At 50.1% G+C, this 94502-nt stretch carries 77 protein-coding genes and 24 tRNA genes; 42 read left to right on the top strand and 59 right to left on the bottom strand.

Going from position 1 to position 94502, the window contains the following annotated elements:
• Positions 1 to 121: 121 nt before the first annotated feature.
• The 25 genes from BIT28_RS08945 to lolB all read right to left on the bottom strand — a co-directional run bounded on the left by BIT28_RS08945 (position 122) and on the right by lolB (position 7276).
• A tRNA-Leu gene (locus tag BIT28_RS08945) sits at positions 122 to 208 on the bottom strand.
• A 29-nt stretch (positions 209 to 237) separates the two neighbouring features.
• A tRNA-Met gene (locus tag BIT28_RS08940) sits at positions 238 to 314 on the bottom strand.
• 50 nt (positions 315 to 364) lie between these two features.
• Positions 365 to 439: transfer RNA gene (locus tag BIT28_RS08935), tRNA-Gln, on the bottom strand.
• A gap of 69 nt (positions 440 to 508) precedes the next feature.
• Positions 509 to 593 (bottom strand) — tRNA-Leu (locus BIT28_RS08930).
• Positions 594 to 629: 36 nt separating this feature from the next.
• Positions 630 to 706 (bottom strand) — tRNA-Met (locus BIT28_RS08925).
• A gap of 45 nt (positions 707 to 751) precedes the next feature.
• Positions 752 to 826: transfer RNA gene (locus tag BIT28_RS08920), tRNA-Gln, on the bottom strand.
• Positions 827 to 875: 49 nt separating this feature from the next.
• A tRNA-Leu gene (locus BIT28_RS08915) sits at positions 876 to 960 on the bottom strand.
• A gap of 35 nt (positions 961 to 995) precedes the next feature.
• A tRNA-Met gene (locus BIT28_RS08910) sits at positions 996 to 1072 on the bottom strand.
• Between the two features lie 45 nt (positions 1073 to 1117).
• A tRNA-Gln gene (locus BIT28_RS08905) sits at positions 1118 to 1192 on the bottom strand.
• Between the two features lie 49 nt (positions 1193 to 1241).
• Positions 1242 to 1326 (bottom strand) — tRNA-Leu (locus BIT28_RS08900).
• A gap of 35 nt (positions 1327 to 1361) precedes the next feature.
• Positions 1362 to 1438: transfer RNA gene (locus BIT28_RS08895), tRNA-Met, on the bottom strand.
• 45 nt (positions 1439 to 1483) lie between these two features.
• Positions 1484 to 1558: transfer RNA gene (locus BIT28_RS08890), tRNA-Gln, on the bottom strand.
• A 49-nt stretch (positions 1559 to 1607) separates the two neighbouring features.
• A tRNA-Leu gene (locus tag BIT28_RS08885) sits at positions 1608 to 1692 on the bottom strand.
• A gap of 35 nt (positions 1693 to 1727) precedes the next feature.
• Positions 1728 to 1804 (bottom strand) — tRNA-Met (locus BIT28_RS08880).
• 46 nt (positions 1805 to 1850) lie between these two features.
• Positions 1851 to 1925 (bottom strand) — tRNA-Gln (locus BIT28_RS08875).
• Between the two features lie 51 nt (positions 1926 to 1976).
• Positions 1977 to 2061, bottom strand: a tRNA-Leu gene (locus tag BIT28_RS08870).
• Positions 2062 to 2096: 35 nt separating this feature from the next.
• Positions 2097 to 2173 (bottom strand) — tRNA-Met (locus tag BIT28_RS08865).
• Positions 2174 to 2219: 46 nt separating this feature from the next.
• Positions 2220 to 2294 (bottom strand) — tRNA-Gln (locus BIT28_RS08860).
• A 51-nt stretch (positions 2295 to 2345) separates the two neighbouring features.
• Positions 2346 to 2430, bottom strand: a tRNA-Leu gene (locus tag BIT28_RS08855).
• A 35-nt stretch (positions 2431 to 2465) separates the two neighbouring features.
• A tRNA-Met gene (locus tag BIT28_RS08850) sits at positions 2466 to 2542 on the bottom strand.
• Between the two features lie 302 nt (positions 2543 to 2844).
• The gene (gene ychF, locus BIT28_RS08845; RefSeq protein WP_075763234.1) at positions 2845 to 3936 is read right to left on the bottom strand and encodes a redox-regulated ATPase YchF; all 1092 of its coding nucleotides are present in this window, start codon (positions 3934 to 3936) and stop codon (positions 2845 to 2847) included.
• A gap of 102 nt (positions 3937 to 4038) precedes the next feature.
• Complete coding sequence (pth, locus tag BIT28_RS08840) at positions 4039 to 4629, bottom strand: aminoacyl-tRNA hydrolase (RefSeq protein ID WP_075763233.1); 591 nt, start codon at positions 4627 to 4629, stop codon at positions 4039 to 4041.
• 147 nt (positions 4630 to 4776) lie between these two features.
• The gene (locus tag BIT28_RS08835) at positions 4777 to 5724 is read right to left on the bottom strand and encodes a ribose-phosphate pyrophosphokinase (protein ID WP_139310451.1); all 948 of its coding nucleotides are present in this window, start codon (positions 5722 to 5724) and stop codon (positions 4777 to 4779) included.
• Between the two features lie 32 nt (positions 5725 to 5756).
• Positions 5757 to 6638 carry a 4-(cytidine 5'-diphospho)-2-C-methyl-D-erythritol kinase gene (gene ispE / locus BIT28_RS08830; protein WP_075763232.1) on the bottom strand — a complete coding sequence of 294 codons (882 nt, stop codon included), beginning with the start codon at positions 6636 to 6638 and terminating at the stop codon, positions 5757 to 5759.
• The gene (gene lolB / locus BIT28_RS08825) at positions 6635 to 7276 is read right to left on the bottom strand and encodes a lipoprotein insertase outer membrane protein LolB (RefSeq protein ID WP_083651769.1); all 642 of its coding nucleotides are present in this window, start codon (positions 7274 to 7276) and stop codon (positions 6635 to 6637) included. The genes ispE and lolB overlap by 4 nt, the downstream gene beginning before the upstream one ends.
• 228 nt (positions 7277 to 7504) lie before the next feature.
• Between lolB and hemA the strand changes: the two genes are divergently transcribed.
• The 7 genes from hemA to BIT28_RS08790 all read left to right on the top strand — a co-directional run bounded on the left by hemA (position 7505) and on the right by BIT28_RS08790 (position 14460).
• On the top strand, positions 7505 to 8767 hold the full coding sequence (hemA, locus tag BIT28_RS08820; protein ID WP_075763230.1) for a glutamyl-tRNA reductase: 1263 nt from the start codon (positions 7505 to 7507) through the stop codon (positions 8765 to 8767).
• A 56-nt stretch (positions 8768 to 8823) separates the two neighbouring features.
• A complete protein-coding gene (gene prfA / locus BIT28_RS08815; RefSeq protein WP_075763229.1) occupies positions 8824 to 9912 on the top strand; it encodes a peptide chain release factor 1 in 1089 nt (362 codons plus the stop codon).
• Positions 9912 to 10760: a peptide chain release factor N(5)-glutamine methyltransferase gene (gene prmC / locus BIT28_RS08810; RefSeq protein ID WP_075763228.1), complete on the top strand. Its 849-nt coding sequence runs from the start codon at positions 9912 to 9914 to the stop codon at positions 10758 to 10760. Before prfA ends, prmC begins: the two co-directional genes overlap by 1 nt.
• Before the next feature lie 16 nt (positions 10761 to 10776).
• On the top strand, positions 10777 to 11157 hold the full coding sequence (locus BIT28_RS08805) for a SirB2 family protein (protein ID WP_075763227.1): 381 nt from the start codon (positions 10777 to 10779) through the stop codon (positions 11155 to 11157).
• A 2-nt stretch (positions 11158 to 11159) separates the two neighbouring features.
• Complete coding sequence (locus tag BIT28_RS08800) at positions 11160 to 11969, top strand: SirB1 family protein (RefSeq protein WP_075763226.1); 810 nt, start codon at positions 11160 to 11162, stop codon at positions 11967 to 11969.
• An 89-nt stretch (positions 11970 to 12058) separates the two neighbouring features.
• Positions 12059 to 12913 carry a 3-deoxy-8-phosphooctulonate synthase gene (kdsA, locus tag BIT28_RS08795; protein WP_175577505.1) on the top strand — a complete coding sequence of 285 codons (855 nt, stop codon included), beginning with the start codon at positions 12059 to 12061 and terminating at the stop codon, positions 12911 to 12913.
• Positions 12914 to 13203: 290 nt separating this feature from the next.
• The gene (locus BIT28_RS08790; RefSeq protein WP_075763225.1) at positions 13204 to 14460 is read left to right on the top strand and encodes an aromatic amino acid transport family protein; all 1257 of its coding nucleotides are present in this window, start codon (positions 13204 to 13206) and stop codon (positions 14458 to 14460) included.
• A 77-nt stretch (positions 14461 to 14537) separates the two neighbouring features.
• Here the strand turns inward: BIT28_RS08790 and BIT28_RS08785 are convergent, their stop codons facing one another.
• Both BIT28_RS08785 and BIT28_RS08780 read right to left on the bottom strand, forming a co-directional pair.
• Entirely contained in the window at positions 14538 to 16421 is a 1884-nt protein-coding gene (locus BIT28_RS08785; protein WP_075763224.1) for a methyl-accepting chemotaxis protein, read from the bottom strand.
• A 241-nt stretch (positions 16422 to 16662) separates the two neighbouring features.
• On the bottom strand, positions 16663 to 18546 hold the full coding sequence (locus tag BIT28_RS08780; protein ID WP_075763223.1) for a methyl-accepting chemotaxis protein: 1884 nt from the start codon (positions 18544 to 18546) through the stop codon (positions 16663 to 16665).
• 225 nt (positions 18547 to 18771) lie between these two features.
• On the opposite strand from BIT28_RS08780, the gene BIT28_RS08775 reads away from it, so the two are divergent.
• From BIT28_RS08775 to BIT28_RS08755, 5 genes are all read left to right on the top strand, one after another.
• Positions 18772 to 20133, top strand: a complete 1362-nt coding sequence (locus BIT28_RS08775; protein ID WP_075763222.1) for a Na+/H+ antiporter NhaC family protein — start codon at positions 18772 to 18774, stop codon at positions 20131 to 20133.
• 349 nt (positions 20134 to 20482) lie between these two features.
• Positions 20483 to 22156, top strand: a complete 1674-nt coding sequence (gene ushA, locus BIT28_RS08770; protein ID WP_075763221.1) for a bifunctional UDP-sugar hydrolase/5'-nucleotidase UshA — start codon at positions 20483 to 20485, stop codon at positions 22154 to 22156.
• A gap of 125 nt (positions 22157 to 22281) precedes the next feature.
• Positions 22282 to 22767 carry a Cys-tRNA(Pro) deacylase gene (gene ybaK / locus BIT28_RS08765; protein WP_075763220.1) on the top strand — a complete coding sequence of 162 codons (486 nt, stop codon included), beginning with the start codon at positions 22282 to 22284 and terminating at the stop codon, positions 22765 to 22767.
• A gap of 22 nt (positions 22768 to 22789) precedes the next feature.
• Positions 22790 to 23710 carry a LysR family transcriptional regulator gene (locus BIT28_RS08760; RefSeq protein ID WP_075763219.1) on the top strand — a complete coding sequence of 307 codons (921 nt, stop codon included), beginning with the start codon at positions 22790 to 22792 and terminating at the stop codon, positions 23708 to 23710.
• A gap of 81 nt (positions 23711 to 23791) precedes the next feature.
• Positions 23792 to 24406: a LysE family translocator gene (locus BIT28_RS08755; RefSeq protein ID WP_075763218.1), complete on the top strand. Its 615-nt coding sequence runs from the start codon at positions 23792 to 23794 to the stop codon at positions 24404 to 24406.
• Positions 24407 to 24472: 66 nt separating this feature from the next.
• Here the strand turns inward: BIT28_RS08755 and smrA are convergent, their stop codons facing one another.
• Together smrA and BIT28_RS08745 are read right to left on the bottom strand one after the other, a co-directional pair.
• Complete coding sequence (smrA, locus tag BIT28_RS08750; protein WP_075763238.1) at positions 24473 to 25054, bottom strand: DNA endonuclease SmrA; 582 nt, start codon at positions 25052 to 25054, stop codon at positions 24473 to 24475.
• Positions 25055 to 25177: 123 nt separating this feature from the next.
• A complete protein-coding gene (locus BIT28_RS08745) occupies positions 25178 to 25318 on the bottom strand; it encodes a DUF3149 domain-containing protein (RefSeq protein WP_039460702.1) in 141 nt (46 codons plus the stop codon).
• 357 nt (positions 25319 to 25675) lie between these two features.
• Between BIT28_RS08745 and BIT28_RS08740 the strand changes: the two genes are divergently transcribed.
• From BIT28_RS08740 to BIT28_RS08725, 4 genes are all read left to right on the top strand, one after another.
• Positions 25676 to 25752, top strand: a tRNA-Pro gene (locus BIT28_RS08740).
• Positions 25753 to 25907: 155 nt separating this feature from the next.
• Positions 25908 to 25984: transfer RNA gene (locus BIT28_RS08735), tRNA-Pro, on the top strand.
• A 156-nt stretch (positions 25985 to 26140) separates the two neighbouring features.
• Positions 26141 to 26217, top strand: a tRNA-Pro gene (locus BIT28_RS08730).
• 155 nt (positions 26218 to 26372) lie between these two features.
• Positions 26373 to 26449: transfer RNA gene (locus BIT28_RS08725), tRNA-Pro, on the top strand.
• 450 nt (positions 26450 to 26899) lie between these two features.
• Here BIT28_RS08725 and BIT28_RS08720 read toward each other — a convergent pair.
• Together BIT28_RS08720 and BIT28_RS08715 are read right to left on the bottom strand one after the other, a co-directional pair.
• Positions 26900 to 27763 (bottom strand): TraB/GumN family protein, encoded by an 864-nt coding sequence (locus BIT28_RS08720; protein ID WP_075763217.1) that lies wholly within the window; start codon positions 27761 to 27763, stop codon positions 26900 to 26902.
• A 189-nt stretch (positions 27764 to 27952) separates the two neighbouring features.
• Positions 27953 to 31048: a copper-translocating P-type ATPase gene (locus BIT28_RS08715; RefSeq protein ID WP_075763216.1), complete on the bottom strand. Its 3096-nt coding sequence runs from the start codon at positions 31046 to 31048 to the stop codon at positions 27953 to 27955.
• A gap of 222 nt (positions 31049 to 31270) precedes the next feature.
• Between BIT28_RS08715 and cueR the strand changes: the two genes are divergently transcribed.
• Positions 31271 to 31666 (top strand): Cu(I)-responsive transcriptional regulator, encoded by a 396-nt coding sequence (gene cueR / locus BIT28_RS08710; RefSeq protein ID WP_075763215.1) that lies wholly within the window; start codon positions 31271 to 31273, stop codon positions 31664 to 31666.
• A 76-nt stretch (positions 31667 to 31742) separates the two neighbouring features.
• On the opposite strand, the gene BIT28_RS08705 is transcribed toward cueR, so the two are convergent.
• The 4 genes from BIT28_RS08705 to tesA form a co-directional block, all read right to left on the bottom strand.
• On the bottom strand, positions 31743 to 32597 hold the full coding sequence (locus BIT28_RS08705) for a co-chaperone YbbN (protein ID WP_075763214.1): 855 nt from the start codon (positions 32595 to 32597) through the stop codon (positions 31743 to 31745).
• Between the two features lie 499 nt (positions 32598 to 33096).
• Positions 33097 to 33924 carry an SDR family oxidoreductase gene (locus BIT28_RS08700; protein WP_075763213.1) on the bottom strand — a complete coding sequence of 276 codons (828 nt, stop codon included), beginning with the start codon at positions 33922 to 33924 and terminating at the stop codon, positions 33097 to 33099.
• A 221-nt stretch (positions 33925 to 34145) separates the two neighbouring features.
• A complete protein-coding gene (locus BIT28_RS08695; protein ID WP_075763212.1) occupies positions 34146 to 34424 on the bottom strand; it encodes a hypothetical protein in 279 nt (92 codons plus the stop codon).
• An 80-nt stretch (positions 34425 to 34504) separates the two neighbouring features.
• A complete protein-coding gene (gene tesA / locus BIT28_RS08690) occupies positions 34505 to 35107 on the bottom strand; it encodes a multifunctional acyl-CoA thioesterase I/protease I/lysophospholipase L1 (RefSeq protein ID WP_075763211.1) in 603 nt (200 codons plus the stop codon).
• On the opposite strand from tesA, the gene BIT28_RS08685 reads away from it, so the two are divergent.
• Complete coding sequence (locus BIT28_RS08685; RefSeq protein WP_075763210.1) at positions 35106 to 35780, top strand: ABC transporter ATP-binding protein; 675 nt, start codon at positions 35106 to 35108, stop codon at positions 35778 to 35780. The genes tesA and BIT28_RS08685 overlap by 2 nt on opposite strands.
• Positions 35777 to 38227, top strand: a complete 2451-nt coding sequence (locus BIT28_RS08680; protein ID WP_075763209.1) for an ABC transporter permease — start codon at positions 35777 to 35779, stop codon at positions 38225 to 38227. The genes BIT28_RS08685 and BIT28_RS08680 overlap by 4 nt, the downstream gene beginning before the upstream one ends.
• 67 nt (positions 38228 to 38294) lie before the next feature.
• On the opposite strand, the gene BIT28_RS08675 is transcribed toward BIT28_RS08680, so the two are convergent.
• Complete coding sequence (locus BIT28_RS08675; RefSeq protein WP_075763208.1) at positions 38295 to 39188, bottom strand: TIGR01777 family oxidoreductase; 894 nt, start codon at positions 39186 to 39188, stop codon at positions 38295 to 38297.
• Between the two features lie 307 nt (positions 39189 to 39495).
• Between BIT28_RS08675 and BIT28_RS08670 the strand changes: the two genes are divergently transcribed.
• From BIT28_RS08670 to BIT28_RS08645, 6 genes are all read left to right on the top strand, one after another.
• The gene (locus BIT28_RS08670; protein ID WP_075763207.1) at positions 39496 to 40230 is read left to right on the top strand and encodes a DUF1538 domain-containing protein; all 735 of its coding nucleotides are present in this window, start codon (positions 39496 to 39498) and stop codon (positions 40228 to 40230) included.
• Positions 40231 to 40241: 11 nt separating this feature from the next.
• Positions 40242 to 41027, top strand: a complete 786-nt coding sequence (locus BIT28_RS08665; protein ID WP_075763206.1) for a DUF1538 domain-containing protein — start codon at positions 40242 to 40244, stop codon at positions 41025 to 41027.
• Positions 41027 to 41377, top strand: coding sequence for a P-II family nitrogen regulator (locus BIT28_RS08660; protein WP_075763205.1), 351 nt, complete (start codon positions 41027 to 41029; stop codon positions 41375 to 41377). Before BIT28_RS08665 ends, BIT28_RS08660 begins: the two co-directional genes overlap by 1 nt.
• The gene (locus BIT28_RS08655; protein WP_075763204.1) at positions 41374 to 41778 is read left to right on the top strand and encodes a CBS domain-containing protein; all 405 of its coding nucleotides are present in this window, start codon (positions 41374 to 41376) and stop codon (positions 41776 to 41778) included. Before BIT28_RS08660 ends, BIT28_RS08655 begins: the two co-directional genes overlap by 4 nt.
• A gap of 110 nt (positions 41779 to 41888) precedes the next feature.
• Positions 41889 to 42437, top strand: coding sequence for a phosphodiesterase (gene yfcE, locus BIT28_RS08650; protein WP_075763203.1), 549 nt, complete (start codon positions 41889 to 41891; stop codon positions 42435 to 42437).
• Between the two features lie 196 nt (positions 42438 to 42633).
• The gene (locus BIT28_RS08645) at positions 42634 to 43356 is read left to right on the top strand and encodes an SIMPL domain-containing protein (RefSeq protein ID WP_075763202.1); all 723 of its coding nucleotides are present in this window, start codon (positions 42634 to 42636) and stop codon (positions 43354 to 43356) included.
• Between the two features lie 13 nt (positions 43357 to 43369).
• Here BIT28_RS08645 and BIT28_RS08640 read toward each other — a convergent pair whose 3' ends face one another.
• The gene (locus tag BIT28_RS08640) at positions 43370 to 44131 is read right to left on the bottom strand and encodes a sulfite exporter TauE/SafE family protein (protein WP_075763237.1); all 762 of its coding nucleotides are present in this window, start codon (positions 44129 to 44131) and stop codon (positions 43370 to 43372) included.
• Between the two features lie 300 nt (positions 44132 to 44431).
• Here BIT28_RS08640 and focA (BIT28_RS08635) point away from each other — a divergent pair, with 300 nt between their 5' ends.
• Positions 44432 to 45277, top strand: a complete 846-nt coding sequence (focA, locus tag BIT28_RS08635) for a formate transporter FocA (RefSeq protein WP_075763201.1) — start codon at positions 44432 to 44434, stop codon at positions 45275 to 45277.
• Between the two features lie 75 nt (positions 45278 to 45352).
• On the opposite strand, the gene BIT28_RS08630 is transcribed toward focA (BIT28_RS08635), so the two are convergent.
• From BIT28_RS08630 to BIT28_RS08615, 4 genes are all read right to left on the bottom strand, one after another.
• Complete coding sequence (locus BIT28_RS08630) at positions 45353 to 45547, bottom strand: hypothetical protein (protein WP_075763200.1); 195 nt, start codon at positions 45545 to 45547, stop codon at positions 45353 to 45355.
• A gap of 2 nt (positions 45548 to 45549) precedes the next feature.
• Positions 45550 to 46098, bottom strand: coding sequence for a hypothetical protein (locus BIT28_RS08625; protein WP_075763199.1), 549 nt, complete (start codon positions 46096 to 46098; stop codon positions 45550 to 45552).
• Positions 46099 to 46329: 231 nt separating this feature from the next.
• Positions 46330 to 48468 carry a phosphate acetyltransferase gene (gene pta, locus BIT28_RS08620; protein WP_075763198.1) on the bottom strand — a complete coding sequence of 713 codons (2139 nt, stop codon included), beginning with the start codon at positions 48466 to 48468 and terminating at the stop codon, positions 46330 to 46332.
• A 195-nt stretch (positions 48469 to 48663) separates the two neighbouring features.
• Positions 48664 to 49860, bottom strand: a complete 1197-nt coding sequence (locus tag BIT28_RS08615; RefSeq protein ID WP_075763197.1) for an acetate kinase — start codon at positions 49858 to 49860, stop codon at positions 48664 to 48666.
• 335 nt (positions 49861 to 50195) lie between these two features.
• Between BIT28_RS08615 and yfbV the strand changes: the two genes are divergently transcribed.
• The gene (gene yfbV, locus BIT28_RS08610) at positions 50196 to 50648 is read left to right on the top strand and encodes a terminus macrodomain insulation protein YfbV (protein ID WP_075763196.1); all 453 of its coding nucleotides are present in this window, start codon (positions 50196 to 50198) and stop codon (positions 50646 to 50648) included.
• A gap of 191 nt (positions 50649 to 50839) precedes the next feature.
• Here yfbV and BIT28_RS08605 read toward each other — a convergent pair whose 3' ends face one another.
• The 9 genes from BIT28_RS08605 to BIT28_RS08565 all read right to left on the bottom strand — a co-directional run bounded on the left by BIT28_RS08605 (position 50840) and on the right by BIT28_RS08565 (position 62003).
• Positions 50840 to 51634 carry an ABC transporter ATP-binding protein gene (locus BIT28_RS08605; protein WP_075763195.1) on the bottom strand — a complete coding sequence of 265 codons (795 nt, stop codon included), beginning with the start codon at positions 51632 to 51634 and terminating at the stop codon, positions 50840 to 50842.
• 22 nt (positions 51635 to 51656) lie between these two features.
• Positions 51657 to 52583 (bottom strand): ABC transporter permease, encoded by a 927-nt coding sequence (locus BIT28_RS08600; RefSeq protein WP_075763194.1) that lies wholly within the window; start codon positions 52581 to 52583, stop codon positions 51657 to 51659.
• Between the two features lie 100 nt (positions 52584 to 52683).
• On the bottom strand, positions 52684 to 53652 hold the full coding sequence (locus BIT28_RS08595; RefSeq protein ID WP_075763236.1) for an ABC transporter substrate-binding protein: 969 nt from the start codon (positions 53650 to 53652) through the stop codon (positions 52684 to 52686).
• Between the two features lie 434 nt (positions 53653 to 54086).
• Positions 54087 to 55049 (bottom strand): ChaN family lipoprotein, encoded by a 963-nt coding sequence (locus BIT28_RS08590; RefSeq protein ID WP_075763193.1) that lies wholly within the window; start codon positions 55047 to 55049, stop codon positions 54087 to 54089.
• Between the two features lie 277 nt (positions 55050 to 55326).
• Entirely contained in the window at positions 55327 to 56142 is an 816-nt protein-coding gene (gene rlmA / locus BIT28_RS08585; RefSeq protein ID WP_075763192.1) for a 23S rRNA (guanine(745)-N(1))-methyltransferase, read from the bottom strand.
• Positions 56143 to 56258: 116 nt separating this feature from the next.
• A complete protein-coding gene (locus BIT28_RS08580; protein WP_075763191.1) occupies positions 56259 to 57536 on the bottom strand; it encodes a sigma-54-dependent transcriptional regulator in 1278 nt (425 codons plus the stop codon).
• A complete protein-coding gene (locus BIT28_RS08575; protein WP_075763190.1) occupies positions 57523 to 59886 on the bottom strand; it encodes an ATP-binding protein in 2364 nt (787 codons plus the stop codon). Before BIT28_RS08575 ends, BIT28_RS08580 begins: the two co-directional genes overlap by 14 nt.
• Positions 59886 to 61142 (bottom strand): ABC transporter substrate-binding protein, encoded by a 1257-nt coding sequence (locus BIT28_RS08570; RefSeq protein WP_075763189.1) that lies wholly within the window; start codon positions 61140 to 61142, stop codon positions 59886 to 59888. Before BIT28_RS08570 ends, BIT28_RS08575 begins: the two co-directional genes overlap by 1 nt.
• 360 nt (positions 61143 to 61502) lie before the next feature.
• Complete coding sequence (locus BIT28_RS08565; RefSeq protein ID WP_075763188.1) at positions 61503 to 62003, bottom strand: YfbU family protein; 501 nt, start codon at positions 62001 to 62003, stop codon at positions 61503 to 61505.
• 249 nt (positions 62004 to 62252) lie between these two features.
• Here BIT28_RS08565 and BIT28_RS08560 point away from each other — a divergent pair, with 249 nt between their 5' ends.
• Positions 62253 to 62906, top strand: coding sequence for an energy-coupling factor ABC transporter permease (locus BIT28_RS08560; RefSeq protein ID WP_075763187.1), 654 nt, complete (start codon positions 62253 to 62255; stop codon positions 62904 to 62906).
• An 81-nt stretch (positions 62907 to 62987) separates the two neighbouring features.
• Here the strand turns inward: BIT28_RS08560 and BIT28_RS08555 are convergent, their stop codons facing one another.
• Positions 62988 to 64742, bottom strand: coding sequence for a formate--tetrahydrofolate ligase (locus tag BIT28_RS08555; protein WP_075763235.1), 1755 nt, complete (start codon positions 64740 to 64742; stop codon positions 62988 to 62990).
• Positions 64743 to 64988: 246 nt separating this feature from the next.
• A complete protein-coding gene (gene focA / locus BIT28_RS08550; RefSeq protein ID WP_075763186.1) occupies positions 64989 to 66461 on the bottom strand; it encodes a formate transporter FocA in 1473 nt (490 codons plus the stop codon).
• A 219-nt stretch (positions 66462 to 66680) separates the two neighbouring features.
• Here focA (BIT28_RS08550) and BIT28_RS08545 point away from each other — a divergent pair, with 219 nt between their 5' ends.
• Together BIT28_RS08545 and BIT28_RS08540 are read left to right on the top strand one after the other, a co-directional pair.
• A complete protein-coding gene (locus BIT28_RS08545) occupies positions 66681 to 67586 on the top strand; it encodes a LysR substrate-binding domain-containing protein (RefSeq protein WP_075763185.1) in 906 nt (301 codons plus the stop codon).
• Between the two features lie 680 nt (positions 67587 to 68266).
• Positions 68267 to 69265 carry a hypothetical protein gene (locus BIT28_RS08540; protein ID WP_075763184.1) on the top strand — a complete coding sequence of 333 codons (999 nt, stop codon included), beginning with the start codon at positions 68267 to 68269 and terminating at the stop codon, positions 69263 to 69265.
• A gap of 114 nt (positions 69266 to 69379) precedes the next feature.
• Here BIT28_RS08540 and pflA read toward each other — a convergent pair whose 3' ends face one another.
• Entirely contained in the window at positions 69380 to 70120 is a 741-nt protein-coding gene (gene pflA / locus BIT28_RS08535) for a pyruvate formate lyase 1-activating protein (RefSeq protein WP_075763183.1), read from the bottom strand.
• A 436-nt stretch (positions 70121 to 70556) separates the two neighbouring features.
• On the opposite strand from pflA, the gene BIT28_RS08530 reads away from it, so the two are divergent.
• Positions 70557 to 72176 (top strand): methyl-accepting chemotaxis protein, encoded by a 1620-nt coding sequence (locus tag BIT28_RS08530; RefSeq protein ID WP_075763182.1) that lies wholly within the window; start codon positions 70557 to 70559, stop codon positions 72174 to 72176.
• A gap of 109 nt (positions 72177 to 72285) precedes the next feature.
• Here the strand turns inward: BIT28_RS08530 and pflB are convergent, their stop codons facing one another.
• From pflB to BIT28_RS08515, 3 genes are all read right to left on the bottom strand, one after another.
• On the bottom strand, positions 72286 to 74562 hold the full coding sequence (gene pflB / locus BIT28_RS08525; RefSeq protein ID WP_075763181.1) for a formate C-acetyltransferase: 2277 nt from the start codon (positions 74560 to 74562) through the stop codon (positions 72286 to 72288).
• 219 nt (positions 74563 to 74781) lie between these two features.
• Positions 74782 to 76296: a DUF3360 family protein gene (locus tag BIT28_RS08520; protein WP_075763180.1), complete on the bottom strand. Its 1515-nt coding sequence runs from the start codon at positions 76294 to 76296 to the stop codon at positions 74782 to 74784.
• A gap of 549 nt (positions 76297 to 76845) precedes the next feature.
• On the bottom strand, positions 76846 to 78633 hold the full coding sequence (locus tag BIT28_RS08515; RefSeq protein WP_245823668.1) for a methyl-accepting chemotaxis protein: 1788 nt from the start codon (positions 78631 to 78633) through the stop codon (positions 76846 to 76848).
• Positions 78634 to 79468: 835 nt separating this feature from the next.
• Here BIT28_RS08515 and BIT28_RS08510 point away from each other — a divergent pair.
• The 3 genes from BIT28_RS08510 to BIT28_RS08500 all read left to right on the top strand — a co-directional run bounded on the left by BIT28_RS08510 (position 79469) and on the right by BIT28_RS08500 (position 82798).
• The gene (locus BIT28_RS08510; RefSeq protein WP_075763178.1) at positions 79469 to 80824 is read left to right on the top strand and encodes a M20 family metallopeptidase; all 1356 of its coding nucleotides are present in this window, start codon (positions 79469 to 79471) and stop codon (positions 80822 to 80824) included.
• Complete coding sequence (locus tag BIT28_RS08505; protein WP_075763177.1) at positions 80821 to 82302, top strand: YfcC family protein; 1482 nt, start codon at positions 80821 to 80823, stop codon at positions 82300 to 82302. Before BIT28_RS08510 ends, BIT28_RS08505 begins: the two co-directional genes overlap by 4 nt.
• A 187-nt stretch (positions 82303 to 82489) precedes the next feature.
• On the top strand, positions 82490 to 82798 hold the full coding sequence (locus BIT28_RS08500) for an ArsR/SmtB family transcription factor (RefSeq protein WP_075763176.1): 309 nt from the start codon (positions 82490 to 82492) through the stop codon (positions 82796 to 82798).
• Positions 82799 to 82811: 13 nt separating this feature from the next.
• Here BIT28_RS08500 and BIT28_RS08495 read toward each other — a convergent pair whose 3' ends face one another.
• On the bottom strand, positions 82812 to 84419 hold the full coding sequence (locus tag BIT28_RS08495; protein ID WP_245823667.1) for an ABC transporter substrate-binding protein: 1608 nt from the start codon (positions 84417 to 84419) through the stop codon (positions 82812 to 82814).
• Between the two features lie 404 nt (positions 84420 to 84823).
• On the opposite strand from BIT28_RS08495, the gene BIT28_RS08490 reads away from it, so the two are divergent.
• The 4 genes from BIT28_RS08490 to BIT28_RS08475 all read left to right on the top strand — a co-directional run bounded on the left by BIT28_RS08490 (position 84824) and on the right by BIT28_RS08475 (position 88052).
• A complete protein-coding gene (locus BIT28_RS08490; RefSeq protein ID WP_075763174.1) occupies positions 84824 to 85594 on the top strand; it encodes an ABC transporter ATP-binding protein in 771 nt (256 codons plus the stop codon).
• Positions 85595 to 85677: 83 nt separating this feature from the next.
• Complete coding sequence (locus BIT28_RS08485; protein ID WP_075763173.1) at positions 85678 to 86454, top strand: ABC transporter substrate-binding protein; 777 nt, start codon at positions 85678 to 85680, stop codon at positions 86452 to 86454.
• 176 nt (positions 86455 to 86630) lie between these two features.
• Positions 86631 to 87371 (top strand): ABC transporter permease, encoded by a 741-nt coding sequence (locus tag BIT28_RS08480; RefSeq protein ID WP_075763172.1) that lies wholly within the window; start codon positions 86631 to 86633, stop codon positions 87369 to 87371.
• Between the two features lie 3 nt (positions 87372 to 87374).
• The gene (locus BIT28_RS08475; protein ID WP_075763171.1) at positions 87375 to 88052 is read left to right on the top strand and encodes an ABC transporter permease; all 678 of its coding nucleotides are present in this window, start codon (positions 87375 to 87377) and stop codon (positions 88050 to 88052) included.
• Positions 88053 to 88163: 111 nt separating this feature from the next.
• Here the strand turns inward: BIT28_RS08475 and xthA are convergent, their stop codons facing one another.
• On the bottom strand, positions 88164 to 88970 hold the full coding sequence (gene xthA, locus BIT28_RS08470; protein WP_075763170.1) for an exodeoxyribonuclease III: 807 nt from the start codon (positions 88968 to 88970) through the stop codon (positions 88164 to 88166).
• Positions 88971 to 89182: 212 nt separating this feature from the next.
• On the opposite strand from xthA, the gene BIT28_RS30265 reads away from it, so the two are divergent.
• The 4 genes from BIT28_RS30265 (at position 89183) to BIT28_RS08455 (ending at position 92498) form a co-directional block, all read left to right on the top strand.
• Positions 89183 to 89308: a helix-turn-helix domain-containing protein gene (locus BIT28_RS30265; RefSeq protein WP_342743764.1), complete on the top strand. Its 126-nt coding sequence runs from the start codon at positions 89183 to 89185 to the stop codon at positions 89306 to 89308.
• The gene (locus tag BIT28_RS08465) at positions 89305 to 90096 is read left to right on the top strand and encodes a LysR family transcriptional regulator (RefSeq protein WP_342743763.1); all 792 of its coding nucleotides are present in this window, start codon (positions 89305 to 89307) and stop codon (positions 90094 to 90096) included. Before BIT28_RS30265 ends, BIT28_RS08465 begins: the two co-directional genes overlap by 4 nt.
• Positions 90097 to 90322: 226 nt before the next feature.
• Positions 90323 to 91402: a type III PLP-dependent enzyme domain-containing protein gene (locus tag BIT28_RS08460; protein WP_075763169.1), complete on the top strand. Its 1080-nt coding sequence runs from the start codon at positions 90323 to 90325 to the stop codon at positions 91400 to 91402.
• A 133-nt stretch (positions 91403 to 91535) separates the two neighbouring features.
• On the top strand, positions 91536 to 92498 hold the full coding sequence (locus BIT28_RS08455) for a glutathione S-transferase family protein (protein ID WP_075763168.1): 963 nt from the start codon (positions 91536 to 91538) through the stop codon (positions 92496 to 92498).
• Between the two features lie 23 nt (positions 92499 to 92521).
• On the opposite strand, the gene BIT28_RS08450 is transcribed toward BIT28_RS08455, so the two are convergent.
• Positions 92522 to 94252 (bottom strand): response regulator, encoded by a 1731-nt coding sequence (locus BIT28_RS08450; RefSeq protein WP_075763167.1) that lies wholly within the window; start codon positions 94250 to 94252, stop codon positions 92522 to 92524.
• Positions 94253 to 94502 lie beyond the last annotated feature (250 nt).

The raw sequence follows: 94502 nt of genomic DNA, 5'->3' as shown, positions 1-94502 counted from the left end.
AAGGAGAGACTTGAACTCTCACACCTTGCGGCGCCAGAACCTAAATCTGGTGCGTCTACCAATTCCGCCACTTCCGCATTTTTCTTTTTAATCAACGCCCGTAAGCATTGAACTTGTAACTTGGTGCGGAGGGAGGGACTTGAACCCTCACGTCCTTGCGGACACTAGCACCTGAAGCTAGCGCGTCTACCAATTCCGCCACCACCGCACATGGTGTCATTTTCTCGTAAAAGAAAATGGTGGCTACGACGGGATTCGAACCTGTGACCCCATCATTATGAGTGATGTGCTCTAACCAACTGAGCTACGTAGCCATTTTTTTACAGGCTGCTGACTATACAGGATAATCAACACCTTGAAAAGGTGGCAGGGCTACCTGGATTCGAACCAGGGGATGACGGGATCAAAACCCGTTGCCTTACCGCTTGGCGATAGCCCTACAATTTGTTGTTCTCACAACAGGCTTTTTACAAAGCCGCTCTCACTGCCTCAAAGAGAGGGGAGAGAATGGTGCGGAAGGAGAGACTTGAACTCTCACACCTTGCGGCGCCAGAACCTAAATCTGGTGCGTCTACCAATTCCGCCACTTCCGCATTCTACTGTTTTACATCATTCCGGTAAAGGGAGGATGGTGGCTACGACGGGATTCGAACCTGTGACCCCATCATTATGAGTGATGTGCTCTAACCAACTGAGCTACGTAGCCTCACAAGGTTGCTGACTATACATGATAATCAACAGCATTGAAAGATGGCAGGTCTACCTGGATTCGAACCAGGGAATGACGGGATCAAAACCCGTTGCCTTACCGCTTGGCGATAGACCTGCAGGTGTTCACTTAAGAACTGCTCTCGTGCCTCTAAGAGGGGAGAGAATGGTGCGGAAGGAGAGACTTGAACTCTCACACCTTGCGGCGCCAGAACCTAAATCTGGTGCGTCTACCAATTCCGCCACTTCCGCATCATATGTTTTACATCATCCCGGTAGAGGGAGGATGGTGGCTACGACGGGATTCGAACCTGTGACCCCATCATTATGAGTGATGTGCTCTAACCAACTGAGCTACGTAGCCTCACAAGGTTGCTGACTATACATGATAATCAACAGCATTGAAAGATGGCAGGTCTACCTGGATTCGAACCAGGGAATGACGGGATCAAAACCCGTTGCCTTACCGCTTGGCGATAGACCTGCAGGTGTTCACTTAAGAACTGCTCTCGTGCCTCTAAGAGGGGAGAGAATGGTGCGGAAGGAGAGACTTGAACTCTCACACCTTGCGGCGCCAGAACCTAAATCTGGTGCGTCTACCAATTCCGCCACTTCCGCATCATATGTTTTACATCATCCCGGTAGAGGGAGGATGGTGGCTACGACGGGATTCGAACCTGTGACCCCATCATTATGAGTGATGTGCTCTAACCAACTGAGCTACGTAGCCTCACAAGGTTGCTGACTATACATGATAATCAACAGCATTGAAAGATGGCAGGTCTACCTGGATTCGAACCAGGGAATGACGGGATCAAAACCCGTTGCCTTACCGCTTGGCGATAGACCTGCAGGTGTTCACTTAAGAACTGCTCTCGTGCCTCTAAGAGGGGAGAGAATGGTGCGGAAGGAGAGACTTGAACTCTCACACCTTGCGGCGCCAGAACCTAAATCTGGTGCGTCTACCAATTCCGCCACTTCCGCATCACAAGTTTTACATCATCCCGGTAGAGGGAGGATGGTGGCTACGACGGGATTCGAACCTGTGACCCCATCATTATGAGTGATGTGCTCTAACCAACTGAGCTACGTAGCCAATTTTAAGTTGCTGACCAAACTGATTGCTCAACAGCTTTAAATAATGGCAGGTCTACCTGGATTCGAACCAGGGAATGACGGGATCAAAACCCGTTGCCTTACCGCTTGGCGATAGACCTGCAGGATGTTCACTTAAGAACTGTCTCTCGCGTCTCTAAGAGAGGAGAGAATGGTGCGGAAGGAGAGACTTGAACTCTCACACCTTGCGGCGCCAGAACCTAAATCTGGTGCGTCTACCAATTCCGCCACTTCCGCATCACAAGTTTTACATCATCCCGGTAGAGGGAGGATGGTGGCTACGACGGGATTCGAACCTGTGACCCCATCATTATGAGTGATGTGCTCTAACCAACTGAGCTACGTAGCCAATTTTAAGTTGCTGACCAAACTGATTGCTCAACAGCTTTAAATAATGGCAGGTCTACCTGGATTCGAACCAGGGAATGACGGGATCAAAACCCGTTGCCTTACCGCTTGGCGATAGACCTGCAGGATGTTCACTTAAGAACTGTCTCTCGCGTCTCTAAGAGAGGAGAGAATGGTGCGGAAGGAGAGACTTGAACTCTCACACCTTGCGGCGCCAGAACCTAAATCTGGTGCGTCTACCAATTCCGCCACTTCCGCATCACAAGTTTTACATCATCCCGGTAGAGGGAGGATGGTGGCTACGACGGGATTCGAACCTGTGACCCCATCATTATGAGTGATGTGCTCTAACCAACTGAGCTACGTAGCCATTTTGTATCCTTTAACTGCCCTCAATTACTGGGCGCTGTCTCGGGAACGGGGCGCATTATGCTCATACCAGGTAAAAGCGTCAACAGTTTTTTTTAATATCTTCCGAAAACCCGTGTGTTCGATGGTTATTTGGACGAAATGGGCGAATGCCACACTGGAATGCCGATTTTTAGCCCCTTGCCGCTAGGCTGAAAGGCTTGTCAGAATTTTCCAAAATTGTCAGGGAGATAAAAAATAAGCCAGCAATAGTGCTGGCTTATTTCATCTTGCTATCATTGTTGCGCGTTATTCGCGCCGGTATTAGACGTTGAAGCGGAAGTGAACCACGTCACCATCTTTTACAATGTAATCTTTGCCTTCCAGGCGCCACTTACCTGCTTCTTTTGCTCCGCTTTCGCCGTTGAACTCGATGAAGTGGTCGTAGCCGACAACTTCGGCACGGATAAAGCCTTTTTCGAAGTCGGTGTGGATCTTACCTGCAGCCTGTGGCGCGGTTGCACCCACAGGGATCGTCCAGGCACGGACCTCTTTCACACCGGCGGTGAAGTAGGTTTGCAGTGTCAGTAGCTCGTAGCCAGAGCGGATCACGCGGTTCAGACCTGGTTCTTCGATACCCATGTCTGCCAGGAACTCTTCGCGATCAGCATCGTCAAGCTCGGCAATTTCAGACTCGATAGCAGCACAAACAGGTACTACAACGGCGTTTTCTTTGCTTGCGTGCTCACGCACCATGTCCAGGAACTCGTTGTCCTCGAAACCGTCTTCGCTCACATTGGCAATGTACATCGTCGGTTTCAGGGTCAGGAAGTTCAGGTAGCTAATCGCTGCGGTTTCTTCTTTGGCCAGCTCGACAGAGCGAACCATGCCGCCTTCTGTTAGGGTCGGCAGCAGTTTTTCCAGTACTGCGATTTCAAATTTAGCGTCTTTGTCGCCGCCTTTGGCGCGCTTAGCCTGGCGCTGGATAGCACGCTCACAGGTATCCAAATCGGACAGTGCCAGCTCAAGGTTGATCACCTCGATGTCGTCCAGCGGGTTGATTTGGCCGGCAACGTGAACAATGTTGTCGTTTTCGAAGCAGCGTACAACGTGGCCGATCGCATCGGTCTCGCGGATGTTCGCCAGGAACTTGTTACCCAGGCCTTCACCTTTGGACGCACCGGCAACCAGGCCTGCAATATCGACAAATTCCATTGTGGTTGGAAGCACGCGCTCAGGATTAACAATGTTCGCCAGAGCATCCAGACGAAGATCTGGCACAGGTACAACGCCGGTGTTTGGTTCGATAGTACAGAACGGGAAGTTTGCCGCTTCGATACCCGCTTTCGTTAAGGCGTTGAATAGTGTTGACTTACCTACGTTTGGCAGGCCGACGATTCCACATTTAAAACCCATGGTTGGAAACCCTTTTGGTGATTATTCGGTGAAACAGCCCTGCGTATTGCAGTGTCACGACAACACAATGCGCAAAGCAGGAACAAGTTAGAGCAACTACAGTTATTCGGCTTTGAATGAATGTAGTCGGTTTTGCGCTTTATTCAGGCCGTCTTTTAGCAAGACATCCATGCAGCGGACGGCTTCGTCAACGGCTGCATCAATGTTGCCTTGCTCTTTGGCCGGCGCTTTGCCCAGTACAAAGCCGGACACTTTATTTTTGTCGCCAGGGTGGCCGATACCGACACGCAGGCGATAGAAATCTTTGTTATTGCCCATTTTGCTGATGATGTCGCGCAGGCCGTTATGTCCGCCGTGGCCGCCGCCTTTTTTGAACTTGGCCACCCCCGGTGGCAGGTCCAGCTCATCATGAGCAACTAAGATCTCTTCCGGCTTGATTTGATAGAAATTAGCCAATGCTGCCACGGACTTCCCGGAGAGGTTCATGAACGTGGAAGGGATCAACAAGCGTAGATCATGGCCGTTGGCCTGGATCCGGCCGGTCTGGCCAAAGTATTTCGACTCTTCTCGTAGGCTAATGTTATGGACCCGGGCCAGTTCTTCTACGACCCATGCACCCGCGTTGTGGCGGGTTTTAGCATACTCGGCACCAGGGTTAGCCAGGCCGACTAATAGACGAATATTGTTACTCACGCTAGTCTCTCAAGTCTTAGGGGCTTAAAACGCGCGCTATGTTATACCAAACCGAGCAAGATTGATATGTCCGGACGAAAAACGCCCCGCATGGTGCGGGGCGTTTGAATTTGATCGCTATGCCGAACTGTTCGGTATAGGGAGCGATTAGTGCTCGAACATCGCAGAGATTGACTCTTCGTTGCTGATGCGGCGAATCGCTTCAGCTAGCATGCCAGATAGCGTCAGTACCGATACGCGGCCTGTATCAACCATTGCCTGAGACAGTGGGATAGAGTCAGTCACGATAACTTCGTCGATCACTGATTCACGAATGTTCTGAGGCGCATTGCCAGAGAATACCGGGTGAGTTGCGTAGGCAAATACGCGCTTGGCACCACGATCTTTCAGGGCTTCGGCTGCTTTACACAGCGTACCGCCAGTATCGATCATGTCGTCAACGATGACACAGTCACGGCCTTCAACTTCACCGATAAGGTGCATAACCTGAGAAACGTTGGCACGTGGACGACGCTTGTCGATGATCGCAATATCAGTGTCATCAAGCAGCTTGGCAATCGCACGGGCACGTACAACACCACCGATGTCCGGAGAAACAACCACTGGATCTTCCAGGTTCTTCGCCAGGATGTCTTCTAGCAGAACCGGGCTGCCGAATACGTTATCAACTGGAACATCAAAGAAGCCCTGAATTTGCTCAGCGTGAAGATCAACCGTCAGAACGCGGTCAACGCCTACGTTAGAAAGGAAATCTGCAACCACTTTGGCAGTAATTGGCACACGGGAAGAACGAACGCGGCGGTCTTGGCGAGCATAACCGAAGTAAGGGATTACAGCTGTAATACGACCTGCAGAAGCGCGGCGTAGGGCATCGATCATAACAACCAGTTCCATCAGGTTGTCATTGGTTGGCGCACAAGTAGATTGAATGATAAAAACGTCGCTACCACGAACGTTCTCATTAATCTGAACACAGACTTCACCGTCGGAAAAACGGTTAACTGTTGCGTCTCCTAAAGAGATGTAAAGACGGTCAGCAATGCGTTGGGCTAGTTCTGGTGTAGCGTTACCAGCAAACAGCTTCATATCAGGCACGGTGGAAACCTCAGGTTGCGTCCAAGTTGTAGTTACTGACAATCCGTAGAATGTGCGTTCAAGGCTGTCAAAAGGGGAGATGTGTTGACACCTTTTGCGACGAATCCTTGGAGCCAGTCAGGTAATTTATTCAGTGTTGCATTGGCCTCTTGTTGAGTGCTAAATTCAGCAAACACACAAGCGCCAGTGCCGGTCAGTCTTGACGGCGCGTATTCTAACAGCCACGAAAGCGCCTTATCAACCTCGGGGTGCAGTCTTCTGACGATTTTTTCGCAATCGTTTTCGTAAATCCCCGCCATCAGGGCATCCAACGTCATTTTTTTGCTATCCCGGGTTAGTTCCGGATGGGTGAAAATATCAACAGTTGCAATGCTGACATCCGGTTTGGCGACCAAATACCACTTTTCCTGCGGCTCTGCCGGTTGAAGTTTTTCCCCTACGCCCTCGGCAAACGCACTCATTCCGCGGACAAAAACTGGCACGTCGGCACCGAGCTTCAGGCCGATCTCGGCCAGTTCATCCTCGCTGAGCCCGGCTTGCCACAGGTAGTTCAGGGCAACCAAGGTGGTGGCCGCATCGGATGAACCGCCACCCAGGCCTCCGCCCATCGGCAGGATTTTATCGATATGGATCTCTGCCCCGGCCCGGATGCCAGCCGCCTGTCGCAGGGCATCGGCGGCGCGATAGATCAGGTTGTCTTCGGTTGCAACGCCCTCGATGGCTGGCGAAAGGGTGATATCACCGGAGTCGTCCGCGGTAATCGTCAGGGTGTCACTGTGATCCAGAAACTGAAATAGGGTTTGCAGCTCATGGTAACCGTCGGGACGGCGACCGGTGATGTAGAGGAACAGGTTTAGCTTGGCTGGCGCGGGCCAGCGAGTCGTACGGGTAATCATAGTGTGGCTCGTATTCATGGCTGTTGGCTTTCGGTGATTTCCCACTCGTTGATGATGAGGGTAATACGGACGTCCCCTTGTGACAGAATCATTCGACTCGGCAGGGCTGGGGTCACCGAGTTGTCATATTCGTTGTAGTCGAGTTGCCAAAGTTGCTGGTCTATTTGTTTCGCCAGGTAGGCCACACGGTTTTCGTTGTTGAGCTGGTAGGTATCGGCAGCTGTTGGCAGGCCTATCAGCCAGTCACGCATTTGCTCGACGGGAAGATTAATATCGGTCAGTTCCTGGATCAGGCGCGAGGCATTGGTTCCCTGATAGGTCTGGCCATCGTGGGAAATCAAGGTAGCACTGACTGGCGTTGCATCAAGCTTGAGCAGGGTTTTGCCAAGGAAGTTGGTCAGCAGCAGGTGATCGGCCTGCGGGACGGTACGCCACAGCAGGTTGGCACCAAAACGTTGCTTGCCTTTATAGCCCAACCGGCCTTTGGCCTCATAATGGTTCAGTTGCTGGAGCGACGCCTGATGGGTTTCCCAGTCCACTAGAGGGGAAACTGGTGCCTGGCTGGCACAACCGGATAGTAGGGAAAGTGGCACAATGGCGGCGAGCAAGTACCGTTTCGAGTGTAAATACAATCGAACAAATGAAATCGATGGCATAGTTTGTGATTAACTTGTGGGTTTAGGCAAACAATAGCGAGAATTGGGCCATAATACCAATTGCAACAAGGAATTGCTTAAGGCATCTGGGCAATAAATGGTATTTAAATTTCAACAATTGCTCAGGAATGCCAGATTGATTGCGTTAGTTTTCTTTAATTACGTTGGGGCATCAAGTAAAATCCCGCCCTGGATCTTTTTCACCGGCGAAGTTGGTACACCGTCTCCATGACATTGCTTGCATTAGGAATAAATCATAAAACGGCATCTGTGGACTTACGCGAGCGTGTTGCGTTTTCCCCGGACAAGCTGACCAAGGCATTGCAGCAGTTAGAAGCACACCCGGAGGTAACAAGTGGCGTTATTGTCTCGACTTGCAACCGCACCGAGCTCTATTGTGACGTGACCCAGGCCGGGCCGGGAATCCTGATTGATTGGTTGACCAAGTTTCACCAGCTCACGGCCGAAGAATTGATGCCTAGCCTGTATTTTCACGAAGAGCAGGCTGCTGTGAGGCACCTTATGAGGGTCGCCTGTGGCTTGGACTCCTTGGTGCTCGGCGAGCCTCAAATTCTGGGGCAGGTCAAGCAGTCATATTCCGACGCCCGTGATTATGAATCCGTACATGGCATGCTGGAAAAGTTGTTCCACAAGTCCTTTACGGTAGCAAAGCGGGTGCGTACCGAAACCGATATTGGTGGAAATGCTGTATCGGTGGCCTTTGCGGCTTGTACCCTGGCCAAGCAAATTTTTGAGTCACTGTCTGAGGCCACGGTATTATTGATTGGCGCAGGCGAGACGATTGAACTGGTATCGCGCCACCTTGTCGAGCAGGGCTGTAATAAGCTGATTGTGGCCAACCGGACCAAAGAACGCGCCGATAACCTGGCCAGGGAGTTTGGTGCCGAGGTGATCAGCCTGCCGGATATTCCCGACTACCTGCCGCGCGCCGATATCGTGATTAGCTCGACGGCCAGCCCGCTGCCGATTGTCGGGAAGGGCATGGTCGAGAAAGCAATTAAGGCGCGTCGTCATCAACCGATGCTGCTGGTGGATATTGCCGTGCCGCGCGATATCGAGCAGGAAGTCGGCGAGCTGAACGATGCCTACCTCTATACGGTCGATGATCTGCACAGTATCGTCGAGAAGAACCGCGAGCAGCGCAAGGTTGCCGCGATTCAGGCCGAGGCCATTGTCAGCGAGGAAAGTGCAGCCTTTATGAGCTGGCTGCGTTCCCTGGAGGCGGTTGACAGTATTCGACAGTATCGCTGTCATGCCGAGGATATCAAGGCCGAGCTGCTGAGTCGAAGCCTGCAGGCTATAGCCAATGGCAGTGAGCCAGAAAAAGTACTGGCGGAACTAAGCAACAAACTGACCAACAAACTGATCCACGCACCAACCCGGGCAATGCAGCAGGCTGCGCATAATGGCGAACCGGAAAAATTAGCGGTGATCCGCGAGACGCTGGGGTTGGAGTCGTTCAAAAATTAATATGAGGCAGGGCCATCGTGCTCTGCCATGACCGGAACACAATAGTTAAGTCGATTATGAAATCTTCAATTTTAGTGAAATTAGAAACGCTGGTTGAGCGTTACGAAGAAGTCCAGCACCTGCTTGGCGATCCTGACGTGATCGGTGATCAGGATAAATTCCGTGCGCTTTCCCGTGAATATTCTCAGCTGGAAGAAGTGACCAAGTGTTTCCAGGCTTATCAGCAGGCGAAAGAGGATCTTGAAACTGCTGAAGAAATGACGAAAGAAGATGATCCGGAAATGCGCGAAATGGCGCAGGAAGAAGTAAAAGAAGCGAAAGCCGAAATTACTCGTCTTGAAGATGAGCTTCAGGTGCTGTTGATCCCGAAAGATCCGAATGATGAGCGCAACTGCTTTATCGAAATCCGTGCCGGTGCCGGTGGTGACGAGGCCGGTATCTTTGCCGGTGACCTGTTCCGTATGTACAGCAAGTACGCTGAAAGCCGCGGTTGGCGTATCGAAGTGATGAGTGCCAATGATGCCGAGCATGGCGGTTACAAAGAAATGATCGCCAAAGTGAACGGCGAGGGTGTGTATGGTGTGCTGAAGTTTGAATCCGGCGGTCACCGTGTTCAGCGTGTACCGGCAACGGAATCTCAGGGCCGCGTTCATACCTCGGCGTGTACGGTTGCGGTGCTTCCTGAAATCCCGGAAGCTGAGATCCCTGAAATTAATGCTGGCGATTTGAAAATCGACACCTTCCGTGCCTCGGGCGCAGGTGGTCAGCACGTTAACACCACCGACTCAGCTATCCGTATTACCCACCTGCCAACTGGCATCGTGGTTGAGTGTCAGGATGAGCGTTCACAGCATAAGAATAAGGCCAAGGCAATGTCAGTGCTGGCGGCGCGTATTATTAAAGCTGAAGAAGAACGACGCCACGAAGCAGAGGCAAGCACCCGACGTAACCTGTTGGGCTCGGGCGATCGCTCGGATCGCATCCGTACCTACAACTACCCGCAGGGCCGAGTGTCGGATCACCGTATCAACCTGACTATCTACCGTCTGAACGAGGTGATGGAAGGGGATATGGATACCCTGATCCAGCCGGTACTGCAGGAACACCAGGCTGATCAGCTGGCTGCCATGGCTGATCAAAGCTAATGCCGCTGAGCATCGAAGCGCTGCTGAAGCAGACAGTGCAGCAGCTTACCGAGGCGGGATCAGACAGCCCGCAGCTGGATGCTGCCGTACTGCTTTGCTTTGTGCTGGACAAGCCGCGCAGCTACTTGCTGACCTGGCCGGAAAAAACACTAGACAGTGAGCAGTCTGCTGCGTTCGACACTGTGTTGCGCCGCCGTCTGGCGGGCGAGCCGGTCGCCTATATTGTCGGCGAGCGCGAATTTTGGTCGTTGCCGCTGAAAGTGGCACCCCATACCCTGATCCCGCGTCCCGATACGGAACGGCTGGTTGAGCTGGCATTGGAGAAAGTGCCGGTAGAACCTTGCTCGGTGCTGGATCTGGGAACAGGAACCGGCGCGATAGCCCTGGCCATCGCCTCGGAACGGCCTGAGCTGAGTGTCACCGGTATCGACCTGCGCCCGGAAGCGGCCCAGCTGGCACTGGAAAACAGCCAAAACTTGAAGATAACCAATACCCGCTTCTTGTCCGGAAGCTGGTACAGCCCGCTGACATCTGACGAGCGCTTTGCCGTCGTGGTCAGTAACCCTCCCTACATAGATAAAACCGATCCTCACCTCGAACAGGGCGATGTGCGCTTTGAGCCAAAGAGCGCCTTGGTGGCAGAAGAAAACGGCCTGGCTGATATTCGCATTATCAGCGAGCAGGGCCGCCAATACCTGCAAACCGGCGGCTGGCTGCTGATGGAGCACGGCTTTGAGCAGGGTGAGGCGGTTAGGTCAATTTTATTGGAACTGGGATATAACCAGGTATCAACAGCACAGGATTATGCCGGCCTCGATCGGGTAACCATGGGCTGTTGGCAAGGATAGAAGAGAGAAAAATTATATGTACGCTGCGTTTAAACACCTCCACATGCTGGCAATTGCCTTGAGCGTTTTGCTATTTGTCGTTCGTTATTGCCTGCTGATGGCAAACTCCTCGTTGCTCGAGAAAAAGTTCCTCAAGATCACGCCGCATGTCGTTGATACCTTCCTGCTGCTTACCGGTGTCGTGCTGATTTTCATTACCGGCTTTATTCCGTTTACCGAAGCGGGTAACTGGATGACCCAGAAGCTGAGCTGTGTTCTGGCCTACATCGCACTGGGCTTCTTCACTCTGAAATACGGCAAGAACAAAGTCTTTAAGACCTTTGCGTTTCTGGGAGCGCTGGGTTGGGTGGTGGCGGCTGCAAACATTGCAACGACTAAGACATCATTCCTGGGGTAATCATGTTACGTTTTACTGATGAAGAATTAGAGCAGATGGCGCTGGTTGAAGGCGCCCTGGAAATGACAGCGGCAATTGATCCTGCATTTCCTACCGGCTGGGTTCGACTGCAGCTTAATAAGCTGGCTCAGGAAGCGGAGCATGCCCTGATGGATGAGCCAAACCCGCACTTGCGACTGGAAGGGTTAATCCGGCTGTTTTACCGCGAGTGGGGATTCTGTGGTGATCAGCAGCAGTACTTTTCTTCGGAAAATGTTTTTCTCGACAAGGTCCTGGAACGCAAGAAAGGCATCCCGGTCAGCCTGGGAGCTATTTTCCTCTACCTTGCCCAACATCTTGACTTACCGGTTAGCAGTGTGGGCTTTCCCACCCAGTTTATCCTTAAGGTTGACTGGTATGACGGTGAGCAGCAGTACATCAACCCGTTTGACGGTGAGTACCTAAGCAAGCGGACAATGGGCGCCTGGCTGAAAGGTCACCGCGGTCCGTTTACCGAGCTGCGCCAGGAGCACCTGGACGAGGCTGACAATGCCGATATTCTGACACGCTGGCTGACAGTCATGAAAAGTGCCCTGCTTCGGGAAGAGCATTTCGCTGATGCCCTTCGCTGCAGTGACATGGCACTGGAGTTCAGCCCGGGCGATCCACATGAAATTCGCGATCGCGGCTATATTTACCAGCAGTTGGAGTGCAGCCATGTGGCGGCAATGGACTATGAGTATTTCATCGAGCAATGTCCGGAAGACCCGGCTGCTGAGTTGTTGAAGCTTCAGGTGCAGGCACTCAATGAAGAGCCTCTTACGCTGCATTAAGGTTGGCAGGGTAGAGCGGCAAAAATTCGGAGGTAGGCGTCGGGGTATAGTGTGGCGTTTACTTCAACATTCTGAATGAAAGAGAGAATATGATGGAACAGAAAGTTGTTCGAGTTGGTGATATCGATGTTGCCAATGACAAGCCGTTTGTCTTGTTTGGTGGCATGAACGTACTTGAATCTCGCGATATGGCTATGCAGATCTGTGAGAAATACGTGGAAGTGACTGACAAACTCGGTATTCCTTATGTATTTAAGGCGTCTTTTGACAAAGCAAACCGCTCTTCCGTTCACTCTTACCGTGGTCCGGGCATGGAAGAAGGCCTGAAGATCTTCCAGGAGCTGAAAGATACCTTCGGCGTGAAGATCATTACCGATATCCACGAGCAGTACCAGGCCCAGCCTGTTGCTGATGTTGTTGATGTGATCCAGTTACCTGCTTTCCTTGCCCGCCAGACTGATCTGGTTGAGGCGATGGCAAAAACCGGTGCTGTTATCAATGTGAAAAAACCCCAGTTCATGAGCCCGGGCCAGGTGGGGAATATTGTCGAGAAGTTTGCCGAGTGCGGCAACGAAAACATTATTCTTTGCGAGCGCGGCGTACTGCACGGCTACGATAACCTGGTGGTTGATATGCTGGGCTTTGATGTGATGAAAAAGGCGTCAAAAGGCAGCCCGATTATCTTTGATGTGACCCATGCCCTGCAGTGCCGCGATCCTCAAGGTGCAGCCTCCGGCGGCCGTCGTGAGCAGACGGTTGATCTGGCACGCTCAGGTATTGCGACCGGTATCGGTGGTCTGTTTATGGAAGCTCACCCGACCCCGGATCAGGCGCGTTGCGATGGCCCGTCTGCCTTCCCGTTGGACAAGCTAGAGCCGTTCCTGGCACAAATCAAGCAGCTTGATGATCTGATCAAGGGCTTCGAACCTATCGAGATCAAATAACCGATACTGGCTCGAATAATATGCGGCCCGGCAGGTTTTCCTGCTGGGCCGTTGTTTTTTTGTGCGATTATTGCGTTGATAAAAAAAATATAACTTGTAAAAATTTAGTGAATCCATCTGATATATCCCCATCTTATGGTGATATCGATTATTCATATTGATAGTGATAGCGAATACCCCTGCCCTTAAGCCGCTATGAGAGCGGGAAGTTTGCCGTTTGCTTTGTGAGACTTTTATTCTGCATCTGTATACTCTCTGCCGAGTAAAATTTCGTGGAAGTAGGGTGTTACGTGTCATTATCTCAAGATATACCTCTGAGTCATTCTGAGGAGTCGGTTTCTCGCTGGAGCAAACACGATACCAGCTGGATGCTGAGCCTGTTTGGTACCGCTGTAGGGGCCGGTATTTTGTTTTTGCCGATCAATATCGGCGTGGGTGGTTTTTGGTCATTGGTAATTATGGCCCTGATGGCGGGGCCGATGACGTTCCTTGCCCATCGCGGTCTGGCCCGCTTCGTTTTGTCGTCGTCCAAGCCTGATGCCGATTTTACCGATGTGGTGGAAGAGCATTTCGGAGCCAGTGCCGGGCGCCTTATTTCTCTGCTGTATTTTCTCTCTATTTTTCCGATCCTGCTGATTTATGGCGTGGGTCTGACCAATACGGTTGATAGCTTTATCGTTAACCAACTGGGCATGGAGGCACCGTCACGGGTGATCCTGTCGGGTGTATTGGTATTCGCCATGATCGCTATTATGATGGCGGGCGAGAAAGTGATGCTGAGAGCGTTTGAGGTGATTGTCTATCCGCTGGCAGCTATCCTGGCGGGCTTGTCATTCTACCTGATCCCGAACTGGCAGATGCCGGATCTCTCCACTTTGCCAGAGTGGGGAAGCTTTTCTGTTACGCTGTGGCTTGCGGTACCGGTGACGGTTTTCGCCTTTAGCCATGCGGCTGCTATTTCCAGTTTTGCCAATGCCCAGCGTCGCCACTATGGTCGCGAGGCGGGTCAAAAGTCCGAACAGATCCTCAAGCGCACCTCGGTGATGCTGATCTCGTTCGTTTTGTTCTTTGTCTTTTCCTGTGTATTGAGCCTGAGCCCGACACAGCTGCTGGAAGCCAAGGCGCAAAATGTCTCGGTACTGTCTTATCTGGCCAACGTCCACAATAGCCCGTTCATTGTTGCCTTGGGACCACTGATCGCCTTTATTGCCATCTCTTCGTCGTTTCTTGGCCATTTCATGGGAGCACGGGAAAGCCTGAATGGCATGCTGCAGAAACAGTTCAGCCTGGCACCGGCAAAACTGGACAAGCTAGGGATCGTATTCATGTTCCTGGCAATCTGGTTTGCTGCGGTGATGAACCCGAGCATTCTTGGCATGATGGAAGCCTTGTCCGGCCCGGTGATTGCAATGATCCTGTTTATCATGCCGATGCTGGCTGTGTATAAGGTGGAGAGCCTGAAGTGTTATCGCGGCAGGTTCAGTACCTACTTTATTTTGCTGGTGGGGCTGCTGGCCGTCTCGGCGATTGTGTTTAGCCTGTTCTAGTCAGGACGGAACAGAATGACAAACAAAAAGGCTTGCCATTGTGGCAAGCCTTTTTTGTTTTATCACCGTTCTTGCTGTTACAGCTTGAAGCGGTTGATTTCCTGCTGCAGTTCGTGAGACAGGTGAGAAAGCTCAGCTGCCTGCTTGGCGGCTTCGTCGGCTTCTACTGCCAGCTCGTTGGATACGTCGCGGATCCCCTCGGTATTGCGGGTGATTTCGGACGTTACCGAAGACTGCTCTTCAGCGGCAGAGGCAATCTGAGTGGCCATATCGCTGATGTTGGTCACGGCGCTGTTAATTTGCGACAGGCTGGCAGAAGCGGCATTGGCATCATCAACACTGGTTTCAGCCAGACGGCGGCTGTCTTCCATGATACCGACTGCGCGACCTGTCGTCTGCTGCAGGGTTTCGATCATTTGCTGGATTTCCTGCGTCGAGGCGTGAGTACGCTGGCTCAGTACGCGTACCTCGTCGGCAACCACGGCAAATCCGCGGCCCTGTTCACCGGCACGTGCGGCCTCGATGGCAGCATTCAGTGCCAGCAGGTTCGTCTGCTCGGCAATACCCTGAATCGTTGACAAGATGGTGTTGATGCTCTGGGCGTGGGTGTTCAACTCGCCAATCACATCGGTTGCGGTGTCAACTTCACCGGCAAGGCCGGTGATCGACTGTTGGCTCTGGCCGACCTGTACCGAACCGTGCTCCGAGACTTCGACTGTTTCGCTCGAGGTGCGGGCAGTGTTATCTGCATTACCGGCAATTTCCTGGGTAGCGGCAGCCATTTCGTTGATAGCCGTTGCCACCATGTTGATTTCGTCTTGCTGGTGCTGAATACGGGTGCTGCGCTCTTCGGCCTGCGAAGCGGTAATGTGGGCTTGCTGGGTCAGCGAGCTGGACACTTCCTGCAGACGCGAGACCATACCGTGCATGTTGCCGACAAAGCGGTTGAAGTTGTGTGCCAGCTGGCCAACCTCATCGTCGCTGCGTGGGTCAAGACGTTGGGTCAGGTCGCCTTCGCCGGTTGCAATCTCGGCTAGAGCTTGGGATACGCGGCCCAAATCGCGGAACAGGAAGCCGACTAGCCAGGCAACGGCACTGACGACAATCAGGGTAATAATGATTGAGGTAATGATAAGCTGGCGCAGCAGGCTGGTGTGGCTGGCTTCTTCCGTTGTACGGTCCATCTCAAGACCAAGGATCCAGCTGGTGCCGGGTACATCGGCAAAGTGCAGTAGCTTTTCCTCGCCGTTAATCGTGACGACTTCAATGCGGTTTGACTGAATTGCCGACTCAATGCGGCCCATGTTCAGTTCATTGCTGTAGCTGTTGATCGGCTGAAGCAGCAGCGATTCATCAGGGTGGGCCAGGAAGGTATTGTCCTGTTTGTTCAGCAGCATTGCGTAGGCGTTCTGGCCGACATCCAGGTTGATCACATCCTTGATCAGCTGGTCGATCAATACGTCGGCCCCGACGACCCCCACCATAGTGCCGCTTTTCATTACCGGCTCGGCAATGGTGACCAGCAGCGCGTTGGTAATGGCATCTTGGTAGGCCGTCGTAATGATCTGGGTACCGGCATTTTGGGCATCACGATACCAAGGACGGGTACGCGGGTCGTAGTCGGCACGGTTACGCTCCGGATGTGAGCGATACATGCCACCTGCTGGTGTACCCAGGAAAATATCATCAAAGCCGCCGGCTTTTCGGGCCTGCTGCAAAAATGGAACAACATTGCTCTCGGTGCTGTAGTCATTGAACGCTTTGGCAATGTCGCTACGGATAGAGATCCAGTCTGAGATACCTTCGGTTGCGGTTGCAGAAAGGCTCTCGGCCCGCGAGTAGATGCCACTGCGGGTTTGCTCAAAAAGCCGATCGGCAGCTAGCCAGGTCAGGGCAGTTGCCATAACAACCACTGCAGACAAGCTGGCTCCTATTAGTTTTTGTTTTAATGATAATTTCATTCGTATTCAGTCTTAAAGGCAGAATATAGGGGGGATTGGTTGGAGGGAATTTTATAGATATTTTAATCAATATGCACGAAAAAGTGACGTGCATCATATGATGGGTAACTAGTTGAATATTGGTGTGTTTTTTATGACGCCTTTATGGTAGACGCGTCAAAAAAATACCGCCAGTGCTGGTGGCAATGACGGCATGTTTCGGGGCAGAAACTGGCTGTTTGCTAAACTCAGTACTTATTTGTTAAAGCTTAAAACGGGCAATCTCTTTGCGTAGGCTTGCCGAGAGTTCCGAAAGCTGAATCGCTTGTTCGCTGGCTTCATTTGCCTCATGGGCGAGCTGATCAGAGACCTCCCTGACAGCTTCGGTATTGCGGGTGATTTCTGATGTTACCAGCGACTGCTCTTCGGCTGCTGAGGCGATTTGGGTGGCCATATCGCTGATCTGGTTGACCGATTGAGTAATGTGGCCAAGGCTGTTGCTGGCCGATGCTGCATCGGTGACACTGGTTTCGGCCAGCAGTTTGCTGTCACCCATGATGGATACCGCTTCGCTGGTTGTCTGTTGCAGCGTCTCGATAGTTTGCTGGATTTCCTGAGTCGAGGAATGGGTGCGCTGGCTGAGGATCCGTACCTCGTCGGCGACAACGGCAAAGCCCCGGCCCTGCTCTCCGGCACGGGCTGCCTCTATTGCCGCATTCAGTGCCAGCAGGTTGGTCTGCTCGGCAATGTCCTGAATGGTGGAAAGAATGCTATTAATATTCTGGGCATGATGATCAAGTGCCTTGATCACCTCGGTAGCATTATCAACTTCATGGGCCAGGTTACTGATTGAGTGCTGGCTCTTGTCCACTTCTCCAGCACCAAGTTGGGCATGGGAGACCGTTTTTTCTGAGGTTTGGGCAGTGTTTTCGGCGTTGTTGGCAATTTCCTGGGTGGCTGTGGCCATTTCGGTAATGGCTGTCGCGACCATATTGATTTCATCCTGCTGTTGCTGGATTCGCCGGCTGCGTTGCTGGGCATGGTTGGCCGTATCATGGGCTTGTTCGGCCAGTGAACCTGACATATGACTCAGGCGGCTGATCATGCCGTGCATGTTATCCAGGAAGCGGTTGAAGTTATTGGCCAGCTGACCTATTTCATCGTTGCTGTGAGGCTGCAGACGTTGGGTTAAATCGCCTTCCCCATTGGCGATGTCGGCCAAAGCGACGGAAACCTTGCCTAAATCACGGAACAGGTAGTTGACGAGCATGGATACGGCCAGCAGGGCAATCAATGTGCCGATAATGCCTGTGGCAATCAGGCTTTTTAGCAACTGGTTATGGCTGGCTTCTTCTGTGGCTCGATCCATTTCAACAGCAAAAATCCAGTCGCTATTATCAATCCCGCCGAAGTAGATCAGTTTTTGCTGATTGTTCTGTTCAAAGATCTGAATGCTTTGCTCGGCCATGGCGTCGTGTATTTGGCTGACAGTCAGTTCAGGGGCAATATCGGCGAGCGGCTGTAGCGCAAGTTGGCTTTTGTAGTAAGCCAGAATATTGCCCTGGCGAGTGAGCAGCATGGCATTGGAGTTCTTTCCGACATCATAGCCGGTGATCGTTTTCTGTAAGTAATCCAAGGTGATGTCTGCACCAATCACACCGACCGTTTGACCATTGAGCATGATCGGGGCGGAGAAGGTCAGCATCGGCTTGCCATTTGCAGTGCCTTTGTAGGGCGCTGATGTACTGACCGATGATGTGTTCATGGCCTGTTGGTACCAGTTGCGGGTGCGAGCATCGAAGCTTTCTAACGCAGTCGTATGGTTGCCCGCGATGAACAGGTTTCCCTTTAGATCAGCAAAGAAGACGTCGTTGAACTGACCATTCTTTTGGGCTTGCTCCATGACAGTGGGAAGTTGCTCCAGGCTGGAGAGTTGGGCGGCAGAACTGATGATAATTTTATGTTCCTCCAGCCAGTAGCCGACCGCGTCGGTGGCGATATTGGTCAGGCTGGTGGCGCGGGCATAGATACCGCTCCGGCTTTGGGAGAAAAGTTCATTGGAGGCAAGCCATATTAGCCCTCCGGCGATAAGTATGATGGCGGAGAAAACACATCCGAGTAATTTATGTTTTAGTGTTAGATTCATTGAGGCTGTCTATTTATAGTACGGTAGACTGTATATGATATATTTATGGGGTGAAAACGCCATCCAAATTGTTGTGATTGCATACAAATTTTTTGCATATATAAAGGGCGAGTGATAGTAATGAGATTATGATTATATCTAGATGTTTAGACGTCTAGATGTTGACACATCCAGAGTGACACTCTAGTCTAGGGCAAATTCTAAAATAGATGTCCTGTAGTCATCATGTCGAACACAACACAATCACATAATTCTGTTAATACGCCGTCGGCACTGGCGCTGCTGCCGCTTGGGGTATTTCTTTCACTTTTTATTGGGGTCGGAAGCTACCTGACCATGCAGGGGGTAGATTTTGCGTTCTATCAGCTGCCTGCTCCGGTTGCGGCTCTGCCTGCTGTTATCGTGGCCTTGCTGCTGAGCAAAGAGAAACTCAACAAGGCCATTGAACAATTCCTGCGCGGTGTCGGTCATAGCGATATTATCGCGATGTGTATGATCTATTTGCTGGCCGGTGCGTTTGCCTCGGTCGCCAAAGCTACCGGTGGCGTTGACGCGACGGTTAACCTGGGTTTGTCGATGCTGCCTGCCAGCATGATCCTGCCTGGGATTTTTGTTATATCAGCATTCATCGCGACAGCGATGGGGACCTCGATGGGCACCATTGCGGCTGTTGCGCCAGTTGCTCTGGGCATTGCTCAGGCCGCCGGTATGGATGTGGCGTTAACGGCTGGTGTGGTACTGAGCGGTGCGATGTTCGGTGATAACCTGTCGATTATTTCGGATACTACGATTGCTTCAACCCGCTCGCAGGGCTGTCAGATGAAAGACAAGTTCCGTGAGAATATCCGTATTGCACTTCCGGCTGCCATCATTGCCGTTGTGCTATTCATGTTCAGCAGTACGGCAACAGAAGTACCGGCAGCAACCGAGGTTGAGTGGCTGAAGGTGCTGCCTTATATCACTATCCTGGTACTGGCCGTTTCGGGGATGAATGTCTTTGTCGTTTTGAGTATTGGTATTCTGCTGGCGGGTGGTGTCGGGTTGTTTGCTACGCCTGAGTATAGCCTGGCGTCTTATGGCAAGGATATTTATGCCGGTTTTGGCAACATGCAGGAAATTTTCTTGCTCTCGATGCTCATTGGCGGCATTAGTGAATTAATGCGCCAACAGGGTGGCTTGGCTTACCTGACCCAGTTGATTAGCCGTATTATCCGCGTATTTAGCAAAGCGCACACGCAAGGGCAGAACCTGCGGGCCAGTGAGTTGGGTATTGCCGGTTTGGTCAGCCTGACTAACTGTTGCACGGCCAACAACACTGTCGCCATTATTGTGTCTGGCGGTGTGGCCAAAGAGCTGGCTGTGGAAAATGGTGTGACACCGCGCCGCTCGGCTAGCTTGCTGGATATCTTCTCTTGCGTGATCCAGGGCGTGCTGCCATATGGCGCACAGGCGCTATTGCTCGGCTCGGTATTCGGCTTGTCGCCGTTAGAGGTAGTCAGCCATTCGTACTACTGTTTCTTCCTGGCGATTGCCGCTATCGTTGCCGTGTTTGTCAAACATCAATCTCGTCAATTAGCTAATGCCTGATTATCGGGCTATGTAAATGATAAAGCTATAAAAAAAGCCCAAAAGTGTATCAAATGCCTCGCAACTGCGAGGTATTTTTTGGCGCGTTATCAGGTGTTAGTGAAAATTTATTGCTTGTATGGTGATCTGGTCAACAGTTTTATGAAATCAACAGAAAACTGATCATCGTTTAATTTAAACTTGCGCTTATTGAAACAATATAAACAGCTACTTATACCTTCCCAAGGATGAGTGGTAGCGAGTGGTAATGCTAAGCGAAAGAGTAAAAAAGCCCTTTTGAACTTGTCGCGAAAGGACAGCTCCCGCACCGCTTGGCATCATAATAATATTATTGGTTAAGGGGATCCCCATGAAGCAACGCTTATTTGCCAAAACAGCATTAACAGCTGCGGTACTGGCTACATTGTCTGGCTGCGCAAGCCTGGCCGACAGTACGGCTCCGTCTTGGCAGGCTGACGAAACGTATAAACTGACCATTCTTCACACCAATGACCACCACGGTCGCTTCTGGCAGAACAAATACGGTGAATACGGCATGGCGGCGCGTAAGACACTGCTTGACCAGATCCGTACCGAAGTGGCGGCTCAGGGTGGTACAACGTTGCTTCTATCTGGTGGTGATATCAATACCGGTGTTCCTGAGTCTGATCTGCAGGACGCAGAGCCTGATTTCAAAGGCATGAACATGCTGGGTTATGATGCAATGGCATTGGGTAACCATGAATTTGACAACCCGCTGGAAGTACTGCGCAAGCAGGAAGAGTGGGCAGAGTTCCCGATGCTGTCGGCGAATATCTACGATAAAGAAACGGGCGAGCGTCTGTTCCAGCCGTATCAGATCTTCGAGCAGCAGGGCATCAAGATTGCCGTGATCGGCTTGACAACGGAAGATACTGCCAAGATTGGTAACCCTGAGTACATTGGCGGCGTTGATTTCCGCGACCCTAAAGCAGAAGCGAAAAAGCTGATTGCTGAGCTGGAAGAGACTGAAAACCCAGATGTTATCATCGCGGCGACTCACATGGGTCACTACGAAAATGGTAACCGCGGCGTGAATGCGCCGGGTGATGTTGCGCTGGCTCGTTACCTTGAAGAAGGCGATCTGGACATGATTGTAGGCGGCCACTCGCAAGAGCCTGTCTGCATGGAAGGTCCGAACATGTACAACAAGAACTTCAATCCGGGTGATGAGTGTCAGCCGGATCAGCAGAACGGCACCTGGATTGTTCAGGCGCACGAGTGGGGCAAATACGTTGGCCGTGCTGATTTCGAGTTCAAGAACGGCGAGCTACAGATGGTCAGCTATGATCTGATCCCTGTGAACCTGAAGAAGAAAGTGAAGCTGGCAGACGGCAGTAAGAAGCGCGTGTTCATTGAAGACGAGATTGCTCAGAACGAAGAAGTGAAAACATTCCTTCAGCCTTACCAGGAGCGCGGTCAGGCTCAGCTGAACATTAAGATTTCTGAGTCAAACGGCAAGCTGGAAGGTGATCGTAACGTCGTTCGCTTCAAGCAGACTAACCTGGGCCGCCTGATTGCCGCTTCTCACATGCAGCGTGCGAAAGCCGACTTTGCGGTAATGAACTCTGGCGGTGTACGTGATTCAATCCCAGCTGGCGATATCACTTATAAAGACGTTCTGACTGTACAGCCGTTTGGCAACATCGTGACCTATACGGATATGAGCGGTAAAGAAATCATGGACTACCTGAATGTAGTTGCGACTAAGCCTGTTGATTCAGGCGCCTACGCGCAGTTCTACGGCATTTCTATGACTGTTCAGAACGGTCAGGTAAGCAATGTGAAAATTGGTGGCAAGCCGCTAAGTCTGACTGATACCTACCGTTTCACTATTCCTAGCTTCAACGCGGCAGGTGGTGACGGCTATCCAAAAGTAACTGGTCACCCAGGCCACGTTAACACCGGCTTTGTGGATGCTGAAGTTCTGAAAGAGTACCTGCAGGCCAACAGCCCGATTGATGTGAACAAATACGCACCTAAGGGCGAGATGGTTTACAAGTAACCCCTCTTGCTAACATGTCTTAGAGATATGTTATGACGCTAAGCCCCGGTCGTGTACCGGGGCTTTTTTATTGTAGATAGGTTGGATATATTGATCCCCTATGTGTTAACCGTCCAGAGAAAACGATGACGCCAGCAATCAACCTCGCGAAAAAGCAAAAAATCAATTACACCGTTCACCAGTATGACCATGATCCGGCCAACACGAACTTTGGCCTGGAGGCGGCAGAGGTGCTCGGTCAGGATCCTAACCGGGTGTTCAAGACGCTGTTATTTTCGCTGAATGGTGATCCGAAGAAGCTGGCGGTCGCGATTGTACCGGTTGCCGGTATGCTGGATTTGAAAGCGGCAGCCAAGGCCGCAGGTGGCAAGAAGGCAGATATGGCCGATCCTCAAATAGCCGAGAAGACGACTGGTTATATTGTCGGAGGCATTAGTCCGCTGGGGCAAAAAAAGCGCCTGCCGACCTTTCTTGATAAATCGGCCGAGCAGTTCGACACTGTCTGTGTGAGCGCCGGGCGACGTGGCTTGGAGATTGAGCTGGCACCGGCTGATCTGCTGTCTCTGACCCGGGGTAGCTTTGCACCGATAGCCAAAACCACCAACGGCTAGTCTACTGTAGTCAGGCTTTGTTATGGATAAGCACACGAATCTCAATTTGCTTCGTACTCTTCAGGTTTTGCTCGATGAGTGCCATGTCAGCCGCACGGCTGAACGGCTCTATATTACTCAGTCGGCAGTGAGTCGCCAGCTCAACCAGTTGCGGGAGTTATTTAATGACCCCTTGCTGGTGAGAGACGGAAACCGCCTGCTGCCGACCCCCAAGGCCGAGCAGCTTAAGCAAAAGCTGGATGGGGTACTGGCCGATTGCCAGTCGTTGTTTGCCAGCGATGACTTTGATCCGGCGCAGTGGCAGGGAAAAGTCGTACTGTCGTCATCAGATTATGTGGCTCAATATATTTTACCTGACATTGTGGAGCAACTTGAGCTGCGGGCCCCAAAGCTTTGCCTTGCCTATCAGCTTTGGTCGCCGGAGCTGTTCGCCCGGTTGGCTGACCTGGATATTCAGTTGGTCTCTACGATGTTGCCCGAGATCCCGTCAGGGTTGTGCGGCCGATCTATCGGCGCGGACTACCCGGTATGTGTCATGCGCAGTGATCACCCGCTGGCAGCAAAAGCCTCATTGACTGTCGATGAGTTTGTGCAATATAACCACCTAAGGGTGTCTGGCGGGGGAGACAAGGACAGCTTTGTCGATCACAATCTTGCCGAGCAGGGGCTTACCCGGAATATTCAGTTTTCTGTTCCGTTTTTCGGTTCTGCTTTTCATACGATTTGCCGCACTGACATGCTGATGGTGATCCCCGAGCATATTGCCATAAACATGAAGCGCCTGTTCCCGATCACCTATGTGTCGCTGCCGATTCCCGCTCCCGAGCATAGATACTGGCTGTTGTGGCACCCGAGGTTTGATAGCGATCCTGCTCACAGCTGGTTAAGAGAGCAGGTGTTAGGTGTGATGCGCAGTTCGATGTACTCCATCAGTATGACTTAAAATCATAACTGTGATGATTTATTTTGATTTCAGGTAATAGCATTTGGCTGTTACCTTGAATGTCAGCTTAAGGAGTAAAAGATGACATTCAGTATTTGGCTTTCGTTATTAATGATTTGCATGCTTGGGGCGATGTCGCCGGGGCCGAGTTTGGCCGTGGTCGCAAAGCATAGCTTGGCCGGAGGACGGTTGCATGGTGTGGTGACGTCCTGGTCGCATGCCCTGGGGGTTGGCGTCTATGCCTTGCTGACCTTGCTGGGCCTGGCCGTGGTGCTCAAGCAGTCACCGATGTTATTTTCGGTGATTACCTATGCCGGTGCTGCATATCTTGCGTATTTGGGCGTGAACGCATTGCGTTCCAAAGGCGGCGTTGCCGCAAAACTGGCGGCAGGCAAACAGGTTGACCTCAAGACAGCTGCCCGTGACGGATTGATGATTTCACTGCTCAACCCTAAACTTGCCTTGTTCTTTCTGGCTTTGTTTAGCCAGTTTGTTGCAGTCGGCACCGAGGTAACCAGCCGGGCGGTGATTGTTGCCACACCACTGTTGGTAGATGGACTCTGGTATACCCTGATAGCGTTTGTACTCTCTAATCCCAAGGTGCTGGACAAGTTGCGTTCGAAGGCTCAGTTGATCGACCGGTTGTCAGGCGTGGTGCTGATTTTGCTGGCTGTGCGGGTCGTTGTAATGGCGTAATTGGATTTTGTCGTAGCAAGAGGAGCCAATGGCTCCTCTTTGCCCTTGGAGTGAATGGCCTACCGGCTAGTTCTGCCGCTTTTGGTGTCGTTCACGGTTTTCTAGCTTGCGTTCCGGGCTTTTCTTGAGCATGACGTACAAGGCTCCATTCCCGCCATGTTGTCGCAGGGCAGAGTGAAAGCACATAACATCGGAAATTTGCTCCAGCCAGGTAGCGACATAGCTTTTCATAAGAGCTGGGGGATTTGAGCGTTCACCTTTCCCATGGACGATGATCACTGTGCGGATATCCATGCGCTGGCATTGCTTGAGAAAGTGCAGGATTTCATCACGGGCTTGTTTGAGTGTCTTGCGATGTAAATCCAACCGGGCCTGGAGATCGTATTTACCCAGGCGAAGCTTGCGAAAGACCCCTTCCTGAACGCCATCACGTTTAAATTCAACCATATCATCTGGCTTGAGCATTTTGGCGTAATCGAGCGACAGATATTCGGGATCGCTGTCCGACAGGGTTTGAGCGGCAAGTCGGCGAGCGATATGCGCATCAGTAACCTGATGTTTATGAACAGTTTCTACTTGGTCTTGTTTGATTGGCGAGACATCGGCCATCATCTCACGAAAGAGATCGAGTTCATCGGAATCTGACATGGTGGTACGGAGTTTGACTATGGTTAAACTGATTATAACCATTTCACTCCGGCACAAAAAGAAATCCAGGGTCAAGACCGACACTTTGACCCTGGTGCAAGCAAATTAGTTTGCTAATTGGCTCTAGTGAGGAGAAGGTGCCGATAGTGCTTTGTAGACAAAGTAACCACCGAAAAATAACATTAATCCCAAGGCTCCGAAGATCACGATCATTGAAGACAGTCCAACGGCATTGCCAAATAGGAGATCTAGCCAAAAATCCATGTTAAGTCCTTTAAGTCGTGGGATAGTGGCTACACGATACCTAATGCAACAAAAATGTTATGATGATCTGGATCAATGGTAGGCGCATTGTTTAATAACTGTTCTAAAGATGAGTCTGAGATCACTTAACTGTTAGTTTTTCCTGGGTTTTGATGCTTAGATAAGCAAACGAATTGAGAACGGAAAAAAATCCGGCGTAATACTTGCGTAAATTTAACTTGCGAGTATTATAAGCGGCCTCAGCAATGATACTGCTGATGATTGTCGGTGAATAGCGCAGTCTGGTAGGGCATCCTGATTCTAGGAATAGCGGACCAGAGGCGACCCTCGGCGGGGTACACCAAAAGCCAATTTAGTCGGTGAATAGCGCAGTTTGGTAGCGCATCTGGTTTGGGACCAGAGGGTCGGGGGTTCGAATCCCTCTTCACCGACCACTCTTCAATCTGCTGGGTACAGCCGGGCAGAATCATCGGATACGATGTTAAATATATACATTCGGTGAATAGCGCACTTTGGCAGAGCATCCTGATTTTAGGAATAGCGGACCAGAGGGCGACCCTCGGCGGGGTACACCAAAAGCCAATTTAGTCGGTGAATAGCGCAGTTTGGTAGCGCATCTGGTTTGGGACCAGAGGGTCGGGGGTTCGAATCCCTCTTCACCGACCACTTTTCAATCTGTTGGGCATCGCCGGGCAGATACCATCGGATACGATGTTAAATATATACAGTCGGTGAATAGCGCACCTTGGTTGGGCATCCTGATTTTAGGAATAGCGGACCAGAGGGCGACCCTCGGCGGGGTACACCAAAAGCCAATTTAGTCGGTGAATAGCGCAGTTTGGTAGCGCATCTGGTTTGGGACCAGAGGGTCGGGGGTTCGAATCCCTCTTCACCGACCACTCTTCAATCTGCTGGGTACAACCGGGCAGAATCATCGGATACGATGTTAAATATATACATTCGGTGAATAGCGCACTTTGGCAGAGCATCCTGATTTTAGGAATAGCGGACCAGAGGGCGACCCTCGGCGGGGTACACCAAAAGCCAATTTAGTCGGTGAATAGCGCAGTTTGGTAGCGCATCTGGTTTGGGACCAGAGGGTCGGGGGTTCGAATCCCTCTTCACCGACCACTCTTCTAAAGCCTCGTCATTTGACGGGGCTTTTTTGCATCTGTTTATTGGTGGTGAATAGTGCAGTTTGGCAGCGCATCCCAAGCTCTTTGGAATAGCGGACCAGAGGGTTGGGGGTTCCCTAAGACCTTGATTGGGATCTTGAATTGGCTCTTCACCAACCACTCTTCTAAAGCCTCGTCATTTGACCGGGGCGCGTAGCCGGGCTTTTTTGTATCTGTTTATTGATGGTGAATAGCGCAGTTTGGCAGCGCATCCAAGCTCTTTGGAATAGCGGACCAGAGGGTCGGGGGTTCCCTAAGACCTTGATTGGGATCTTGAATTGGCTTTTCACCGACCACTCTTCTAAAGCCTCGTCATTTGACCGGGGCGCGTAGCCGGGCTTTTTTGCATCTATTTATTGATGGTGAATAGCGCAGTTTGGTAGCGCATCTCAAGCCCTTAATTTCCTCATTCACATTGGGACTTTTCACCTTCTGTCAGCCGCTTGAGGGTAAAGCCCTGCTTTTCCAGTAGCGTTGGTAAGCCTTGATCACCGAGCATGTGCATCGCACCGACAACGACAAGGTAGGTCCCCTTTTGGTAGCTTGCCTTGTTGGTCAGCTGATTTGCCCAGTCACGGTTGCGCTCGAAAATCAGTTTCTCTTCGGTTTCGTCTGAATATTGGCTCTCTTCCATCAAGGACAACTGGTGTTGGAGATCGCCAGCTTTCCACGCTGAGACAAGGCAATTGAGCTCCGTTTGCATTGCACTCCATTCACGGATAGTACTGAGCAGGAGGTCCTCGCCATAATCAGGCAAATTTTCCATAAGGGCTACTTGCTGGTTGACGCTCTCGAGTTCCAGAATAGGAAGCTGCTGTTGCTGTGCTCTTTGAAGAAGGACGACATCAACACCCTGGAGCGGACTCAGTCCTGCCTGCGATACCATGGCCATTTGCAGGTTCATGGCTGTCAACCAGGGCGGGCTATGAATCAGTGACAGGTAGGGGAGTTTTGCCTGCTTGGCGATATCAGACAGTATTTCTTTATCATTATTGTCGAGCAGACTACCTGATGTCGGAATATCCCGATTGATAGTGACATCACTGGATTCAAGAATGTTTGCCTCGACAACCAAGCCGTCAGCTTCGGGCCAGTAGTCGAGAAATGCCTGAGGTAACGGGTAGAAATCTTGTTCCCCGGCATGAATTGAGCCTAAAAGAACAAACTGACGCTGTGAATCCTTGGCCAGCCAGGCCAAGGGTTCAGCGATTGCACTGGTCGTTATAAAAGGCAGTAAGAGCAGCGCTTTGGATAAAATAGACTTAAACATGATCACCGTAGCGAAATGAGACAGATAACTGATTGGGTTATATCAGTTATCTGTAATTATGGCTAACAGCAGAGGTAGTGGATGCGGGGTTGGCCGATAAAATCCAGCCGTTAGCTCTTGGTGGCAGGGTGCAACCAGAACCACCAGACAATAAAAGCGATGGCAGCCAAGCCGATAAGGGCAATCATATTAGTTCTCCTGATTGTCGGGTTTGAATAGCCGTAGCCGGTTAGCATTGCTGACAACCGTGATAGAGGATAATGCCATCGCAGCTCCGGCAATAACCGGGCTGAGCAAGGCACCAGTCAACGGGAATAGTATGCCTGCGGCAACCGGGATCCCCAGGGTATTGTAGATAAATGCGCCGAACAGGTTCTGTTTCATGTTCTTTAAGGTTGCAGCAGATAGCTGAAGTGCATCGGCAACCCCATGCAGAGAGTGGCGGATCAGTGTCAACTGGGCACTTTCAATGGCCACGTCGCTACCACTGCCCATCGCAATACCGACTTCGGCCTGCGCCAACGCCGGGGCATCATTGATACCGTCACCGACCATAGCAACGCGTTTGCCTTGCTGTTGAAGATCGGCAATTTTTGCGGCTTTGCCGTCAGGCAATACACCGGCGATCACTGTATCTATACCTGCCTGGCGAGCAATTGCCCTGGCGGTGGTTTCGGTATCACCGGTCAACATAACCACATCGAGCTTCATGTTTTTCAGTCGGTTGATAGCCGCGACGGAATCCGCTCTTAGCGGATCGCTGACGCCCAATATTCCTGCCAGCTGATTGTTGATGGCCACATAGATAGGGGTTGCTCCCTGGCTGGCAATGGCTTCGGCATCCACAGCTGCCTGACCAATATCTAGGTTGTTTTTCGTCATCAACTTTTGGTTACCGAGTGCTAGCTGGTGTCCGTCGACAGTTCCTACAACGCCGAAGCCGGGCATTGCCTTGAATTCGGACTGGGCTGACAGAGGCAGCTCACGAGTTGCGGCTGCATTGACGATCGCCTTGGCAAGCGGGTGCTCGGAGCCTTGCTCCAGGCTGGCAGAGAGGGCAAGCAGGTGATTTTCGCTGGTGCCGTAGCTACGGCAGTCGATGACCTGAGGCTTGCCTTCTGTCAATGTACCTGTTTTATCGAGGACTACCGTATCGATACCGGCAGCAACCTGCATCGCTTCAGCATCACGGATTAGCACACCGTATTCTGCGGCTCTGCCAACCCCGACGGTGACCGACATTGGCGTTGCTAATCCTAACGCACACGGGCAGGCAATGATCAGCACCGTAGTTGCTGTGACCAGCATATAAATAGAGGATGGTGCCGGGCCAAAGTAATACCAAACCATGGCCGTTAAGATGGCGATGATCATCACTGCAGGGACAAAAATCGCCGAGATGGTATCTGCCAGGCGGGCAAGCGCGGGTTTACTGCTCTGGGCCTGACGCACTAGGCTGATAATTCGTGCCAGCATGGTGTCGTTGCCGATTTGTTCGGCACGAAATAGCAGGCTGCCGTCCTGGTTGATGGTACCGGCGTGAAGTTTGTCGCCTTGCTGTTTGTTGGCCGGAAGCGGTTCACCGGTCAGCATCGATTCGTCGAGGTAGCTCTGTCCGCTTTCGATGGTGCCGTCGACAGGAACCTTGGCACCGGGATACAGGCGAAGCAACATACCGGTTTGCACTTCAGCAAGAGGCACTTCCTGCTCACCTTCTTGGCTCACGACAATGGCTGTCTGAGGCTGAAGATCAATCAGTTGCTCGAGGGCTTTCGAGGTGCGGCTCCGGGCTCTGGCTTCGAGGGCATGGCCTAGGGTGATGAGGCCGAGGATCATCGCGGATGCCTCGAAATAGACATGCCGGGCTTGCATCGGGAAGATATCCGGAATGATGACGACCAGCATCGAGTAGAGCCAGGCTGAGCCTGTGCCGAGGGCGACGAGGGTATCCATGGTGGCCCGATGGTGCTTAAAAGCTTTCCAGCTATTGGTATAGAAATGCCGTCCGATGGTAAACAACAGTAAGAGTGTCAGCAGGCCGACGAGCCCCCAGCTGATCTGGCTGCTGGTGGACGTGATCATCATGCTGCCACCAAAGACTCCCCAGGCCATCATCGGGATCCCGGCACCGAGGGCAATAAACGCATTGCGCAGGTGGCGTCGGAAGGTTTGTTCGTTTTGCTGCTGTTGCCGCTGACGGCGGCTTTGTTCATCCTCGCTCTGCTCAGCACCGTAACCGGCATCGGTAATTGCTGTAATAACGTCTTCTACCTGAGCCTGCCCTGAAACAAGGGCCATTCTTTCAGCAAGGTTTACATTGGCACTGTCTACACCGGGAACGGCGAGAATCGCCTTTTCAACAGAAGCGACGCAACTGGCACAGGTCATGCCGGAAAGCAGCAATTGGGTGGTCTTGCCCTCATTGGCTGGAGCATGTTTGCTGTAGGCTATGGGGGCCATGTTTTCTATTGGTTTATCTGATGGTACAACTGGTTCTGGCGTCCGTTTATCATCAGCCTGTACCTGCTGTGCCGAGAAACCAAGTTCTTCAATAATGGCGATGAGCGTATCTGAATCGGCATAGGTAGTGATTTCTGCCCGTGTTTTGCTTACCTCATACGCAGTGATCTGCGGGTGTGCGTCCAGTGCCTTGTTTACTTTAGCCACACATTTTCCGCAGCTAAGTCCAGACAAGGTGAGTTCGACGACTTGCGCGTCAGGTACGCGGTAACCCGTTTGCTCGATGATAGCAATGGCCGCTTCTCTTGAGAGAGAGCCTGTGAGTTCGGCCTGTGTTTTAGTGACTGAGTAGCTGTCTATCAGGGGATTGTCAGAGAAAGCGGCTTCAAGTTTAGCCACGCATTTTCCGCATGAAAGGCCACTTAGCTGCAGGGTATGATGCTGGCGCTCAACAACCTGGTAGCCGAGGTTCTCGATCACAGCCGTTAAGGCCTGCTCGGTGATGGCTCCGGTAACTCTTGCCTCAGTTTTGCTGACGGTGAAATCTGCAATTTGCGGGTTGGCGGCAAACTCAGATTCGACTTTTTTTACGCATTTGCCACATGACAGCCCTGCTAAAGGCAGCGAGTGCGTGTAACCGGCTTCGTAGCCCAGTGCTGTGATCGCACTGATAAGAGGGAGAAGCTCGGTGTCACCGCGAACAATTGCTCGCCGGGTATCAACATCGGCAGATTCAATGCCGGGCAGGGCGGTTAAGGATGCCTTGATTTTTCCCGCACAGTTCATGCAACGAACCTTGCCTAGCGGGAGGGTAAATTCAGCCATGTGTCTTTCCTTAGCGATGATTCAGACAACAACCAACAGGCGGTCTATTTCGTCATTTCATTTAATGATGCCCTGAGAATAAACCTTCCATCAAGTGGAATGTCAAAGGCTATTTGACTTTGATGTGGCCCCTTGATTGAGCGACTGTACCAGAGCTTGATTTTGCCTGAGAAATGGCTGAATAATAGAATTATAACCTTCCAGAAACTGTAAGGATGAAATGTGAATATTAGTGATGTTGCCAAGCAAACCGGGCTGACCGCCAAAACGATTCGATTCTACGAAGACAAAGGGATCATTACGGCGCCGTCACGGGCCAGTAACGGTTATCGCAGTTATAGCCAGAATAACATCAATGAATTGCAGCTGATCCGCCGCTCAAGACTGGTCGGGTTTACCTTGGATGAGTGCCGTGAGTTACTGGATTTTTCACGGGATCCCCAGCGACGAAGTGCAGATGTGAAAGCCAAGGCCGAGCAAAAGCTTACTGAGATTGACGATAAAATCGCCGAGCTGATAGAGATGAAAACCACCCTTGAGGCGTTGACGAAGCAATGCCCTGGCAACGACAGCGCCCGCTGTCCGATCATTGAGGGATTGTGCCAGCACACAAAATAAACGGTAGCTTGGGGAGATATGACAAAGCCGCGATGATTATCGCGGCTTTGTGGTGTGAAGCGTTGTTTCTTTGCGATCAGTACAGTAGCGAATAAAGCTGGCGGCGGTACTGGCTGGCAACTGCATTGCCCTGACCCAGCGCCGATAGAATATCCATCATGCTCTTTTTCGCATTGCCGTCGGCAAAGTTCATGTCTTTACGCAGAATGTTAATCAGCAGCTCCAGAGCATCTTGTGAGCGGTCTACCTGGCTGTACTGGACAGCCAGCTCGTAGGCTATCTGGGTATTTTCCGGAGCGGCAGCAAGCTGCTCTTCAAGATGGCGGATTTCTGGTGAGTCACTGGCTTGTCTATGCAACTCGAGTTTGGCGATCAGGCTTTTATACTTGGCATCCTGATCCTGCATCGGAATAGTTTCCAGCAGGGCTTCTGCCTCGTCGTGTTGCGAGGTTTCAACCAGACACTCGGCAATAGCCAGAGAAATAATGCTGTTTTGACCGAAATGGGCTGACAGTTCACGCAGAACAGGCAGGGCCTGGTCGTATTGCTGGCTATCAACCAGCGCCAACGCCTGTTTTAGCTGTAGCTCTTCCTGGCTTGGCAGGTGCTTGCTCAGCATGGTGCGCAGGCTTTCTTCAGTCTGTGGTCCGGCGGCACCGTCAGCCGGCTGACCATTTTTGAACAATGCAACGGTTGGCAAACCGCGAACACCAAATTGAGCTGCAACCATCTGCTGGCTTTCGCAGTCTAACGTCGCAAGGACAAGCTGTCCCTGATATTGCGCTGCGATTTTTTCTAAGATGTTGTTAACTTCTGCGGTTTCAGGCATCGATGGCGCCCAGAAACTGATCACAACCGGCGTCTGCATAGATTGCTCGATAACCTGCTGCAGATTCTGCTCGTTAAGTTCGATCGCTAGTTTTTCATACATGTTGCTGCTCTTTATTTTAGTGGCCTCTGTAGTTATTTATGGGGTTAATGGCTGAAAAATCAAGAGGTATTATGTTTATCGCGACAGGCAGGCAATAAAAAAGGAGAGCCGCGCTCTCCTTTTTAGGGTTGTAATGTCAACAATAGGGCAAGTGTCACACAGACACAGAGAATATTAATTTGACGCAAAGTCATGACGGAACCTGGTTATCTATTCTGGTATTTCAAGGCGATGAGTAGGCTCTGCAAGGGCCTCTTTCAACTTACCTGACTAAGATAACGATTTAATATGACACAAATATTACGTTAGTTGTCTTTTCTGGCCAATTTCTTCAATTTAGGGCGCTAAGCAATGTTTTTGCTATTTGAGGAGGCTGAATCGTGGCTTTTTTGATCTGTGATAGGTGTGTTTTATTTCATATTTCAAAGCAGGAAAGGATCAAATACCGACATATCGAAGCCGTTTTATCGACGTTGCCGGTATATAGACGGGTTTTTCTTTAATTACTTTTGCTTAGCAGCTGATCCAGCCAGGAGACAGGCAGGACCCGGCGCAGGAAGCCAAAAATATGGGTTGGCTGGGTGACATAGTAACGAGGCTTGGGGCGTTTGCTGTCAATGATTGCCTGCAGGGGACTCAGAACTGCGTCTGGTGCCAAGGTGAACTTGCTTGATGGCGACGATTTGCCCAGCCTGTCGAGGGTTTGCTGGTAACTGACATGGTGGCGGGAGGCTGCCATATCAATGTGTTGTTCGAACTTGAGTTTGGCATTTTCCCTGAAATGACTTTCGATAGGACCTGGCTCGATCAGGCTGACATGAAGTGGCGTATCCTGTAATTCGAGGCGCAGGGTGTCGGTATAACCCTCGAGGGCAAACTTGCTCGCATTGTAGGCTCCGCGATACTTCATCGCTACCAATCCAAGCACCGAACTGTTCTGGACAATCTTTCCGCTGCCCTGTTTGAGCATGATCGGAATCACGGCTCGTGTGAGCTCGTGCCAGCCGAACAAGTTGGTTTCGAACTGTTGTCGCAAGGCCTGTGTCGGTAGGTCTTCGAGGGCTCCGGGCTGGCCATAGGCGGCATTGTTGAATAACACATCGATACGTCCTCCGGTTAATGCCAGGCAAGCCTCAATACCCTGTTTGATCGAATCCGTATCGTCGAGGTCAAGCTGGATACAGTTCAATCCCTGTTGCCGAAGGGCTGTAATATCATCTGGGTTCCGACAACTGGCAACAACGGTATAGCCGTCCTTGTGGAGCTGTTCAGCACAGAATCGGCCTATGCCGCTGCTGCAACCGGTGATTAGGATGGTCTCTTTCATTCTTGTTCCTTTAGCGCGTGTCCCGAAATCTATGGTATTGAGAATAAAGGTTCATACCCTCGATGCCTAGCCTAGAAACCAAGGATTTCTCGCTGAAAAAGTATCTTGAGGTTATTGGGGGGGGGATAAAAAAGGACAGCCAGGGGCTGCTACCTGGCTGTTCATTTTGGATTTGAGCGCGTGATCATTGTCCACCCCTTAGCTGCCGGGTGCTGAATGTCTTAGTTCGCGACTGATGAGCCGTTGATATCAACGATATTGCAGTTCTTTCCGCCCAGCTTGACACAGGTCTCGATGGCAAGCTTCTGCGCTTCCTGAATATCTCGGGCTCCCCAGGCCGCACCGGCGATTTTATTGGTGCCAATGGCGTAGGCTTTGTTGTCTGATTGCAAACGGTAGTCTTTATACAGTCCGTAGGTACCCGGATCGGCACTTTGACAACCACTGATGCCAAAAGCAACTGCGATGGCTGCAAAAATTAAGCTATTTCCCTTCAACATATCCACTCACTTACTTTCTTGTTTGTAAACAGTAAGAAGCTTAGTCAATAAAAATGTACAGCAATAAAATTTCAAACTTTTTAATGAAGATACGGAGTAAGCTCAGATGCCACAAACTGGGCTATCCATGGCTGGGCATCCGGCTTGGGATGCAGGCCGTCTTCCATCATCCAATCTTGCTTGAGAATGATTTTTTCGAGGAAAAAAGGCAGTAGCGGCGCATTGTATTGTTTGCTCAACTGGGGGTATATCTTGCTGAAGATCTCGCTGTAGCGCTTGCCGTAGTTGGGCGGCACATGGATTTGCATCAGCAGGGCGGTTGCACCTTCGTCATGGATCCGGGTGATCATTTGGCCGAGGTTATTGCGTATAGTAGAGGGAGAGAAACCGCGCAGGCCATCATTCGCGCCCAGCTCGATAATGACGTAATCTGGATTATGTTGTTGTAATAAATTGGGTAACCGCGCCAGGCCGTTGCCCGTGGTATCACCAGAAATGCTGGCATTTACAACGTTTATTGAGTGTCCCTGCTGCGCCAGAACCGGCTCCATCAGAACCGGCCAGCTCTGTTCAGCACGCATTTGGTACCCGGCACTCAGACTATCGCCGACAACCAGCAAAGTGTTGCTGTAGGCGTTTAGCGAGAAAACAACGAACAATAAAACTGAAAGGAATCGCATCATGTCAACTTCCGTGATTAAGGCTGTATCTGTATCCAAACAGGTGACGACGGCATCATCGTCGCTCACCATTTTGCAGGATGTTTCCCTTGAGGTCGAGCAAGGAGAGGCAATTGCGTTAGTTGGCGTCTCCGGTGCAGGTAAATCTACGTTGATGACGCTGCTGGCGGGACTGGATGTACCAACCGATGGTGAGATCGAACTTCTCGGCAGGCCTCTGTCCCGACTTGATGACGAGGCCAGGGCGGCATTGCGTAGTGATTCGATAGGCTTTGTTTTTCAGAGTTTTTTGCTTATTCCGTCGCTCAGCGCACTGGAAAACGTGATGCTACCGGCAATCATCAAGGGGCAGGACGGGGATGAGCTTCGCGCAGCGGAGCTACTGTCCCAGGTTGGGCTTGAAGGGCGCGAGAGCCACCTGCCGTCACAGCTCTCTGGCGGTGAGCAGCAGCGGGTTGCATTGGCAAGGGCGTTTATGACTCGTCCTCAGGTGTTGTTTGCCGATGAACCGACTGGCAACCTCGATCAGCATACTGCCGCGACGGTGATTGACCTGCTATTTGCCCTCAATCGTGATCACGGCACCACCCTGGTACTGGTGACCCATGACCCGCAGCTGGCACAACGCTGTGATCGTATATTACGTATCCAGGGCGGAAGTGTGGAGGCAGCATGAGTGAATTGAGTGAGGCGAACCAGGTGGCGAGACCACGTAAGCAACCTTTGTTGCTGAAATGGAGCTGGCGCGAGCTGTGGCATGGACAACTATGGCCGGTTGCGGTGGCATTAACCTTGATTATTGCCTGTGTCTTTGCGTTGTCGGCGCTGGTGGTGCGGGTTGAGAAAATTATGGTTGATCAGGGGCGAACTATGATTGCTGCCGATCTGGTCTTTCGCTCGGCCAATCCGCTGGAGCCACCGCTGCTTGAGCAGGCAAAGGCATTGGGGCTGACGATGTCACAACAAACTCGCTTTGGCACCATGGCCTTTAGTGAGCAGGAAATGCAGCTGGTCAGCGTGAAGTCCGTCGGCAGTGACTTTCCGCTCCGCGGCGAGCTGGTGCTGAAAGGCGCAGGTGTTCGTCACCGGGTGCAGCCGGGGGAGCTGTGGCTGGCAGAGCGGTTGTTCTCCTTGCTGGCGGTTAAGCGCGGCGATCTGATCACCATCGGGGATGCCGAGCTTACGGTAGCCGGAAAGATCACCCAGGAACCGGAGCTTTCATTCAATCCGTTCAGCCAGATGCCGGCGGTGTTAATTCATAACAGCGATCTGGCTAAAACCGGGGCAGTACAGCCGGGAAGCCGGGTACAGTTTCGCGCCTATTTCAACGGTCCGGACGATAAGCTTAGGCAGCTGCAGCAGGCTGTTGAGCTCCAGCCCGGTCAGCGCTGGATCAGCGAGACCACGCAGGGACGAACCGGAGATATGATCGAGCGAGCCAGGCAGTATCTGTCCCTGACACTGATCCTGGTGATTTTGATGGCGACAGCGACCCTGGTGCTGACTTGCTGGCACTACACCTCAACCCGCATTGAGGCGGTTGCGATGATGAAAAGCCTCGGGGCGAGCAAGCGATGGTTGTGGCAGTGGCTGGCACGGCAGTTAAGCCTGCTGTTCGCAATTGCCGCCGTTGCCGGGCTTTCCATCGGCTGGCTGCTCGAGTTTTTGTTGCGGCTTCCGCTGTCGGATGTGCTGCCCGATCCGCTGCCGGAGAGTGGTTTTACTCCGGTGTTTGTCAGCCTGACCGTTGCGTTGCTGGTCGCGATTCCCGGTCTGGGGATCTCTTTGTTGCGGCTGGTAGATGCGCCGGCTATTTCGGTGATCCAGCAGCAGGTCGACTGGCCGGTTAAACGTCAGGGCAATGCCCTGGTGTTGTTGCCTGTGGTTGCGGCCCTGATATGGTTCGGCAGCAACAAGTTTATGTGGCTGACACTGGCCGGACTGGCGGCCTTGCTGGGGATCCTGGCACTGCTGGGATTATTGGTGGTTGCTCTGCTTCGGCGTGGGAAATGGGGCGCGGCGATCAAACTGGCGCTGAGCCGGATAAGCCGGAGCCCGTTGGCAACCGGGGCGCAATTGGCCGCTTTGACCAGCTCGCTGATGTTACTGGCGGTGATTTGGCTGCTGAGAACCGACTTGCTGGCTGACTGGCAACAAACCCTGCCAGCTGATGCCCCCAACGTCTTCGCGTTGAATATTAGCCCTGAGCAGCAACAGGCATACCTTGATGAACTCGACCGCAATCAGGTCGTGCGCTCTGAGGGCTACCCGGTGATCCGCGGTCGTCTGATTGAGATTAACCAGCAAGACTTGCTGGCTGGGACGAGTCAGGGTGAGGAGCGGGATGAATCGCTCCGGCGAGAGCTTAACTTTACCTGGCGTGACACCTTACCGGTACATAATACATTGCTTGAAGGGGAATGGAGCGATAGCCGTGGAGTGTCCGTGGAATCAGGGATTGCGGGGCGGCTCGGGATCCGTTTGGGGGATGAACTGACCTTCAATGTCAGTAGCCAGCCGTTTAGCGCCATGGTGACCAGTATTCGCCTGGTTGAGTGGCGTAATATGCGGCCGAACTTCTATTTTATCTTCACCCCGGATGTCATGGCAGAGCTGCCGGCTACCTGGTTGGTCAGCTACAGGATCGACGCTGATCAGAACGCGTTGATCAACCAGCTGGGACGAGACTATCCGACAGTGACCCTGCTTGATCTGAGAACCATGGCTACCCGAATCCAAGCTATCTTGCAGCAGGTCTCTCTGTCGCTTTCCGTGTTGGCGGTACTCGGGGTCAGTAGCGGTTTGTTGTTGGTGCTAACCTTGCTAAGGCTCAGCCTGTCGCAACGTGAGCAGGAAATTAAGCTTTACCGCACTCTGGGGGCAAGCCGGAAACGGATCTCGGCGACAGTGTGGGGCGAGTATGGTCTCATGGCATTGATTGCCGGGGTAATGGCCGCTGCCGGGGCTGAATCCGTGGTTGCGGCCTTGCTGAAGTGGGGATTTGAGCTGCCGGTTATTGGACACCCGTGGTTATGGGTGATGCTGCCTCTGTTATCGTTAGGGCTGGTGGTGATCATTATCCGCTCGATGATCAAGCGCCTGCTAATGCCGCTGAAAGGTTAGGTCAACACGCACTAAAACAAGAGCCTGGGTTGATAACCTAGGCTTATCATTTTCATCGACTGATGTGTTAACTCAGTGTCTCTTCTAATGCGTGCTCGAGCTTGGGAAAGCTAAAATGGAACCCTTGCTCTTGCAGGCGGCCCGGTAACGCCCGCTGACTGTCGAGTAGCAGCGTCGAGGATTCGCCCAGTCCCATTTTAAGCAACCATGCCGGCGTCTTGAGAATGTGGGGGCGATGTAATACACGCGCCAGAGTCTGGCTAAACTCTTTATTGGTGACCGGGTTGGGGGCGGTAAAATTGTAGGCCCCGCTGGCTTCGGGATGCTTGAGCAGAAACAAGATCCCCTTGACCATATCTTGCATATGGATCCAGGGAAAATACTGCTCGCCGGAGCCGATAGGTCCGCCTAACCCTAGCTGATAGGCGGGCAGCATTCGCGCCAGTGCGCCACCTTGCTTGGCCAGGACTATCCCTGTTCGGAGCAGACAGACACGGGTCTTTTCCGACTGGGCGGCAAGTGCCTCTTCTTCCCACTTCCGGCAAACCAAGTGGGCAAAATCGGCGTTGTTTACCTCCAGGCTTTCATCAAAACTTGCTGATTTTTGATCGCCGTAGATCCCGACGGCCGATCCGCTGATAAATGTGTGGGGCGGGTTAGTGCTGGCCTTGATTTTTTCGACCAGCTTGCGGGTGATATCCCAGCGGCTCTGGCAGATCACCTCTTTTTGCCTGTCACTCCAGCGTTTGTTGACAATTGGCTCGCCCGCCAAGTTGATGACAACATCAATATCATTAAAGTCTGGCAACTCGTCCAGACAGGTAATGACCTTGATATGGTGTCCGAGTTGCTGGTAGGCACGGTTGGGATTTCGACTGAGTACCACTAAATGTTCATGGTTAAAGTGCGGAAGGAGTGCTTTTCCGATAAATCCAGTACCACCAGTAACTAATATCTTCATTCCATCCATTGTCCTATTACCGAAAAATCAGAGCAAAACACGACCTAGCTGAAAGAATTCAACTCACTACAAGTATAAACGATTTAGGGAATAGTACTTCAATCAACGGCTTGAGAGCGGCTGACAGAGTGGTGGAAAAGAGAAAAGTCCCACTGTCCGGAGCTTGCTGCGCCTATGGTAAATGCAAGGTTTTTTACAATGAATATTCAATAATGTGCCTAGCTTCTCGACTTACGGAATAAAGTTTGTTTCCAAATGTAAATGACCAGTAATGTATTAGTAACAGGAAAGTGGTACAGGAGGCAGCATGGCATCGATTCTGGCAATGTTTAAGGCACTGCTGTCCAGCCTGCGTGATTTGCTGCCGATCATTGTGGTGATTGGCTTTTTTCAGCTGGTGGTACTCCAGCAGCCCTTGCCGGACTGGGGGGCGATTTTGCTTGGTCTGGTGCTGGTCGTCATAGGTCTGACTTTGTTCATCTTCGGATTGGAAATGGGGCTGTTTCCTATCGGGGAGTCGATGGCCAGGTCGTTTGCCAGTAAAGGCAGTGTCGTCTGGTTGCTGATTTTTGCATTTTGTCTTGGCTTCGGCACAACTGTTGCCGAGCCGGCGCTGACAGCGGTTGCCGCCGAGGCCGCTGAAGTGGCTGCCGAAGGGGGCCTGATAGCGCAAGATGAAGAAATGATGGATGACTATGCCAACGGCCTGCGGCTTACGGTGGCACTGTCTGTCGGGATTGCCATTATGCTGGGGGTGATCCGTATTCTCAAAGGCTGGCCTATCCATTGGATGATAATCAGTGGCTATGTACTGGTAATGGTGATGACCTGGTTCGCCCCTCAGAGTATTGTCGGTATTGCCTATGATTCCGGCGGGGTGACAACATCGACCATTACTGTCCCTCTGGTCACGGCTCTGGGGGTCGGACTCGCTTCGTCAATCAAAGGTCGAAACCCGATGGTCGACGGTTTTGGGCTGATTGCCTTTGCCTCCCTGACCCCGATGATTTTTGTTATGGGTTACGGCATGCTGGTGCATTAAGTGAAGGTTGCATGATCGAGCTATCGTCCGTTTTATCTCATTTTTTCGATACACTGAGCTCAACAGTGCGTGATGTGCTGCCGATTGTGATCATCATTTTTGGTTTTCAGCTGGCGGTACTCAGACGCCCGGTCGCCAACTGGAGCCGGGTCGTATTGGGCTTTGTCTATGTGGTGCTCGGGCTGTCATTTTTTTTAATGGGGCTGGAACTGGCGCTATTCCCACTCGGGGAGTCGATGGCTGCCCAGCTGACAGCCCTGGATTTTCTGTTTGATAGCGGTGAGGCCATACCAGAGCAGGTTCCCTGGGAGGAATACTACTGGGTGTACTTGTTTTCTGCCGCTATCGGATTCAGTACTACTGTGGCTGAACCGTCTCTGATTGCGGTTGCGATTAAGGCTAATCAGGTATCGGGTGGTACGATTAAGGTTAACGGGCTGCGGATTTCAGTTGCGCTGGGGGTAGCGTTCGGTATTGCTCTGGGTAGCTACCGAATTGTTGTCGGGGATCCGCTGCATTACTACATTTTGGTAGGTTATGTCGTGGTGGTTGTCCAAACCTATTTTGCCCCCAAGATGATAGTACCGCTTGCTTATGATTCGGGTGGGGTAACTACGTCAACGGTGACAGTGCCGATAGTGGCGGCGCTGGGGCTCGGGTTGGCATCTACGGTTCCGGGGCGTAACCCGATGCTCGATGGGTTTGGATTGATAGCATTTGCCAGTTTATTTCCGATGATCACGGTAATGGGCTATGCCCAGTTGTCGGTGTGGAAAGGCCGTAAGGAGTTAGACTAATGCGATTTAAGTTATTAGTGGCTTTTGTTGAAGATACAAAAACGGATGCCGTTCTGGATGCGGCTCGCGAGGCCGGTGCCACCGGGGCAACCGTTATCAACAATGCTCGCGGAGAAGGGCTGCACAAGAAGAAAACCTTTTTGGGGCTGAGCCTGGAAGTACAGCGTGATGTGCTGTTGCTGGTTGTGGAGGAGCATCTGGCTCGCTCGATCCTTGAGACTATAGAGCAAGTCGGCGAGTTTGACTCCGGTCCCGGACAGGGGATAGCCGTACAGCTTGATATCGAGGATGCAATAGGCGTGGCTCACCAGGTAGAGACGTTGACCAAGGTTGTGGAGGACAAGCTATGAGCGCTGAAAAAGTGGTCAAAGTAAGAGATGTGATGATGAATACCTATGCGATTGTCGAGGGGCTGACCACGGTCGCCGAGGCGGTAGAAATTGCCAAGCAGCGTCAGGTCAAGGCGCTGATTGTCAATAAACGTCATGACGATGACGAGTACGGCATTGTGCTGATGAATGACATCGCCAAGAAAGTGCTGGCCATCAACCGCTCGCCGCAGCGAACCAATGTCTACGAAATCATGACCAAGCCAGCACTGTCAGTGAGTGCGACCATGGACGTTCGTTATTGTGCCCGCCTGTTTGAGCGCTTCGGTATCAGCCGGGCACCGGTGATTGAGAACGGGCAGGTACTCGGTATGGTGAGCTATAACAATATCGTGCTTAACGGTATGTTGCGGGATGATTAACGGCTCTAGAAATGGGGGCTGCCGGTGGCCAAGTGTTATTAGTAATGTTGAATAGTTCGGTGTAGTATCTCGGCATTCTGTTCTAGTAAGTTTTGGTAAGTGATTTCCTGATGAAACTGTTTTTTGCCTCTGATATTCATGGCTGCGCCGAGAGCACCAAAACCATGCTGGCAGCGTTTGAGCAAAGCGGTGCCGACCATCTGATCCTGCTGGGTGACGTGCTTAACCACGGACCGAGAAATGCCCTGCCTGCAGGCTATGCGCCGATTGAGGTTGCCGAGCTGCTGAATCCGTATGCCGACCGAATTACAGCTGTGCGGGGTAACTGTGACAGTGAGGTCGATCAGATGCTGCTCGAGTTTCCGATGATGGCCGATTATAACCTGGTGCTACTTGCCGAAGGTCGTCGCCTGTTTCTGACTCATGGCCATTTGTACAATGGCGACAAGCATCCACGCCTGCGTGCCGGTGATGTGATTGTCTCCGGCCATACCCATCTGCCGGTAGCCGAGCAGAAAGAAGAGCTGTATTTGTTTAATCCGGGCTCTGTTACTATTCCGCGTGGTGAGTATCAGGCGAGTTACGGCCTGCTGGAAGACAATACGCTGAAAGTTGTGAGCTTTGATGGGGCGACGATCTGTTCGGTTGGGCTGAGCTAGTTCCTGATTGTCGATGCATAGATACTTGGCAGAGCGCACAACTTGTGCGCTCTTTAATTCCTACTGGTATTTCTTGCAACAACCGCTAACCTTTTGTTGTTCTGACAAAATACTGACACTTTCCCTCTAGTACTCCAGTTTCCCGCCTGCCACACTAAATACAGATAAATATCGGAATGAAAATAAGGTGTTAAGGATGAATAAACAGGTATTGGGCATTGTGCTCGGCGGGGTACTGGTTGCCCTTGGGTTAGGAAGCTGTGGCTATTTTATCGGTCAGACAATGTATAACGCCAAAGTGGCGATGAACATTGCCGAGGTGAAGGGACTGGCAGAGCAGCGGGTTGAATCTGATATCGCCAATTGGCAGCTGCGCTTTTCTATTAGTTCCAAAAATAAACAAGATATTCCGGCACTCTATCAGCAGGCTGAAGCCCAGCAGCAGGAAATCATGGCGATTCTCAAGGCCAATGGCTTTACCGGTGATGAGATTGAAATCGGGTTGATTGAATACAAGTATTATGAATACCGCAACGATAGCCAGACGGTCGTCGATCAAGATCATGAGCTTGAAGGAATGATAAGCCTGGAAACAACGAAAGTTCGTGATGTTGCTACCGTACGAGGTGAAGTGAACAAGCTGGTTGCCAAGGGCTACAACATTACCAACTATGCACCGACCTACCGTTTTACCCAGCTAAATGACATCAAGCCTGAGATGCTCAAAGCCGCCACGACCAATGCGCGTATTGCCGCCAATGAGTTTGCTGCCAACGCGGGTGTCGCCGTGGGGGGGATCCGCTCGGCCCGGCAGGGGAACTTCTCGATCACGGATGCTGGTGAGGAGTATGGCGATCGGCACAAGATAGAAAAAGATGTGCGTGTCGTGACCCGTATCGAGTTTTATCTGACCGAGTAACGCAGGAGCGTTGCTAAAAGCCGGTAAGCAGCTTGAAGCCGATGAGAAAGGTCAGTATCTCGAAGCTGCGCTTAATCAGGCTATTGCTTTTCTGGGAGGCCAGGTGGGCACCGAGGTAGCCGCCAAGAAATGAGCCGAGAAGCAGTACCGGTATCCAGGGCCAGAAGATATTGGCACCGGCCACATACATGGTGGTAGCGCCGATGCCGTTCCAGAACAGGCCGACACTGACCAGGGTGAGGGCAACAGCCTGCTTGTAGTCGAAACCGAACCAGCGGATCAAAAACAAGGTCACGAACAATCCTGTCCCGGCAGTGAGCGAGCCGTTTAATATTCCTATCAGGGCCAGCCCGAGACCGCCAATTACCATCCCCTGCCAGTGGCGGTTGCGAGGCTGGTCGTACTGACCTAGTTCTTTTTTGGTGAGCGAGTATATGCCTAGCCCCAAAATCAATAGTCCCAGCATCGCTTCGGCGGCTCTGCCCGGCACGAACAAGATCACATTGGCACCCAGTATCACGCCCAGCATGCCGGCCACAATCACATAGACGGTCAGCGGCCAGTTGAGGCTGCCGGCTCTTATATGCTTGATAGCAGCCCCCAGTCCGAGGGCGACACTGGCGACTTTATGGGTGGCCAGCGCAACGGCAAAGGGCAGGCCGAGAAAGATAAGTAACGGAAACTGGATCAGACCCGCGCCGCCTCCGGACAAAGAGGCCAGGGTGTTGGACAGCAGTGAGCCAATAAACAGCCCGATAGTATTCAATAAATCCATGATGTGTAGGTGATTCCCTTTCCCTGCAAGAGCCTGCATCTTATCAACTTCACAGAGGCTCTGCATCAGGCATAACCGTACGCTCTTCTGCGTCGAATGTGAGGGCGAGTTTGATCGAATTAAACGATTGGATTACTGAAATGTTGAGTGATGTTTACTAAATATGTTGATTCGGAATATTCGAGGTATAATCTCGTTTTTATCGAGTTTTTGTTGCTAATGAGTCTTGTATTTCACCTAGATTAGGTTCACTATCCGGCATCGTTTTTTATGTGTTTCAGTAGGTACAGGTACAAGATTATGAGTCAGGGGCAGTTTGATTCTCTTTTACCGCCGCAGATGGCCGAGAAGGCCGCTGAGGTAGGGGTAGGCAAAGCAACAAAAGATCCGGTGAAATCGCTTTTGCTGGCCATTACTGCTGGGATGCATATCGGCATTGCATTCGTTTTCTATACTACGGTGACTACTGGTTCGGGTGACATGGCGTGGGGGATGGCACGTTTTGTCGGCGGGCTGGCATTTAGCCTTGGATTGATCCTGGTGGTGATTACCGGTGGTGAGCTGTTTACCAGTTCGGTGCTTACTTTGGTCGCCCGTGCCAGCGGTAAAATCAGCTGGAAAAGCCTGTGCCTGAACTGGGGCGTTGTCTATATCGGCAACCTAATCGGTGCCTTGCTGCTGGTGGGGATTATGCTGGTCAGCAAGCAGTATCTGTCAGCAGATGGCGCTTTGGGGATCAATACTATGCAAATTGCCCAGCACAAGCTGCATCATGGTTTCTTCCAGGCTGTTGCGCTGGGGATCATGTGTAACGTCTTGGTGTGTGTCGCGGTATGGATGACATTTAGCGGTCGTACCCTGACGGATAAAATCATCGTGATGGTATTGCCTGTTGCAATGTTTGTCTCGGCGGGTTTCGAGCACTGTATTGCAAACATGTTCCAGGTGCCGATGGCAATCGCTATCAAAAATCTGGCTTCCCCGGAGTTTTGGCAGATGAGCGGAATGAATCCGGCAGATTTTGTCGATCTGACCATGAGCAACTTTATCGTCAATAACCTTATTCCGGTGACTATCGGCAATATTATCGGCGGTGGTGTATTCGTCGGGATGGGATACTGGATTATCTACCTGCGCGGTAAGTAACTAAGAGTTCGGAGACTATTAACTAGTCTTATTAGGTTTAATTTAATTGGCCGTTGCGGTTGTCGCAGCGGCTTTTTATTCTTTACTATCATCATCTTTCCGAGAGCTTTTTTTGTTTTTGAAAGCATCCCAAAAAGCTGAAAGAATGAAAGAAAAAAGTAAACCATAAAACATAATATCTTTCATTGTTTCATCTGCTTCTTCCCAAGTATATACAATACAAGAAAGAAGGATAATGAGCATTAAAATTGCTTTGATCCTATTTTTCATATTCAATAAAACCTAGATGTATTAATTTGAGTTCTATTTTTTAACTCATTCCTAGATTTATTCAGTTCCTTGTTATTCCAGATAACGAATCCCCATATCACTAATGTAGCGAGTTGCTTATAACCGACAGCTCGTGCTTTAACTACTTTTTGAACTAGCTCCCAGATGCTCATTCCGCTAGCACCTACCCCAATAAGCCCAGCAAGGTACTGAATTTGTTCGTGTGATGCAATATCCTGTATTAATTCATCATTTGTGAGTGACCAAACACCCCATTGAGGGTTTACAAACGTAGTATCCAGTGTTTTGTCTATTAAGGCACCGATCAATGCTCGCTTCTTAATTGAGTGAATTGTCTTCATGGCCATTTGTCTTTGCTGTTGAGTTAGGTGGCGGTAAAGAACCACATAGCACATGGCTTGTAATTCTTTTTCTCCAGCATCAATAAGTAGATTTCTTCGAATACCAATAGTATCTGAAAGTTTATTTAATTGTCCCTGAAGTGTTATCGGAATATTTGGATAAGGAAAATCATTAATTGTTGGTTTCATGGTATTTCCTTTTTGATATATTTGAGATAATTCTTACATCAGTTATTTAAACATCAAGATGAAAACAAGTGGAAATGAACGTTATGCGTAAAGTGTCATATTGGTATAGAAATTGATAAACGACATTAAGGAAATATTTGCGTCTGGTTTCAAACTTTTGATTTTCTTTATATATAAAAACGCCCCCGCATGGCGGAGGCGTTCAAACTATTTCTCAGTCGTTAATAACGATTAAGCGTTAGTTTCTTCGGCTTGTTTCGCCTGAATCGCAGTCAGTGCCACTGTGTATACGATATCGTCTACCAGTGCGCCACGAGACAGGTCGTTAACCGGCTTGCGCATGCCCTGAAGCATTGGACCGATAGAAACAAGATCGGCTGAACGCTGTACCGCTTTGTACGTCGTGTTACCTGTGTTTAGGTCAGGGAATACGAATACAGTCGCTTTACCTGCTACTGGCGAGTTAGGCGCTTTAGAAGCAGCAACGTTTTCCATGATCGCAGCATCGTACTGAAGAGGGCCATCGATCACTAGATCTGGGCGCTTCTCTTGAGCAATGCGAGTTGCTTCACGTACTTTATCTACGTCTGCACCCTTACCAGACGTACCGGTAGAGTAAGAGATCATTGCAACGCGTGGTTCGATACCGAATGCTTTTGCAGAGTCTGCAGACTGGATAGCGATTTCCGCTAGTTGCTCGGCATTTGGATCTGGGTTGATTGCACAGTCACCGTATACCAGTACCTGATCAGGTAGTAACATGAAGAATACAGATGATACGATTGACGCATCAGGTGCAGTCTTGATGATCTGGAACGGAGGAACGATAGTGTTCGCCGTTGTGTGAACAGCACCAGAAACCAGGCCGTCTACCTCGTTGTTTTCAAGCATCATTGTGCCTAGGAAAACAGAGTCTTGCAGCTTCTCGCGAGCAACAACGTCAGTCATACCTTTCGCGCCACGAAGCTCAACCAGGCGAGCAACGTAGTTCTCACGGACTTCTTCAGAGTTGATGATAGTAACGCCAGAACCTAGAGTAACGCCTTGCTGTTCTGCAACACGCTTGATTTCTTCCGGGTTACCAAGAAGCACACATTCCGCGATGCCGCGCTCAGCACAGATAGCTGCCGCTTTAACGGTACGTGGCTCATCACCTTCAGGAAGTACGATACGCTTAGCTGCCTTACGGGCAAGTTCTGTTAGCTCGTAACGGAATGCCGGCGGGCTCAGACGACGTTCTTTGGTTGAACCTTCAGTCAGTGATTCAATCCACTGGCCGTCAATATGGCTAGCCATATATTCGTTAACTAGCTCAACACGCTCTTTATCGTCTGCTGGTACTTCCAGGCTGAAGCTCTGAAGGTTCAGAGATGTCTGCCAGGTGTTGCCTTGTGCAGTCATTACAGGCAAGCCTGTTTCGAATGCGCGCTCACACAGATCCATTACTGGCTTAGGTAGCTCGTAGCCGCCTGTCAGTAGCAGGGCACCGATTTCAACGCCGTTCATTGCAGCCAGACATGCTGCAACGATAACATCAGGACGGTCGGCAGAAGTTACAAGCAGAGAACCCGGACGGAAGTGCTCAACCATGTGCGGGATAGAACGCGCACAGAAAGTAATGCTCTTGATACGGCGAGTATCGATATCACCTTCGTTGATGATTTCAGCGTTCAGGTGCTTGGCGATATCGCGTGAACGAGTCGCGATCAGCTCAGAGCTCCAAGGCGCACAGCCTAGTACACGGATTGGACTTGAGTTGAATACCTGCATTACTTCAACGTGAGAAGGGACAGTCGCTTCTGCATCGTCAAAGATTTCAGATAGGTCCGGACGAGTACGACCTTCAGCATCAACTGGTGCGTTTAGTTTGTTAACGACAACGCCAGAGATTTGCTCGTTTTTGATGCCGCCGAAGTTAGAACATGCTACTTCGATACGCTCTTTAAGCTGAGCTGGGTTGTCTGTACCCGGTGCAACAACGAATACGATTTCTGCATCCAGTGTTTTTGCGATCTCATAGTTAATCTGGTTTGCAAACGGATGCTTGCGAGTTGGTACCAGACCTTCGATTAGTGCCACTTCAGCGTCAGCGGTCGCTTCTTTGAAACGGGCAACGATATCTTCAAGCAGTACATCGCTCTTATCATTACGGATAAGTTCTTCGGCACAAGCCATTGAGAAAGGTTCTGCAACTTTCATGTCACTGTTAGCAGTGATGATGTTGGTTGTCAGATCTGGCTGGCCGCCGCCGTGACGTGGCTGGGCGATAGGCTTGAAGAAAGAAACGCGAACACCTTTGCGTTCCATTGCGCGTAGCACACCAAGGCTAACGCTAGTAAGACCAACTCCGGCACCAACCGGAATAAGCATAATAGTACGGGACACTATGGATTCCTCAACTATTGAACAATACAGTGCTGTTCAATAATGATTGGTTAACCGTTATTGAGCAGCACCACAAAAAAAGGTCACAACTTTCGTCTTTGACGATAAAGCCATGAAAAAATGGCCGGCCTAAGCCAGCCATTATTTGCCGCGCCAGGTGCGCAGCAAAGTATCGCCAGATTAGATTTCAGCCAGACGCGCTGTATCTTCTGCGATTACTAGTTCTTCGTTAGTTGAAACAACCATTGCAGGTACACGGCTGTTTTCAGTAGTGATAACACCTTCGCCGCCGAAGCGTGCTTTAAGGTTAGCTTCACCGTCAACTTCTACACCCAGGATAGCAAGGCGGTTCAGAACCATCTCACGGATAGGAGCAGAGTTTTCACCGATACCGCCGGTGAAAGTGATTGCGTCAAGACGGCCTTCCAGAGACGCCGTGTAGCCAGCAACGTACTTAGCCAGACGGTGGCAGAATACGTCCATTGCACGTGTTGCTTCTTCTTTCTCACCGTAGTTGTCTTCAACGAAACGGCAGTCAGAAGTCACTTCAGTCAGACCCTGAAGGCCAGACTCTTTAGTTAGCATCGTGTTGATCTTTTCAACAGAGTAACCTAGGTTGTCGTGCAGGTGGAAGATGATAGCAGGGTCGATGTCGCCACAACGTGTACCCATTACCAGACCTTCAAGTGGAGTCAGACCCATAGACGTATCTACAGACTTACCGTTCTTGATTGCACAAACCGATGCGCCGTTGCCCAGGTGGCAGTTGATGATGTTTAGTTCATCTTCTGGTTTACCAAGGATGTTCGCTGTCTCGCGAGTGATGAACAGGTGAGAAGTACCGTGCATACCGTAGCGACGGATACCGTGCTCTTTGTATAGGTTGTACGGTAGCGCGTATAGGTACGCTTCTTCAGGCATAGTCTGGTGGAAAGCAGTATCGAATACAGCAACGTTTTTCAGTGCTGGGAAAGATTTCTGTGCTGCTTTGATGCCGATGATGTGAGCAGGGTTGTGAAGAGGTGCCAGTGTTGCACAGTCTTCGATACCTTTAAGAACAGCTTCGTCGATTAGTGCTGACTGAGTGAACTTCTCGCCGCCGTGTACAACACGGTGACCGATAGCCGCTAGGTTTTCAGCTAGTTCCGGCTTAGAAGCAAGAATAGTGTCAACCATGAACGCAAGCGCTTCTTCGTGAGCAGCGCCGTTACCTAGTTGTGCTTCGTGCTTACCGTCAAGTTTCCACTTGATACGTGCTTCTGGAAGGTGCAGACATTCTGCAAGACCTGTCAGGTGTTCTTCACCTGATACCGCGTCAACAACAGCGAACTTAAGAGAAGAACTACCGCAGTTAAGAACTAAAACCAGCTTAGACATGAGAGTGACTACCTATAATCTGTCTGAAAGTTGATATTCAACTGATGAAAAATTACCCATAGGATAGACGACTTTTGAATATGCCGATCCAATCTGGGTCAAATTCGAGTTATGTCCGTATAATAGAGAATTGAGAAACCCACAATCCTGGGCCATCCCTGGAGGCTGCCTTAGGTTGCCAGAACGATGATTACAGGCAACAATTACTTTAGGCGCGTCTAGGATAGCGATTGTTAAGCAATATAACAAAAAGATTTTTAGAAAAATTTAATTTGAATCAAGTTTATTATTCCTTAATTTGAATTTTTACTGTTTTTTTTGAAGTTTGGTGCTTTATGAGTCAAAACAAATCGATCTGGCAGTCTTTCAAAAATGGTCAGCAGTACATGGCTACCTGGCCGATGCGGAAAGAGCTGGCAATGATGTTCCCGGAGCCTCGTTACATTAAGGCGACGAAGTTTGCGACCCGAGTGATGCCGGCCGTGGCAGTGATGAGCGTATTGAGCCAGATGGCGTTTAATAACTATGACGCCTTGCCGCAGGCGATTGCCGTTGCATTCTTCGCACTGAGCATGCCATTGCAAGGGCTGTGGTGGTTGGGTAAACGCAGCAGGACGGATTTGCCGCCTTCTCTGGCGACCTGGTATCGCGAGATCCATGACAAGATCACCAGCGAAGGGTATGCGCTGCAGCCGATAAAGCCTCGACCGCGTTATCTTGAGCTGGCGCAGGTGCTGAACCGGGCGTTTAAGCAGTTGGATAAGACATCGCTGGAGCGGTGGTTTTAATTTATTCCCTCCCCTTATTAAGGGGAGGGTTAGGGTGGGGGTGATTGGTTACGCTTACCCCCTCCCCCTTGAAAAGGGGGAGGGGCATTCACTGTCATATCAACTTAATGTCCAATTAAAAGCGCCGGAGCTTCCCCCGTCTTACATAGAAGCTCACCACGGCGCTTTTTTGTAGGCGTTCAAGTCACGTATTAGCCAAGCAGCAGGCTATCATCCGCCAGCTCTTCACCGCGAACCTTGCTGAACATTTCGAGCAGCTGTTTCACATCCATGTTCTCTCTTTCTTGTCCCTGGACATCCAGCACGATTTCGCCCTGGTGCAGCATTACGGTTCGGTCGCCGTAGGCAAGGGCATCCTTCATTGAGTGGGTAACCATCATGACGGTCAGGTCAAACTCTTCGACCACTTTTTTTGTCAGTGCCAGCACGAAGGCTGCCATGCGTGGATCCAGGGCGGCGGTGTGCTCGTCGAGCAACAAAAGCTTGCTGTCGGCCAGCGAGGCCATAACCAGACTGACTGCCTGGCGCTGACCTCCGGAAAGGAGGCCGATATGGTCACCCAGGCGGTCTTCGAGGCCGAGGCCAAGAATACTGATTCGTTCCTGAAAGAGTTTGCGGCGCTGTGACGAAAGGGCCAGCTTCCAGCTTCGCTTGCTGCCGCGTTTGTAGGCGAGTGCCATGTTTTCTTCGATTGTTAGCGAGGCACAGGTGCCCGCCAGCGGATCCTGAAAAACACGCGCGGCATACTGCGCGCGCTCATGGACGGATTTGTGGGTCACATCAATATCGTCGATAAGCACCTGGCCGCCCACCATTGGGGTCTCCCCGCTAACGGCGCCCAGCAGCGTTGACTTGCCCGCGCCGTTGGATCCGATAACAGTAACGAACTGTTTTTCCGGCACCGCAAGCGAAACACCGCGAAGAGCCTGATTTTCCAATATTGTGCCTTCATTGAAGGTAACGCGGATGTCATTTAATTCAATCATCTATTTTTACCCTCTGAGCGGCTCAAGCCAGCTTTTTTGCCGTGCTGGCTTGTTTCTTCTTGCGCTGAATGGTGGTTTTCATCTTCGGCGCAATGAGTGCGACGGCAACCAGCAACGCGGTGATCAAGTTGAGATCCGAGGCCTGCAGGCCGAACATACCGCTGCTTAATGCGAAGGCAACAGCCAGACGGTACAGGACCGAGCCAAGGATCACGGCAACCACGGCCACCCAGATTTTGCGTCCCGGGATCAGGGTCTGTCCGAGGATCACGGCCGCCAGTCCGACAACAATGGTACCGACCCCCGAGGTGACATCGGCAAAGCTATTGGTCTGGGCAAACAAGGCACCGGAAAAACCGACAAGACCGTTTGATAGCGCCAATCCGAAATAGGTATACAACGCAGTATTACCGCCCTGGGCACTGACCATTCGGCTGTTGACCCCGGTAGCTCGCAGCCCGAGGCCGAAGTCACTGGCGAGCAGACGGGTGATGAACCAGGCGCTGAAGACAACAAGCAGCAGGACAACACCGAGGCGCATGATCCCCGAATCAATACCGATATCCATTGCCAGCAGCTCAAACGGAGTCAGGATGGTATCTTCACCCAGCAAGGCCAGATTAGGCCGTCCCATGATTCGAATATTGATCGAGAAGGCGGCAATCATGGTCAGGATACTGGCGAGCAGATGGAGAATACCGCAGCGGATAGCCAGAAAAGCCGTTACCAGCCCGCACAGGCCACCGGCAAAGATAGCCAGCAGGGTGGCAACCCACGGGTTAACACTGGCTACAATGGCGGTGGCGGCAACAGCTGCACCCATAGGGAAACTGCCGTCGACGGTAAGATCTGGAAAATCCAGAACACGGAAAGTCAGGTACACACCGAGGGCAACCAGGCCGTAAACCAAACCGATTTCCAGTGTGCCCAGAAAGGCAAAGAAAGACATCTAAAACACTCCTTGTCTTTGGTATGAGTCAGCGGCGTAACCTGAGGGACGCGCTTTCGAGAAGCTTTTCTCGTCCCTCAGGCTAGCCCTTGTCTGGCGCTTATTCGGTGACTGACGTAGCGCGATCAAGCACGGATGCCGGGAAGGTGATCCCCAGCTTCTTAGCCGCTTTCTGGTTCAGGGCCAAATCAGAGCCTTTGGCAACTTTCACCGGAAGGTCAGCAACTTTTTTGCCTTTAAGCAGTGCATCAACATAGTCAGCAGTCTGAACACCGACCTGATAGTAATCAAAGCCCAGCGCCGCCAGGGCACCGTTTTCGATATACGTAGTCGAGGCGCCGACAATTGGCTTGTTGGCCTGGTTGGCTGCATTGACCAGGCCGTCAATGGCACTGGCAACAGTGTTATCTGTCGGGGCATAAATTACATCGGCCTTGGAGGCGACAATCTGGGCGGCAGCCTGTACATCGGCGCTTTTCAGTGCCGTGCCTTCTACAACGTTCAAGCCCCTGGCGTTGGCCGCTTCGCGCAGCAGTTCAACCAGGGCGACGGCATTGGCTTCACCGGGGTTGAACACGACCCCGATACTTTTCACGTTCGGCAGCAGCTCTTGCATGAGTTCAACATGCTGGGCGACAGGAGACAGGTCGGAAAGGCCGGTGACATTGCGGCCAGGCTTGTCCATGTTTTTAACCAGCTTGGCACCGATAGGATCGGTTACCGCAGTAAATACGACCGGAATCGAGCGTGTTGACGCAGCCAGAGCCTGGGCAGTAGGAGTGGCAATGCCGACAAGGACATCAGGGCGCTCGCCGACGAATTGCTTGGCAATCTGAACGGCAATGGCGGGGTTACCCTGTGCAGTTTGGTAGGTAAATTCGAGGTTTTTCCCTTCGACATACCCTTTTTCTTTCAGGCCATCCAGCAGCCCCTGTCGAGCGGCATCAAGGGCCGGGTGCTCTACAATTTGCGAGACGGCAACTTTGGCGACATCAGCCAATACAGAAGGGGATGAGAGCGCGAGAGAGGCAGCAACGCAGGCTGCGGTAAGCAGTTTATTGTTTTTGATTTTCTTGAATTCCATGTCACAAGCTCCTTGCCAATAGTTATGGTCAGTATGAGGGCGACAAGTCGGCTATTGTTTACCCTCCGGAATAATGTTTTATCGCAACAGAGAAAGAAAGAACATCTATATTTTAACAATAGTGAAACAAATTACAGGTTAGATATGCTGGCTTTTGGCTTTGGTATGGGTGGTTTGGCTGAGTGGGGTGTAAATAATGGGCTAAATTTCGAGCGGGTGGTTAGCTGCTAGATTTATATTCTTAATTGGCATTCATGGGTGACAAACCGATAACGCACTCTGATCGTTAGTTTCATAACGGTATGTGTTCAGCCACCAGACAGCTATCAGGCAATATGATGCCATCTAGGAGATATTAGCTGTATCTCTCCCAAAGAACCCCACAAGCTTGGCCGCCGGTGGGGTTCTGTTCAAATGCCCTACGGGTAACACTTCAACGTCTTGTTCCTTCCGTGTATTTTGCTCATGGCTGCCATCATCTTGTCATTGTCGATGTAGCTTTGCGGCAGTGCCATCACCTCTACACGATAATCAGGAGCCGATTCGGCCAGCGTCGAGCTGGCAGTCACCGGGGTAACCATCATGACATTCAGTTCCGGGTTTCGGGTACGGATGCGCGACGCGGTGCCGAGTCCTCCTGCCACATGAAAGCGACCGGCAACGTGGATGATCTGCCTGTTGGGGTGCAGGGCAAGATAATTCACCATACTTTCAGCCATCGTATCGTCCCAGGTTGTCTGGGCGGCAAACTGGCGCTGGGTTTTGGCTTCATCGCCGTGATGCATCGAGGCGATAAACTTTTGCCGGTAGGCGTCGTTGTCCAAAGTCAGCGATTCGGCTACCCAGTTGCGCTCAGTAGCCGGTAGTTTGTCTAGGTACTCAGCCCCGTTTTTACCAATGCAGCGGACAATGGGTCTGGGCGCGTTAGCCGCAATGACGTCGAGTTTATTATGCTTGGCAAACTCGACCAGCGGACGATAGTCACTGGCGTAGTTTGGCCAGGCGTGGCCTTCCTTGATTAATGTTTTCTCACCAATCTCCCCGTCAAGGTACTGGTTGACCACATTCTGTTTCTCCCGGGTAAACTGTTCCATTGACAGGGCCATATCCGGATTCAGGCGATAGAGCTGGGCAAACAGCTGTGCCTGCATCAGATGGGTACCGGGGTGGCCGTGCCACTCGCCGACCAGAACAATATCGGCACTCTGCAAAGCCTGGGCTAGCTCGCTTATGCTTAAGGCCTGGCCTTGCGGAGAGGTGATTGTGTAATCATAAAAAGTTGTCGGAAGTGGGGCGGGAACCGAGTCTGATTGTGTTGTGGCAGGCTGGGTCGCGCATCCCATTAGCAGGCTGACCAATCCGAGGGAGAGCCAATTTTTCATTCATTCACCACTGTGCTCTGAGAAATTACAGGTTAAAACCGTATTTATCTTCGAAAATACCAAGCATGAAGTGTTAGCCACAGAAGCTATTGCTAATAGCTGCTTGAGATAATCACTTGATATAACTGTAGACGGTGCGAAATGATAAGAGAGATGAAATTAGCTGGCAATGAAAATAAGAATTAATTTCAATTAGCGTTGAGATTTCTGTTTGCTAAGTGCTCAACCCGGTCCAAGCCAGAGGCCGAGACCGGACAGGTGCTGCCATGCGCTGACTCTATTGCCTGCGATACACCCGAACTGAAAAGTCTGCTTCGCAGCTAAATTCGTTGGCCGAACGGAGTTGTTCCCACACGGCTTCGGAGGTTTTCCAGGCAAACGGCGTCATTTGCATTAATGCTGTCGCTTCTTCACCGGAGAGGCTCATGTCGTAATGCAGCTGCTGGTCGGCAACCAATTCGAAGCCTTCGATGCTTTCTGCTGTCATCTCATGCAGACGTACGTCATCGTAAATGAGGGCTTTTAGCTGGTACAGGTGACGGGCCGCAGGAGTTACCGTTACCAAAATACCGCCGGCCTTGATGGCACGGTAAAGCTCTTCGTCCTTGCAAGGGGCATAGATCCGGACCACGCCATCAAGCACACCGTCGGAAAACGGCAGCCGGTGGCTGGAGGCAACACAGAAATGACACGCTTGATAACGTTTGGCCGCATAACGGACAGCGACTTTGGAGATATCCAGTCCGTGGATGCAAAGCGCCGGGTGGGCCTGTTTCAGATGAACAAACTCAGAGGTGTAGTAACCTTCACCGCAGCCGATATCGAGCAGGTGCTGTGAGTCTGCCGGCAGATATTGATCCAGTTTTTCGACCACTTTTTCACGTAACGGCTGGTAGTGGTCCGTATTTAGAAACAGACGGCGAGCCTGCATCATTTCTTTATTGTCACCCGGATTTTTCGAGCTTTTATGGTGGGCCGGCATCAGGTTGACATAGCCTTCTTTGGCCTGATCAAACTGGTGGTTGTTTTCGCAGCGCCATGAGTTAGCCTGAAGACTGAGCGGCGAATGACAAAGTGGACATTGGTAGGACATGGTGAAAACCGGATGATATAAGACAGCGGGTATTGTAAACATCCCCTTATACAGCTGCAAGCCGGCGAGACAGGGAGGCCGGAGAGCAGGCTCTGCTCTCCGGGTTCTGTCGGTGGTTAGTGGGTTGTCCTTACCTTGTATTCCGCCTTGTCCAGAGAGTGTTTCTTCATTCTCAGATACAGTTTCTTGCGCGGGATCTGCAGGTAACTCGAGACTTCGTTGATCCGGCCGGCAAACAGGTAAAGGGCATCCTCAATAACCTGCTTTTCGTAGCTGTCGACCAGATCATCGAGCGGACTGCTCATCTGCTCGAGAGGTTTGGTCCGTTCCTGGCCGGTTAGTTTGACAATGCCGATGGCGTAGAGCTCGGCGACATTTTTCAGCTCGAGGACATTGCCTGGCCATTCGTGGCGGTTGAGCGTGTTAATGTACGCCTTGTCCACGGCCGGTACGGTTTTGTTGAGTTTTTGACAGCTTCGCTTCAGGAAATGGCGGAATAGCGGGGTGATATCACAGTTGCGCTGTTTCAGTGGCGGCAGGCTGAAGCGGACCTGGCTGAGGAAGTAGAACAGCTCAGGCAGCAGCTTGTCCTGCTCAACCTTCGCCTCCGGTGCGCCTTCAAGCACTGCCAGCACGCGGACTTCTTTTTTGCCCTGGCGCTCTTGTTCCAGCAGGAAGCGACATAGCCATTGCTGGGTTTCTATTGGCATATCTTGCGGGTTGCTCAGGCACAGGCTGCCGCCGCGGGCCGAGATCATGCTGCGCTGCAGATCCGCAGTACAACTGATCGCCTGGCCGATGGCATTGGCATAAGGCTGATCGCGTAATTCACTTTCCTGGTGCAGTAGTTTGGCAATAGTGTGGCGCCCTGTTCCGTTCTCGCCCTCAATGAGGACGTCCTTGGTGGTGAGGGCGGTTTGGGCGATCTGTTCGCGGATTTTAATGAGCAGTGGGCTTTCACCCAGCAACACCTCCGCTGCCGAGTAGCTAACATTGGTGCGCTGCTCGATTTTCTGTTTTCTTATTGGTAAATGCTTTTCCAGCAGCGTGATGAGTTCGGCGGGCTGGAGAGGCTTTTGCAAGAAGTCCAGCGCACCCTTTTTGACGGCGTCTACGGCCATTGGAATATCCCCGTGGCCGGTGATCATGATAACCGGTAACTCGGGATCCAGTTCTTTGACTTTGTCTAGCAGCTCCATGCCACTGAGCCCCGGCATGTACATATCGGTCACGACAACGCCAGGCCAGTTTTTATGCAGCATGGAGATTGCAGCAGTAGGATCGGTTAGGGCGTGCGCCTTATAGCCAGATACTTCAAGCAAATGTTGATAGGCATCAAGTACATCTTGGTCATCATCAATGATGACAACTTCGATATCATTATTCATTATCATAGCGGTTTAGCTCCAATACGACCATTGCACCACCTTGAAGGTTCGAGGCGAGAAAGATATCACCATCAAAGCGGGTCATAATTGAACGGCAGATACTTAGCCCGAGGCCAAGCCCGACGTCCTTTGTTGTGGTAAAAGGTGTAAATAGTTTTTCGATAATACCGGCTGCAAATCCGCCTCCGCTATCACTGACAGCGATACGGATAAGGTTGTCTTTGCTGTTCAGATCGCAAATAGTTATTTCGCGTCGTTCGCTTCCCGCGACAGCATCACAGCTGTTCACCAGCAGGTTGACCAGCACCTGCTCAAGCTGCACCTGGTCGGCAAGGGCATTGAGCGGGCTGTTAAGCTGGCTGGAAATGGTGGTCTTTTGTACCTTGGCCCGGCTTTCTACAATCAGCATGGCCTGATGAAATGAAGCCTGAATATCAACTGCTGTCAGTGAGCTGTTGGCCGACTGTTTTTTTGAAAAACTGCGCAGGGTCGAGATGATCCGCCCCATGCGAGAAGTCAGGTTGTCGATTTTTTCCAGACTGACCGGCAGCTGGGTGTAGTTTTCCTTGTTGATTGCCATTTTGGTCGCAAAGACATGGGTAGAGATGGCTGACAGAGGCTGGTTGAGCTCATGGGCCAGCGAGGTCATTGTCTGGCCGACGACGGCCATTTTGGCGGCCTGAATCAAATCATCCTGGGTCGCCCGCAGATCCGCCTCGACCCGTTTCCGATCCTCTACCTCGGCTTTTAGCTGGCGGTTACGGTTGGTGAGAGACTGGGTCTTTTCCCGGACCATGTTTTCCAGCCAGCGGGCGGCGTTTTCCTGTTCGGTGATATCGGTCATCGTGACAATGACTTTGTCGTTGTTCCCCTGTTTGAACAGGCGAAAGTCCAGCCGCAGATAGAGCTTGTTATCACCACTGTGGCTGTGCATCAGGGTCAGGTTACAGGCCCGGTTGCTGAGCAGTGGGCTGGTATTGGCAAACAGGGCCTGAAGCCGCTGCTGCATGTTATCGCTAAACAGGGTCCAGATTGTGTGTTTTACCGGTGATGCATCGTAGTTGAACAAGGCCTGCGCGCTTGGGTTGACGGATTCGACTACGCCGTCCAGGTCGCAGGTGATAATACTGGCCTGGGTATTGTTGATCAGGTTCAGTGCATTGCTTTGCTGCATTTCCTGCATCTGGCGGCAGAAGTAGCGGAGGTTATCGCCCAGCATGCCGATTTCGTCATTGCCGGTGACCTGGATATTGGCGTTGAGCTGGTTGTTGGCGACAGAATACAAATCTTGCGACAGCATGTTGAGTCGTTTGACGATACCGCGGCCGACAAGGTAGATAGAGAGAGTCACTGTCAGGAATATAGACAGCAGCACGACGCCGAACAGCACGATGTTGCTGATCTTGATCGAGTGGTTTGTCTGCTCGTTGAGTTGCTTGAGGGAGGCATTCTCCTGTTCAACCATGGCCTGGATCAGCTCTTCCTGATATTCCAGCCGCGTTTGGATCTGGCCTTCATACAGCCTGATGGCGTTGTGCAGCTCGACATCAAGCCTTAACTGCTCCTCCAGTACGCCTTTCGGTTCGACGAGGGTGATCAGTTCCTGCAGTAGTTGCCGGTATGAGATGGTTGACGGGTAATGGTTCAGGTTCTGGCTCATTTTACTGATTTCTTCGGTCTTGTAGCCGATGAAGTAAAAGGCGTTGCCAAGATCCCGGTTTTTCCGCTGCTGGATGATCTCCTGCACCAGTTGGTGCAGTTCATTTTCTTTGATAGTGATTGACTGGATAAACGAAAACTCCGCCATCACGTCGGTGATCGCCTCGGTATTGATCGCGTTGGGCAGCATTCGGGTGACCTGCCACTCAACCTCCTGGCGCAGCGGTGTAAGCTCATCGACCAGATCCTGATGGAGCCACTTGATGGCATTTTCTGTTTGGGCCAGCGAGTACATGTGTGTATTGCGTCGGTATAGCAGCCCGACATAGGCTGAAATGTCTGTCAGTAGGGTTTCATGCTCGGCCTTGATTGCCGGATAGAATTTCAAGTTCGCCGCTTCTTTGATAGCGGCCGATATCTGTTCTAGCTTGGTGGTGATATTTTGCTTGAGCTCGGCATGTAAAATCGGATCGGTATTATTGCTGAGCATATTGAGAGCGGCCTGAAGCCCAGCCGTATTTCTTTCCAGCTGGTAACTGACCCGTAGGGTCGGCATGTTTTTCTCGATGATGGTGTTAACCTGGGTATTCAGGTTTTCCCAGTTAACAACGGCAATCAGGCTCACACTGATGGTGAGCAGGGCCATAAAACCGATGGAGGCGACCAGGCGATTGCCAATGGTATTTCTCAGCAACATCACTTCACCTCTTTGATAGCTGCGAGGATCTGCTCGGAGATAAGAATTGACTCTTCCAGCTGTTTGCTCATTACCTGTCGCCAGCGCTTGACGCTCTTGGCGGTATGCACATCTGTCTGAGAGTGGATCAGGGCTTGGTTATAGGCGGTGCTGTTGGCCTGTGCCTCACTAACGGGAGGCGTTGAAGCAAGCTTGATGGCGCGCTGATATTGCTGTTGCTGCGCATCAGTTAACGACGGCTGCCGGGCAAGCTGATGAATGTGGCGCCACGCCTGGTTGAGCAAATCCAGCTGATGGTTGATGATTTGGTCAAACAGCAGCTTGACTAAGATAGTGCGACGCTGCATCTGTTCATAATCAATCGGTAGCACGGTGAAAGGCTGGCTGGGTTTTTGGTGCAGGCCATACTTGTTCAGAGAGCTGGTGGACAGGCTCTGCTGCACGTTGTCAGACAGTAGAAAGTTGATGAAATCCAGACAGTGGCGGGCCTGGTGGCGGTTTTTAACCGCCGCTATATAGCTAGGTAGCCGCGGACTTTGGTCCTGGTAGTGAAACCCGATAAATGGAAACTGTTTTTGATCCTCAAAGGCAAAGCTGTCTATAACAGGGCCAGCGCCGGTCAAGCCGCGAGATATGGCATCGCTGACACCAAAACTGCGGGCCGAGACGGAAGCAAGGTTGCCGCCAATTTGGAGTAATAACTTCCAGCCATCTGTCCAGCCATATTGCTGTAAGATGTTTTCGATCATCAGGTGCGTGGTACCGGATCGGCCGGGGCTGCTCATAATCAGGTGTCGGAAATATTGTGGTTCGGCCAGACTTTCCCAGGTCTGAGGAATATCGAGCCGGTGCTTGATCAGGTAATCCTTATTCCACATTAGCCCGTAGCCTGAATAGCCGAAAACCGCGATAGAAGAGGCTGAACCCGGCAGGAAGGACTGCCAGTTGTTATCTGGGGTCAGGCTAAGCGAGTCCAGGGGAAGTAGCCGGTTATTTTCAATAAGCGGCATGAACAGCAGGGGAGACGATGAAATCACAATGTCGATATCATGGTCGTTTTTGCTCAGTAGGCGAAGGCCTGACTCTTCCCGTCGGTGGAGGACTTTTATGACTGCATCTGGGTAGTGTTGCTGAAACTGCTGAGTGATTGGGGTGATCGATGATTCGGTAAAAGTCGTCAAAATAATCAACTGTTTCGTAGGTGCAGCAATACAGGCTGATGAAAAAGATAGCATTAATATAATAAATCGAATCATGATCTTTACTATTTACCTTGTATTGAGAGCCCTTGTATACAAGGTTACTTTGCAGGATTGTAGTGAATTAAACGAGGCGATGAATGAATTTCTAAGATGCTATCGATTTTATAGTTATACAGGTTAACTTTCGGTCAATAGTGACTCATCTTGGTGTTAAGGTTTGTTGGATGTCACATTTTATTGCTGTTATGGCAAGAGGACAAGCAGCGTTAGCGTGGGGACTGAGTTAACGTTGCTGGTTGTTGAATAGAAGTCGGAGCTAGGTAAATAGTTATGGCGTAAATTAAATCGCATCAGGCCTGGCAAATAAAAAAGCCGGAGCTTTTCCTCCGGCTTAGTTACTCCTAACGTTAGCGGTTAGGCATTTTGAATCTGTTGGATTTCTGTCGCCGACAGGTGATATTGACGTGGGCAGTTACGCCATGTCTGAAGCATTCGGTGGTATTTTTCCAGCATCGGCACCTGACTGTTAAACATGTGCTCTGACTTGTCAAACTGTGGGTACAGGCCTTCTTCGTCGGTCAGGAAACGAACGTAATGGACAAGTTGAGATTCTGTCGCTGCATCAAATCCCAGGAATTGCAGTCGGCGCTGATCAACCTGGTTTTGGTTGTCCTCGCTAAGCATTTTGAATGATTCCTGCATCGCGTGATACATTTCCATAAAGTCAATTACGTTGCGGCAGTCTTCTTCTTCCAGGCAGCCGAAGTCTTTATCCAGCTCACGCATCTGCAGACCATAGCCGCGCTCGACAATCGTTTGCAGTCGGCGGTACTTTGCAGCGTTCTCCGGATTCATTTTCGACATCAGATAATACTGGTTAGATAGAATAAGACGTTGTGCGTTGGTCATTTCCATAATGGTAGGCCTTTAATATTGTATTGAGCTGGCATTGAGATTATCAGGTTGAAGGCAAAAAAAATTGATCTGACTCCGCCTTGCCAGTGATTTTTTGTTAAATAAAATTGACTGGCTAAAGCTTGTGCAATCAGGCTTGGTGTCGATATTTAACAATTTTTTATCCCTGTTTTTTACAAGGTTATTGGCGGGCTATCCTGTTGATATAACTTTAGCTTATTTGGTATAGAAGGTACTGCAAGGGTGACGATGCTACAGTGGATTGGCTATCTGATTTGGCTGCTGATTATGGTGTTGAGTTTTCCTCGAGAATTCTGGCCCAAGTTTCGAGCGGAGAAAGATTATCAGCACCTGGTACTGGCAACGATAGTGGGCTTGTTTCTGTTGTGGAGTCTCAGGGCGGGAATTGCCGAGGGGCTGCAAGTGCATTTTCTCGCCTTGACAGTTTTGGTGTTGTCGCACGGTTGGCAGATTGCCGGGCTGATAGGTTCTGTAGTGACTATATTGCTGGTGGCTGTGGGAGTGGTCGAGTGGCCCGATGCCGGCTTATATGCGTTAACCGGAGTGATGCTGCCTGCCATATTCAGTTACGGTGTCTTTCTATTTAGCTACCGCTATATGGCAAGGCATTTGTTTATCTATATATTCATTGCCGCTTTTTTTAACGGCGCATTGACCATGGTCGTTCATCTGCTGCTGACTAGCGGCTGGATGTATTTTGGTTATGGCTATTCGTGGGACTATATCGTCGATAATTATTTGGTGCTGCTTCCGTTGCTGCTGTTCCCCGAAGCTTTGATAAACGGTATGGCTATTACCCTATTGGTTGTCTATAAGCCGGAATGGGTGAGAACCTTTGCTGATCGTGATTATATTTATCCCTCTAATAAGAAAGATAAATAAGATGCGTGGAATAAAAAAACGCCAGACGGTTTGCTGGCGTTTTTTTGTGCTTAAAGCTTAGTTTGAAAACCGACGAACGGTTTAGCTCAGTCCAACGATATTCCCGGCGTCATCAATGTCCAATGCCATGTAGGCTGGTTTTTCAGGTAGGCCCGGCATCGTCATGACATTGCCGCACAGCGCATAGACAAAGCCGGCTCCGGCACATAAGCGCAGTTCGCGGACCGGGACAATGAAATCTGAAGGTGCGCCTTTCTGGCTCGGATCATGGGTGATCGAGAGTGGCGTCTTGGCCATACAAACAGCGAGGTTGTCGTGACCTTGTCTTTTCAGTTCGGCCAGCTGTTGTTTGGCCAGTGGTGACAGTTCGACACCACGGCCGCCATAGCCGACCTCGGCAACGGTCATCAGCTTTTCTTCCAGGGGTTGATCCAGTGAATACAGCGGCTTGAACTGTGCCGGCGTCTGGCAGGCGTTGACAACAGCTTGCGCCAGTTCGGTAGCCCCTTCGCCACCTTTGCCGAAGGCTTCGCTGATCGCGACATCGACATAGCTCCCGAAGTCTTCCTCACGGATCCAGGTCTTGAGCAAGTTAAGTTCGGCATCGGTGTCCTGCGGAAAGCGGTTTATTGCCACCACCACCGGAATGCCGTATTTCGCTGCATTGCGAATATGCCACTTCAGGTTTTCAAAGCCGCCCTGCAGGGTTTTTTCATCCGGGGAGAAAATCGCATCGGGCAGAGCCTGACCCGGTCGTAAATCATAACAGCCGGAGTTGGCTTTCAGGCCTCGCAAGGTTGCGACGACAACTGCACAGTCAGGGCCGCGCTCTGCTTGCTGGGCCTTGATATTACAGGCTTTCTCAAAGCCCATATCCGAGCCGAAGCCACCCTCGGTGATGGTGTAATCACTCAGCTTCAATGCAATGCGATCGGCAATGATCGACGAGTTGCCGTGGGCGATGTTGGCAAACGGTCCGGCATGGATCAGCGTGGGGACACCTTCCAGAGTTTGCATCAGGGTCGGTTCGATAGCCTCGCACATGGTCACGGCCATAGCGCCTGCTACCTGGAGATCCTCGGCTGTTACTGGTTGGCCGTTGATGTTGTATGCCAATACCAGGCGGCCAATACGCTGGCGCATATCGGCCAGATCTTTGGACAGGGCCAAAATGGCCATCAGCTCGGAAGCAGCAGAAATATCGAAGCCGTCATCACGGGCGAGCCCGTTAATGGTTTTTCCCGGCTCGTTGTTGCCGACAGTGATCATCCGCAGGGCACGGTCATTGTGATCCATCACCCGCTTCCAGCAAATGCGCTGGATATCTATCCGAAGCGGTGTCAGGCCGGTCTTTTCGGCAAATGCCTCGTAGCCATGGCGCTCTTCGTGGTATAGCCGGGCATCCAGTGCGGCAGCTGCCAGGTTATGTGCAGCTGTGACGGCGTGGATGTCGCCGGTGAGGTGCAGGTTGAGTTTTTCCATCGGGGCCACCTGACTGTAGCCACCGCCTGCTGCGCCGCCCTTGACGCCAAAAACAGGGCCCATGGATGGCTGTCGGATGCAGGCCATGACGCGCTGATTGATTTTGGCCAGTCCCTGTGCAAGGCCGATGGTAGTAACGGTTTTACCTTCTCCCAGAGGGGTAGGAGTGATGGCGGTAACCAGTACCAGTTTGCCCTCTTTGTTGTTGTTCAGGCGTTTAAGGATAGAGGGTTTTACTTTTGCTTTTAGCGTACCCTGTGGGGTTAGATCGTCTGGCAAAATGCCAGCGTGTTGAGCGATGTGATCAATTGGAGTGAGTGTGGTTTCACGGCAAATTTGAATATCACTTTTCATGGTGGCCATAACCTCGCATCGGTAGCAATAAAGATATACTGCATAGAGCTGCATTTGCAGGTCGCGCAATCGTTTGCTCTTGGTTTATACCATAATTTTATCACGTATATGTAGAAAAAATCCGATATAAGTGTGGTTAATTTTCTGTTGATCAGAGGTTAAATAATGGCTAGAGCGAATGCGCGTGGCTAGTTATACCTGTTGGGATTAATAACCTGCCGACCATGTCGGCAGGTTATTATTGGATTATGCTATCTCGGCTTTCTTCTGGTCATCCTTGATTCCAGTTACAGAAACCAGGTTGCCGTAGACCGGACGAACGGCCTTGATAATGTCGTTTCGGCTGATGATACCAACAAGCTGATCATCTTTGACGACCGGGTAGCTGTGTGGACGGTTAACGACCATTGTGCGGGCACGTTCATTCAGAGACAGGGTGGTTAGCTGGGTAGCAATGCCGCCGCTGCTGACTGGGTATAGGATATTTTTGTCGATACACATGTACTCAGCCACTTCCAGAATTGAGTTGTCAGGGCTGACAGTCTGGATCTCGTGGCGCATCAGATCCTGAACTTTGTCTTCTGCTTCCGGCATGTAGTCATTGCACCATAGATCAACCAGGGTGTCGTGAATTGCGAAGAAGCCAACCAGTCGTTGATCGCTGGAAAGCACCGGTGCACCGGACAGGCCCTCCTTGATTAGGATATCGAGTGCTTCTGCTACAGGCATGCCTGGTAGAAGGGTCGTAGTAGCCGGGCGCATATGGTCGTTTACAAGTAGATTTTCCTGAAGCATGGTGTTGTCCTTAGTTAAAGCGGTCGTATTTGAGAAGTCGGGTTTAATAATGGTTGCTGTGGCATGGTGTTCTTTCGGCGAACTGAAAATTGCCCAGTAACTCAGGCCGACCAGTACCCCGCCGCCAACGATATTGCCCAGCGTGACGGGAATAAGATTGGCAAAGATAAAGTTATGGATGTTCAGATCGGCATACTGCTCTGGTGATACACCCAAACCAAGCCAGAACGATTCCGGTGCGATGTTCTGAATGGTGATACCCAGTGGCACCATAAACATGTTGGCGACACTGTGCTCAAAGCCGGTGCTGACGAACATAGCCACGGGCAGTACCATCATCGCCATCTTGGTCATCATGTTGTTTGAACAAAATGTCATCCAAATTGCTAAACAAACTAGTAAGTTACATAGAATGCCCAGAGCAAAGGCTTCCATCGGTTGATGGTGCAGCTTGTGCTGGGCGATGTTGAGGGCATTGAGTCCCCACTGACCGCCGTCAAGCTGATACAGGCTTGCCATCGACACCAGTGCCAGCAGCATCATCGCGCCGAGGAAGTTGCCGAAGTAAACTTTCAGCCAAGTGGTGAGCATCTTGCCTGAGGTGATGTGTTTGTTGGCTCGGGCGATAGAGGACAGCACGGTACTGGTAAAGAGTTCACCACCGCAAATCACGACTAGGATCAGTCCGAGGCTAAACGCCAGGCCACCAAATAAGCGGTTGATCCCCCAGCTCATATTGCTGCCACCAGTGGTGACGGTGATGTAGAAGACAAACGCCAGCCCGATAAATACGCCCGCCGTAATTGCCAGTGCGATGGTGGTACGGGTTGGCTTGGATGCCTTGCCGACCGCGTATTTTTCTGCCTGCTTCATCATCTCTTTGGGAGTGAAGTTACTGTTGTTGGATGCCATTGCCGTGGCCATTTCAAGCGTCTCCTGTGTGTAGTCCGGTATGCCGGCCGGTTGTTGTGATTACATTGGGGGTGGATAACGTCACATTTCCTCCTGTCGTGACTGGTAACTGGCATTCAGCATACGGCTGGGAAAATGATTGAGTAAAATTGATAATTTCTTTAACCCTAATCACTAAACTTGATATTCTTGGCAATAGAAAACCAATTGCATTTATCGGGGAGAGTTTTAATGCGTTATTCACTGAAGCAACTTTCGGTGTTTGAGGAGGTTGCGAGCACGCGCAGTGTCAGTAAAGCCGCGGAAAACCTGGCTTTGACGCAGTCTGCAGCGAGCATGGCGTTGTCCCAGCTCGAGAAGCTGCTGGGACGGCCGTTGTTTGAGCGGCAGGGGAAGCAAATGGCACTGACCTATTGGGGGGCATGGCTCCGTCCCAGGGCCAAGCAGCTATTGTTTGATGCCCAGCAAATAGAATTGGGTTTTTATGACCAGCACCTGGTCAGTGGTGAAATCAGCCTGGCAGCCAGTCAGACGGCGGCTGAACACCTTTTGCCAGAGCTTATCAGTATTATTGATAAAGATTTTCCAGAGTTACGCATCCAGCTGGTCGTGAAGAATGCCCAGAAAGTCATTGATAGAGTGAGAAACTATGAGTGCGAGCTGGGGATTATCGAGGGCCGTTGTGATGACAGCCGGTTGGATCAGGAAGTATGGTGCCACGACCACCTGGTGATTATTGCGTCCAAGCACCATCCCTACGCCAAACTGGATACGGTGAGCTTTGCACAGCTAGAGCAGGCCAAGTGGGTACTTCGGGAGCAGGGGGCCGGTACTCGGCAAAGTTTTGAGAGCGCCTTGCATGGGGTGATTGAAGATTTGGATGTCTGGCGGGAGTATGAACAGATCCCGGTTCTTCGCGCTCTGGTTACCAATGGGCCTTACCTTAGCTGTTTACCCTATCTGGACGTGGTGAAATATATCGATCGCGGTGAGCTGGTGGCCTTGAATGTTCCTGAGCTGAACATGAAGCGAACGCTTTCTTTTATCTGGCGTGCCGATGCGATAGAAAACCCGCTTCGCGACTGTATCCGCCGCGAAGCAATCCGGATGATAAAAGACCGAAAAATGGAAATGTAGATTGTATAAGTAAATTTGATGAAACTAAGAAGCTAAATTTATAAGTGCTTGCGTGCATATCGTTTTGCGCAATGATGAAAAATTGGGCGATCATTGGTTTTAATTTGGTATTCTTGCTGATCTTTTCGGCTAATTACTACATTTTTGCTGTTGTGATACTGCAACAGAGTATTCGCGATTAAGGATCTTGTTGGTTTTCATATCAATATTAATGATTAATATGGGCAGTATTTGTTATATGCCACTTAGCGCTTATTTTAATACCAAAGGAACAGAACTATATTAGATTTTTTTCATCCTTATGATCTATAAGCAAAAAAGTGTTATTCCAGCGTTGGTTTCAATTGATTCTCAATAGGGCCTGATAGGATCAAGCTAGATAAGGTACAAGTTTCGCGTAGCGTCACTATATTCTTCCCTTCGTAAGGCTTGTCATTAGTCTTTCTGATGACAGGCATACCCATTTAAGCAACGTCAATTTGAGACAGAGAAAGCCAAACCGCCCTCCTGTTGTGGCTGTAAAAAGAGGTTGCTCCCAAAGCCTGAAAAAAAGTGAGATACATCTATTTGATTTCATTTATCGCATCAATAACTGGTTAGTTTTTGAGCGATTGATCTCTGGACAAGGTGGTGATTATCTTTAAAATCCGGCCTTAGTTGATATTGCTAGGGACGATAAAATGATCATCAAAGGAAAGCCGGTAAGGGATATGTCCTTAAAGCTTAACACCTTGTTTCGCGGATTAGGCTGCCTGTTGCTTCTGCTTTTTTTAGTTAATTTACATTCACTTACAGATACTCTTTCCAACTCAGCCCTGTCGCTTCAAAAGCTAACGGCGGCGATGGGGCCAGGTAGCAAAGCCTCGGTTGTGGCAGAGGCGGCAGAGCCTGCTGTAGCAGAAACAGCGCTGGCTGATAAAGCACCGATCGAAGAGAAAACCGTAACTTTCGAAGACGAGGTGGTCGAGCTGAGAGAGGCCGCACTGGTACGCTTTGCCAATAAGTTTAATTTCCCTAACTCGGTTGAGTTTTATAGTCTGGCCAGCAGTGAAAACTGGATGTTTAGCCCGGCGACAGTAAAGAATAAAGACAACGTCCTTAATTTAACAACATGTGGCTATTATGCGGCCAAAAATGCCATGGGCCTTGCCCGTGAGCGAGAACCATTCATTATTGATCTGGTTTACGACTTTTTAAACCAAAGATATAGCGTTCATGGTTATTTCAAGGATGACAGAGCCAACTACCATCAATTTAACGGAACCAAAAAGCCGGTTGAGCTGAGCCGCAACCGCTTCAAAAATAAGTGGGATGTTGCCTGTAAGCCGTTAAAGGTCGAGAAGTTTGACGATATTCTTTCGGTTGCCACTCTCGGGCGTTTCGAGCCTGACGCAGAAATGGCATTTAAGCGGCAGCTAAATGCGTTTGGCGCAAATGTAAGAAGCGAAATAGAGAGTTGTATTACGGATAAAACGCTTATTGCTTCAGTACCTAAGCTTGCAACGCGTAAAGATCTCTGTCTGGCCAATGCACAATGTACGATCTTAGATGGTGGTGTCGGCGGTAAATGTGACCTTGTGAAGAAGGCATGTTCTAGTGATACGGCATCACAGCTTTGCCAGACAACCGGCGAGGCTATCACGAGCAAGGCTACCGATAACGACCAAGCTGCCAGTTAGTTACTGACTAGCGTAATCAGACACGGGGGAATATCGTTGCTACATATTGATTTTAATGCAGGAGCAAAGTAGGGCATTTTGCTCCTGCCATTAGACAAGATAGATCGCTGCGGATCAGTACATTACATTATGACCGTAGCTGGCGATAATGCTTTTGACTTTTTCCATGACCTCTTTCGATGGCGGCTTAACATCAGCTAGCTGATATTCAAAACCGAGTGCTTCCCATTTATGTTCGCCCAGTTGGTGGTAAGGCAGCAGCTCGACCTTCTCAATATTGTCCATTCCCTGAATAAACTCGCCGAGCAGATGGGCTGAGCGTTCGTCATCGGTGAAGCCCGGTACGATAACGTAGCGGATCCAGGTTTTCTGGCCACGCTGATGAAGATAGCGGGCAAAGTCCAGCACACGCTTGTTCGGTACGCCGACCAAATTCTGGTGGATGCTGTCATCAAGCTGTTTGAGATCCAACATCACTAGATCTGTACTATCAAGCACTTCATCAACGACATCGGTATGCTTGCGGATATAGCCATTGGTATCAAGGCAAGTATGAATCCCTTCAGCCTGAGCGGCGCGGAAGAAATCACGGACAAACTCAGGTTGCAACATGGCTTCACCACCAGATGCTGTGACACCGCCCCCGGAGGCTTTCATGAAGTGACGATACGAAAGGGCATCTTTCATGATCTCGTCAACAGTGATTTCACGCCCGTCGTGGAGATCCCACGTATCACGGTTGTGGCAATACTGACAACGCATTAAGCAGCCTTGCATAAATACGATAAAACGGATGCCGGGTCCATCCACGGTACCGCAGGATTCAAAAGAGTGAATTCGGCCTTTTACTGACATTGCTTTATTTCTCCGCATGGTGCGTGTTTACCTGTCATTTTATTACAAAATGACAGGCTAAAATAGCGAAAAAAGCGTTATACCTGTAAGGGTAATACATTTCCTTCTCCGTCCATTTTTCCATTTCTTACCTCGCTGCTATGGCTTAGTCACTGATGTCAGCTTCACTATTGTTTTGTTTCACAGTGATAACCATATTGATGCGAAAAACATGCATACAAACCACAAAATTGTTACATCTATCGCTTGAAGTGCGGTGAAAATCCCAGCACTATACGCCCCAAAGTGCCTATGCACTCTTTGCTTAATGATCTCGTTTCATTTCGCTTAACAATTTATTGCTGCTGAAGGGGACCCAACCAAGGCATTCGGAGTGGGAAGGCAGAGGCAGAAAAGAGGCCGCAGTCAGGCAAGATAATAATAAACAAGGAGACTTATGTTCAGTTTAAGCAACTTGACCGTCAGGAAGAAGTTAATCGCCTTTGTCGCTACTGCTATTGGTCTGCTCTTGTGTGTCAGCGTTTATAATGCGCTGGAACAGCGGCAGGCCGCGTATCAAGAACGAAAGGCGTCGTTGCAAAGCCAGGTCGAGCTGGCTATCAGCACACTTGAATTTTATGCATCGCAGCAGGAGGTATTGGGGGCCGCGCAAGCGCAGCAGCAAGCCATTACGATGATAAATGCCCAACGCTATGGCAAAGGGAATTATTTTTGGGTGACGACTCCTGAGCTTGAGATTATTACCCACCCGCTCAAGCCCAAGCTCAACGGAACCAATGCCCGCCAGCTTACCGATGCCGATGGTAAGTTTCACTGGCAAGAGATGGTAACGACCAGTGAGAAAAGCGGTGCTGGCTACCTCGACTATCGCTGGCGCTCTCCTGAGGGCGAAATCAAACCCAAGCTCTCGTTTGTACAACGCTTTCCTCAATGGAACTGGATTGTAGGCACTGGCGTCCATGTCAAAGATATCGAAGATGAGTTTATGCTGACTTCGATGAAAACAGGCATGATGGCTGCGGCTGCGATGCTGGTACTGCTTGTGGTTGGTTATTTTATCAGCCACAACATTTCCGACCCGCTTGAGGCGCTGGTGGGTAAGTTTGATGCCATTGCTGACGGTGATCTTAGGGTTGATTGCCACTCTGAACGACTCGATGAAATTGGTAAGCTGTCGCGTCGTATGGATACCTCGATAAGTGCTATTCGCAATGCCCTCAAGGTTGCGGCCGCCTCCGCCCATCAGTCAACAGATATGGCCAGTACTATTGCTTCTGCCAGCGAAGAGAGTGCTCAGAGTATCCAGTCGCAACATATGCAGCTAGAGCAGCTAGCCACGGCCATGAATGAAATGACGGCGACGGTTGCCGATGTAGCGCAAAATGCAGAGCAAACGGCTACCATGACCAAGGACATGTCCCATAAGGCAACAGCCAGCAGTGAACGGCTGGAGGATACTACCCTGAATATCCAGCAGGTCGCCAGCCAAATCGCAGAGGCCGACAAGCGGGTGGAGGAGCTTAAGCAGGGCGTCTTGCAGATCAGCGAGGTCGCCGAGGTGATCAAGGGAATTTCTGAACAGACTAACCTTCTGGCCCTGAATGCGGCGATTGAAGCGGCACGTGCCGGTGAGCAGGGGCGGGGGTTTGCTGTCGTGGCTGACGAAGTGCGTAACCTTGCTCAGCGTACACAGAAATCGACTGAGGAAATACAGGTGACGGTTGACGGGCTGACGCGCGGAGCGCTGGAGGCGGCGACGGCGATGAAGGCAAGCCATAATAGTAGCCGGAACAGCGTCGAGAATGCTCAGGACAGCCAGCGCGAGCTGAAGCATATGCTTGATGCATTGTATCAGTCCACGGATCGGGTAGCCCAGATCGCGGCAGCGGCAGATCAACAGGGCACGGTGTCGGAAGACATCAACGGTAATGTCAGCAGTATTCATTTATCGGCGAATGAAGTGAATGCGGCTGCCCAGCATCTGGCGAGCCAGAGCCAGGCGCTGGCAGAAGCCTCGGAAGAGCTTGCTCTCCAGCTACAGCACTTTAAGGTGTAGCTCGGTTATTGGAGTGTCATTTTTCGCAGATATAAAAAAACCGACCAAAAGGTCGGTTTTTATTACTTACCTGCTAGCGAACCAGCAGATGAGCATTACTGGCTCTCAATTATAGAGATTCAGTGAAAGTACGCGCGATAACGTCTTTCTGCTGTTCTGCAGTCAGAGAGTTGAAACGCACAGCGTAGCCCGATACACGGATAGTTAGCTGTGGGTACTTCTCTGGGTGCTTAACTGCGTCTTCTAGAGTTTCGCGGTTAAGAACGTTAACGTTCAGGTGCTGACCGCCTTCGATGCCGGCTTCGTGGTGGAAGTAACCATCCATTAGGCCTGCAAGGTTAGCTTTCTGAGTCTCAGCTTCTTTACCTAGCGCGTTAGGAACGATAGAGAAAGTGTAAGAGATACCATCTTTCGCATCAGCAAACGGCAGTTTACCAACAGAAGTCAGAGATGCTACCGCACCTTTTTCATCACGACCGTGCATTGGGTTTGCACCCGGTGCGAAAGGAGCACCAGCTTTACGGCCGTCAGGTGTAGTACCAGTCTTCTTACCGTATACCACGTTAGATGTGATAGTCAGGATAGACTGAGTTGGGATTGCGTTACGGTAAGTGTTCAGCTTACGGATCTTGTTCATGAACGTTGTAACAAGTTCACAAGCGATGTCATCAACGCGTGCGTCGTTGTTACCGAACTTAGGATAGTCACCTTCGATTTCGAAATCGATCGCGATACCGTCTTCGTCACGTACAGGTTTAACTGTTGCGTACTTGATTGCAGACAGTGAGTCAGCAGCAACAGACAGACCAGCAATACCACAAGCCATTGTACGAATAACATCACGGTCATGAAGAGCCATTAGTGATGCTTCGTAGCTGTACTTGTCGTGCATGAAGTGGATGCTGTTTAGCGCAGTCACGTACTGCTTAGCTAGCCAGTCCATGAAGTGATCCATGCGTTCCATTAGATCGTCATAGCTCAGCACTTCATCAGTGATCTTGTCCATCTTAGGACCAACCTGGATCTTCAGCTTCTCATCCACACCACCGTTGATGGTGTAAAGCATAGTTTTCGCCAGGTTCGCACGCGCGCCGAAGAACTGCATTTGCTTACCAACAACCATTGGCGATACACAACAAGCGATCGCGTAGTCATCAGAGTTCATGTCAGGACGCATCAGGTCGTCGTTTTCGTACTGGATAGAAGAAGTATCGATAGATACTTTCGCACAGAACTTCTTGAAGCCTTCAGGTAGCTGCTCAGACCAAAGTACAGTGATGTTTGGCTCTGGAGAAGGACCCATGGTGTACAGGCTGTTTAGGAAACGGAAGTTTGTACGTGTTACCAGCGTACGACCGTCAAGGCTCATACCACCCATTGACTCTGTTGCCCAGATTGGGTCGCCAGAGAATAGCTCATCGTACTCAGGCGTACGTAGGAAGCGAACCATACGTAGCTTCATTACGAAGTGGTCGATCATTTCCTGAGCTTGTTCTTCAGTGATCTTGCCAGCAGCAATATCACGCTCGATGAAGATATCCAGGAACGTAGAAGTACGGCCCAGAGACATAGCAGCACCGTTCTGTGACTTAACAGCAGCTAGGTAGCCGAAGTATGTCCACTGGATTGCTTCTTGTGCAGTTGTTGCAGGAGCAGAGATGTCGTAGCCGTATTTCGCTGCCATTTCTTTGATCTGGCCTAGCGCACGGTGCTGCTCAGCGATTTCTTCGCGAAGCTGCATAGTCATCTGTAGGTCTTCGCCATTCTCGAACTTCTCTTGTAGAGAAGAGAACTGAGCGAACTTGTCCTTCATTAGGAAGTCGATACCGTATAGTGCTACGCGACGGTAGTCACCGATGATACGACCACGGCCGTATGCATCTGGAAGACCAGTCAGAACACCAGACTTACGACATTTCATGATATCTGGCGTGTAGATATCGAAAACGCCCTGGTTGTGCGTCTTACGGTACTCAGAGTAAATCTTAGATACCATTGGATCTAGTTCACGACCGTATACTTTGCATGAACCCTCAACCATACGGATACCACCGTTAGGGATGATTGCACGCTTAAGCGGAGCGTCAGTCTGAAGACCTACGATAGTCTCTAGATCTTTGTTGATGTAACCTGCGTCGTGAGCAGTGATGGTAGAGATAACAGAAGTATCGAAGTCAACAGGAGCGTGAGTGCTGTTTTCCTGCTTGATACCTTCCATAACCTGATCCCAAAGCTTGTTAGTCGCTTCAGTACCTTCAGATACTAGGAAAGACTCATCACCTTCATACGGTGCGTAGTTTTTCTGGATGAAGTCGCGAACGTTTACTTCGTTCTGCCATTCGCCTGCAGCGAACCCTTCCCAAGCTTTAGCAAATTGCTCTGCCATGACATACCTACCTTTTTAGTAGAAAAAACACGTACTGGTTTAATCGCCGTTGAGCTCATCACCACCGGTTGATGGTGCACAGTACACTTTTATTAACAATAATACGGATAATCAACTCAAATCGAATCGTGTATCGTGATGATTTCATTATTCGTATTAACGCTATTTATTAATGCCCAAGTTAAGCTGGGGCAGCATAACATACTGCCCCAATTTTCATTATAGTAATGCCGGAATGCCGTATTTGCCTTCAAGCATACCAACTGCCAGCATCGCAATCAGACAGACAACCAATACACCGCCAGGGATGATAATTTTGTCTGCGAAAGATAGCTTCGATGCACGCTCTTTGTCACCGATAAGGCCGTTGTTATCCAGTAGCATAGTCAGTGCCCATGCCAGAACCGGGTTAACAACTGCAGCTGCAAAGATACAGATACCAGCAGATTGTGAATCTTTTGTTTCTTTAACCATCTGCACACCTGCTTCCAGCAGTGGCAGGAATACACCTACAAGTAGTGCTACACGCATTACTGGCGGCCATACAGCTACATCCATTGGGAAGCCCAGGATGGCGATGAACATAACCAGAAGACCCAGGATAATCGCACCACCAGGGATAGGACGCTTGGCGATAGCGGCCGGGATCATGTAGGTACCCCAAGATGATGTGATGTTACCACCACCCAGTGCTGTACCGACCATCTGGCGGATAGAACACATAGTCATAGTGTCATCAACATCCATCAGTACTTTGTCAGTACCGCGTGGGTAGTTAAGTTCCTGGAAAATACGGTGGCCCAGGAAGTCTGGTGACCACATAGCAACAGCCAGGATGGCAAACGGCAGTGATGCAATGAAGTGCTGCATAGTCGGCAGACCTAGCATCCAGCCTTCTTCTGTGCTGCCCCACCAGTACACAGGGTTCAGGTTAGGCAGACCCATTTCAGTTTCAAACTTAAGGTCGAAGCCGGCACCCAGAACCAGGGCTACAAGCAGGCCCGTAATGGCACAGGCAGGAATAGCCAGCCAACGCTTGTTGATACGAGCAAGGTAGGCATAAAGAACAATGTTGACGGCCAGTACAATCAGGCCGACATAGCCCATGCTGCCCGCTGCGATATCAGCTGACTGCAGGCCCGTCGCCCAGGTCTGGATTGAGCCGATCTGGCTCATGGTACCGGTGAAGCCAAGGAAAATCAGCAGGCCACCGGCGGTACCTTCCGAGGTCAGGTTCACCAGTTTGGAACCGCCTTTGAAGTAACTAAGCAGAAGACCGAATACACCAAGAAGGATAGCAAGAGCAAGAGGGTGGGCACCGGCCAGGGCGATAGCACCGATAAGTGGGATCATCGGACCGTGGTTACCGGCCAGGTTGGCGCGGGGGTTGATAAATCCGGATGCTAAGACACAGAAAAGAAGCGCAGGAAGCAGCATCTCTACACGAGCAACTTCGATAGCGAACTCTTTACCCAGATTGATGTGATCCCAGGCTTGAGTCAGGCCGTCGGCCCAAGACATCATTACCGCAGAGTACATCGCGATAATACCGATAGTACCGGCCAGGGCTGGGACTAAATCTTCTAGCTCAAAACGGAAGTCACGACCCGGCAGGTTCAGGCCGAAGCGGCGTGGCTTCATGATTTTCAGCTCATGATCAAGATAGTCAGAGCGACTTGAGAAGTCAGAGGCAGGGCGGTGCAGCTCCTGATAACTTCTTTCTTCAGATGACATAAGTGCCTCGTTCTACGTTTAAATAATTTTTGTATTTAGTGTATCTAACTTTGAGCGCGACCTGGAAATAACCCCTCAGGTGCAAGCTGTTCTATGTGTAATTATATTTCACCAAATTTTACTGAAGTGTACCGCTTGGCCCGATAAAGGGAATTGATCTCGATCACTACGCTTAAAAAAATGTAGGAAAAAAACCAAAAAAAATTGAGCGAGAAGTGCATTTGTTATGAAAAATGAAAGAGATTATATAACTAAAGTAAAACTGTGAACGAGGTCGCAAATAGCTTGTTCTGGTATAAGTTGTTGATTTTTAATGGTTTGATTTATAGCAGCCCATAATCTGTGTTCTACAGGGGAGTCTACACCAAAAGAGGCAGTAATGCGTGCATTTTATGACCAGAGTGATTGGGCTGTAAAAATAGTCATAAAAAAAAGCCAGCAATTGAGTTGCTGGCTTTTTTGGCGTCAAAGTTGCAATTTTGTAATAAAATTACTGATTGTTTGCTTTTTTAGTGACTAGCGGTGTTGTACGATGTCACTGGCACCCCTTTACCGCTGGGTGATTTGGAACTCACCCAGCTGGTTTTTCTGATTCTCAGCCAGCTGTGACAGGTGGCTGCTGGCCTCGGCCGTCTGGCTAATACCGGCCACGTTCTGGCTGATGATGTCATTAATCGTGGTGATATTGCGGGTAATATCGTCAATTGCCCGGCTTTGCTCGTCAACCGATGCGGTAACATCGCCGTTGACCTGACTAATATGCTCAAGCGCCTGGGTAATGGATTCAATCTGGTTACTGGTTTGTTCTGCAATTTCGCTGTTGGTTCTGACCTTGTTCAAGCTGTTGTTGACGGCATCGACAACGGCAGAGGACTTGTGTTGCAGCTGTTCGATGATAGTTTGGATCTGCTGGGTTGAGTCCTGGGTCTTGGCGGCAAGCACCCTGACTTCGTCGGCAACCACGGCAAACCCGCGACCACTTTCGCCAGCACGGGCGGCTTCGATTGCTGCGTTAAGTGCCAGTAGGTTGGTTTGCTCCGAAATTGAATCGATAACAGTGATGACCTCGCTGATCTTGATGCTCTGCTCGTTGAGATCGATAACCTGGGTCGACGTTTCATCGAGTTGCGTGGCTAAATCCTCGGTGAGCTGACGGGAGTGCAGGGCAATTTCGGTACTTTCGGCGCCCATTGCCAGAGCTTGCTGGGCACTTTCGTCGGCGGTCTTGGCATAACCGTCCACTTGGGTGGCGGCGGCAGACAGCTCAGTAACCGCGGCAGCAATTTGCTCCACCTGCTGTTGCTGCTCCCGGCCGTTGACTTCGCTTTGGGTCATGACTGCAGCAAGCTCTGTCGAGGAGGTAGCGACTTCGTCACTGACACCGCGCAGCGAGCGAATGGTAGCGGCAAGCTGAGAAATGGCATCATCAAGGCTGGCACCTAGCAGGCCAATTTCATTTTTTCCCTTGATGTTTGTCTGGACGTTAAGGTTGCCTTCTGCCAGTGCCTTGACGGCAAGATACAGTGATCCCATTACGCTGCTAATCGCGTTGGATAAGATGATACTGATCGTCAAGGCTAGTACGGTTGCAATAGCCGTTGCCGTTAACTGGCTTGTTGTCACCGAGGCTAATAGCTCAGTGGTTTTGTCCGATAACTCTTCAGTTTTTTGCAGCGAGGCCGTTGCCAGGGCGGTAATGATCTGGGTGTTGTTATCACCCAGCTCAATCATATGATTGGTCGTTGCCTGTTTGTCCTTCTGTAATTGGATAATCTCCAATAACTGGTGTTCCCAAAGCTGGGTATTTTTAATGACTGTTTGTGCTTCTGGCCAGTGCTTAAATTCATTCAGGTAAGCATTCAGTTTTTTTGTATATTCTAGTGTCGTCTGAGTATCTTGCTGGCTTTGTCCTTTTACCCCGACAGCAACATGGTAAAGCATCAAACCGGCAGTATCCGACATATCGGAGAGGTTCATTGTCCAACGGTCAATGTCTTCCATGCTTCTATTTTTGGCGATCAGTGCATCCGCGGCGGTAATATCCGTGGTGATCCAGCTGGTTGCATCATATAGTTTGATGATGTTCTGACGCTGGGCTCTGAGTTGCTCGGATGCCTGGACATATGATTTGTAGTTGCTGATAAAGTTATCCAGCGACTGCTTCGCCTGCCGGGTGAGTCCGCGATTGTCTGATTGCATCAGGGTGTTGTAGCTGCGCTGTACCTTGGCCAGATTGTCATTGTTGACTTGTACCATTTCATCAAGACGGTCATAAAACCCGAGCGCATAAATAGACTTCATGCGGCTGACATCTTGTAAATCCTGAAATTCTTTCATCGTGCTGTTAAAAGCAATAAAGTCGTTGACTTTATTTGTGTTTGCCTCAACTTCTGATAATAGATTTTGACTAATAATGATAGTAATAATAAAACATAGAACGGCAAAGGCTGACGATAACGAAAGCAGTATCCGCAAAGGAAGGTTTTTAATTGTATTTAGCATGTTTAATCAACGTCGAAAAGTGGCTTCATATGATAATGAAGCCAGTGATAGTAATTAGAATTATCGTTGCATATTGATATAAGATCGGAGTAAGCAACCGAGTTGCCATCATTATATATCCAGTGAGGTTAACTTAATAGACTTATTATATTTGTCTGTAAAGATGTCGTCATGAATAATAAAGTGTTGAAGTGTGATTGTTTGAAATAAAGCTTAATATTCTTATATATATTTTATTATGTGGCGGTAATTAATAAAGATAAAACCGAATAATCAATTAATCTTATTATTAAATATAAGAGCTTGCCTGCTGTTCATCTAGGTGTATTAAATCATTTCATTTGGCTACGCATTATTCCCTATAGCCTTTCAAGCCTGTTACATCTGTTCCGGTTCGGCATATAAAGATGCAGTGCAGGCACTATTTTGCTCTTTTCTGAGAGAAAACTCATCAGTGTTGTAAGTTAATGCTGACTTTTTGACCGTCATCCCATATTGAAATAGCACCAAGTGAAAGTAATCACAGTTCTCTTTTTCTCTCTGTAGCAGAATGAATTGGTCGGATGAGGGATTTTAAATACTTATCTCTGATAACTAATGATTATTCATTACTTTAGTCCAATATTTATCGAATATTCAGACTAAAATAGATGAGAAAATGAGGGGTACGATGAAAGCAACAATAGCATCAACTATAAACGCGATGCGTGATGACTATATTGCCGCAGTGAAGCGTTTAGTTGCCATTCCCAGTGTTTACCAGGATGACGATAGCGGTACGCCATTTGGTCAGCCTATCGATGATTGCCTGACGGAAACCCTGAACCTTTGTCATGAGCTGGGGTTTGCCATTTATAAAGACCATAAAGGCTATTACGGTTACGCTGAAATTGGTGACGGTGAGCAAATGATTGGTGTACTGGGGCACTTGGATGTTGTGCCTACCGGTGAACTATCAGCCTGGGATTCTGCCCCGTTTGAGCCGGAAATTCGTGATGGCAGACTTTATGGCCGCGGGACTCAGGACGATAAAGGTCCAACCCTGGCTGCCATCTTTGCTGTTAAAGCATTGATTGATAGCGGAATAAAATTAAATAAACGGATCCGGTTTATTTTTGGCACCGATGAAGAAACCTTGTGGCGCTGTATCGACCGCTATCTGGAAAAAGAAGAAGTGCCGCAGTGTGGCTTTACTCCTGATTCTGCGTTCCCGCTGATCCATGCGGAAAAAATGCTGATCCAGTCCTGGTTGCATGGCCCGGGTGATGAATTATTACAACTGGATTGTGGTGGTGCCCTGAATGCCGTTCCTGAGCTGGCGAAATATGAAGGGCCGCTTTGGGAAGAACTGGCAAGCAAGCTAGATGAGCTGGGCTTTGACTTTACAGCCGAAGATGCCGAGGTAACTGTATTTGGTAAAGCCGCGCACTCTGCGGCTGCTGATATCAAAGGGGTTAATGCCATTGCCCGTCTGTGTATGGCACTGAGTGAGCTTGGTGTGACGCATCCTGCGATACGGTTTGTGGCCGAGCAGGTTGGCCAGGATGCCAATGCCAAAGAGATTTTTGGACCGGTTGAAGATGTGAGCGGTCGGTTGACCTTCAATGTGGCTCAGCTATGTATTGACCCACAACATAGTAAGCTCGGTATTGATATCCGGGTGCCGGTGACCTTTAGCAAAGAGAATTTTGACAGCGATATGATGGCTGTCAGCGAGCAGTATGATCTTCAATATGAAGAGTTTGATGTGTTGCCATCTTTGTATATGCCGGCTGAAAGTCCGGTTATCCAGACCTTGATGGCAGCCTATCAGGAAGTAAGCGGTGATCTGGAAAGCCAGCCTATGACCTCCGGGGGAGCAACCTATGCGCGTGCTATCCCTAACTGTGTGGCCTTTGGGGCAATTTTTCCCGGTCGCGACAAAGTTGAGCACATGCCCAACGAGTACCTCATTATTGATGACATGCTTAAAGCGATGAACGTGTATGCAAATGCGATTTATCAATTGCAGGGAGTAGAGCTATGACAACAGCAACAGAGGCTGGCAAAGCGAAGAAATCCTTCAAGATGCCAACGGTTTACACCATTCTCTTTATTATTATTGCTCTGGTGGCATTGCTGACATGGATCATGCCGGCAGGCAAGTATGACTATATCGTCAACGGCACCGATCAGGTGATCCCGGCGGCGGAAGTGCTCGACTATGACGGTGGCGAAAGACTGTTGCCGATCCCAGGTTCCTACCAGGAACTGGAACCGTCACCACAGGGCTTTATTGACGTGCTGATGGCACCGATCAAGGGCTTCCACAAAGCCGTAGACGTTGCGCTGTTTGTCTTGGTAATTGGTGGTTTCCTGGCCGTTACCATGCGAACCGGTGCCATGGACTCCGGGGTGGCGGCGATTGTACGTAAGTTCCATGGTCGCGAGCAGATGATGATCCCGGTATTGATCAGCTTGTTCGCACTCGGTGGATCGACCTACGGTATGGCGGAAGAGACCGTGGCTTTCTGGGCGGTGATCTTGCCGGTAATGGCGGCGGCCGGCTACGACCGTATGGTGGCGGCGGGGATCATTCTGCTTGGCTCGGGAGTGGGCGTACTGGCCTCGACGGTTAACCCGTTTGCTACCGGTATTGCTTCAGGGTTTGCCGGCCTGCCAATTGGTGAGGGTATTGGTTTACGTGTGATCCAGCTGATCATCCTGATTGTACTGGCATCATGGTTTGTTATGCGCTACGCCTCCAAGGTCAAGGCAGACAAATCCCATTCAGTGCTGGCCGATATTGAGTTTAACGATGAGTTTTCTCACGTAAAAGAAGATACCGGCGAGTTTACCACCAAGCAGAAGCTGACAATGGGTGTGTTCTTCGGTGCCTTCCTGGTCATGATTTATGGCGTTATTCCTTGGGAAGACATGGGCATCACGGCTATTCCGACGCTGTGGTGGTGGTTTGATGAATTGTCGACCCTGTTCCTTGCATCAGCCATTTTGATCGCCCTGATCAACCGTATGTCTGAAGGTGACTTTATCAAAACCTTCCTTGAAGGGGCCAAAGATCTGATTGGCGTTGCGTTAGTGGTTGCCGTTGCCCGTGGTATCTATGTGGTGATGGATAACGGCGTGATCATCGACACCATTCTTAACTGGGCTGAAGGTGTGGTAACCGGTTTGTCATCGGGTGTGTTTGTTGTCGTGACATACTTTGTTCACATCGTATTGAGCTTCTTCATTCCTTCAACCTCTGGTCTGGCGACGGTTTCAATGCCGTTGATGGCACCATTGGCTGATTTCTCGGGTATCGGCCGTGATTTGATCATTACCGCCTACCAGTCTGCCAGTGGTTGGATCAATATCTTTGCCCCAACAGCTGGACACCTGGTTGCCGGTTTGGCTCTTGCCAAGATCCCGTACGAGCGCTTCCTGAAATGGGTAATGCCGTTTGTGATTATGGTACTGGCAGTGACTGTGGTAACGCTATTTGCCGGAGCTGCGATGGCTTAACGCTGTGTTTGACAGGTGGCATATTGGTCTGGGTTAACCTTGGGTTGAGGTGCCGAAAGTAGCAATTGAAGGCGAGTCCGATGTTAAGTCGGGCTCGCTTTTTTGCTTTATGGCCGGTTGAGACAAACACTAGGGCTGCTTTGTTATTTCTGATAATATCGAAATATAAAATCTGACGGAATTGAATATGGAACTAGAGATTGTTGCCAAGGCTTTGAAAGAGCTAGGTCATCCGACGCGTTTGCGGGTATATAAGCATTTAGTGAAATCAGGCTATAACGGCCTGCCTGTCGGTAAGTTGCAAGAAGAGCTGGATATTCCGGGCTCGACATTATCACACCATATTTCAGGGCTGGTGTCGGCCGGGCTTATCAAGCAACAACGTGACGGCAGAACCCTTTACTGCATCCCCCAGTACGACATGCTCGATGGGGTGGTGGGCTTTTTGCAAGATGAGTGTTGCAGCAGCCAGCCACCGGGAGACGAAAAGGAATAAACGCCCAATCGTGTTATGATTTTGGCCGCAGGGCGAGAACATGCAGCAGCCGTTCCGGGGTCTGTGGCCAGATAAGCGGGCTGGCAACCGGGTTGTTTTCGTCGAACCAGCCGGTGAAGCGCTGTGTGTTGTACTGATAAAACTGTACGGTATTGTAGAGCGGTACCGTTACTTGCTGACCGGCAATAATTTCGTTGAGCTCGCGAATAATGGCCAGCCGTTGGTGGGCGGTAGAGACGGTCGGAAATTGTGCCAGCAAGCTATCGACCTGGGCATTTTTATAGAAATGCATGGCATAGCGCGGGTAGTGCGGAGCCTGGTAACGGCTATTAAATGCCGTATCAAAGTATTTGAACGGGGTCGGGCCTTGCGGAAAGTTGGTCAGGGCCAAGGTATACTCACCACCTGTCAGGCGATCGACGAAGTGATTAAAATCTGCCTCGACCAATCGAATTTTCAATCCAACCTGTTCCAGCATTTCCGCCAACAGCAGGGCGGTGGTATTAAAGTCAGACCAGCCTCTTGGCGTCAGAAGCGTTAGCTCCAGCGTGCTGCCGGATGGCAGCTCTCGCCAGCCGTCATCATCCTTATCCTCGAGACCTAGCAATGACAGTTGCTCTTTTGCCAGTTCGGGGTTGTATGTCATATAGGGCAGGTATTTCTCTGTCGCAACCGGATCGGCCCAATGTTCAAAGCGCTGACTCATCCCCGAGGCGAATCTTGAGGGTACTCCCTGGCCAAAGGCGGCGATATTGATCAGTTGCTGGCGTTGTACCGACATTGATACTGCCCGGCGGAAATCGACTTCCTCAAAGACGGCTCTGATTTCCGGCTCCGCGGCCTTGAAGTTAAATAGCAGGCTGATAGGACTGGATGGCGGTAGCCAGTACTTAAAGTCCGGCGAGTAGGAGGCATATTGGCGCTCGATATCAGGAATAAACGATCCAGCCCAGTCGAACTCCCCCTTTGATATCCGCGCGATAAAGTCATCGTTATTGGTGATTTTGGGATAACGAAGGCAGTCGATGTGACGCTCTTTCGCCTGCCAGTAGAATGGGTTGCTGCATTGCAGATAACCTGCTTCGCTAAGTGATTCTATTTGGGTATAGGGGCCAGTACCCACAGGCGTGGCATTGGCATAGGTAACGGGATCGGGAACTTTTTCCCACTGATGCTTGGGAACAATTGGCAATAGCACCAGGTTATAGGCAACGAGTGCATTGGGATTTTTAAGTTTGAAATAGACCTTATGCGGGCCATGTTTTTTTACACTTTCTACCCATTGATTTATGCCATGTGAATCAAGTTCTGGATATTTTTGTGCTAGATAAAATGAAAAAACAACATCATCAGCGGTGAATGATTTTCCATCTGACCAGGATATTTTTTCTCTAAGAGTAAAAGTGATCCCTTTCAGATCAGAATCCAGTTGGTAACCTGTAGCAAGTCGGTATTCCGGCTTATTGTTTTGCAGGGTATTGAAAACAATGAGAGGCTCAAAGATAAACTCATGCGTCGTAGGCATGCTTGCCTTGGAGAACGGGTTAAAATTGGCAGTGATCTGATCGACGTAGGCCGGGACTACGGTAAGAACACTGCGATTTTCCTGCTCTTGGGCCAATACGCCTGCTTGACAGGAAAGCACTATCAAACCAACGAGTAACAGCCTAATGCTATAGTGAGTTACTTGATCAAAATAGGCTCTATACATATACCAACCCGGCCCGACTTACGCTATGACGATTTTATCGCAATAACCTACCTTAAGTTGGGGCTATTATCAAATCTCCAGATTGGGCTGATAAATGACTAATTATGCACACTATTTAACTGTTGATTCTTGAGGTTTTTAGGTTAACAAAATGTTGCCAATTGTGGTTCGTGGTGATACCTTCGATGAAGTGCTCGGAAAACAGACTATATCTCTATAACTGAATTCATGTGCCAGAAGGCTAAGAAACGGTCAGATGAGAGTTGTTAAAGAGCGTAATTTCCCGATTCACGGAGCAACAGGAGTTAGCGCGCATGGCAGATGTAGTGGCGCTTGATGTAAAGGAACTGCATAAGTCTTTTGGTCAGAACGAAGTCCTAAAAGGAATTTCGCTGACGGCTCACCGTGGCGATGTTATTTCAATTATTGGTTCTTCCGGTTCAGGGAAGAGTACATTTCTTCGCTGCATCAATTTATTGGAAACCCCGACTCAGGGTGAAATCTGGGTGAATGGCGAACTGATAAAAATGAAAAATAATCGCCGGGGAGAGTTTTTACCGGTGGACGAAAAACAGGTTCAGCGAATCCGCTCGCGGCTTGCGATGGTTTTTCAGGGGTTCAATCTGTGGTCGCATATGACAGTGCTGGGTAATGTCATTGAGGCTCCTATTCATGTGTTGGGGGTTCCCAAGGCCGAAGCTATCGAAAAGGCCGAGGAGTTGCTGAAAAAAGTAGGCCTGTACGAACGACGTAACTACTACCCGGGCCACCTTTCTGGCGGTCAGCAGCAGCGGGCAGCAATCGCAAGGGCGCTGGCAGTCGATCCGGAAGTCATGCTATTTGATGAGCCGACATCTGCTTTGGATCCGGAGCTGGTGGGCGAGGTACTGGGTGTTATGCAGGATTTGGCACAAGAGGGTAGAACCATGCTGGTGGTCACACATGAGATGGCATTTGCCCGTGATGTGTCTAACCAGGTGATGTTCTTGCATCAGGGATTGGTTGAAGAACAGGGGCATCCCGACAAATTATTTACCAACCCTGAATCAGAAAGGTTACAGCAGTTTATTTCTTCGATTTACTAAACTCAGTATTCGGTTTTTATATCACTGCGTCGGCTTCGTTTGGGGACAGGCCGGTTCAGGTGCAAACACAACAGGAGTAGAAGATGAAAAAATGGATTTTGGCAGCTGCCATGGTATCAGCACTTGGTGCAACATCGGTGCAGGCAAAGGACTGGAAGGTTGTACGTTTTGGTATCGAAGGTGCCTACCCTCCATTTAGCTGGACAGAGCCAAATGGTGAACTGAAAGGCTTTGATGTTGATATGGCCAACGCGCTTTGTAAGGAACTGCAGGCAAAATGTAAGATCGTTGCCCAGGACTGGGACGGCATCATTCCTTCGCTGCTAGCCCGTAAATATGACGCAATTATTGCGGCGATGTCGATTACCGAAGAGCGCAAAAAGAAAGTTGACTTCACTGGCAAGTACGCCCTTATTCCAAACAAGTTTGTAGCCAGGAAGGGAACGGATATTGAGTTTACCAAAGAGGGACTCAAAGGCGTGAAGGTGGGTGTTCAGCGTGCAACAACTCACGATAAATACCTGACAGACAACTATGGTGGCTCTGTTTCTATTGTACGTTACGGCTCTTTCGATGATGCGTACCTGGATCTTAAGGCTGGTCGAATTGCGACAATTCTTGGTGATGCCTCGGCGCTTGAGGAAGGCCTGCTGAACAAGAGCGGTGGTGATGGCTATGAGTTTATCGGCCCGTCACTGACTGATCCTAAGTGGTTTGGCGACGGCTTCGGTATTGCTGTGCGTAAGCAAGACAAAGATCTAACCAAGCAACTTGATCAGGCTATCAAGTCACTGCGTGAAAAAGGTATCTACCAGGAAATCGCCGCGAAATACTTCGCTTACGATGTCTACGGTCAGTAAGAGTTAAGAGCGGAGGCAAGCACTCAGAATCCAGTTTCTGGCAAAGAGCCGAAAGCGGACTATGCTCTCAAGAATCGAAGATGGCCTGATGTCGTCTTCGTGGCCTGGGGGCATATGTCCGGAAGCTGGAAGAGAGCGCCTCCTGCTTTCCCTTTGCAGTATAAAGGAGCAACCTTTTGTTAGATTTAAAAGGATATGAATGGTCGCTGGTCGAAGGGGCATGGATTACCCTGCAGGTAGCTTTGCTATCGTTAGTACTGGCGATGATCTTAGGTATGCTGGGCGCCTTGGCGAAGCTTTCTCCGTATCGCTGGGCAAGGGCCATTGCCACCGTTTATACCACAGTGATCCGTGGGATCCCTGATTTGGTACTGATGATGCTGATTTTCTTCGGCGGACAGATGCTGCTAAATGACAGTCTGTACAGCATTAACGAATGGCTCAATAATTACTTCTCTTCATCGGATCCGAACCATGAATGGACGGATTACCTACCTGATTATGTTGAGATCAGCCCGTTTGTCGCCGGTATCCTGACAATTGGTTTTATCTTCGGTGCCTATATGGCTGAAACCTTCCGCGGGGCGATTCTATCGGTCGACAAAGGTGAGCTTGAAGCCGGTAAAGCCTACGGCATGAGTGGGTTCCTGTCTTTCCGCCGCATTTTGTTGCCACAGATGATCCGCCATGCCCTGCCGGGTTTTGGTAACAACTGGCTGGTATTGCTCAAAACGACAGCCCTGGTATCGATCATCGGTTTGGATGACATGGTGCGAAAAGGGGCGTTGGCTGCAGGAACAACCCAGATGCCATTTACCTTCTATATGACGGTTGCTGTTATTTTTCTTATCTTTACCTCTTTTTCCACCACGGCACTTAAGTGGGTAGAGCGTAAATTCAGTATTCATGCGAGGTAAGTGATGGACTTTAGTATTCTTATCGAGAGCTGGCCACTTTACCTCGAAGGCTTCTATACCACGGTATGGATGGTGTTTGTTGCCCTGATTATCGGACTGCTCATTGCGATTCCGATTGGGATTGCCAGAAATAGCAAACTGCCTGTCGTGTCCGGGCCGGCATGGGCGTTTATTTACTTTTTCCGCGGTACACCGTTGCTGATCCAGTTGTACCTGATCTATTACGGATTAAGTCAGTTGATTGTGGTACAGGATACCCTGTGGCAGGAAGCCTGGTTCTGTGCGCTGGTGGCTTTTGTTCTGAATACGGCGGCCTATACCGCTGAAATCATTCGGGGCGCGATCAATAGTATGCCTAAAGGCGAGATAGAAGCGGCGAAGGCATACGGAATGAGCACGCCGCAGGCGTTTCGCCGAGTGATACTACCCAGCTCTTTGCGACGTGCGCTGCCTGCCTACAGTAACGAAGTGATCTTTATGGTCCATGGCTCGGCTGTCGCCGGCATTGTAACTATCGTTGATCTGACCGGGGCCGCCCGAATTGTTAACTCGCGCTACTATGCGCCGTTTGAGTCTTTCTTGTTTGCGGGTCTGTGCTATATGGTGCTGACATTTATCATTATCTGGGGCTTCAGGAAGCTGGAAGGCCACTGGATGAAGCATCTGCGCCCGCTGACTTGATGGATATCGCATTGGTATAGAATAGAGTTGCCTGCTGATAAGACAAGAAAGCCCAGATTTCTGGGCTTTTTGTTTTATAGCGGTGACTCTTGGTGTAACGAATGCTTGTAATTACTCGAAGGTCGACCAAATTGGCGCATGATCAGACGGTTTTTCGATTCCGCGTAGCTCGTAGTCGATCCCTGCTTCGACACAGCGCTCTGCCAGTGACGGGGTAGCCAGTACCACATCAATACGCAGGCCACGGTTATCGACAAACCCTTTGGAGCGGTAGTCAAACCACGAGAACTTGTCGTCAACATCTGGGTGAAGCTGGCGGAAGGTGTCGACAAACCCCCAGTCCATTAATGTTTTCAACCACTCGCGTTCAATTGGTTGGAAAGAACATTTTCCTGTTTTCAGCCAGCGCTTGGCATTGGCAGGTCCGATACCGATATCCAGGTCGATAGGGCTGATGTTGATATCACCCATAACAATCACTTCTTCTTCATTGTTGTGGTAATCGTTCAGGTAACCCATCAGATCGGCATAGAATTTTTCTTTCGCCGGAAACTTGGTCTCGTGGCTGATATTATCGCCTTGCGGGAAATAGCCATTGAGGACGGTGACTTTCTTGCCGTTGGCCTGCTCGAAGGTTGCCATAATCATACGGCGTTGCGCATCCTCGTCATCGGTCGGGAAGCCTTTTTTCACCTCGACAGGCTCTTGTTTGCAAAGCATAGCAACACCGTAGTGCGCCTTTTGGCCGTGGTGGTAGACTTTGTAGCCCATCGCCTCGACATCCTCGAGCGGGAAGGCTTCGTCGTGAACTTTGATTTCCTGAAGGCCGATCACGTCAGGCTGATGTTTGTCGATCAGAGCCTGAAGCTGGTGAAGGCGAGCCCGGAGGCCATTGATGTTGAATGAGATGACTTTCATTTTAATTATTCCCAAATATTATCAGGCTGTTAACTGGCATTTGTTGGATTTTATCATACAACCGAGGAGGCGGTGAAAGAACTCTTGTTGGTCGCGGGTTTAATATTGGGGAAATAGATGGAGCTAAATGTTTTGAGACAAGCAAGTTCTTACTGTTAATATATTTACAGGTGTGATAATTTTCATTCATCTATTTATCAAGCCTAACAAAAATGAAACCAATAGATGATATCGATATTCGGTTGCTAAAGCTGTTTTTGGCAATTGCCGATAGTGGTGGTTTTTCTGCAGCTCAATATCAATTAAATATGCACCAATCTAGCATAAGTAAAAAATGAGTGATTTGGAAACGCGATTGGGAATGACACTATGCCAACGCGGAAGAGGGGGGTTTAATTTAACAGCTGATGGTTTAAAGGTGTATGAAGCCAGTAGGAAACTTTTTGAGCATATCAATGATTTTCAATGTAAAATTAATGATATACGTAATATATCAAGTGGAAATATTCAGATAGGTTTAACCGATAATCTGGCCACAAATAATCATTGCCACATTCAGACTGCGATCAGTGAGTTTTGTAAAAGATATTCAAAAGTAAATATCAATACCCATATATTTGATACGACAATGATCGAAACAAACTTGTTAGACAGTAAGTTTGATGTTGGTATTACATCACCAGAAGTGTTTAAAAGTGGCCTCAAGTATATTTATATTTTTAATGAGCAACAGTATTTATATTGCACCCCTTTGCATCCTATCCTGAGTTTGGGGCGGACAGTGACTGCTGATGATATCCTGGCTCACCCTGTTGTTGACCGTGGTCTGGCCCACCCGGTAACACCGTTGAATCACATTAAAGAGCAGGCTTATAAATCGAAAACGACGAACATGGAAGCAACAGCACATATGATTCTCTCAGGGCATTTTATTGGTTATCTTCCAGAGCATTATGCTCAAATATGGATAGAACGTCAGAAAATGGTAAAAATACCGATAACTCCCGAATTGGAATATAAGCCAAATTTTTATTTGACGATGAATGAGCAGCAAGATTTGTCCTGTGCAGCGAAAGCCTTGGTTTCTGCTATCAAAGAGGCTCATAGTGTTAATATCGACAGTTAATTAACATTAACAGTAACAAGTGTTATTGTTGGCTTAATATTTTGTGGTGATAATATTAAACTGGTTGTACTTTTAATAAGGCATATATAATAGTAATGTCTTGGTTAGGCGTCTTTTCCTTACTTTATTAAAAAGCCAAGTGAATATAATAAAATAGCTATTTTATATTGGTGCTAAATAGATATAACTACGCTCTCTTCGATGCAGTTATTTTGAGGCTCCACTTATGCAACACCCTTCTTTATCGTTCGACCTTCGTGTAATTGAAGATAATGCCCGGATATTGGGACGTCTTTGCTGCGATAAAGGAGTTATTCCCGTTGGGATTTCCAAGCTAATAGCAGGTACGAAGCCTATCGTACGTGCGATGATACTAGGCGGTATCCAAACGATTGGGGATACACAGCTGCAAAACCTGATGAAGCTCGCCGATCTTCCTTTGCGGAAAATGTTGCTACGAAGAGTGTTGTTGTCGGATGTTGCAGATGTTGTTGAGTATACAGATATTTCTTTGCATACCAATGGCGTCGTACTTGAGGCGTTGTCGAGGGCGGCTGTCGCGTCCAACAAGACTCATGAGGTTATTCTTATCCATAACTTCGACAGTTTGCCTGATACTCCGGCTAATGGCTTCGGTACGGAAATACTGGTCGAGCAAGTGTTGAGGCTACCGGGCCTGACGTTTGGCGGAATCTGCAGCCAGCTGGCATGTTATGAAGACTATGAAAGGGGCGTGGTGGAAACCGGATGCACAACCGACGATTCGTCTTATTCGATCTGCTCTGCTGACTTTGCAGGCAGCCATAGTGTCGAGAGCCTGTCCGGGGCCGACATTGCAGGCGTTGTACTCAGGATGCCTGAAAAAAACAGCTCGCCCAGCCTGACCCAGTTACGTATGGGGAGTGCTTTAATCATGGGGCTCGGTTTAAATACGACCTTAATCCCTGATATGCCCCAGTCCGCAATCAGCCTTGAGGCAGAAATCGTTGATATAAAAGAAAAGTCTTCTGTTTACATGTACTCCGTTTATGCAGAGCAGCCTAATCACGAGTTGCAGTTCAACGAACGCGGATTCAGGTTAAGGGCCCTGTGTGCTATCGGGAAGCGAGATGTCGATGTCCGACAGCTAACGCCTGCTGATGATGGCATTGTGATTATCGGGGCTACGGATAAGGTGTTAATTCTTGATATCACTGATGCCAATACCTGCTATAAAATTGGTGAGCCCCTGCAATTTCATCTTTCATACCAGGGTGTACTGCAATGTATAGCCTCGGAGGCGGTTTCTAAACACTATTGGTGTTAGACCTGTATCGGCCTGTGGCTAGCCACGACCGTTCATTCAGAAACTTCGAACAATATCATCAAACCTTTGATGCCGATCTTCATTAAAGAAGCGCTTATACTCAAAGCCAATTAATCGATGTGAGGTGGTTGTGATGGGTAAGCTGGTAAACGGAGTGTGGCAGGATGTCTGGTATGACACCAAATCAAGTGACGGTGAGTTTGTGCGTGAAGATGCTGGTTTTCGCCATTGGCTAACGGCCGATGGCAGTAATGGACCAGAAGGGCAGCAGGGCTTCAAGGCTGAATCTGGACGTTATCACCTTTTTGTGTCGTTGGCCTGTCCCTGGGCGCACCGAACCTTGATATTCCGTCATCTTAAAGGATTGGAGCCACATATCGATGTGACGGTGGTGAGCCCGGATATGGGGGAGCAAGGCTGGGTATTCAGTGAGCCCGAGCCGTTGTATGGCTTTCAACATATGCACCAGCTCTATACCAAAGCCAAGTCGGATTATACTGGCCGGGTAACGGTTCCCGTATTATGGGACAAACAAACCCACACCATTGTCAGCAATGAGTCGTCAGAGATCATCCGGATGTTTAACTCGGCATTCAATGGCATCACTGGCAACCATGATGATTATTATCCGCAGGCATTGCATGCCGATATCAATGAGTGGAATGATTATATCTATCCAACCATCAACAACGGTGTATACCGCTGCGGCTTTGCGACCACGCAGGAAGCCTATGAGGCTGCATTTGCAGAGCTGTTTGCAGCGCTAGATAAGGTGGAAAATCACCTGGCAGGGAATCGCTACCTTGTTGGTGATACATTGTCAGAAGCAGACTGGCGCTTGTTTACAACCTTGGTGCGTTTTGATGCCGTCTATGTTGGCCATTTTAAATGTAACCTCAGACGGATTGCTGATTACCCGAATATTCAAGGTTATCTCAAAGAGCTATATCAATATTCAGAAGTGGCGAAAACGGTGGACTTTAACCACATCAAACGTCATTACTATTTTAGTCATACCATGATCAATCCGACTGGCGTTGTTCCGCTAGGACCTGAACTGGACTTGCTGTCTTCTCATGGTCGCGATCAACTGTAATTCCTTCGTACTCTCGTGCCAGACTAGCTGGCAAGTGGCGTCTGGCTACTGGCGGGTAGGTAGTGGCTGACTCTCTTCCTGTAAGCCAGTGCAAGGCGCATCTGGCGAGGGGGTTGTTGCGGTTCACTCATCAGACTCAGCACATTATCGCGCCATTGTGCCAGATCATCCGGTAATGGCATGGTAGAAACTGCTTTCAGGCTTTGCCGAACCTTGGTCTCATCAAACTGCTTCAGGAGATACAGGCACTGCAGCCGCCCAATGTGTGCTTCACTGCAGTAGGGGTAATCAATGAGAATTTGTTCGTAGAGAAGCAGGGCCTGGTCTGCCTGATGAATATCAAGTTGCTGATAGCAATGGGCGAGGGTGCTTTCGAGATTTCTTACTGACTGTATCATTGCTTCATTGCTTCTCAGAGCGTCAAGGCGGTTTTGGCTATGGCCGTCAAACTGATCGCGTAGTTTCAGGGCGCGGTTTATCTCGCCAATCAGCTTTGTTTCGCCAAGGCTAACCAAGGCGGGCAGTACATCGGCCAGAATCACCGAGGGCAGCTTGGTAATAGAATCGAAGTAGGTCGACAAACCGAGCATGAGTCGCCGCTTGGCCTTGAGGGGCTGTTCTTGAGCCAGGTAGAGTCTGGCAAGCGTAATATGACCAAAGCAATCCAGGAAGGGTTGCTGAATAGGCAGTAGCCTTGAATGGGCACGATGGTGGATCGCTTTCAGTTCTTGCCGAAGAAGTCTGCGGCCTTTATTTGACGATTGAGCAAAGTAAAGCTGTTCAAAAATAGCGGTAAATTCGGCAAAGCGAATAATCCAGCCGATATCAATAATGGGTAGCCGTGAGGCAAGTGTCTTCCCTGCGGTAATAAGGTTCTCAGATTTATTCAGATCGGCGGCCAGTTGTGCAACTCTCAGTGCCCGGTGACTGATGCTCGGGGTGAAGCCCAAGGCTGTTTCGGCTGTCGTGAGCGCTTCGTAATAGTGTTGGCCCTCTTCCTGGTAATGAGACAGGCAGTCGTAGGCATCCATGATAAGCGGAGAGCGTTTAATAAGCTGCTCAAGTACCGCAATAGCATCGGCTAGCATGCCCTTATGGTGCAGAAGGCGAGCTTCAATCAGGGAAATCTGATGAGTAGGGTTGTCTCGTTTTAAAATAGTGGTAACCCGTTCTGCCTGTTCCCATTGCCCGGATTCTATAAGCAAATCTAACAATAAAGCTTCAATTCGATGGTTATGCCCTTGCTCTCTCAACCGCTTTTTGCACAGTTCGATGGCCTCATTGATCCCATGTACCTCCAGCGCTTCGTAAACCGGTTTGCGCTCGATGCAGGCTGCACGCACTTCAGCCAGTTTCTTCTTGAGCCCTGACAGGGTAACGGGTTTGGTCATAAAGCTGTCGGGCTCAACCGCCATCGAGGTCAAAATTACCTCGGTAGAGGCATCACCGGAGAGCATTATTATGCCGCAATCTGCCGAGATATATTTACGCTTTCTCAGCAAACAGAGCAGTTCAAAGCCATTGAGGATCGCATCAAGATGGTAGTCGGTTAGCAGCAGGTCGTAATGGTGCTTTTTACAGCTTTCGATAGCTTGTTGATGGGTGAGCGAGACGTCGATATTGCGAAGGCCAAGGTTATTCAGCAGGCTTTTTAACATGGCCGCAGCGGTACGCTGATCATCAATAATCAGAACTCTTAACTTACTGAAGTCAATATCAATTGACTGAGAATTGCTGCTCAGGATCTGGGCCATTACACACCCTTGCGTTAGCATTAAATATGCACTTGGTTTTACCTTAGCGTGATTTGTTGAATCGGCATAGTCTCAAAAAAGAGATTCTTGTTAAATGGTAGTCTTTTTTTGAGCTAATCAGGCAAAAAAACAGCACAAAAAAAGCCAGCTGCTTGCGCAGCTGGCTTATAAATGATGGTGGAGGGAGATGGATTCGAACCATCGAAGGCGGAGCCGTCAGATTTACAGTCTGATCCCTTTGGCCACTCGG

The sequence above is a fragment of the Photobacterium proteolyticum genome (genome assembly GCF_001939735.1).
GTDB classification, from domain to species: Bacteria; Pseudomonadota; Gammaproteobacteria; order Enterobacterales; family Vibrionaceae; genus Photobacterium; species Photobacterium proteolyticum.
The sequence above is the reverse complement of the archived record's forward strand: the minus strand, read 5'-3'. Positions and strand labels throughout refer to the sequence as shown.

Excerpts from the sequence above, each read along its gene's own strand:
- BIT28_RS08490 (WP_075763174.1), top strand. The coding sequence starts at position 84,824 with ATGGCAGATGTAGTGGCGCTTGATGTAAAGGAACTGCATAAGTCTTTT.
- pflB (WP_075763181.1), bottom strand. The coding sequence starts at position 74,562 with ATGGCAGAGCAATTTGCTAAAGCTTGGGAAGGGTTCGCTGCAGGCGAA.
- pta (WP_075763198.1), bottom strand. The coding sequence starts at position 48,468 with ATGCTTATTCCGGTTGGTGCCGGAGTTGGTCTTACTAGCGTTAGCCTT.
- ybaK (WP_075763220.1), top strand. The coding sequence starts at position 22,282 with ATGACGCCAGCAATCAACCTCGCGAAAAAGCAAAAAATCAATTACACC.
- BIT28_RS08775 (WP_075763222.1), top strand. The coding sequence starts at position 18,772 with ATGTCGAACACAACACAATCACATAATTCTGTTAATACGCCGTCGGCA.
- BIT28_RS08760 (WP_075763219.1), top strand. The coding sequence starts at position 22,790 with ATGGATAAGCACACGAATCTCAATTTGCTTCGTACTCTTCAGGTTTTG.
- BIT28_RS08460 (WP_075763169.1), top strand. The coding sequence starts at position 90,323 with ATGCAACACCCTTCTTTATCGTTCGACCTTCGTGTAATTGAAGATAAT.
- BIT28_RS08530 (WP_075763182.1), top strand. The coding sequence starts at position 70,557 with ATGTTCAGTTTAAGCAACTTGACCGTCAGGAAGAAGTTAATCGCCTTT.
- BIT28_RS08680 (WP_075763209.1), top strand. The coding sequence starts at position 35,777 with ATGAGTGAATTGAGTGAGGCGAACCAGGTGGCGAGACCACGTAAGCAA.
- BIT28_RS08745 (WP_039460702.1), bottom strand. The coding sequence starts at position 25,318 with ATGGATTTTTGGCTAGATCTCCTATTTGGCAATGCCGTTGGACTGTCT.
- BIT28_RS08575 (WP_075763190.1), bottom strand. The coding sequence starts at position 59,886 with ATGTTGCTGAGAAATACCATTGGCAATCGCCTGGTCGCCTCCATCGGT.
- BIT28_RS08685 (WP_075763210.1), top strand. The coding sequence starts at position 35,106 with ATGTCAACTTCCGTGATTAAGGCTGTATCTGTATCCAAACAGGTGACG.
- BIT28_RS08590 (WP_075763193.1), bottom strand. The coding sequence starts at position 55,049 with ATGAAAAATTGGCTCTCCCTCGGATTGGTCAGCCTGCTAATGGGATGC.
- BIT28_RS08705 (WP_075763214.1), bottom strand. The coding sequence starts at position 32,597 with ATGTATGAAAAACTAGCGATCGAACTTAACGAGCAGAATCTGCAGCAG.
- BIT28_RS08485 (WP_075763173.1), top strand. The coding sequence starts at position 85,678 with ATGAAAAAATGGATTTTGGCAGCTGCCATGGTATCAGCACTTGGTGCA.
- BIT28_RS08780 (WP_075763223.1), bottom strand. The coding sequence starts at position 18,546 with ATGAATCTAACACTAAAACATAAATTACTCGGATGTGTTTTCTCCGCC.
- BIT28_RS08540 (WP_075763184.1), top strand. The coding sequence starts at position 68,267 with ATGATCATCAAAGGAAAGCCGGTAAGGGATATGTCCTTAAAGCTTAAC.
- lolB (WP_083651769.1), bottom strand. The coding sequence starts at position 7,276 with ATGCCATCGATTTCATTTGTTCGATTGTATTTACACTCGAAACGGTAC.
- BIT28_RS08800 (WP_075763226.1), top strand. The coding sequence starts at position 11,160 with ATGTTACGTTTTACTGATGAAGAATTAGAGCAGATGGCGCTGGTTGAA.
- ispE (WP_075763232.1), bottom strand. The coding sequence starts at position 6,638 with ATGAATACGAGCCACACTATGATTACCCGTACGACTCGCTGGCCCGCG.
- BIT28_RS08675 (WP_075763208.1), bottom strand. The coding sequence starts at position 39,188 with ATGAAGATATTAGTTACTGGTGGTACTGGATTTATCGGAAAAGCACTC.
- BIT28_RS08670 (WP_075763207.1), top strand. The coding sequence starts at position 39,496 with ATGGCATCGATTCTGGCAATGTTTAAGGCACTGCTGTCCAGCCTGCGT.
- hemA (WP_075763230.1), top strand. The coding sequence starts at position 7,505 with ATGACATTGCTTGCATTAGGAATAAATCATAAAACGGCATCTGTGGAC.
- BIT28_RS08560 (WP_075763187.1), top strand. The coding sequence starts at position 62,253 with ATGCTACAGTGGATTGGCTATCTGATTTGGCTGCTGATTATGGTGTTG.
- BIT28_RS08785 (WP_075763224.1), bottom strand. The coding sequence starts at position 16,421 with ATGAAATTATCATTAAAACAAAAACTAATAGGAGCCAGCTTGTCTGCA.
- BIT28_RS08555 (WP_075763235.1), bottom strand. The coding sequence starts at position 64,742 with ATGAAAAGTGATATTCAAATTTGCCGTGAAACCACACTCACTCCAATT.
- BIT28_RS08605 (WP_075763195.1), bottom strand. The coding sequence starts at position 51,634 with ATGATTGAATTAAATGACATCCGCGTTACCTTCAATGAAGGCACAATA.
- prmC (WP_075763228.1), top strand. The coding sequence starts at position 9,912 with ATGCCGCTGAGCATCGAAGCGCTGCTGAAGCAGACAGTGCAGCAGCTT.
- BIT28_RS08565 (WP_075763188.1), bottom strand. The coding sequence starts at position 62,003 with ATGGAAATGACCAACGCACAACGTCTTATTCTATCTAACCAGTATTAT.
- yfbV (WP_075763196.1), top strand. The coding sequence starts at position 50,196 with ATGAGTCAAAACAAATCGATCTGGCAGTCTTTCAAAAATGGTCAGCAG.
- BIT28_RS08500 (WP_075763176.1), top strand. The coding sequence starts at position 82,490 with ATGGAACTAGAGATTGTTGCCAAGGCTTTGAAAGAGCTAGGTCATCCG.
- BIT28_RS08600 (WP_075763194.1), bottom strand. The coding sequence starts at position 52,583 with ATGTCTTTCTTTGCCTTTCTGGGCACACTGGAAATCGGTTTGGTTTAC.
- BIT28_RS08570 (WP_075763189.1), bottom strand. The coding sequence starts at position 61,142 with ATGATTCGATTTATTATATTAATGCTATCTTTTTCATCAGCCTGTATT.
- BIT28_RS08630 (WP_075763200.1), bottom strand. The coding sequence starts at position 45,547 with ATGAAAAATAGGATCAAAGCAATTTTAATGCTCATTATCCTTCTTTCT.
- smrA (WP_075763238.1), bottom strand. The coding sequence starts at position 25,054 with ATGTCAGATTCCGATGAACTCGATCTCTTTCGTGAGATGATGGCCGAT.
- yfcE (WP_075763203.1), top strand. The coding sequence starts at position 41,889 with ATGAAACTGTTTTTTGCCTCTGATATTCATGGCTGCGCCGAGAGCACC.
- BIT28_RS08450 (WP_075763167.1), bottom strand. The coding sequence starts at position 94,252 with ATGGCCCAGATCCTGAGCAGCAATTCTCAGTCAATTGATATTGACTTC.
- BIT28_RS08455 (WP_075763168.1), top strand. The coding sequence starts at position 91,536 with ATGGGTAAGCTGGTAAACGGAGTGTGGCAGGATGTCTGGTATGACACC.
- ushA (WP_075763221.1), top strand. The coding sequence starts at position 20,483 with ATGAAGCAACGCTTATTTGCCAAAACAGCATTAACAGCTGCGGTACTG.
- BIT28_RS08625 (WP_075763199.1), bottom strand. The coding sequence starts at position 46,098 with ATGAAACCAACAATTAATGATTTTCCTTATCCAAATATTCCGATAACA.
- BIT28_RS08715 (WP_075763216.1), bottom strand. The coding sequence starts at position 31,048 with ATGGCTGAATTTACCCTCCCGCTAGGCAAGGTTCGTTGCATGAACTGT.
- kdsA (WP_175577505.1), top strand. The coding sequence starts at position 12,059 with ATGATGGAACAGAAAGTTGTTCGAGTTGGTGATATCGATGTTGCCAAT.
- tesA (WP_075763211.1), bottom strand. The coding sequence starts at position 35,107 with ATGATGCGATTCCTTTCAGTTTTATTGTTCGTTGTTTTCTCGCTAAAC.
- BIT28_RS08645 (WP_075763202.1), top strand. The coding sequence starts at position 42,634 with ATGAATAAACAGGTATTGGGCATTGTGCTCGGCGGGGTACTGGTTGCC.
- BIT28_RS08665 (WP_075763206.1), top strand. The coding sequence starts at position 40,242 with ATGATCGAGCTATCGTCCGTTTTATCTCATTTTTTCGATACACTGAGC.
- ychF (WP_075763234.1), bottom strand. The coding sequence starts at position 3,936 with ATGGGTTTTAAATGTGGAATCGTCGGCCTGCCAAACGTAGGTAAGTCA.
- BIT28_RS08510 (WP_075763178.1), top strand. The coding sequence starts at position 79,469 with ATGAAAGCAACAATAGCATCAACTATAAACGCGATGCGTGATGACTAT.
- BIT28_RS08805 (WP_075763227.1), top strand. The coding sequence starts at position 10,777 with ATGTACGCTGCGTTTAAACACCTCCACATGCTGGCAATTGCCTTGAGC.
- BIT28_RS08700 (WP_075763213.1), bottom strand. The coding sequence starts at position 33,924 with ATGAAAGAGACCATCCTAATCACCGGTTGCAGCAGCGGCATAGGCCGA.
- rlmA (WP_075763192.1), bottom strand. The coding sequence starts at position 56,142 with ATGTCCTACCAATGTCCACTTTGTCATTCGCCGCTCAGTCTTCAGGCT.
- prfA (WP_075763229.1), top strand. The coding sequence starts at position 8,824 with ATGAAATCTTCAATTTTAGTGAAATTAGAAACGCTGGTTGAGCGTTAC.
- BIT28_RS08475 (WP_075763171.1), top strand. The coding sequence starts at position 87,375 with ATGGACTTTAGTATTCTTATCGAGAGCTGGCCACTTTACCTCGAAGGC.
- BIT28_RS08640 (WP_075763237.1), bottom strand. The coding sequence starts at position 44,131 with ATGGATTTATTGAATACTATCGGGCTGTTTATTGGCTCACTGCTGTCC.
- BIT28_RS08515 (WP_245823668.1), bottom strand. The coding sequence starts at position 78,633 with ATGAAAGAATTTCAGGATTTACAAGATGTCAGCCGCATGAAGTCTATT.
- BIT28_RS08520 (WP_075763180.1), bottom strand. The coding sequence starts at position 76,296 with ATGTCATCTGAAGAAAGAAGTTATCAGGAGCTGCACCGCCCTGCCTCT.
- xthA (WP_075763170.1), bottom strand. The coding sequence starts at position 88,970 with ATGAAAGTCATCTCATTCAACATCAATGGCCTCCGGGCTCGCCTTCAC.
- BIT28_RS08505 (WP_075763177.1), top strand. The coding sequence starts at position 80,821 with ATGACAACAGCAACAGAGGCTGGCAAAGCGAAGAAATCCTTCAAGATG.
- BIT28_RS08660 (WP_075763205.1), top strand. The coding sequence starts at position 41,027 with ATGCGATTTAAGTTATTAGTGGCTTTTGTTGAAGATACAAAAACGGAT.
- BIT28_RS08655 (WP_075763204.1), top strand. The coding sequence starts at position 41,374 with ATGAGCGCTGAAAAAGTGGTCAAAGTAAGAGATGTGATGATGAATACC.
- BIT28_RS08465 (WP_342743763.1), top strand. The coding sequence starts at position 89,305 with ATGAGTGATTTGGAAACGCGATTGGGAATGACACTATGCCAACGCGGA.
- BIT28_RS08695 (WP_075763212.1), bottom strand. The coding sequence starts at position 34,424 with ATGTTGAAGGGAAATAGCTTAATTTTTGCAGCCATCGCAGTTGCTTTT.
- BIT28_RS30265 (WP_342743764.1), top strand. The coding sequence starts at position 89,183 with ATGAAACCAATAGATGATATCGATATTCGGTTGCTAAAGCTGTTTTTG.
- pflA (WP_075763183.1), bottom strand. The coding sequence starts at position 70,120 with ATGTCAGTAAAAGGCCGAATTCACTCTTTTGAATCCTGCGGTACCGTG.
- BIT28_RS08615 (WP_075763197.1), bottom strand. The coding sequence starts at position 49,860 with ATGTCTAAGCTGGTTTTAGTTCTTAACTGCGGTAGTTCTTCTCTTAAG.
- focA (WP_075763201.1), top strand. The coding sequence starts at position 44,432 with ATGAGTCAGGGGCAGTTTGATTCTCTTTTACCGCCGCAGATGGCCGAG.
- BIT28_RS08755 (WP_075763218.1), top strand. The coding sequence starts at position 23,792 with ATGACATTCAGTATTTGGCTTTCGTTATTAATGATTTGCATGCTTGGG.
- BIT28_RS08580 (WP_075763191.1), bottom strand. The coding sequence starts at position 57,536 with ATGATAATGAATAATGATATCGAAGTTGTCATCATTGATGATGACCAA.
- BIT28_RS08545 (WP_075763185.1), top strand. The coding sequence starts at position 66,681 with ATGCGTTATTCACTGAAGCAACTTTCGGTGTTTGAGGAGGTTGCGAGC.
- BIT28_RS08720 (WP_075763217.1), bottom strand. The coding sequence starts at position 27,763 with ATGTTTAAGTCTATTTTATCCAAAGCGCTGCTCTTACTGCCTTTTATA.
- focA (WP_075763186.1), bottom strand. The coding sequence starts at position 66,461 with ATGGCCACGGCAATGGCATCCAACAACAGTAACTTCACTCCCAAAGAG.